Annotated in this window: 111 protein-coding genes and 1 pseudogene (1 of these 112 running past the window's edge); 56 read left to right on the plus strand and 56 right to left on the minus strand. The window is 55.8% G+C overall.

Annotated elements, in window-relative coordinates; genetic code table 11:
- The first annotated feature begins 650 nt into the window (after window positions 1–650).
- Entirely contained in the window at window positions 651–1046 is a 396-nt protein-coding gene (locus tag OUO13_RS05795) for a hypothetical protein (RefSeq protein ID WP_283172913.1), read from the plus strand.
- Window positions 1047–1048: 2 nt separating this feature from the next.
- On the plus strand, window positions 1049–1438 hold the full coding sequence (locus tag OUO13_RS05800; protein ID WP_283172914.1) for a hypothetical protein: 390 nt from the start codon (window positions 1049–1051) through the stop codon (window positions 1436–1438).
- A gap of 175 nt (window positions 1439–1613) precedes the next feature.
- Here the strand turns inward: OUO13_RS05800 and OUO13_RS05805 are convergent, their stop codons facing one another.
- Window positions 1614–3488: a sigma-54-dependent Fis family transcriptional regulator gene (locus tag OUO13_RS05805; protein WP_283172915.1), complete on the minus strand. Its 1875-nt coding sequence runs from the start codon at window positions 3486–3488 to the stop codon at window positions 1614–1616.
- 217 nt (window positions 3489–3705) lie between these two features.
- Here OUO13_RS05805 and OUO13_RS05810 point away from each other — a divergent pair, with 217 nt between their 5' ends.
- Both OUO13_RS05810 and OUO13_RS05815 read left to right on the plus strand, forming a co-directional pair.
- Complete coding sequence (locus tag OUO13_RS05810; protein WP_283172916.1) at window positions 3706–4707, plus strand: PDR/VanB family oxidoreductase; 1002 nt, start codon at window positions 3706–3708, stop codon at window positions 4705–4707.
- Window positions 4708–4785: 78 nt separating this feature from the next.
- On the plus strand, window positions 4786–5898 hold the full coding sequence (locus OUO13_RS05815; RefSeq protein ID WP_283172917.1) for an aromatic ring-hydroxylating oxygenase subunit alpha: 1113 nt from the start codon (window positions 4786–4788) through the stop codon (window positions 5896–5898).
- A 91-nt stretch (window positions 5899–5989) separates the two neighbouring features.
- On the opposite strand, the gene OUO13_RS05820 is transcribed toward OUO13_RS05815, so the two are convergent.
- From OUO13_RS05820 to OUO13_RS05835, 4 genes are all read right to left on the minus strand, one after another.
- A complete protein-coding gene (locus OUO13_RS05820) occupies window positions 5990–6304 on the minus strand; it encodes a 2Fe-2S iron-sulfur cluster-binding protein (RefSeq protein WP_283172918.1) in 315 nt (104 codons plus the stop codon).
- A gap of 170 nt (window positions 6305–6474) precedes the next feature.
- Window positions 6475–6891 carry a tautomerase family protein gene (locus tag OUO13_RS05825; RefSeq protein WP_283172919.1) on the minus strand — a complete coding sequence of 139 codons (417 nt, stop codon included), beginning with the start codon at window positions 6889–6891 and terminating at the stop codon, window positions 6475–6477.
- A 41-nt stretch (window positions 6892–6932) separates the two neighbouring features.
- On the minus strand, window positions 6933–7688 hold the full coding sequence (locus OUO13_RS05830) for an SDR family NAD(P)-dependent oxidoreductase (protein ID WP_283172920.1): 756 nt from the start codon (window positions 7686–7688) through the stop codon (window positions 6933–6935).
- 178 nt (window positions 7689–7866) lie between these two features.
- Window positions 7867–8331, minus strand: coding sequence for an EVE domain-containing protein (locus tag OUO13_RS05835; protein WP_283172921.1), 465 nt, complete (start codon window positions 8329–8331; stop codon window positions 7867–7869).
- A gap of 205 nt (window positions 8332–8536) precedes the next feature.
- Between OUO13_RS05835 and OUO13_RS05840 the strand changes: the two genes are divergently transcribed.
- Together OUO13_RS05840 and OUO13_RS05845 are read left to right on the plus strand one after the other, a co-directional pair.
- Window positions 8537–9484 carry an alpha/beta hydrolase gene (locus tag OUO13_RS05840; protein ID WP_283172922.1) on the plus strand — a complete coding sequence of 316 codons (948 nt, stop codon included), beginning with the start codon at window positions 8537–8539 and terminating at the stop codon, window positions 9482–9484.
- Between the two features lie 106 nt (window positions 9485–9590).
- A complete protein-coding gene (locus tag OUO13_RS05845; protein ID WP_283172923.1) occupies window positions 9591–10109 on the plus strand; it encodes a TrmH family RNA methyltransferase in 519 nt (172 codons plus the stop codon).
- Window positions 10110–10369: 260 nt separating this feature from the next.
- Here OUO13_RS05845 and OUO13_RS05850 read toward each other — a convergent pair whose 3' ends face one another.
- Complete coding sequence (locus OUO13_RS05850; protein WP_283172924.1) at window positions 10370–11074, minus strand: class I SAM-dependent methyltransferase; 705 nt, start codon at window positions 11072–11074, stop codon at window positions 10370–10372.
- A gap of 253 nt (window positions 11075–11327) precedes the next feature.
- Between OUO13_RS05850 and OUO13_RS05855 the strand changes: the two genes are divergently transcribed.
- The 4 genes from OUO13_RS05855 to OUO13_RS05870 all read left to right on the plus strand — a co-directional run bounded on the left by OUO13_RS05855 (window position 11328) and on the right by OUO13_RS05870 (window position 15590).
- A complete protein-coding gene (locus tag OUO13_RS05855; RefSeq protein ID WP_283172925.1) occupies window positions 11328–12350 on the plus strand; it encodes a DUF5655 domain-containing protein in 1023 nt (340 codons plus the stop codon).
- A gap of 133 nt (window positions 12351–12483) precedes the next feature.
- Window positions 12484–12903, plus strand: a complete 420-nt coding sequence (locus OUO13_RS05860; RefSeq protein WP_283172926.1) for a hypothetical protein — start codon at window positions 12484–12486, stop codon at window positions 12901–12903.
- Complete coding sequence (locus OUO13_RS05865) at window positions 12900–14186, plus strand: MinD/ParA family ATP-binding protein (RefSeq protein WP_283172927.1); 1287 nt, start codon at window positions 12900–12902, stop codon at window positions 14184–14186. Before OUO13_RS05860 ends, OUO13_RS05865 begins: the two co-directional genes overlap by 4 nt.
- Window positions 14187–15590, plus strand: a complete 1404-nt coding sequence (locus OUO13_RS05870; RefSeq protein WP_283172928.1) for a hypothetical protein — start codon at window positions 14187–14189, stop codon at window positions 15588–15590.
- A 113-nt stretch (window positions 15591–15703) separates the two neighbouring features.
- On the opposite strand, the gene OUO13_RS05875 is transcribed toward OUO13_RS05870, so the two are convergent.
- Window positions 15704–16252, minus strand: a complete 549-nt coding sequence (locus OUO13_RS05875; RefSeq protein WP_283172929.1) for a YbhB/YbcL family Raf kinase inhibitor-like protein — start codon at window positions 16250–16252, stop codon at window positions 15704–15706.
- A 94-nt stretch (window positions 16253–16346) separates the two neighbouring features.
- Window positions 16347–17153 (minus strand): helix-turn-helix transcriptional regulator, encoded by an 807-nt coding sequence (locus OUO13_RS05880; RefSeq protein WP_283172930.1) that lies wholly within the window; start codon window positions 17151–17153, stop codon window positions 16347–16349.
- A 414-nt stretch (window positions 17154–17567) separates the two neighbouring features.
- Between OUO13_RS05880 and OUO13_RS05885 the strand changes: the two genes are divergently transcribed.
- Together OUO13_RS05885 and OUO13_RS05890 are read left to right on the plus strand one after the other, a co-directional pair.
- Complete coding sequence (locus OUO13_RS05885) at window positions 17568–17981, plus strand: helix-turn-helix domain-containing protein (RefSeq protein ID WP_283172931.1); 414 nt, start codon at window positions 17568–17570, stop codon at window positions 17979–17981.
- Window positions 17978–19222 (plus strand): type II toxin-antitoxin system HipA family toxin, encoded by a 1245-nt coding sequence (locus OUO13_RS05890; RefSeq protein ID WP_283172932.1) that lies wholly within the window; start codon window positions 17978–17980, stop codon window positions 19220–19222. The genes OUO13_RS05885 and OUO13_RS05890 overlap by 4 nt, the downstream gene beginning before the upstream one ends.
- 104 nt (window positions 19223–19326) lie before the next feature.
- On the opposite strand, the gene dmpG is transcribed toward OUO13_RS05890, so the two are convergent.
- Genes dmpG through OUO13_RS05920 form a run of 6 tightly spaced genes read right to left on the minus strand, consistent with a single transcriptional unit; the run spans window position 19327 to window position 24748 of the window.
- Entirely contained in the window at window positions 19327–20385 is a 1059-nt protein-coding gene (gene dmpG, locus OUO13_RS05895) for a 4-hydroxy-2-oxovalerate aldolase (protein WP_283172933.1), read from the minus strand.
- 2 nt (window positions 20386–20387) lie between these two features.
- The gene (locus OUO13_RS05900; protein WP_428982321.1) at window positions 20388–21311 is read right to left on the minus strand and encodes an acetaldehyde dehydrogenase (acetylating); all 924 of its coding nucleotides are present in this window, start codon (window positions 21309–21311) and stop codon (window positions 20388–20390) included.
- Between the two features lie 28 nt (window positions 21312–21339).
- Complete coding sequence (locus tag OUO13_RS05905; RefSeq protein WP_283172934.1) at window positions 21340–21597, minus strand: tautomerase family protein; 258 nt, start codon at window positions 21595–21597, stop codon at window positions 21340–21342.
- A gap of 56 nt (window positions 21598–21653) precedes the next feature.
- A complete protein-coding gene (gene dmpH / locus OUO13_RS05910; RefSeq protein ID WP_283172935.1) occupies window positions 21654–22457 on the minus strand; it encodes a 2-oxo-3-hexenedioate decarboxylase in 804 nt (267 codons plus the stop codon).
- Window positions 22454–23278, minus strand: coding sequence for a 2-oxopent-4-enoate hydratase (gene dmpE / locus OUO13_RS05915; protein ID WP_283172936.1), 825 nt, complete (start codon window positions 23276–23278; stop codon window positions 22454–22456). The genes dmpH and dmpE overlap by 4 nt, the downstream gene beginning before the upstream one ends.
- Window positions 23279–23287: 9 nt before the next feature.
- Window positions 23288–24748: a 2-hydroxymuconic semialdehyde dehydrogenase gene (locus tag OUO13_RS05920; protein ID WP_283172937.1), complete on the minus strand. Its 1461-nt coding sequence runs from the start codon at window positions 24746–24748 to the stop codon at window positions 23288–23290.
- Between the two features lie 307 nt (window positions 24749–25055).
- On the opposite strand from OUO13_RS05920, the gene OUO13_RS05925 reads away from it, so the two are divergent.
- Window positions 25056–25457: a GlcG/HbpS family heme-binding protein gene (locus OUO13_RS05925; protein WP_283172938.1), complete on the plus strand. Its 402-nt coding sequence runs from the start codon at window positions 25056–25058 to the stop codon at window positions 25455–25457.
- A gap of 1105 nt (window positions 25458–26562) precedes the next feature.
- Here OUO13_RS05925 and OUO13_RS05930 read toward each other — a convergent pair.
- On the minus strand, window positions 26563–27462 hold the full coding sequence (locus OUO13_RS05930) for a LysR family transcriptional regulator (RefSeq protein ID WP_283172939.1): 900 nt from the start codon (window positions 27460–27462) through the stop codon (window positions 26563–26565).
- A gap of 156 nt (window positions 27463–27618) precedes the next feature.
- On the opposite strand from OUO13_RS05930, the gene OUO13_RS05935 reads away from it, so the two are divergent.
- From OUO13_RS05935 to OUO13_RS05950, 4 genes are all read left to right on the plus strand, one after another.
- Window positions 27619–28719: an NADH:flavin oxidoreductase/NADH oxidase gene (locus OUO13_RS05935; RefSeq protein WP_283172940.1), complete on the plus strand. Its 1101-nt coding sequence runs from the start codon at window positions 27619–27621 to the stop codon at window positions 28717–28719.
- Window positions 28720–29120: 401 nt separating this feature from the next.
- Entirely contained in the window at window positions 29121–29978 is an 858-nt protein-coding gene (gene yghU / locus OUO13_RS05940) for a glutathione-dependent disulfide-bond oxidoreductase (RefSeq protein WP_283172941.1), read from the plus strand.
- Between the two features lie 231 nt (window positions 29979–30209).
- Complete coding sequence (locus tag OUO13_RS05945) at window positions 30210–30722, plus strand: SRPBCC family protein (RefSeq protein ID WP_283172942.1); 513 nt, start codon at window positions 30210–30212, stop codon at window positions 30720–30722.
- An 18-nt stretch (window positions 30723–30740) separates the two neighbouring features.
- The gene (locus OUO13_RS05950) at window positions 30741–31421 is read left to right on the plus strand and encodes a type 1 glutamine amidotransferase domain-containing protein (RefSeq protein WP_283172943.1); all 681 of its coding nucleotides are present in this window, start codon (window positions 30741–30743) and stop codon (window positions 31419–31421) included.
- 513 nt (window positions 31422–31934) lie between these two features.
- On the opposite strand, the gene OUO13_RS05955 is transcribed toward OUO13_RS05950, so the two are convergent.
- On the minus strand, window positions 31935–32849 hold the full coding sequence (locus tag OUO13_RS05955; protein WP_283172944.1) for a LysR family transcriptional regulator: 915 nt from the start codon (window positions 32847–32849) through the stop codon (window positions 31935–31937).
- Window positions 32850–33028: 179 nt separating this feature from the next.
- On the opposite strand from OUO13_RS05955, the gene OUO13_RS05960 reads away from it, so the two are divergent.
- Window positions 33029–33277 carry a hypothetical protein gene (locus OUO13_RS05960; RefSeq protein WP_283172945.1) on the plus strand — a complete coding sequence of 83 codons (249 nt, stop codon included), beginning with the start codon at window positions 33029–33031 and terminating at the stop codon, window positions 33275–33277.
- 63 nt (window positions 33278–33340) lie between these two features.
- On the opposite strand, the gene OUO13_RS05965 is transcribed toward OUO13_RS05960, so the two are convergent.
- A complete protein-coding gene (locus tag OUO13_RS05965; protein ID WP_283172946.1) occupies window positions 33341–33853 on the minus strand; it encodes a hypothetical protein in 513 nt (170 codons plus the stop codon).
- Between the two features lie 202 nt (window positions 33854–34055).
- Here OUO13_RS05965 and OUO13_RS05970 point away from each other — a divergent pair, with 202 nt between their 5' ends.
- The gene (locus tag OUO13_RS05970; protein ID WP_283172947.1) at window positions 34056–34349 is read left to right on the plus strand and encodes a type II toxin-antitoxin system RelE/ParE family toxin; all 294 of its coding nucleotides are present in this window, start codon (window positions 34056–34058) and stop codon (window positions 34347–34349) included.
- 14 nt (window positions 34350–34363) lie between these two features.
- Window positions 34364–34693, plus strand: a complete 330-nt coding sequence (locus OUO13_RS05975; RefSeq protein ID WP_283172948.1) for a HigA family addiction module antitoxin — start codon at window positions 34364–34366, stop codon at window positions 34691–34693.
- 147 nt (window positions 34694–34840) lie between these two features.
- On the opposite strand, the gene OUO13_RS05980 is transcribed toward OUO13_RS05975, so the two are convergent.
- From OUO13_RS05980 to OUO13_RS06000, 5 genes are all read right to left on the minus strand, one after another.
- Complete coding sequence (locus OUO13_RS05980) at window positions 34841–35404, minus strand: PIN domain-containing protein (protein ID WP_283172949.1); 564 nt, start codon at window positions 35402–35404, stop codon at window positions 34841–34843.
- On the minus strand, window positions 35404–35865 hold the full coding sequence (locus OUO13_RS05985; protein ID WP_283172950.1) for a helix-turn-helix domain-containing protein: 462 nt from the start codon (window positions 35863–35865) through the stop codon (window positions 35404–35406). Before OUO13_RS05985 ends, OUO13_RS05980 begins: the two co-directional genes overlap by 1 nt.
- A 162-nt stretch (window positions 35866–36027) precedes the next feature.
- Window positions 36028–36246 carry a hypothetical protein gene (locus OUO13_RS05990; protein ID WP_283172951.1) on the minus strand — a complete coding sequence of 73 codons (219 nt, stop codon included), beginning with the start codon at window positions 36244–36246 and terminating at the stop codon, window positions 36028–36030.
- An 861-nt stretch (window positions 36247–37107) separates the two neighbouring features.
- Window positions 37108–37413 (minus strand): hypothetical protein, encoded by a 306-nt coding sequence (locus tag OUO13_RS05995; RefSeq protein WP_283172952.1) that lies wholly within the window; start codon window positions 37411–37413, stop codon window positions 37108–37110.
- A 277-nt stretch (window positions 37414–37690) separates the two neighbouring features.
- Complete coding sequence (locus OUO13_RS06000) at window positions 37691–38617, minus strand: AEC family transporter (RefSeq protein WP_283172953.1); 927 nt, start codon at window positions 38615–38617, stop codon at window positions 37691–37693.
- Window positions 38618–38723: 106 nt separating this feature from the next.
- Here OUO13_RS06000 and OUO13_RS06005 point away from each other — a divergent pair, with 106 nt between their 5' ends.
- From OUO13_RS06005 to OUO13_RS06020, 4 genes are all read left to right on the plus strand, one after another.
- Window positions 38724–39617: a LysR family transcriptional regulator gene (locus tag OUO13_RS06005; protein WP_283172954.1), complete on the plus strand. Its 894-nt coding sequence runs from the start codon at window positions 38724–38726 to the stop codon at window positions 39615–39617.
- A 172-nt stretch (window positions 39618–39789) separates the two neighbouring features.
- Entirely contained in the window at window positions 39790–40713 is a 924-nt protein-coding gene (locus tag OUO13_RS06010) for a DMT family transporter (RefSeq protein ID WP_283172955.1), read from the plus strand.
- 398 nt (window positions 40714–41111) lie between these two features.
- Window positions 41112–41582 (plus strand): hypothetical protein, encoded by a 471-nt coding sequence (locus tag OUO13_RS06015; protein ID WP_283172956.1) that lies wholly within the window; start codon window positions 41112–41114, stop codon window positions 41580–41582.
- A 474-nt stretch (window positions 41583–42056) separates the two neighbouring features.
- Window positions 42057–43028 (plus strand): hypothetical protein, encoded by a 972-nt coding sequence (locus OUO13_RS06020; RefSeq protein ID WP_283172957.1) that lies wholly within the window; start codon window positions 42057–42059, stop codon window positions 43026–43028.
- A gap of 94 nt (window positions 43029–43122) precedes the next feature.
- Here OUO13_RS06020 and OUO13_RS06025 read toward each other — a convergent pair whose 3' ends face one another.
- The 6 genes from OUO13_RS06025 to OUO13_RS06050 all read right to left on the minus strand — a co-directional run bounded on the left by OUO13_RS06025 (window position 43123) and on the right by OUO13_RS06050 (window position 51969).
- Window positions 43123–43872: an amino acid ABC transporter ATP-binding protein gene (locus tag OUO13_RS06025; protein ID WP_283172958.1), complete on the minus strand. Its 750-nt coding sequence runs from the start codon at window positions 43870–43872 to the stop codon at window positions 43123–43125.
- 18 nt (window positions 43873–43890) lie between these two features.
- Window positions 43891–45012: an amino acid ABC transporter permease gene (locus OUO13_RS06030; protein ID WP_283172959.1), complete on the minus strand. Its 1122-nt coding sequence runs from the start codon at window positions 45010–45012 to the stop codon at window positions 43891–43893.
- Between the two features lie 9 nt (window positions 45013–45021).
- Window positions 45022–46194, minus strand: a complete 1173-nt coding sequence (locus OUO13_RS06035) for an amino acid ABC transporter permease (protein WP_283172960.1) — start codon at window positions 46192–46194, stop codon at window positions 45022–45024.
- A 70-nt stretch (window positions 46195–46264) separates the two neighbouring features.
- Window positions 46265–47278 (minus strand): amino acid ABC transporter substrate-binding protein, encoded by a 1014-nt coding sequence (locus OUO13_RS06040; protein ID WP_283172961.1) that lies wholly within the window; start codon window positions 47276–47278, stop codon window positions 46265–46267.
- Window positions 47279–49425: 2147 nt separating this feature from the next.
- The gene (locus OUO13_RS06045; protein ID WP_283172962.1) at window positions 49426–50889 is read right to left on the minus strand and encodes a 2-hydroxymuconic semialdehyde dehydrogenase; all 1464 of its coding nucleotides are present in this window, start codon (window positions 50887–50889) and stop codon (window positions 49426–49428) included.
- Window positions 50890–51039: 150 nt separating this feature from the next.
- Window positions 51040–51969 carry a LysR family transcriptional regulator gene (locus tag OUO13_RS06050; RefSeq protein ID WP_283172963.1) on the minus strand — a complete coding sequence of 310 codons (930 nt, stop codon included), beginning with the start codon at window positions 51967–51969 and terminating at the stop codon, window positions 51040–51042.
- A gap of 114 nt (window positions 51970–52083) precedes the next feature.
- Between OUO13_RS06050 and OUO13_RS06055 the strand changes: the two genes are divergently transcribed.
- The gene (locus tag OUO13_RS06055; RefSeq protein WP_283172964.1) at window positions 52084–52653 is read left to right on the plus strand and encodes an antibiotic biosynthesis monooxygenase; all 570 of its coding nucleotides are present in this window, start codon (window positions 52084–52086) and stop codon (window positions 52651–52653) included.
- A 97-nt stretch (window positions 52654–52750) separates the two neighbouring features.
- Here the strand turns inward: OUO13_RS06055 and OUO13_RS06060 are convergent, their stop codons facing one another.
- Window positions 52751–53680, minus strand: coding sequence for a catechol 2,3-dioxygenase (locus tag OUO13_RS06060; RefSeq protein ID WP_283172965.1), 930 nt, complete (start codon window positions 53678–53680; stop codon window positions 52751–52753).
- Between the two features lie 52 nt (window positions 53681–53732).
- Window positions 53733–54056 (minus strand): 2Fe-2S iron-sulfur cluster-binding protein, encoded by a 324-nt coding sequence (locus OUO13_RS06065; protein WP_283172966.1) that lies wholly within the window; start codon window positions 54054–54056, stop codon window positions 53733–53735.
- 311 nt (window positions 54057–54367) lie between these two features.
- On the opposite strand from OUO13_RS06065, the gene OUO13_RS06070 reads away from it, so the two are divergent.
- On the plus strand, window positions 54368–56092 hold the full coding sequence (locus tag OUO13_RS06070; protein ID WP_283172967.1) for a sigma-54-dependent Fis family transcriptional regulator: 1725 nt from the start codon (window positions 54368–54370) through the stop codon (window positions 56090–56092).
- A gap of 63 nt (window positions 56093–56155) precedes the next feature.
- On the opposite strand, the gene uvrA is transcribed toward OUO13_RS06070, so the two are convergent.
- Together uvrA and OUO13_RS06080 are read right to left on the minus strand one after the other, a co-directional pair.
- Window positions 56156–58993, minus strand: coding sequence for an excinuclease ABC subunit UvrA (uvrA, locus tag OUO13_RS06075; RefSeq protein ID WP_283172968.1), 2838 nt, complete (start codon window positions 58991–58993; stop codon window positions 56156–56158).
- 101 nt (window positions 58994–59094) lie between these two features.
- Window positions 59095–59871, minus strand: coding sequence for a helix-turn-helix transcriptional regulator (locus tag OUO13_RS06080; protein ID WP_283172969.1), 777 nt, complete (start codon window positions 59869–59871; stop codon window positions 59095–59097).
- A gap of 259 nt (window positions 59872–60130) precedes the next feature.
- Between OUO13_RS06080 and OUO13_RS06085 the strand changes: the two genes are divergently transcribed.
- The 4 genes from OUO13_RS06085 (at window position 60131) to OUO13_RS06100 (ending at window position 64164) form a co-directional block, all read left to right on the plus strand.
- The gene (locus tag OUO13_RS06085; RefSeq protein ID WP_283172970.1) at window positions 60131–61504 is read left to right on the plus strand and encodes an MFS transporter; all 1374 of its coding nucleotides are present in this window, start codon (window positions 60131–60133) and stop codon (window positions 61502–61504) included.
- Window positions 61488–62261, plus strand: a complete 774-nt coding sequence (ssb, locus tag OUO13_RS06090) for a single-stranded DNA-binding protein (RefSeq protein ID WP_283172971.1) — start codon at window positions 61488–61490, stop codon at window positions 62259–62261. Before OUO13_RS06085 ends, ssb begins: the two co-directional genes overlap by 17 nt.
- 209 nt (window positions 62262–62470) lie before the next feature.
- Window positions 62471–63259 carry a DUF2071 domain-containing protein gene (locus OUO13_RS06095; protein ID WP_283172972.1) on the plus strand — a complete coding sequence of 263 codons (789 nt, stop codon included), beginning with the start codon at window positions 62471–62473 and terminating at the stop codon, window positions 63257–63259.
- A 125-nt stretch (window positions 63260–63384) separates the two neighbouring features.
- A complete protein-coding gene (locus OUO13_RS06100; RefSeq protein ID WP_346429338.1) occupies window positions 63385–64164 on the plus strand; it encodes an alpha/beta fold hydrolase in 780 nt (259 codons plus the stop codon).
- A gap of 120 nt (window positions 64165–64284) precedes the next feature.
- On the opposite strand, the gene moeA is transcribed toward OUO13_RS06100, so the two are convergent.
- The 4 genes from moeA to OUO13_RS06120 form a co-directional block, all read right to left on the minus strand.
- Complete coding sequence (gene moeA, locus OUO13_RS06105) at window positions 64285–65523, minus strand: molybdopterin molybdotransferase MoeA (protein ID WP_283172973.1); 1239 nt, start codon at window positions 65521–65523, stop codon at window positions 64285–64287.
- A gap of 2 nt (window positions 65524–65525) precedes the next feature.
- Complete coding sequence (locus OUO13_RS06110; protein WP_283172974.1) at window positions 65526–66188, minus strand: fumarylacetoacetate hydrolase family protein; 663 nt, start codon at window positions 66186–66188, stop codon at window positions 65526–65528.
- 226 nt (window positions 66189–66414) lie between these two features.
- A complete protein-coding gene (locus OUO13_RS06115) occupies window positions 66415–66777 on the minus strand; it encodes a PilZ domain-containing protein (RefSeq protein WP_283172975.1) in 363 nt (120 codons plus the stop codon).
- A gap of 375 nt (window positions 66778–67152) precedes the next feature.
- Complete coding sequence (locus OUO13_RS06120; RefSeq protein ID WP_283172976.1) at window positions 67153–68646, minus strand: aldehyde dehydrogenase; 1494 nt, start codon at window positions 68644–68646, stop codon at window positions 67153–67155.
- Window positions 68647–69098: 452 nt separating this feature from the next.
- On the opposite strand from OUO13_RS06120, the gene bioB reads away from it, so the two are divergent.
- Window positions 69099–70166, plus strand: a complete 1068-nt coding sequence (gene bioB, locus OUO13_RS06125; RefSeq protein ID WP_283172977.1) for a biotin synthase BioB — start codon at window positions 69099–69101, stop codon at window positions 70164–70166.
- A gap of 615 nt (window positions 70167–70781) precedes the next feature.
- On the plus strand, window positions 70782–71309 hold the full coding sequence (locus OUO13_RS06130; RefSeq protein WP_283172978.1) for a Crp/Fnr family transcriptional regulator: 528 nt from the start codon (window positions 70782–70784) through the stop codon (window positions 71307–71309).
- A gap of 101 nt (window positions 71310–71410) precedes the next feature.
- On the opposite strand, the gene ettA is transcribed toward OUO13_RS06130, so the two are convergent.
- Complete coding sequence (ettA, locus tag OUO13_RS06135) at window positions 71411–73072, minus strand: energy-dependent translational throttle protein EttA (RefSeq protein WP_283172979.1); 1662 nt, start codon at window positions 73070–73072, stop codon at window positions 71411–71413.
- A gap of 94 nt (window positions 73073–73166) precedes the next feature.
- Here ettA and OUO13_RS06140 point away from each other — a divergent pair, with 94 nt between their 5' ends.
- The 13 genes from OUO13_RS06140 to ybaK all read left to right on the plus strand — a co-directional run bounded on the left by OUO13_RS06140 (window position 73167) and on the right by ybaK (window position 86471).
- Window positions 73167–77375 (plus strand): sensor domain-containing protein, encoded by a 4209-nt coding sequence (locus OUO13_RS06140; RefSeq protein ID WP_283172980.1) that lies wholly within the window; start codon window positions 73167–73169, stop codon window positions 77373–77375.
- Between the two features lie 80 nt (window positions 77376–77455).
- The gene (gene glyA, locus OUO13_RS06145; protein WP_283172981.1) at window positions 77456–78718 is read left to right on the plus strand and encodes a serine hydroxymethyltransferase; all 1263 of its coding nucleotides are present in this window, start codon (window positions 77456–77458) and stop codon (window positions 78716–78718) included.
- Between the two features lie 311 nt (window positions 78719–79029).
- A complete protein-coding gene (locus OUO13_RS06150) occupies window positions 79030–79383 on the plus strand; it encodes a hypothetical protein (protein ID WP_283172982.1) in 354 nt (117 codons plus the stop codon).
- Between the two features lie 157 nt (window positions 79384–79540).
- Window positions 79541–80026, plus strand: a complete 486-nt coding sequence (gene nrdR / locus OUO13_RS06155) for a transcriptional regulator NrdR (RefSeq protein ID WP_283172983.1) — start codon at window positions 79541–79543, stop codon at window positions 80024–80026.
- Complete coding sequence (gene ribD, locus OUO13_RS06160) at window positions 80016–81140, plus strand: bifunctional diaminohydroxyphosphoribosylaminopyrimidine deaminase/5-amino-6-(5-phosphoribosylamino)uracil reductase RibD (RefSeq protein ID WP_283172984.1); 1125 nt, start codon at window positions 80016–80018, stop codon at window positions 81138–81140. The genes nrdR and ribD overlap by 11 nt, the downstream gene beginning before the upstream one ends.
- Window positions 81140–81805: a riboflavin synthase gene (locus OUO13_RS06165; RefSeq protein WP_283172985.1), complete on the plus strand. Its 666-nt coding sequence runs from the start codon at window positions 81140–81142 to the stop codon at window positions 81803–81805. The genes ribD and OUO13_RS06165 overlap by 1 nt, the downstream gene beginning before the upstream one ends.
- A 37-nt stretch (window positions 81806–81842) precedes the next feature.
- The gene (gene ribB / locus OUO13_RS06170; RefSeq protein WP_283172986.1) at window positions 81843–82958 is read left to right on the plus strand and encodes a 3,4-dihydroxy-2-butanone-4-phosphate synthase; all 1116 of its coding nucleotides are present in this window, start codon (window positions 81843–81845) and stop codon (window positions 82956–82958) included.
- 28 nt (window positions 82959–82986) lie between these two features.
- On the plus strand, window positions 82987–83463 hold the full coding sequence (ribH, locus tag OUO13_RS06175) for a 6,7-dimethyl-8-ribityllumazine synthase (RefSeq protein ID WP_283172987.1): 477 nt from the start codon (window positions 82987–82989) through the stop codon (window positions 83461–83463).
- A 5-nt stretch (window positions 83464–83468) separates the two neighbouring features.
- Window positions 83469–83966, plus strand: a complete 498-nt coding sequence (nusB, locus tag OUO13_RS06180) for a transcription antitermination factor NusB (RefSeq protein WP_283172988.1) — start codon at window positions 83469–83471, stop codon at window positions 83964–83966.
- On the plus strand, window positions 83963–84958 hold the full coding sequence (gene thiL / locus OUO13_RS06185; protein WP_283172989.1) for a thiamine-phosphate kinase: 996 nt from the start codon (window positions 83963–83965) through the stop codon (window positions 84956–84958). Before nusB ends, thiL begins: the two co-directional genes overlap by 4 nt.
- Before the next feature lie 73 nt (window positions 84959–85031).
- A complete protein-coding gene (locus OUO13_RS06190; RefSeq protein WP_283172990.1) occupies window positions 85032–85742 on the plus strand; it encodes an SIMPL domain-containing protein in 711 nt (236 codons plus the stop codon).
- A complete protein-coding gene (locus OUO13_RS06195) occupies window positions 85729–85995 on the plus strand; it encodes a DUF1653 domain-containing protein (RefSeq protein ID WP_283172991.1) in 267 nt (88 codons plus the stop codon). Before OUO13_RS06190 ends, OUO13_RS06195 begins: the two co-directional genes overlap by 14 nt.
- A 2-nt stretch (window positions 85996–85997) precedes the next feature.
- Window positions 85998–86471 (plus strand): Cys-tRNA(Pro) deacylase, encoded by a 474-nt coding sequence (ybaK, locus tag OUO13_RS06200; protein WP_283172992.1) that lies wholly within the window; start codon window positions 85998–86000, stop codon window positions 86469–86471.
- Between the two features lie 73 nt (window positions 86472–86544).
- Here the strand turns inward: ybaK and OUO13_RS06205 are convergent, their stop codons facing one another.
- From OUO13_RS06205 to pilV, 5 genes are all read right to left on the minus strand, one after another.
- Window positions 86545–87105, minus strand: coding sequence for a BLUF domain-containing protein (locus tag OUO13_RS06205; RefSeq protein WP_283172993.1), 561 nt, complete (start codon window positions 87103–87105; stop codon window positions 86545–86547).
- A 442-nt stretch (window positions 87106–87547) separates the two neighbouring features.
- The gene (locus OUO13_RS06210) at window positions 87548–90259 is read right to left on the minus strand and encodes a pilus assembly protein (protein ID WP_283172994.1); all 2712 of its coding nucleotides are present in this window, start codon (window positions 90257–90259) and stop codon (window positions 87548–87550) included.
- A 24-nt stretch (window positions 90260–90283) separates the two neighbouring features.
- On the minus strand, window positions 90284–90883 hold the full coding sequence (locus tag OUO13_RS06215) for a pilus assembly PilX family protein (protein ID WP_283172995.1): 600 nt from the start codon (window positions 90881–90883) through the stop codon (window positions 90284–90286).
- A 13-nt stretch (window positions 90884–90896) separates the two neighbouring features.
- Window positions 90897–91892 (minus strand): PilW family protein, encoded by a 996-nt coding sequence (locus OUO13_RS06220; protein ID WP_283172996.1) that lies wholly within the window; start codon window positions 91890–91892, stop codon window positions 90897–90899.
- Window positions 91892–92350, minus strand: coding sequence for a type IV pilus modification protein PilV (gene pilV, locus OUO13_RS06225; protein WP_283172997.1), 459 nt, complete (start codon window positions 92348–92350; stop codon window positions 91892–91894). The genes OUO13_RS06220 and pilV overlap by 1 nt, the downstream gene beginning before the upstream one ends.
- 348 nt (window positions 92351–92698) lie before the next feature.
- Between pilV and OUO13_RS06230 the strand changes: the two genes are divergently transcribed.
- The gene (locus tag OUO13_RS06230) at window positions 92699–93997 is read left to right on the plus strand and encodes an NAD(P)/FAD-dependent oxidoreductase (RefSeq protein ID WP_283172998.1); all 1299 of its coding nucleotides are present in this window, start codon (window positions 92699–92701) and stop codon (window positions 93995–93997) included.
- On the opposite strand, the gene OUO13_RS06235 is transcribed toward OUO13_RS06230, so the two are convergent.
- Window positions 93992–94684: a DUF1826 domain-containing protein gene (locus OUO13_RS06235; RefSeq protein ID WP_283172999.1), complete on the minus strand. Its 693-nt coding sequence runs from the start codon at window positions 94682–94684 to the stop codon at window positions 93992–93994. The genes OUO13_RS06230 and OUO13_RS06235 overlap by 6 nt on opposite strands.
- Before the next feature lie 178 nt (window positions 94685–94862).
- Between OUO13_RS06235 and OUO13_RS06240 the strand changes: the two genes are divergently transcribed.
- On the plus strand, window positions 94863–95351 hold the full coding sequence (locus OUO13_RS06240) for a CreA family protein (protein WP_283173000.1): 489 nt from the start codon (window positions 94863–94865) through the stop codon (window positions 95349–95351).
- Window positions 95352–95396: 45 nt separating this feature from the next.
- Here the strand turns inward: OUO13_RS06240 and OUO13_RS06245 are convergent, their stop codons facing one another.
- Window positions 95397–95579, minus strand: coding sequence for a hypothetical protein (locus OUO13_RS06245; RefSeq protein ID WP_283173001.1), 183 nt, complete (start codon window positions 95577–95579; stop codon window positions 95397–95399).
- A gap of 144 nt (window positions 95580–95723) precedes the next feature.
- On the minus strand, window positions 95724–96605 hold the full coding sequence (locus tag OUO13_RS06250) for a LysR family transcriptional regulator (RefSeq protein ID WP_283173002.1): 882 nt from the start codon (window positions 96603–96605) through the stop codon (window positions 95724–95726).
- Window positions 96606–96775: 170 nt separating this feature from the next.
- On the opposite strand from OUO13_RS06250, the gene OUO13_RS06255 reads away from it, so the two are divergent.
- A complete protein-coding gene (locus tag OUO13_RS06255; RefSeq protein ID WP_283173003.1) occupies window positions 96776–97936 on the plus strand; it encodes a VOC family protein in 1161 nt (386 codons plus the stop codon).
- A 53-nt stretch (window positions 97937–97989) separates the two neighbouring features.
- Here OUO13_RS06255 and OUO13_RS06260 read toward each other — a convergent pair whose 3' ends face one another.
- The 6 genes from OUO13_RS06260 to ffh form a co-directional block, all read right to left on the minus strand.
- Window positions 97990–98907 carry a bestrophin family protein gene (locus tag OUO13_RS06260; RefSeq protein ID WP_283173004.1) on the minus strand — a complete coding sequence of 306 codons (918 nt, stop codon included), beginning with the start codon at window positions 98905–98907 and terminating at the stop codon, window positions 97990–97992.
- Window positions 98904–99332 carry a secondary thiamine-phosphate synthase enzyme YjbQ gene (locus tag OUO13_RS06265; RefSeq protein ID WP_283173005.1) on the minus strand — a complete coding sequence of 143 codons (429 nt, stop codon included), beginning with the start codon at window positions 99330–99332 and terminating at the stop codon, window positions 98904–98906. The genes OUO13_RS06260 and OUO13_RS06265 overlap by 4 nt, the downstream gene beginning before the upstream one ends.
- A gap of 139 nt (window positions 99333–99471) precedes the next feature.
- Window positions 99472–99819 (minus strand): hypothetical protein, encoded by a 348-nt coding sequence (locus OUO13_RS06270; protein WP_283173006.1) that lies wholly within the window; start codon window positions 99817–99819, stop codon window positions 99472–99474.
- A 29-nt stretch (window positions 99820–99848) separates the two neighbouring features.
- Window positions 99849–100169 carry a rhodanese-like domain-containing protein gene (locus OUO13_RS06275; RefSeq protein WP_283173007.1) on the minus strand — a complete coding sequence of 107 codons (321 nt, stop codon included), beginning with the start codon at window positions 100167–100169 and terminating at the stop codon, window positions 99849–99851.
- Window positions 100166–100348, minus strand: a complete 183-nt coding sequence (locus OUO13_RS06280) for a hypothetical protein (protein ID WP_283173008.1) — start codon at window positions 100346–100348, stop codon at window positions 100166–100168. The genes OUO13_RS06275 and OUO13_RS06280 overlap by 4 nt, the downstream gene beginning before the upstream one ends.
- 99 nt (window positions 100349–100447) lie before the next feature.
- Complete coding sequence (gene ffh / locus OUO13_RS06285) at window positions 100448–101845, minus strand: signal recognition particle protein (RefSeq protein WP_283173009.1); 1398 nt, start codon at window positions 101843–101845, stop codon at window positions 100448–100450.
- A 189-nt stretch (window positions 101846–102034) separates the two neighbouring features.
- Between ffh and OUO13_RS06290 the strand changes: the two genes are divergently transcribed.
- The 3 genes from OUO13_RS06290 (at window position 102035) to OUO13_RS06300 (ending at window position 105008) form a co-directional block, all read left to right on the plus strand.
- The gene (locus tag OUO13_RS06290) at window positions 102035–102718 is read left to right on the plus strand and encodes a DUF2461 domain-containing protein (protein ID WP_283173010.1); all 684 of its coding nucleotides are present in this window, start codon (window positions 102035–102037) and stop codon (window positions 102716–102718) included.
- Window positions 102719–102784: 66 nt separating this feature from the next.
- Complete coding sequence (locus OUO13_RS06295) at window positions 102785–103600, plus strand: cytochrome C assembly family protein (RefSeq protein WP_283173011.1); 816 nt, start codon at window positions 102785–102787, stop codon at window positions 103598–103600.
- Between the two features lie 115 nt (window positions 103601–103715).
- Complete coding sequence (locus OUO13_RS06300) at window positions 103716–105008, plus strand: HlyC/CorC family transporter (protein ID WP_283173012.1); 1293 nt, start codon at window positions 103716–103718, stop codon at window positions 105006–105008.
- Between the two features lie 36 nt (window positions 105009–105044).
- Here OUO13_RS06300 and OUO13_RS06305 read toward each other — a convergent pair whose 3' ends face one another.
- Window positions 105045–106793 (minus strand): right-handed parallel beta-helix repeat-containing protein, encoded by a 1749-nt coding sequence (locus OUO13_RS06305; RefSeq protein WP_283173013.1) that lies wholly within the window; start codon window positions 106791–106793, stop codon window positions 105045–105047.
- 453 nt (window positions 106794–107246) lie between these two features.
- On the opposite strand from OUO13_RS06305, the gene OUO13_RS06310 reads away from it, so the two are divergent.
- The 3 genes from OUO13_RS06310 (at window position 107247) to metG (OUO13_RS06320) (ending at window position 111255) form a co-directional block, all read left to right on the plus strand.
- Window positions 107247–108392, plus strand: coding sequence for an RNA ligase RtcB family protein (locus OUO13_RS06310; RefSeq protein WP_283173014.1), 1146 nt, complete (start codon window positions 107247–107249; stop codon window positions 108390–108392).
- Complete coding sequence (prfH, locus tag OUO13_RS06315) at window positions 108392–109021, plus strand: peptide chain release factor H (protein ID WP_283173015.1); 630 nt, start codon at window positions 108392–108394, stop codon at window positions 109019–109021. The genes OUO13_RS06310 and prfH overlap by 1 nt, the downstream gene beginning before the upstream one ends.
- Before the next feature lie 110 nt (window positions 109022–109131).
- Window positions 109132–111255 carry a methionine--tRNA ligase gene (gene metG / locus OUO13_RS06320; RefSeq protein WP_283173016.1) on the plus strand — a complete coding sequence of 708 codons (2124 nt, stop codon included), beginning with the start codon at window positions 109132–109134 and terminating at the stop codon, window positions 111253–111255.
- A gap of 45 nt (window positions 111256–111300) precedes the next feature.
- On the opposite strand, the gene OUO13_RS06325 is transcribed toward metG (OUO13_RS06320), so the two are convergent.
- Complete coding sequence (locus OUO13_RS06325; RefSeq protein WP_283173017.1) at window positions 111301–112641, minus strand: Fic family protein; 1341 nt, start codon at window positions 112639–112641, stop codon at window positions 111301–111303.
- A gap of 52 nt (window positions 112642–112693) precedes the next feature.
- Window positions 112694–113008 (minus strand): REP-associated tyrosine transposase, encoded by a 315-nt coding sequence (locus tag OUO13_RS06330; protein ID WP_283173018.1) that lies wholly within the window; start codon window positions 113006–113008, stop codon window positions 112694–112696.
- A gap of 135 nt (window positions 113009–113143) precedes the next feature.
- Here OUO13_RS06330 and metG (OUO13_RS06335) point away from each other — a divergent pair.
- Window positions 113144–113506 (plus strand): annotated as a pseudogene (gene metG / locus OUO13_RS06335) (methionine--tRNA ligase subunit beta); the annotation flags it as partial.
- 332 nt (window positions 113507–113838) lie between these two features.
- Here the strand turns inward: metG (OUO13_RS06335) and OUO13_RS06340 are convergent.
- Both OUO13_RS06340 and OUO13_RS20040 read right to left on the minus strand, forming a co-directional pair.
- Window positions 113839–114369 carry a hypothetical protein gene (locus OUO13_RS06340; RefSeq protein ID WP_283173019.1) on the minus strand — a complete coding sequence of 177 codons (531 nt, stop codon included), beginning with the start codon at window positions 114367–114369 and terminating at the stop codon, window positions 113839–113841.
- A gap of 113 nt (window positions 114370–114482) precedes the next feature.
- Window positions 114483–114755, minus strand: coding sequence for an REP-associated tyrosine transposase (locus OUO13_RS20040; protein ID WP_428982322.1), 273 nt, complete (start codon window positions 114753–114755; stop codon window positions 114483–114485).
- A gap of 148 nt (window positions 114756–114903) precedes the next feature.
- Here OUO13_RS20040 and OUO13_RS06350 point away from each other — a divergent pair, with 148 nt between their 5' ends.
- On the plus strand, window positions 114904–114986 hold the 5' portion of the coding sequence (locus OUO13_RS06350; RefSeq protein ID WP_283173021.1) for a VF530 family protein. It continues 691 nt past the right edge of the window; 83 of the gene's 774 nt are visible here — the first part of the coding sequence; the start codon lies at window positions 114904–114906; the stop codon falls past the right edge of the window.

Consider the following 114986-nt stretch of genomic DNA (forward strand, 5'->3'; position numbering starts at 1 on the left):
GAATCCGTAATCTGAGCTGGCAGGAAACGGTGACGCTGAATCCGGTGAGGAAGGAAGAAATACAAGCCGCGACGATGGCGGCCTGATTAATGGTTTATCGGACAACTATGTTGAAAAATACCGGGCTGGAGATAATGAGTTTAGATTTTTTGATACCCAATATTCAAACCAATTAATAAAATACAAGAAAATCACCCCCAATAAAAGAATTTCAGGAATTTAATTAATCCATATTAAAAATAAAACCCAACCAACAATTTATTACACTAACAGGCTCTGCTACGGATTTTGCTTCTCTGGCAAGGGCAATCAAAAAATCCAGAGCTGGAAACGTTAAAGAATTCGAAGTGCAAGATGGTTTGATAAAGTTGATCTGTAACAATAACAGCACCGAGGTTAATTATTCGGATGGGGTTATGCTTCTGGTTTACTCCGAATCGACTAAAAACCGGCTGCATAGTTTAATTTCCATGCCTGCAGATACACCCTGCGGTTCTGCCTTCACTATCAGCTTTGAAAATCAGGCCAATATCTTTATGACTCTGGAGCTAATCGTCGAGTAATATCGAAATTAACAGAAACCAATTGAGTGCATCAACCTCCGTTGCTACGTGGTTCCGGCTATTTAATTTTACTCGACTGTTGAATTTATGGTAACAATTGAAGAAATCTGCACACGATGGTGTGGAGCCGTTGAGAGCAAAAAACTGATGGCATTGCTTCCGTTACTGGAGCACGGATACCCTGCAGCATTGGAGCAATCAAAAGACACACCATTAGAGCAGGTTAACTTTAGCGCACTCATTGAATATGCCCTTGGCTGGCCCACTGGGGGCGGCTGGTCATTACGAGCCGTTGAATGGCTGGAATGTGGATTCCCCATGACCCCGGCAATCTCTGAACTGCTTATTTCAAACAGCAGGAACAGCAAAAAATGCTCCCAAAATGAAAGGCACCGGTCCCAACGACTGGTGTCAGAATTTATTAAATCCAGACAGCGTGAGACTTCAGGTATCACTGATGGAACCATATACCAAAAGGATTAAAAATGTACGAAGCCTTGATCATATTCGAGCAGGAAACAAATCCGTCAATCGACATTTACGCTCAAAAAATCGTCAGCTTTTATGAAGCCTCAGCAGGTCCCAAACCCGAAGTAACTGCCGCAGGTGAACGCCTGACCGTAGAATTCGACGACATAACTTTCAACATAAATAAAAACTGCAGTGCGTACGTTATCAAGGAGTCTGAAGGACTTGCCAAAAAGGCAAAACCGGAAGAGCAGGCGGCGCTATCAAAATCAGAATGTCGGTTTGAACTGAAGAGCCCCCCCGATGCAGACATGCTTTATTTTAACGACTATTTATTCCTGATTGAGACAGCTGGAAAGTTGGGCAAGGTATGGGCATTTGATCCATTTACCATGGAATTTTTATAAGCGTATAGATCAATCGCTATAGCAAAAACCTCATTACTTCAATGAAGCGCTCCAACGTTTCAAAACTCTTGGGGCATTGGCAGGGGGCAACCTGGCTCCCTGCCCATGCAGTCAGTTTTGTTGGGTGAATCAGCTCATACCAGACGCCTGAGACACATCCCCCCATCCATTCTGCTCACCTGCCCTGATGCTTTTTGAGCCGGTATTCAAATTGCGAGCGGCCCATTTGTAACAGGCGTGCGGCGGCGGAGATATTGCCGTCGGCTTGTGCCAGTGCGTGATCCAGCGCCAGCCCTTCCATCTGTTCCAATGAGCCAACACTGGCCAGCAGACCTTGCATCAGGGTGCGCGGTGACAGGGTGTGAGGATCGGTGTTGGTGGCGGCTGTTGTGTGTGGCTCGGAAGCGGCTGGAGACGAGTCAGCTGCGGTTGCCTTTGCGGTTCCCGACGCGGCGGCTGGCCAGCGGTTGCTGGCAGTGTTGGCAGGTACTTGTGCCAGTTCTCCACCCGGTGCCGGGTGAAACAGTTTGCCGCGGATTTCCTCGCCACCACTGAACAGGTGTTGGACGTCGAGGCTGGCGCCGTCGTCGACCAGAATCACGGCGCGTTCCACCAGATTCTCCAGCTCACGCACGTTGCCGGGCCAGTGATAGGCCCACAGGGCTTCGGATGCGCGGCGGGTGATGCCCCGCACCTGTTTGCCAAAACGCAGGCTGAAGCGTTTTACAAACACACTCACCATCAGCGGAATGTCTTCCCGGCGTTCGCGCAGGGGCGGTATTTCAATCGGGAAAACGTTGAGGCGGAAAAACAGGTCTTCGCGGAAACGCCCGGCCCGAACTTCCTCGCGCAGATCACAATTGGCGGCGGCGACTATCCGCACGTCTACCGGACGTACTTTGACATCCCCGACCCGCTCGACTTCACCTTCCTGCAGCACCCGCAGCAATTTGCCCTGGGCGTGTAATGGCAGGCTGCTGATTTCATCCAGAAACAGGGTGCCACCATTGGCGCGTTCAAAACGCCCCGGGCGGGCGGCGGTGGCACCGGTAAACGCACCACGCTCAACCCCAAACAGTTCAGCTTCCACCAGCTCGGCGGGAATAGCAGCGCAGTTCACCGAGATCATGGGTTTTCCGGCACGCGGGCCGATGGCATGCAAGGTTTTCGAGAATCGCTCTTTGCCAACACCACTTTCGCCTTTTAGCAGCACGGTGGCATCGGTGGGCGCGACCCGCTTTAACAAATGCACAGCGGCGTTAAAACTGGCGGATGCACCAACCATATCGGGCAGATCATGGCTGGCCAGCGCTTCTGCACCGCTGGCGGTTCTCTTCCCGGCATCAGGAGCGGCATCAGGAGCGCCATCAGGAACGGCAGTCGGAGACCGACGGCGGGCGCCCGGTGCTGCCACAAAGTCTTCAATCTGCAGGAAGTGCAGATGTTCACTGGCGTCGTCACACTCTTCCAGCGGCTGGCCAATCACCCGGCAACGGGCGTGGCCCATGGCCACACACTCGACCTCTCGCCACAGAATCGGCCGCCCCATCACCGCGGTGGTGGCACCACAGGCGTAACCCGTCATCATCCAGCAAGCCGGGCTGCCACTGATGCCGAACTGCTTGAGGTGGATATCGGCCTCCCACGACGACTGCCAGTAATAGTCGCCCCAGAACTCGCCGGTATCCGGGTTCACTTGCATCAGGTCGACCGCCTGATTGCGCACAAAGCCTTCCATTTCGCGCAGCCGTGGCAGCAGCGCCAGGTTGCGATGCACATCGTGGCCTTCACAGCTGCCAATGCTGCGGGCGTCTTCCATTCCTTGCTGATAACCGATGCGGGTGAACATCTCGCGGGTTTTATCCATGCCCAGCCGCTCGATCAGTTCGCGCCGCAGTGCCGCCATCGAAAAGCCATGCATCATCAGCATGCGGTGATCGAACAGCTGTACGAGACCGCTGTCGGGTGCAAACAGGAATTTTTCGGACAACACACGATCGTCAATCGCGTCGTAGATACGGTGCAGTGATGCACTGTTTGCCTGAGTCATAACAAACCACGCCTCCGGGAGTTTTTATTATTTGGAGAAATTTCGTGATTTCGCGAACCGCGATTTCCGCTGTTCACAAAAGCCTTCAACTTACATGCGTTAGTCAAAAATCATATTTTCATAATAGTTTCATGCACTTAGCGAAAATCCAGCAGTTGGCACAGGCGCTGCAAGTACCCGGTACGTCGAACAAGAATAACAATACCGAGGTGATCTCATGCCCAGCTCCGCCCTGATCCAGGTGCAGGTTCAGCACAAAACCCGTCTGGCCGACGATATTGTTGGCCTGCAACTCCAGGCAACCGATGGCAGTGCCCTACCAGCATTCAGCGCCGGTGCCCATATCGATCTGCACTTGCCCAACGGCCAGATTCGCCAGTATTCGCTGGCGAACGATCCGCAGGTCAGCGCGTTCTACGAGCTGGGCATTCTGCTCGACCCGACTTCGCGCGGCGGCTCCTGTTGTGTGCATCAGGACATCCAGGCCGGTGATCAACTGCACATCAGTCAGCCGCGTAATCTGTTTGCGCTGGTGCCAGCACCACGCTACCGATTGTTTGCCGGTGGTATCGGGATTACTCCGATTCTGTCCATGGCCCATCAGCTGTATGCACAGGGTGCCGAGTTTGAACTCCATTACTGCGCCCGTTCGCGTTCGCGTGCGGCTTATGTCGAGCGGCTGCAGGCAGCGGCTTTTGCCGAGCGGGTACATCTGTATTTCGATGACGAGCCAGCCTCTGCCCGAATGGATGCCGCCGCCTTGCTGGCCACCCCGGATCAGAGCCATGTGTATATCTGTGGCCCAAGCGGCTTTATCCGCCATTTGACGTCAACGGCGGCGCAACAAGGCTGGTCATCAGAGCAGGTTCATTACGAGCAGTTTGCCGCGCCCACACGGTCTTCTGACAACAGCGCTTCTGACAACAGTGCTTCTGATAACAGCAGCAGCGACCGTGCGTTTGAAATCCAGCTGGTCAGCAGCGGTCAGGTGATCAGCGTTGCCGCTAACGAAAGTGCTGCCGATGCCCTGACCCGCGCCGGTGTAGCGGTTGCCTTGTCGTGCGAACAGGGCATTTGTGGTTCCTGCCTGCTGCCGATTGTGGATGGCGAGCCGGATCACCGCGATTACTTCCAGACCCAGACAGAACGGGCTGCCAACTCGCACTTCACCCCTTGTTGCTCACGGGCCAAAAGCCGCCGTCTGGTGATCAATCGCTAACTAGGCGGCTGATGCCTGGCATCGGCGGCCACAACCGGCTGGCTAACAGCCACTTCACGACCCATGAGAGATATAAAAATGACAACAACTCAGCCTGCTTCAAACCTCAACTCATCAAACCTCGACTCACCGTACCTGTATAACTGCTGGTACGTGGCGGCCCTCGCCACCGAGGTGGATAACGAAGCCCTGTTCAGCCGCACCCTGCTGGAAACCTCGGTGCTGATCTATCGCCGTGCCGATGGCACCCCAGTGGCGATGCAGGACCGCTGCCCGCACCGCTTTGTGCCGCTGTCGATGGGCAAACGCGACGGTGACGATGTGGTGTGCCCTTACCACGGCCTGAAATTCGATTGTTCCGGCAAATGTAATCACAACCCGCATGGCAACCAGCTGATTCCCAAAGCAGCGCAGGTGCGTTCATTCCCACTGGTCGAGCGTTACGGTTTTCTGTGGATCTGGCTCGGTGATCGTGAGCAGGCCAACCCTGATCTGATCCCGAATTACGGCCCGCTGGTAGACGGCCACCCCAACGCTGTGGGTTACACCTATATGCCCCGCGACTGCCATTACGAGGTGATCATCGATAACGTGATGGACCTCAGCCACGTTGACCATCTGCACGGTGAAATCATCAGCACCCGTGGGCAGCTGACCCCGAAACCGCCGGTTGTAGAAGAAGACGCCAGTTCCGTCACCGCGCACTGGCGCTGGGAACAGACCCCGGCCATGCTGATTTTTAACCAGTTCCTGCCGGCACCGCAGGACAGCGCCCGTCACTTTATCGACATCACCTGGCGCGCTCCGGCCAGTGTGCAGTTAAGTGTTGGTGCCACCCAGAACCCGGAATACACCGACCTCAACCTGCGTAATTGCACCGGCCAGTACGACCTCCACACCTGTACACCGGAAAATCAGAACCGTACTCACTACTTCTTTGCGACCCGTCGTAATCACCTGGAAGACGATGCGGAGTTCAACGCCATGAAGATCAAGGCCATGCACGATGCCTTTGTGGATGAAGACGGCCCGATCATGGACGCAGCCCACCGCGAAATGGGCACCAGCGATCTGTTCAGCCTGAACCCGGTGTTGCTGCCAAGTGATGTGGCACCGGTAAAAGTGCGTCGCAAGCTGGCGGAAATGCGCCGTAACGAACAGCCGTCCGGTTCTGCTGTGAATAATCGCTAAGACAAAAACCTGCGGGCGCTCAGCGCCCGCAGACCTCTTAATCCATCAGGGCCGTTCAAGCCGCAGACCAGCACCCAGCACCCAAGAACCGTCACGCCACGCGATTGAACTTGCGCGCCAGTTTGCCCAGCACTTCGATACGAATATCACTGCGCGGATACACCCGACAGGCCAGCACAATATCGTTGGCACGATCCTGTTCGTTGCAATGGGAGGCCGACATCAGCCCGGCGTGGTATTCGCCTTCGTGGATACGGATCTTGCAGACACCACAACCGCCGCCACGGCAGCCACAGGGAACGCCACGGGCATTGGATTTGAGCATGCCCGACAGAATGGAATCGGTTTCGGAACAGCTGAAGACTTCATCACAGCCTTCAATATGGATGAGATGTTTAGGATTCATGGCAGACCTGTTTTCTTGTTGTTATGACAGATGGATAACTGACATGGGCACATGCCTGGCAAGACAAGGCGAGGCCCTTTATCAGCAGAGTAACCAGCGTCGAAAACAGGCTCTAATACTATCGGGAAGGCGGGCTGATACCTTTGCGGTATCAGCCCGAAACAGCGGAATCAGTTCTGGCCAGCGCGCGCGGCCTGTTCCGATTTGCGGGCAATATCGGCAGTCACACCGGCAATCCCCCAGTCGGCAGGATTGATACGGGAGCAGACACCACGAATGCTGCCCGGGGCATAACCCAGCACATCCACCAGCAGATCGGTGAAACCACGGTGCAGGGCCTGTACATGGGAAGCCGGGCGATCCCCCAGCACAAAGAACTGGTAGAACGGGCCATCGGGGCCACCATCGGCCATCCACACACCACCTGCGGCAGCGTCTTCAAGATCGTAACGGCGCACATAGGCGCGAATACGTTCGACCGGTGCTTCCAGCACCTCGGCAAACAGGACACAAGCACGGGTGGTCAACTCACGACGGCCAGCACGCACGGCTTCGGTATCGGGTAATTCAAACATCACTACGGGCATGACAACTCTCCTGTAAATCCACAATACGGGCGGGTCGAGAATCAGGGCAAACCGCGACGACGACCGCTGTCGAGCATCAGGGTTGAACCGGTCATGGCATCGGCTTCTTCATCCAGCAACGAGGCAATGGCCCATGCCACCTGTTCCGGTGTGGTGAAGGCATTAATCGACGAATCGGCTTTCATTTCGTCCATCACCTCAGCCAGCGAAATTCCCCGCAGCTGGGCGCGGGCTTGTGCCACCTTGTGCAAACGCTCGGTATCGGCTGGCCCCGGTGCAACGCTGTGCGCCGTAATGCCACGCGGCCCCAATGCCAGGCTGATCTGCCGAACCACGTTAAACAGCGCGGCGTTGGCAACACCGGCCGAAGCGGCGTAAGCCGTGGGCTCCAGACCGTAATGACCACCAATGGCCACCAGCCGGGAATGCGGTTCGAGGAAGTCATCTACCGCCCGGCACAGGCGCATAAAACCACCGACCTTGATGTTCACCGCATCAACCATGGTGGCCGTGGGTGCTTCGAGAATGCCACCGGCAACCCCAACTCCCGGACCATGAACAACCATCTGTACCGGCCCACTGACGGCATTGTGGATAGCCTCAATGGAAGAGTCATCGGAAATATCGGCAATACAGACCCCGATTCCGGGATATTGATTTTCCAGTGCTGCAAGTGAGCTGGCGGTACGCGCAACCGCGACCACATGCAGCCCACGACTGATGAGTTTTTTGATGATGGCCTGGCCAAACGCACCGGTGGCGCCCACCACCACGGCGGTTTTTTTATTGTTGTTCATAGCTGCTCCTCAAATACCGGGCCGTCAGACACAACCCTGCTGCGAGCAGCTTACGAACAAGGGATAGATACCTTCCAATACCATTTGGAAGGTTATGCCATACGGAAAAGGTAAGTCTCATATCAGTAAGCGAAAATGACTCACCGAAAATCACCCAGCCAAAATCAACCGGCGCGTATCAGCGCCGCGCCCGCGCCACCAGCCGCTCATATTCTTCGGCAAGCACCGGCATGATCGACAGACGATGGCCTTTTTTCACTAACGCCAGTTCGGTGATTTCCGGCATGGCCTTGATCGACGCCAGCGACAACACCCGGCTGAATTTCTCCACCAGTTTGACATCCACCATCACCCAGCGCGGGTTATCCGGGCTGGCCTTCGGGTCAAAATACTTCGATTCGGGGTCAAACTGGGTGTGATCCGGGTAAGCCTCACGCACCACTTCGGCGATACCGGCAATGCCAACATCCTTGCAGCTGGAATGGTAAAACAGCACCAGATCCCCCACCTTTACCTCATCACGCAGGAAGTTACGGGCCTGATAATTCCGCACCCCTTCCCAGAACGCCGTTTGTTGCGGACGAACCGCCAGATGCTGGATACCAAACACATCCGGTTCCGATTTGAAGAGCCAATAGTTCATGGGCCAACCTTGATTCAGACAATATGGCCGGGTTTTAACACAGCACCGCCAGCGGGGCCACCGTCGGGCCAATGGCTTCTTGCTGTGTTATGCAGCGGCACTCGTGCGAACTGGAACAGTCTGATCGTACGATTTTCCTGAGCGCTGTTTCAGGCTAAGTTACCCCATACTCTGAATACGCCCGCGAGCATCAACGGACCCAACCATGAAACGAATTCTGACCAGCCTGCTGGTAGCAGGCCTTGGCCTGACCGCCCACAGCCAGTTGATGGCAGCCGCTCCCACCACTGCCGACCTGCCACCCATGGTCAGCCTGGCCAGTGCTGGCCTGACCCCGAAATTTGCCGATCAGGTCTATGGCGAAAAATCCGCGGCCCAGCGTTTTGATGTGTATTTGCCAAGCACAGGTGACAACCCGTATCCGATGGTGATGTTTATCCACGGCGGCGGTTTCCGGATGGGCGACAAAACCATGGTATCGCCCGCCATCGTCAAAGGCCTGCTGGATGCCGGTTATGCGGTGATCAGCACCAACTATCGCCTGTCCACAGAAGCCACCTTCCCGGCGGCTCCGCAAGACATCGGCCTCGCGATTGAATTCCTGCGCAACAACGCCGACCAGTACGACGTAAACCCCGACCAGCTGATTGTCATGGGTGAGTCGGCCGGTGCGAACCTCGCGGCCCTATCCGGCACCGCAGCCGCCAACGGCGTATTACGCGGCGCACTGCTGGATCGTGATGCCGACATCCGCCCACAAGGCATTATTGCCCTCTATCCACCGGTGGATTTCCAGCAGCTCGACAGCCTGATGCAGGAACAGGGGTGTGAAAACCCTAACCACAACGCCGCCGACAGTTTTGAATCCCTGTATCTGGGGGGTGCGATTACCAGCAAAACCGCCGAAGCCGAAGCCGCCAACCCGGTATCCCATATCGACTCCCGTACCCCACCCTTTATGATCCAGAACGGCAACAAGGACTGCCAGATCGGCAACGCCCAGGCGTCTTTGCTGGTGAATGCCCTCAAGGGCCGACTGGTCCCGGTGAGTTATACCCAGCTCGACGGTGCAGGCCACGGCGGCCCGGAATTTGAAACCAGCGCCAATATCGAGGCCATCACCGAATGGATGCGTAAAACGCTGGGGAATTGAGGGGGCTTACCCTCGGCAGCAATGCCGTTGCAACGGATTCACCGACCCACAGGGCAGGCATAGCCGTTATAATGCCCGCCCCTGTGAACAACCCGGAGACAGCGTTGTGAAGCCGTCCGGTTCTGCCGTTATTGCCCTCTGTAACCCCAAAAGCCCCACCAACGTCGGCGCAGTACTGCGGGCCTGCGCCTGTTTTGGCCACGATCAGCTGGTCTACACCGGCACCCGCTTTGAACTGGCCGACTACTACCAGACCGCCACCCGCAACGCCGGAGACAAGGTCAACCGTCGTCGCGTTAATAACATCGCAGCGATCAAGGAACCCCACCAGCAATTGGTCGCAGTGGAGTTTGCTGTGGGAGCAACCGCACTGCCGGAGTTCGAACACCCCGAACACGCCATTTATGTATTCGGCCCAGAAGACGGCTCGGTGGATCAGGCAACCCTCGATGCCTGTGACCACGTGGTGTTTATCCCCACCCTCACCAGCCTCAACCTCGGCGCCACCGTGAACGTGGTGTTGTACGACCGCATCGCCAAACAACCACCGATGGATAAAGACGATACGGATCAGCTCATCAAAACCAGCCGTGATGTGAATAATCGCCTGAAGGTCAGAAACTGACTATCAGCCAGCACGCGAAGGTAATTAGCAGGAGATAGCGGAAAATAGAGGGAAATAGAGGGAAATAACGGCAATGGCAGGCAACAGAAGCTGAGCTGGACCGAAGCGAACGTTGCGCTGGTGGATAACCAGCCAACGTTCGACAGATGCGGGCCTGCAGAAAGGTTCGGGCAGGAATCAGGTTGGACTGCGGCGGATTCAGCGCCTGACTGAGTATTGGCGGCGATGGACAAGCCACCAACACTATCCCATTGCCCCCATCAGGCTTTTGGCATGAGCTCATAAAACTTGGTATCCGTCACCAGCACCGGCTGCGGATAAGGCCGCGTCGTTTTCTGACGATCTGAATCCATCACCCGGATCTCAAAATAGCGGCTATACAGCTCAGCCAGCTCGGCATCAATCGTTCCTTGTGTATCACGCTCCTGCAGATCTTCTACCGTCAGCACATACATAGGGCACTGACCATCCGGCAGAATGCGACGCATATGACGCACGTACAGCGGACGAATCGACACTCCCAGCGCGGTCAGTGAAGCACAGTCATACACCAGATCCACACGACCCAGCAGGGCTGATGTCATTTCGAAAAAATCGCCCCGGAACAGGGTAAAACCGCCCCCTTGCCAGCAATCAAAACCGGCCATTATCTGGCGCTGATACGGAATGCTGTTGTCCTCAAAGAAGGCCTTGATCGCCACCTCACTCAGCTCAATCCCCACCACCTCAAAACCTTGCGCCCGCAACCACAGCATATCGACACTTTTGCCACACAAGGGCACCAATACCCGCTGCACCGGCTCAGCCACCGGCGGCCAATGCTTGCGTAAAAATTCATTGGTCGAGGTTTTGTGAAAAGCGATCTGATCACGACGCCACATCGACAACCAGGCCTGGTTATCGGCATCCGTACGGGTGGGAGGAGCCTGCAAACGATTTTGTTTGTTTCTGACTTTTTTACTCATGGTATCGATCTACCCCGGTGAACACAGGCAAATCAAAACCGATGCGGAATGTAGCGGCCAGGCGTGTGATGGGCCCACCTTAACAGGTTTACGGAGACAACATCCGCTTGAATAACAAATAAACAGCAATGACATCAACCACACGCCCCCAACCGAGCTGAAGATCAGAAACATCCGGCAGGCACAACCCTTGATCCACGGCTCCGCAAACGTCATCCTTGCCAGCCAGTCAGCATCGGAATCAAGGGAAGCGATGAGCGATATCAAACTGTTCGCGCTCGATCAGGGCAACGCCAGCGAATTATCCGGCCACAGCGCCAGCCTCGAAAAACACCTGCAACAGGATATCGAGCGCAACATGCTCACCCTGCTGGGCGTGAATTTTCTGGCCAGCGAATACAGCACTGGCAAAACTCATCGCGGTCGCATTGATTCGCTGGGGCTTGATGAAAACAACTGCCCGGTCATCATCGAATACAAACGCCACAGTAATGAAAACGTGATCAATCAGGGTCTGTTTTACCTCGACTGGTTGCTCGACCATCAGGCCGAATTCCGCTGGCTGGTAATGGAAACACTCGGCAAGGAAACCGCCGATGCCATTGAATGGAACGGCACCCGCCTGATCTGCATCGCTGCTGACTTCAACCGCTACGACGAACACGCTGTCCAGCAGATCAACCGCAATATCGAACTGATGCGCTACCGCTACTTCGGCGCAAACCTGCTGTTGCTGGAACTGGTCAACGCCCAGACCGCCCAGCTCAGCCAAACCAGCAAAGTAGTCGCCGCTGCCAGCTCCACTCTTTCCAGCCCGGCACTGACCAGCACCACCGTCGAAACCATCAGCACTTCCAGCGACACCAGCCCACAGGACACAACCGTCGCCGATGCCAAACCCGCCACGCGCGGTGACAAAAGCCAGCAGGAACGTCTGGCCGAAGCATCACCGCAGTTGCTGGAGTTCTACACCAGCCTCTGTGACTACATCGAATCCCTGGGTGACGAAGTCCAGCGCAAGGAGCTAAAGCTCTACACCGCCTTCAAACGCATCCGGAATTTTGCCTGCGTATTGGTGGTTAATGGCCGCGATCCACGATTACAGCTGTATCTGAACCTGCCGGGCTCGGAGGCAAACGGCAAGGATGAAAAGTGGATGCGGGATGTCAGTGAAATCGGCCGTTGGGGCACTGGCGATCTGGAGGTCAACGTCCGCACGGCCGAAGAGCTGGAAGAAGCCAGGTTGTTGATAGAAAAGGCTTACCGGGAGAGCTGATAGTTAATCGACTGTGGCTACATTCGATGCTGGTTTTTATTACCTGATCACCAGTCTCCGATTGTTTTATCGTGAGCGTCAAAGCCTTCTTTTGTATCATCATTCACTTATCTGAAATCTGAATGGACGGGTTATGCAAAACAAGAAAACGGATTTTCTCAACGCTCACCAACGCCACTGGCGGGACGCAGAACTATTATTCCAGCAACAACGCTGGGCCAACGCTGATCATCTGTATGGTTTTTCGGCAGAGTGCGGGCTTAAAGCTTTGATGATCGAGTTTGGAATGCCTCATACCGATAGTTATCCTGAACGAGAAAAAGATAGAAAGCATATTGATAAGGTTTGGTGTCGTTATAGCACGTATCAAGAAGGGCATGACAAAGGACCTGGTTTTGCTCTGCCTGCGACCGAACCATTCAGTAATTGGAACGCATCAGACCGCTATGCCCACGATAACCAGTTCAGCGAGCTCGATACAACGAATCATCGAATAGCTGCGGATTTGATCTGGCAACTGATCAAGAAAGCCCAACGAGATGGATTATTATGACCACCTTTGACCAGATCACTGGCATTGTCTCCGAGGTATTTACCCAACATCAGCCAGTATTGGCAGAGTTGGGGACGGTACTGGTCAACCGGGATCTCAACGGCCGGGTGCGCCTGATTCTGTCGGAAACCATTGAAAACAACCCTGATCAGCTTGAGCGCCTGCAACCTTTGCTGGAAACGCTAAGTGAGCAACTGGCTCCGCACGCCTGGCCCGCCAATCGGCTGGTGTTGTTTGAAGACAATCTGGATGCTATCAAACAAGGTGCTCCGTGGTTCGCTCTTGAGGGGTTCGATAACGTATTCATTGTTGACCGCCTCGCAACAGAAACCGACTGGCAAACCATCGAAGCGGAGTCCGCCACACCTCGCGTTGTGTTCTTCTCCATCAAAGGTGGCGTTGGTCGTTCTTCCGCGTTGGCTGCCTCCGCCTGGTCACTGGCGCAGGCCGGTAAAAAGGTGCTGGTGCTCGACCTTGATCTGGAATCCCCAGGCCTCTCTACTGCCATTCTGCCTGACTACAAACAGCCTGCTTACGGTATTACGGACTGGCTGGTCGAGGATCTGGTAGATAATGGCGACAGTATTCTGCAATACATGGTTGCCAGCAGCGACCTGTCTCGTGATGGCGAGATTCTGGTTGTCCCGGCACATGGCGCCGATCCCGGTGAATATATTTCCAAACTGGGTCGGGTCTGGATGCCCAAGGTGCAGGCCGATGGCAGCCGGGAACGCTGGTCGCAACGCCTGCAACGACTGGTCAATCAACTGGAAGACAAATATCAGCCCGATATTGTCCTGATCGACTCACGTGCCGGTATCGACGAGGTCGCTTCAAGCTGTATTACCGATCTGGGCGCAACGCTGATTCTGTTATTTGCAATTGATGGCAGCCAGACCTGGAGCGGCTACAAAATCCTGTTTGAGCACTGGCAACGCAGCCATGCCATTATTGATATCAGGGAACGCCTGCAAATTGTCTCCGGATTAACCCCGGACACAGAGACCATCAGCTACCTCGAACGACTGCGGGCTAACGCCTGGAATCTGTTTGCCGACACCCAATACGATGAGATTAAACCCGGTGAATTAATGGCTGACGGCTGGAACTTTGAGGAATCCGATGACACGGCACCGCATTCGCCCTGGGCCATACAATGGAACCGCAGCTTTACCGGGTTACAATCCTTGTACGGGCGCCTGGCCAAAATCGACTCCAATCAGGTTGCCATGATATTTGGACCACTGATCGAGGGTATCAGCGCTGTTCTGGAGAAAGACTGAATGACCGAAGCCCAACACCTGCGGCACGCCATACTCTCGGCTGCGTTGGAAACCAGTAATCATGGTGAAACACCGACGACAGGCACCCTGTATATTCCGCTGTCTCATCTGAAAGCCTTGCGGCTGGATGCCAGCGTCGTGGTGGGTGGTCGCGGCGTCGGCAAATCCTTCTGGACAGCAGCCCTGCGTGCCCCTGAGCTACGCGCCACCATTGGTGCGGCTTTGCCAGAGCTGGATATCGAGCTGTTTACCGGCCATTCCGAAAAGCAGGATGACCCCGCCTACCCCACTGAAGATGAATTTGCTCAACTGCTGGCTCGCGGTTATCAGACCCTGGATATCTGGAAGGCCGTGATCCATCGCTGGATTGCTGCCAAAAACCAGACCACAGTGCCCACCCAAAGCTGGCCTGAAACGCTGGAATGGCAGAAAAACAGCCCCCATGAATCCGCAGCACTGATGCGGCAGCCACGTAGCTGGAAAGGTCTGATTCTGTTTGATGCACTGGATCGCACCAGCCGTGACTGGCAACAAATGGACGAAATTGTCCGTGGTCTGTTGCAAGCCATTTTGTGGCTGAAATCCTTTAACGGATTATATGGCAAGGTATTCCTGCGTGAGGATCAGGCAGAACGCACGGTATTCAACTTCCCGGATGCATCCAAACTCAAGGCATCCCGAGCAGATCTGAACTGGGCACGCCACGATTTACACGGACTGTTATGGCAACGCCTGATTAATGCTCCGCAGCAACACGGCGAGTTATTACGTGAGCAGTTGCCAGCATCGCTGTATTCGCAACGTAACGGAATCTATCTGCTAAACGACGAAATGAAACGGGAAACCGAACAGCAGCGAGAAGCCTTTGCAAAGCTTGCAGGCCCATGGATGGGTAAGGATAAGAGAAGAGGCGTCCCCTACACCTGGTCGGTTAGCCATCTGGCCGATGGTCGAGGACAGGCGTCTCCACGTTCATTTTTGGCGGCAATCAAAGAAGCAACTGAAGAAACCTGCGATCGTTATCCCGACCACCCTCAAGCTTTACATTACGAAAGCATCAAACGCGGTATTCAAAAAGCATCGGGTATTCGAGTATCCGAGTTGGAGGAGGATTACCCATGGATTTCAACCGTAATGGAGCCATTGTGCGGATTGACTCTGCCTTGTGAATTCGACGTATTTGAAACTCATTGGCAAACTAGTTTTCCCAATGGGCCATCATCTATTCAATCTCATCGACTACCAGCCCAGCATTCTGAAAAAGGCTGGCAAGGCATCGTGGAAGACCTGAAACGTCTGGGTATCATGGAAACCAAGAAAGACGGTCGACTCGATATGCCCGACCTGTATCGGGTGGGATTCGGGCTTGGCCGTCGCGGCGGGGTGAAGCCTCAAAACAAATAGGCTTATGTTTAACATTCAAGCCTAGCCTCAAAACAAAACCCCGTTGCCTGGCTCCGGGGTTTTGTTTTTACAACAGGATGACGCTACCGGAAAAAACCAAACCAGACAGAGTCCTAACGCTGGTACAGCGCTTCAATGGTTGAAGACGCCAACGCTGAGCCGTTGACCATATAACCGGTCAAAGCCGCTGATGCATCTTTGGGCAAATCGAGAGGAGCCGGTAACGCATAAAGGGTAAAACGGTAATGGTGAACACCGTGTCCCGGTGGCGGGCAAGCGCCGCCAAAGCCATAAACGCCGTAATCGTTACGCATGGACTGGCTGCCTTTCGGCAGTTCTGCGCCTCCTGCTCCTGCTCCGGCGCTCAGGCTCGTTACCTCTGCCGGGATATTGATCAATTGCCAGTGCCACCAGCCGCTGCCGGTCGGGGCGTCAGCATCGTGTACCAGCAAGGCATAGGCTTTGGTGCCTTCAGGTGCGCCGCTCCAGCTCAACGCCGGTGAACGGTTGTCACCAGTACAGCCAAATCCCTGAAACTCCTGGGCTTTTGGCATCATCTGGCCCTGCTGGATGTCACTGCTTTGCAGTACCAGTTCGGCGCTGGCCTGAGGAGCGATTGCGCAGCTGGCCAGCAAGGCCAAACTCCATACGGACTTATTCATAATGACCTCTCGTTGTAATCCGTTGCGATAACAGGAGGTCAGCTTAATCAGGCCGCGGCCACGCCATTAGTACCAGCGCTGCCAACTTTTCGCCTTATCCGGTCATTCGGGTTTTACGTAACTCCGATGGCGTCAGACCAAAGGTCTGCCGGAAGCGGTCAGTAAAACGCGAGTGTGATTGATAACCGCAACGTTCAGCGACCATCGCCACCGGCAGCTCAGTGGTCTGCAGCAGTGTCAGGGCGACGCCCAGTCGGGCCTGATCGCGCAGCGTGGTCAGGCTGGTGTTTTCCTGGCGCAGCCTGCGTCGCAGGGTCGATTCACTCATGGCCAATGCCGCTGCCAGCTCGGCACTGCCAGGATCACTGGCTGGATTGGCCGCCAGGCGGTTGTAGATCTGGTGCGACAGCCCCGGTGGTTCGATCATCTGGCCGATCTGGTGAAAGCCCTCATGCCAGAGTGCATGCAGAATTTCCTGACGGCGCAATGGCCACAGGTGTTGTGGAGCCCAGGTCGCCCACTCCACAAACTGGGTAAGAGTTCGGCCCAGCAAAGGGCTCAGTTCGCCACGCAGGTATTTGTCACGACTGCGGCCCTTGCCAATAAAGGGCAGGAAATCTTCGTATTCAAATTCGATCAGCAAGGCCCGATAACCGTTGCCAGACGGCACGTTGCGCATTTCCAGCGCCGCATGATTGGAGAGCAGAAGAAAATCGCCCGCCTGGCCGGTGACTTCAGTTTCACCAAGCAGCTGTTTGCAGCCATCCAGCACACACACCAGCAACGGCCGTGAAATCGGTACGTTGGCGATACGTTGTTCGTATACCGACGAAAAGCAGGCAAACGGCAGTGCCTTGCCAGACCCGACAGCAAGTTCGACGGCAGTTTTGAGGTTTTCCACTGGCAGGCTCCGTTGGCAGCGACGAGGCAATATACATCAGCCATAGCAGCCTCAAAAAACAAAACCCCGGAGCGCAAGCAACGGGGTTTTGTTTTTTAACTGTGATCCGATTGGCTCAGGATTACCGAGAGCCAAGGGAGGGTTTCTTGCTCAGTCTTCGCAGCTAACAGCAGCTCCTGCATCAACAGCGACGGCTACGCAGATTGCACAGCCCGCGCAGCCAACGGCTGCCTCTGCTGGTAGATAACACCCGGGCCAGAGTCCTATCGCTCCTCCCACTCCTGAAAACCACACCAATCAGGCACGGCACTCGTCCACCTGACCGCTATTGCCACCTCACAAAATGAAACTATAATTTCATTAATTAACACTTAGTGAAATTATAGTTTCATGAGAAAAGCCAGACAATCCACCATGTTCCCAGAGGAACAGAACATTCTGCGACAGCTGGGTGAGAATATCCGGCTTGCCATGAAGCGTCGCAAGCTGACCCAGACGATGCTGGCGGAACGTACCGGTTTCTCCAAACCGACGTTGCGCAATATCGAGCGTGGCGAATCCACGGTATCGATCGGACACTATTTGCGGGTGTTGTCGGTTCTGGGGCTGGCGGCCGATATGGCAGCGGTTGGTTCAGACGATGTCCTCGGACAAAAACTGCAAGATATTGAGTTGCTCAAGTCTTCCGCTTCCGGCAGCGCTAACCGCGACAAAGCCACTCAGCCCCCTTCTCCTGATGCAAACTCTTCTGCCTCCGGTCGTATTCAAGCCTTGCTGGAGAAAGCCAGACAGACTGCACCTGTCAGCGATCAGGAAAAGCCTTCATGAGCCGTCAAATTGAAGTGTATGGAGACTGGCTGGGGGAAAAGCCGCTTTTGATCGGGACTCTGATGGCAAATCAGGCCCGAGGCAAAGAGCATTTCAGTTTTGCTTATGCCAGGGATTGGCTGGCTCGCGAAGATGCCCTGTATCTGCGCATTGATCCGGAGTTGTTGTTATTTCAAGGGGCGCAACACTCGCAGGATGACCGTAACTTCAGAACCTTTCTGGACTCCTGTCCGGATCGCTGGGGCCGGTTATTAATGCAACGTCGCGAGGCCGTTTTGGCTCGCCAGCAGAATCGAAAAGCCAGAACCCTGCTCGACAGTGATTATCTGCTGGGTGTTTACGATGAATGCCGCATGGGGGCCATGCGTTATAAAACCGAACCTGATGGGGCATTTCTCAATAACGATCACCGGCTTGCCGCTCCTCCCATGACCTCACTGCGAGAGCTTGAGCAGGCCGCCCGCAATATTGAAATGCATAACGATCCGGATGATCCGGAGTACATCAAGTGGTTGTTTATGCTGATTTCTCCGGGGTCATCTTTGGGAGGAGCACGCCCGAAGGCGTCAGTAACCGATGAACAAGGCGATCTATGGATTGCCAAATTTCCCAGTCGCTACGACGACCACGACGTGGGAGCCTGGGAGTATCTGACATATCAATTGGCCATTCAGGCGGGTATCGATATGGCCGAGTGCCGAATTGAGCGATACCACTCGGATCACCACACGTTTCTGGCCAAACGCTTTGATCGTATGGAAAAGCGACGCCTGCATTTTTCTTCCGCCATGACCCAGTTGGGTTACTACGATGGTGACACTGGCGCGAGTTATCTGGAGTTGGCTGAGTTTCTGGTTCACCACGGCAGCAATACCCGAGCCGATCTTGAACAGCTATGGCGGCGAATTGTGTTCAACATTGCGGTATCCAACAGTGACGATCATCTGCGCAATCACGGATTTCTGTTTCAGAACAGAGGTTGGCGCTTGTCACCGGCCTATGACATTAACCCGGTCCCTGCTGCTCAGGGCCTGCATCTCAATATCGACGATAAAGACAACAGCCTGAGTTACGAACTCGCTTTCGAAGTCATTCCGTTCTTCCAATTGGAAGAGGACAAGGCAGAACAGATATTTGTCGAAGTGATTCAGGCGGTATCGCAATGGCAGCAGGTGGCGACCCGGATTGGAATCAGCCGAGCCGAACAGGAACAGATGCGTTCTGCATTTAATACTGGATAAAACAAAACCCCGTTGCTTGCGCTCCGGGGTTTTATGTTTCGAACGCCTGATCAGTTCGCTGACTGACGTTGCTTCCACACAGGAGCGGGAGCAACGAAGGGCTTTTACAGCTCTTCCAGGGTCTTTTCTTTCAGCAGACCGCGTTCTTTGGCCATGGTCATGGCGGTGTCGATGATCATGTCTTCCTGACCACCAATCATCTTCTTGCGGCCGAGTTCCACCAGTACGTCACGGGCCGGTACGCCGAAGCGTTCGGCGGCGCGTTTGGCGTGCAGCAGGAAGGTGGAGTACACACCGGCGTAGCCGAGGGTCAGGGAGTCGCGGTCGATACGTACCGGTTTTTCCATTACCGGTACGATCACGTCTTCGGCGAGGTCCATGAGTTTGAACAGGTCGGTGCCGGTGTTGGCGCCCATACGTTCAACCACGGCGACGAACACTTCCAGCGGGGTGTTGCCTGCGCCTGCGCCCATACCGGCGACGGAGGCGTCGATGCGGGAGGCACCGGCTTCAACGGCGGCGATGGAGTTGGCGATGCCCATGCCCATGTTGTGGTGGCCGTGGAAACCGATTTCGGTTTTCGGGTCGAGGGCGTCACGCAGGGCTTCGATGCGTTCGGTCACGTCTTCCGGCAGCATAAAGCCGGCGGAGTCGGTCACGTACACCGTCTGGGCGCCGTAGGATTCCATCAGTTTGGCCTGTTTAACCAGACCTTTGGCGTCGTTGAGGTGCGCCATCATCAGGAAGCCGGTGGTGTCCATGCCGAGTTCACGGGCACAGGCAATGTGCTGTGGTGAGGTGTCAGCTTCGGTGCAGTGAGTCGCCACGTGCACGGAACGGGCGCCTTCTTTATAGGCACTTTTCAGTTCGCGCATGGTGCCGAGGCCTGGCAGCAGCAGTACCGATACCTTGGCGTTCTTCACCGCCGAGGCCACGGCGCTGATGTATTCCTCGTTGGAGGCCAGGGCAAAACCGTGTTGCAGGGAGTTGCCGCCCAGACCGGCACCGTGGGTGCATTGCAGGTACGGGATACCGGCATCGTCCAGACCTTTGGCGATACGGACCATCTCGGCAACACTGATCTGTTCACGCTTGGCGTGCATGCCATCACGCAGACACATGTCGTGCAGGGTGATGTTTCGACCTTTCAAACGCTTGGCCATGATCAAGCCTCCTGTGCTTTGAGGTTGTATTCGCCCGCCAGCATTTTCTCGGCGAACATTTCAGCGGTACGAGTACCGGCGGCGGTCATGATGTCGAGGTTACCGGCGTAGGTCGGCAGGTAATCCCCCAGGCCAGCCACTTCCATAAACACCGCAACACGATGGCCTTGCGGCACTTCGTCGAACACCGGGCCGTTAACCAGACGGTAGCCAGGTACGTACTTCTGGACTTCCTTGATCATCTTCAGCACTGAACGGGTGATAGCCTCTTCATCTGGCTTATCAGCGGTCAGGCAATAGATGGTGTTACGCATGATCATCGGCGGTTCGGCCGGGTTGATGATGCACAGCGCCTTGCCCTTTTTGGCGCCGCCGACTTTTTCGATGGCGTTGGAGGTGGTGTAGGTGAACTCGTCGAGGTTGGCGCGAGTACCCGGGCCTACGGATTTGGACGACAGCGAGGCAATGATCTCGGCGTATTCAACGGTCTGGATCTGCGATACCGCGTTCACAATCGGGATAGTGGCCTGACCGGCGCAGCTGATCATGTTGACGTTCTTTTCGGCGCGTTCGGCGTGTTCTTTCAGGTTCACCGGTGGCACACACAGCGGGCCAATCGCTGCCGGGGTCAGGTCGATCATCAGCACGCCCAGCTCGTTGAGCTTGCGCGAGTTTTCGGCGTGCACGTAGGCAGAAGTAGCGTCGAATGCGATCTGGATTTCATCCGCCAGCACGTGTGGCAGCAGGCCATCCACACCCAGGTGGGTGGTTTTCAGGCCCATGGCGGCGGCGCGTTTCAGGCCTTCGGATTCCGGGTCGATCCCCACCATCCATACAGGTTCCAGCACCGGGCTGCGTTTGATCTTGTAGATCAGGTCGGTGCCGATGTTGCCGGAACCGATCAGGGCACATTTGATTTTGGCCATGATGTTCTCCTTGAAGGGGTTGATGGGCTCAGTCGGCCTTATTGGCAGAAGCAGCAGAATCGGCGGCTTGTGCAGCAGCTGCCTGTGCGGCGGCGGCCTGATCAGAAGCACGACCGGCCTTGCCGCCGACAAAAAACTCGCCGTTCTTGTGTTCGGTAATCAGGATACGAACGGTCATCGGGCTGCAATCCAGCGCTTCAACGCAGGCAGCGGTGACCTTCTCGGCCAGACGCGCTTTCTCTTCGAGAGAACGCCCTTCCAGCATGTGCATTTCGATAATAGGCATGAGTACGCCCTCGTTTTTATTGTGTGGCCGGGCCTGCCAAGCAGGCCGGGCTTGGGTTATTCAGTGAACGAAACCGATACGGTGCCGAGTTCCTGGAAGCGGGCGCTGACAAAATCACCCGGCTGCACGGCAACCGCAGCGGTAATGCCACCACTCATCACGAAGCTGCCCTTCGGCAAGTATTCACCCATGCCGTGCAGGATATTCACCAGCATGGCGACTGCTTCTGCCGGGTTGTTCATCACAGCGGCTCCAGCGCCCATTTCGACGATTTCGCCGTTCTTTTCCATCACCACGCCGAGGGTGCGCAGGTCCAGCTCACTGGCGTAACGCGGACGACCGCCACCCACAAAACGGGCCGACGAGCCGTTATCGGCAATCACGCTTTGCAGGTCGAAGCTGAACTTCTGGAAACGCGAGTCGATGATTTCGATAGCAGGCAGCACGTAATCGGTAGCAGCTAACACCTGTTCGGCAGTGCAGCGTGGGCCTTCGAGGTCCTGGCTGGTGACAAAGGCGATTTCACACTCAACGCGCGGATGCACCAGCGCACCAACGGAAATCTTGCCGCCTTCCGGCACCGCCATACGGTCGGTGAGGAAACCAATCGACGGCACTTCGACGCCCATCTGTTTCATCTTGGCCTTGGAAGTCAGGCCGGCTTTCCAGCCCACCAGCTTGTGGCCCTTTTCGATAAAACGTTTGCGCAGTTCGGTCTGGATGGCGTAACCGTCATCCATGGTCATCGACGGGTATTCGTCGGTGAGCTTCGGAATCGCCACCGCCCGCATCTGTGCGCCTTCAACGCGCTCACACAGACGCACGATGTCTTCACGGCTCAGAGTAATGTTCTTGCTCATGCCTGCTGCTCCTGTGTTTTACGCTGCACGGCGGTGCGGCCCTTGAAGCTGACGCTGCAGCTACCCAGCCCACCCACGGTGCAGGTGAGGGTGTCGCCATCGGCGATGTCCACCAGCTGGGATTGCGAGCCCGACAGAATCACTTCACCGGCCTTGAACGGAATACCGAGCGCGCCAAGGGTGTTGGCCAGCCAGGCCACGGCGTTGGCCGGGCTGCCTTGTACGGCGGCACCGGCAGAAGTGCTCAGCAACTCGCCGTTTTTCTCCAGCACCATACCGGCCAGGGTCAGGTCGAGTTTTTTCGGATCACCACGGGTTTCCCCCAGCACGTACACACCACAGGAGGCGTTGTCGGCCACGGTGTCCTGAATGCGGATCTTCCAGTTGTCGATACGGGAATCGACGATCTCGAAGCAGGGCACCACGTAGTCGGTGGCGCGAATCACGTCCATGGCAGTAATGCCGGGGCCGACCAGATCTTCCTTGAGGATAAACGCCAGCTCGGCTTCCGCTTTCGGCTGGATCAGCTCATCCAGATTCATCACGTCGCCTTCGGCGTAAATCATGTTGGAGGTCAGCTGACCAAAGTCCGGCTGATACACGCCCAGAAACTGCTGTACCGGCTTGCTGGTCACACCGATCTTTTTGCCCACCACCACTTCACCGGCTTGCAGGCGGCGTTCAATAAAACGCTCCTGAATCTGGTAGGCGTCTTCGAGGGTGATCTCCGGGTACTGCTCGGTGAACGGCACCAGGGTTTTCTGTTCCACAAAGGCTTCGTACAAGCGGTCGCCGAGGCGAGTAATCAGGTTGTTATCCATGATGCCCCCTTACAGCTTCACGCAGACGTTGCGTAATTCGGTGTAGAACTCCAGCGAGTGCACACCACCCTCACGACCAATACCGGACTGTTTGGTGCCACCAAAAGCGGTGCGCAGGTCGCGCAGGAACCAGGAGTTGATCCAGGTGATCCCCACGTCGATACGACCGGCCATGCGGTGGGCACGGGTCAGGTTGGTGGTCCAGATGGTGGTAGAAAGGCCGTATTCGGTATCGTTGGCCTTGGCCACCACTTCGTCTTCGCTGTCGAACGGGCTGATGTGGCAGCACGGCCCGAAGATTTCTTCACGCACCACCGCTGCGGTTTCTGGCAGGCCGGTCCAGATGGTAGGTTGCACCCAGTTACCTTCGGCCAGTTCGCCCTGCATCTCTGGCACACCACCACCGGTCACCACGGTGGCACCTTCTTCAACGGCTTTTTGGTAGTAGCTCAGCACCTTGGTCTGGTGTTCACGGCTGATCAGCGGGCCATAGTTGGAACCGTGATCACTCGGGCGACCAAACTTCACACCTTCGGCCTTGGCCTTCAGCGCTGTTACGAACTTGTCGAAAATCGGACGCTCGACGTACACCCGTTCGGTACCCAGACACACTTGCCCGGTGTTCAGGAAAGCCGAGCGGAAGATGCCGTTAACGGCTTCGTCGAAGTCGGCATCCGCAAATACGATACCGGCGTTTTTGCCGCCCATTTCGAACGACACATCACGGGTGCCGGTGGCAGCCGCTTTCATGATGGCGGTGCCGGTGCGGGTTTCGCCGGTGAAGGTGATGGCATCCACACCCGGATGGGAGGTAATAAATTCACCGGCGGAGTCCGGGCCAAAACCGTTCACCACGTTGTACACACCGGCCGGAATACCGACCTTGTTCATCACCTCACCCAGCAGGGCGGCGGTGAACGGAGTTTCTTCAGACGGCTTCACCAGCACGGTGTTACCACAGGCCAGCGCCGGGCCGACTTTCCAGGTCATCAGCAGGAAAGGCGCGTTCCATGGGGAAATCACGCCGATGACACCTTTCGGTTTGCGAATGGCGTAGTTGAGCGCACCACGGCCGTCCGGGGTGTCGGTCATAAAGGATTCGGTCGGAACGTTTTTGATAACGTCAGCGAAAATCTTGAAGTTGGCAGCACCGCGCGGAATAAACACATGCTTCATCACGTGTTCCGGCTGGCCGGTGTCTTCCATTTCGGCATCCACAAAATCGTCGAAACGGCGGGTGATTTCATCGGCCACGGCATACAGCAGATCAACACGCTGATCCTGAGTCAGGCGACCCCACTCGCCATTCAGTGCAGCACGCGCCGCTTTCACCGCCATATCCACATCGGCATGGCTGGCTTCGGCGATCGAGGCAATCACGCGGTTATCAACGGGGGAGCGTTTTTCAAAGCGGCGGCTGTGGCTCGCTGGCAGGAAAACACCATTAATGAAGTTATCGATCTGGCGCATATCTGGAACCTCGACCTGTTTTTGTATTGATTGCTGGTCGCCGGGAAGCAGCGGATTCAGAGGTCAGGTTAGAGAAAGCGTCACATACCATCTAATACTATTTAATTGCCTGCTCGATACCCTCAGGGTATCAAAACCACCATTATCGGGATTACAAAGGCCGATGATTCCAGCAGCGGGTTGCTCTGCTCCTCAGCGCGACGGCAGACGTGCACAAAAGGGGGGTCAATATCCCGTTTTTGTTACTGTTGAGGACCGGCCACGCTGGTTACCATGGCGCTTCCTAACACGGCTAAAGGAGCCCGCCATGACCCGTTTGACCGACCTGCAAATCCGCCAGATGCTCAGCAAGGCAGTAGAAAAAGCCGAGGAAATTGGCGTTCAGATCTGTGTTGCCGTGGTAGACGACGGTGCCAACCTGCAAGGATTCCTGCGTATGGACAAAGCCCGCCTGGGCCCGGTAGACGTCAGCCAACGCAAAGCCAAAACCGCGCTGTATTTCCATGCCGACACCGGCGATTTCGGCAAGGTCATGCGCGAAGCACACCTCACCGGTATTGAACTGATCGGCGGCGGCCTCACCGGATTCGCCGGCGGCCTGCCGATTCGCATGGACGGAGAAGTGATTGGGGGCATCGGCGTATCCGGCGCCACCGCCGAACAGGATAAAGAAGTCGCGGAATACGCCCTGCAGGTACTGCTGCAGTAAAGATTCTGGTCGGGCGTCGGGCGTCGGGCGCGATTTTTTGTGGGCATAAATGCCCACTCTACAAACGAGCATCTATTTACACCGATTTAACCCAGCTCCGCTGGCTGCCCAATGCCCATCTGGGCGAGCCGGGATTCACCGCAACGGCCGACCCAGCCGGGGCATGGATGCCCCGCAAGGCCCGTTGGTACAGGGATGTACCATCGGGCCGGGGTCGATCAGCCGTTGTCGGTGAATACCGGAAAAACGAGCCCAGCAGGGCAAAAGCAGGGGGAGGCCCGCCCGGCCGGGGGACAAGGTCCCCCAAGAGGGCAAGCGGACTGGCAAATTAACAAGCCGAGTAGCCGCCAGAAGTCGGGCGTCGGGCATCGGGCGCGATTTTTTGTGGGCATAAATGCCCACTCTACAAACGAGCATCTATTTACACCGATTTAACCCAGCTCCGCTGGCTGCCCAATGCCCATCTGGGCGAGCCGGGATTCACCGCAACGGCCGACCCAGCCGGGGCATGGATGCCCCGCAAGGCCCGTTGGTACAGGGATGTACCATCGGGCCGGGGTCGATCAGCCGTTGTCGGTGAATACCGGAAAAACGAGCCCAGCAGGGCAAAAGCAGGGGGAGGCCCGCCCGGCCGGGGGACAAGGTCCCCCAAGAGGGCAAGCGGACTGGCAAATTAACAAGCCGAGTAGCCGCCAGAAGTCGGGCGTCGGGCATCGGGCGCGATTTTTTGTGGGCATAAATGCCCACTCTACAAACGAGCATCTATTTACACCGATTTAACCCAGCTCCGCTGGCTGCCCAATGCCCATCTGGGCGAGCCGGGATTCACCGCAACGGCCGACCCAGCCGGGGCATGGATGCCCCGCAAGGCCCGTTGGCACAGGGATGTGCCATCGGGCCGGGGGCGAAACGCCGTTGTCGGTGAAAACCGGAGACACGAGCCCAGCCGGGCAAAAGCAGGGGGAGGCCCGCCCGGCCGGGGGACAAGGTCCCCCAAGAGGGCAAACAGCCTGGCCAATTAACAAGCCGAGTAGCCGCGAAGCGTCTGACGTCTGACGTCTGACGTCTGACAAAGCAAAAACCGCTGCTTGGCAACAAAACAACCTCAACCCACCGGCTTCAGATACCCATCCACCATACAAGATCGACTATTCAACCGCTCCACCACATACCGGGCGCGGCTGGTTAACGGCCAGTCCTGACGGAAAATCAGCCACAGGGTATCCCACACCTGCGGGCCGAGATCCAGCACCTGAATACGCTCCTGATGCGGATACGCCAGCCGCGCATAACGAGGTAACACAGTAAAACCCAACCCGCGCGCCACCGGTTCCGGTATCAGCGCCACCTGATTGATAAAGCCTTTACAGGGCAAGGTTTCGACTCCGGGATTGCCCGGAAACCAGCGTGCAAACAGGCGCGTGGCGATCGCCTTGCCATCCGGATGACCCACAAACCCCAACCGTTGCAGATCGGACCAGTCATTCACGGTTTCACCGGCTGGCACCACCAGCTCCAGCGGTTCGCGACAGAACTGGCTGGAAAACAGTCGCTCGGAATCCGGCCGGAACGGCAACACCCCGAGGTCCCAGATGCCCGACAATACGCCCTCTTCCACCTCGGCATCCGGCGCGAAACGGTGCTGCACAATCAGCCCCGGTTTTTCCACCTGCAGGTCGAGCAGGAACGGGTACAACAACATGCCAACACTGCCCGGTGTAATCAGCCGCACATGGCCATCCATCGACGTCTGTTCCGCCAGCCGTTGCTGCAAACACTCGTGGGCTTCACGCATGTCCTGCCAGTAGGCCAGCACTGCCTTACCCGCCGGAGTCACTTCAATCCGGCGCGGATGACGCAACACCAGCGTGCCGTGTTCGTCCTCCAGATGCCGCACATGCTGGCTCACCGCCGCCTGAGTCAGCCCCAGCACATCGGCCGCACGGGTAAAGCTGCCGTGTTCGTTCAGAGCAGCGAAGGATCGTAACCACTGGGGATTAAGCATAATGAACTCTTATAAATCGGATAAGTCATCACAGGTTCAACTTATAGCAAACAGCCGATAGCCTATAAAGCACTCTCTGAGTCCTCTGCCGCACGCCAGACCAACGGTCGACACGGCAGGGATTTCCCCCTGATCGAGCCATCCAAGGAGCCTTGTATGTCTGCACTGTTTTCCGAATATTCCCTCAAGGATGTCACCCTGCGTAACCGCATCGCGGTGCCACCGATGTGCCAATACACCGCCACCGACGGTTACACCAACGACTGGCATCAGGTGCACTATGCCGCCCTCGCCCGCGGTGGTGCCGGTCTGGTAATTGTGGAAGCCACCGGGGTATCCGCCGACGGCCGCATCACCCCCGGATGTCTGGGCCTGTGGGAAGATGGCCAGATCGAAGGTCATCGCCAGATCGTACAGTCCATCAAGGCCGCCGGTGCCGTTCCGGGTATCCAGATTGGCCATGCCGGTCGCAAAGCCAGCGCCAACCTGCCGTGGCAAGGTGACGACCATATCGCCGCCGATGATCCACGTGGTTGGGCCACGATTTCTCCGTCGGCCATTGCCTTCAGTAATCACCTGCCGAAAGTGCCACGGGAAATGACCCTGGCCGATATCCAGCGCGTACGCGACGACTTTGTCAGCGCGGCGATTCGTGCCCGCGACGCCGGTTACCAGTGGCTGGAATTACACTTTGCCCACGGTTATCTGGCCCAGAGCTTCTTCTCGGTACACGCCAACCAACGCACCGACCAATACGGCGGCAGCGCGGACAATCGTGGCCGCTTCCTGCTGGAAACCATGCGTGCTGTGCGTGAAGTCTGGCCGGAAAACCTGCCGTTTACCGCCCGTTTCGGGGTACTGGAGTTTGACGGCCGCGACGAGGAAACCCTGCTCGAATCCATCGAGCTGACCCGCAAGTTCAAGGCTATTGGTCTGGATATGCTCAGTGTCAGCATGGGCTTCAGCACCCCCAACGCCAATATTCCATGGGGCCCGGCATTCCTGGGCGACATCGCCCAGCGCGTGCGTAACGAAGCAGGTATTCCGGTCGCATCGGCCTGGGGCTTCGATTTGCCCGCCAATGCCGAACGTATGATCGCCGAGCAAAAACTCGACGTGGTGATGATTGGCAAGGCGCATCTGGCCAACCCGAACTGGCCGTATTTCGCCGCCACCGAACTGGGTATTAACAAGCCTTCGTGGGTGCTGCCACCGTCATACGCCCACTGGCTGGAACGTTACACACTGGCGCGTTGATCCGCGGATACATTCGCGGACAGTTAAGGACCCTCTGAATAACTCGGTGCCCGCTCTGGCTTATCGGGATGGCGATGAATCACGAAGCCGGTTTGATGGCATAGCGGGCTACGTCAAAAACCGGCGACACCGAGTCATCGCCATCCCGAAAGCCCCGAAGGGCGCGGGCTGCAGCGCATTTGAGCGGTGTTGACGAACTTGAAAAGGACTTGTCATTTCGCTGCGTTCGTCGCCTTGCTCACACGCGCTGCAGCGCTCGCGCAGAGCTGTGCAGAGTTATTCAGAGTGTCCTTAATCCCGCTTTTTACGGCCAATGGCACACAACAGCGTGCCATTAGCCGTACTGTTTCCGCCCCAACACACCGTTACACTGGGAAAAACTCATCACACGAGGTTTGAACATGACCAGTCACTACACGCCGCCCAAAGTCTGGAAGTGGGATGCCGACAATGGCGGCAAGTTTGCCAGCATCAACCGCCCCATCGCCGGAGCCACCCACCAACGCGAACTGCCGGTCGGAGCACAACCGCTGCAGCTGTATTCCATGGCAACCCCGAATGGCGTCAAGGTAACGATTCTGCTGGAAGAACTGCTGGCTGCAGGTATCAGCGCAGCCGAATACGATGCCTGGATGATCGAGATATTATCCGGCGACCAGTTTGGCTCCGGGTTTGTAGAAGTTAACCCCAACTCCAAGATTCCAGCCCTGATGGACCACTCCGTTAACCCACCACAACGGGTGTTCGAATCCGGCGCCATCCTGCTGTATCTGGCCGACAAGTTTGAAGCCTTTATTCCAAAAGACTCCGCCGGACGCACCGAATGCCTGAGCTGGTTGTTCTGGCAGATGGGCAGCGCACCGATACTCGGCGGCGGTTTCGGGCACTTTTACGCCTACGCCCCGGAAAAATACGAATACCCGATCAACCGCTACACCATGGAAATCAAACGCCAGCTCGACGTACTGGATCGCCAGCTGGCCAACCATGAATTTGTCGCTGGCGCCGAATACAGCATCGCCGACATGGCCATCTGGCCATGGTATGGCGGCATCGTTCTCGGACGCCTGTACGACGCCGCCGAGTTTATCGACGCAAGCAGCTACCAGAACGTTCTGCGCTGGGCCAATACCATCGACGCCCGCCCGGCAGTGCAACGCGGCCGTATCGTCAACAAAACCTGGGGCGAAACCCTCGAACAACTGCGCGAACGCCATACCGCTGCCGATATCGACGCCGTCATCCAGCAGCGCAACTGACCAACCCCGCCCCACTTGATTACCTCGTTCCCACGGCATCGCCAGCGTGGGAACGCTGCGTGATGTGCATAACTGCCCGCCATCCACTGCGATCAAAAACCGGCCATAAACCCAGATATAAAGCCATGCGATAACAGAAATAAAATTTCAGGATTGGCCTTATATCCGCCACATCCGCATCATCACCAGTGTCCGGACAACATCTTTCACTGATTCCAACGCAGGTTCCTCATGACTCATATCGTATGGCCCACGGAATACCTTCCGGGCAACACCGACAACTACGTCTCCAACGAAATCATCATCGCCGACCTCAGCGCCGCTGACATCTGGGCACAACTGATCAACACCGAAGCCTGGCCGGTGATGTACAGCAACGCCTCTGAAATCCGTTTTCACGATAACAGCGGCCCGCTGCTAAACGCCGGAGCCCGCTTCCGCTTCACCACGTTCGGCTTTGCCGTTGAAGGCAAGGTGGTGGAATTTGTCGCCCCCGCGAATGGCGAAGCCGCCCGTATCGCCTGGCACGGCTGGGTCGAAGGTAACGCCGACGAACGCCTCGACGTTCACCACGCCTGGTTGTTTGAAGACCTTCCGGGCAACCGCGTACGGGTACTGACCCAGGAAACCCAGAACGGCAAACCAGCCGTCGCCCTGCGTAACAGCCTGCCTAACCCGATGTTAAACGCCCACCAGGAATGGATCGAAGGCCTCGTACGCGTCGCCATCGCCGCCCGCCGCTGATACAACCGGAGCCAACGCATGATGCGAATTCTGATGATTCTGACTTCCCAGGCCACCATGGGGGATACCAGCACCCCGACCGGTGTCTGGTTTGAAGAACTGACCACACCCTACTACCGCTTTGTTGATGCCGGTGCGACGGTGGAACTGGCTTCGGTCAAAGGCGGTGCGGTGCCACTCGATCCCCACTCCACCAGCGAACAGGCCCGCCCGGCCAGTGTCAGCCGCTTTATGGCCGACACCCACGCCATGCAGCAGCTGCAACAATCGCTGAGCATCCAGAGTCTGGATATCAGCGGCTACGACGCGATCTTCCTGCCTGGCGGCCACGGAACCATGTGGGACCTGCCCGCCAGCCGCGAACTGACCGAGCTGCTGAATCAGGCCTGGGCCAACCAGAAAATCCTCGCCGCGGTATGCCACGGCCCGGCCGGACTGGTTAACCTGCAAGACACCACCGGCCAGCCACTGGTCAGCGGCCGCAAAGTCGCCGGATTCAGCAATAGCGAAGAAGCCGCCGCCGGACTCACCAGCGTTATGCCCTTCCTGCTCGAAACCCGCCTGCGCGAACTGGGAGCCCACTATGAAAGCGGCCCCGACTTCCAACCGTTCGCCGTGCGCGACGGCCGCCTGATCACCGGCCAAAACCCGGCCTCGTCAGAACCGGTCGCCGATCTGGTACTGCAAGCACTGCGGTAAGTGTTTGCAACGCTGGAAATCAAAAGCCCGCCAAATGGCGGGCTTTTGATTCGTTAGCACTCTGCATGGATGCAATTGCAGCTTGTTAATTGGCACCACCGCATACCCTCTTGGGGGACCTTGTCCCCCGGCCCGGTAGACCCCTCTCTCTGCAATGGCCTGATCATCGATTGCTGAATTTGCCCAGCGCAGCTGGCTGCCGTTAATTGCCCATCTGGGCGAGCCGGAATTCATCGCAACGGCCGACCCGGCCGGGGCATGGATGCCCCGCAAGGCCCGTTGGCACATGGATGTGCCATCGGGCCGGGGTCGAAACGCCGTTGTCGGGGAATTTCGGATAAACGAGCCCAGTCGGGCAAAAGCAGGGGGAGGCCCGCCCGGCCGGGGGACAAGGTCCCCCAAGAGGGCAAACAGCCTGGCCAATTAACAAGCCGTGCAGATCACGCAGCAAGAATGCCATTGGTTGCTTAACTGATCGGCATTACGCCAAATGGCGGGCTTTTTTTGATCCGCTCAAAGCGGTATTTCACAACTCCCAAACAGCTGCTCCCTTAACCAGCGTTGTGCCGGATCGCGGTGTACGCGTTCATGCCAGGCGGCGGTTTTGGTAAAGCCCGGTATCGCGACCGGCGGTGGCAGTGTGATTAACCCCGGCCAACCACTCACCAGCCGTGACGGCACAACGGCGACCAGATCGCTGTCGAGTAGCAGTTCCGGCACGATCAGGAAGCTGCGCACCGATACCATGACCCGCCGTTGCAGTCCTTGTTGGGCCAGCACTTCATCGGTAATACCGGTGAAGCTGCCGCCGCTGTACGACACCAGCACATGTTCCAGTGCGCAGAATCGTTCGAGGCTCAGGCCGCTGCTCGCAGCTTCGATGGCGGCCGGATGATGCTCACGCATGGCGACGACGTAGGTTTCATCAAACAGACGACGGGCGTGCAGGTCGGCGGGGGTGATGTCCGGGGTTAACAGGGCGAGGTCGATGTCGCCACGTTCCATCCGCTCATGCAGCTCCTTGTCCTGCACCGGTAACAGCGCCACCTGAATGCCGGGTGCTGTCTGGCGCAGCTGGCGTAAAAACGGGCGGCCGACCGCGCGCAGGGCGTAGTCGGTAGCGGCTATGCTGAAGGTCATACGGGCGGTGGCTGGATCAAAGGCTGGCGGTTGCAGCAGCCCTTCGATGTCTTGCAGCAGGTTCTTGAGTGGCACTACCAGTTCTAACGCCCGTGCGGTTGGCACGATGCCACGCTGGGTGCGGGTAAACAGCGGATCACCAAAACTCTCACGCAGGCGCGCCAGCATGCCACTCAGTGCCGGTTGGGTAACGCCCAGGCGCTGGGCGGCGCGGGTGACGTTACGTTCGTCCAACAGGGCATCGAGGGCTTTCAGCAAGTTGAAATCGAGCGAGCGGATATCGCGCATGGTGATCACCGAACCATAAAAGTATCAGTAATCAGAATATCCGGTTTTTGCATTCAGGGCAGGAGGCCAAAATAATCTGCCAGAATGGTTTGCGCTACGGTCGCCATTGACGGGCACCATTGACTGACAATGCCCAACTGCTTATACAACCCTCTTTACCTCAGTACACAGGATTCAGCATGCACGCCGATCACGCCGATCACGCCGATCACGCCGATCACGACGATGACTACGACCCCGAACATGACCGGTTTCTGGACAGCGGTGATGATCTCGACGAGATGTTCTCGGATGAGCTGGAAGAGGACGGTGAGGGTGATGGCGAGCCGGCAGACGAATCCTCGTTCCGCGCTACACCAGCCCCATATGAAGATGATGAAGACGACGACGATGACGAGTTCCACTCGGGGCTTGATGACGACTTCTGACCCTACTCTATAACCGGCCCTGTCGGGTTCATGCGGCCGGGCCGCTTTCCGAAACCGTTGAGGTTATTGGCACAGGCTGGTGCCGGTGGCATTACGGCTGCAGCGGGTGTCCTTCTTATCGGTGTTCCTGTCAGTGTTTTTGTCGGTGGATTTATCCGGACTGCTTTTGTAACGGGTCGTCCCGTAGGAATCGGTTTTTGCTTTTACCGCCGGTGCATCGTTGCTGCGATAGGTGGTATTGCCGTGGGAATCGGTTTTGGCACGGGTGACACTGCCATCGTTACTGCGATAGGTGGTATTGCCATAGGAATCGGTTTTGGCGCGGGTGGTGCTGCCGTCGCTGTTGCGAAAGGTGGTGGTGCCATAGGCATCGGTTTTGGCACGCGTGGTCGAACCGTCACTGTTACGAAAGGTGGTGGTGCCATAGGAATCGGTTTTGGCGCGCGTCACCGTGCCATCGCTATGACGGCAAGTGGTGGTTCCATAGGAGTCGGTTTTGCAGGTGCTATCGGCCCACAGGGATGCTGGTGTGATGGCCAGACAGAGCAGCAGAAGAACGGTTTTGTGGTGGTGCATACAGGTTCACCTGCGACGGGGCTGGATGAGTCAGGATAGCGTTAGCGTGCGCGAATGTTGCGACGGAGGGTGTCGGCGGAATGGCTCTGGTCGTGCTGCGCTTATCAGACAGGCCTGCGATTGACTGGCCCCCTGCTCCAAACAAGCCATTTGACGCACAACCACATTGTGCATACCATTAATTGAAAAGGCATTTTACGACATGGCTGTCGAATTCAGAGACTCGTGGCTGGAAACGTTTTACGAGAATGATCAAAGCCACAGAAAAATCCCCAGCACCATTGAAGGGGCATTGTTCCGGAAACTGGAAATCCTTGATGCAGCGACCCAGGAGTCAGATTTACGAATTCCTCCCGGTAACCGCTTCGAACACCTTGAGGGAAACATGGACGGTTGGTGTTCCATCCGGGTAAACAAGCAATATCGGCTGATATTCCAATGGATAGATGGCGTTGCAGTGAATACCTATCTGGACCCTCATGATTACAAAGGCTAGTGGAGAATAAGGTGATGAGAACGACAAAACGTCGCCCAGTAACGGTCGGTCAAATGCTGGTAACCGAGTTTCTGGAGCCGATGAGCATTGAGATCAACGAACTGGCAGACGCCATGGGAGTACACCGAAACACCCTGAGCCGTATCGTTCATGACAAGGGGATATTGACCGCCCCGATGGCAATCAAACTGGCGGCAGCGTTGGGTAATACCCCCGAATTCTGGCTCAATATTCAGCACGCGGTAGAGTTGTGGGACGTTCGCCATAAAGCCTTTGAACGGGAAGCCATGAACGTCAGGCGGATCATGCCAAAACCGGAACATCAAGAAGTCGCGGTTCAATAAAGCAGGCTCATTCTGTTCATCCATCACGGCAGTCAGAGGCCTGCGATCGCCCGGTTACGGCAACCAGCAAGAAGCATATTCAGTCTTCCCCGGATAACGCCTTCAGCTTTTGCGGGCGACGGCTCAATGAGTGTTTTCCAGAACTCTTCAGATCAGGCTTTCGTACTCAGCCAGCAATGCAGCCGTTGTGGGTAAGCGTGGTTTGATCGCCGCCAGATATTCCGCTGCGCTGTAGGTTGGATTCTTCCAGCGCTGACGCATCTTCTTGATGGCTGAACAGGAGGCCGCAGGGGCCATATCAATCTGATACGCAACAAAATCATCCGGGTGAAGCACTTCGATGCCAAAGGTCGCCAGGTATTCCTCCGGGAAGTCCTTGAGATTCAAGGTCACGATGGCATTGGCTCCACACTTGATGGCTGCGGCCAGCACATGACGATCATCCGGGTCAGGCAGGTTCAAACCGGCTATCAGCGGTTCATAACCGCTAACCAGTGCATCGTCCGTATGCCTGTCCATCATCTGGCGTATCTGTTGAAGCTTTTCCAATGCAAAACCGCTATTCGCATGCAGATTACGAATCCACTCATCATGAATATCGTTAGTCCAATGCGCTTTGAAAACACGCTCCGCTGCCAGACTCATTAGCAGATCACGTAATCCCTGTGGATATAACACGCAGGCATCCAGCACCACACGATATTGGCTCATCAGAACTCCATCCCGATTCCTTGAGACAGCTCTGCAAGATCGTCCAGAGCCTGGCTTCGAGCGGCATCCACTTGTTTGCGATAGCTCATGACGTCCACCAGCCGAACACGGCGATGGCTTCCTACCTTGCGGAATGGAATATCGCCCTGCTCCAGCAATTTAACGAGGTGTGGGCGACTGACACTGAGCAGTTCAGCGGCTTGCTGTGTACTGATTTCCTGATGAATTGGAACAAGGCTGATGGCATTTCCCTGTGATACCTGGGTCAGCACGTTCAGCAACAGGTTCATGATGTCTCCAGGCAAAACCAGTTCATTACTGGTGCCAGAGCTTCCCTGAATCGTCATACGAACCCGGTCGTCGGCGGAATAATCTGCCAAAGCCTGAGCCAGAATCCGGCTGGAGCCCTTGGCTTGTTCGCTATCTTCCGGAGTTGGCAGGAACACTACTTCGGCGCTCATGGCGTTGTCTCCTTGTTTGGCCAACACAAAATGGTGTTATGTAGCCCAAGGATAAACGAAATATTCGAAACAGCAAAAGCTGTGATGTTAACCATACTCACGGCTGCGCTTCAGATAAAAGCAAAACAGCTGGTTTCAGAGTGCCCGTGGCATGGGAACTTCTCATTTCAGCAGTATCGCCAATATCAATACCAGGCCCCCGATAATCCCGGCCAGGCTGATCCCGATCTGAAGCCAGCCAGCCGCCATGAGAAAGACATGACTGGGGTCGGTCCCGGTAACGGCACACCCGACGAAAAAGCCGATAACCGCCAGAGTAATCAGCAACAACAGCAGCCATTCGGGAATGGGCAATTCATCCTTGCCGTGGTTCGGTGCCATGATCCACTCCTTCATTAACCGTATGGCTTTATCAGGATTGAGATTGAATCAATGACCAGCGACAGCGGGCGTCGGGTCAGTTTTGGGCGGCCAAGGCGTCAATTCGAACCCCACCGTGGGTATGACAGTGAGCCGTAGAAATTTTCGGAGTCTACGGAAGACTGGGGAGTAATCCCCAGGCTCGATGATGGGACGTCCGGCCATCCACTGCCATTTTCACTCTGCGACATTTTCTGTCGGCGGCCGCGATTAGCCGCTTAACCGGCGCTTGCGCAGCCCCCATAACCACTCACAGCCCTGACATGTGGTGTTGATCACATTCAGGCACGGACATTGGCAGGGGACGCCCTGTTCCGCCAATGGCGGAATATTGTCTGAAAGTAGCGACGGTGGGGTATGAGGGAGCGGTTTTCACCGACGCACATTCACAGGATAAAAACCGGCTTTTACCTTCGCATCAATATCCGGCTGGTGCTCACCTGACCCGGAGGCGCTGCTGACTGGCGTCAGCTCTAGCTCTGGATCGGTCAGGGAAGCTGGATCGATACCGAGCGAAACCAACTCCTGCCATTCTTCGGGTGTCAATTGCGGGTGACGGGCTGTTCCAGTATTGGGCTCAGGCTTCTGAGACGAATTACTGAGTATTGTTGTCCTCTCTGGCATCGCTTGAAACCTCTCGAAATACCGCCGCGTCGGGCGGTATCCTGCGACATTTTCTGTCGGCTGCCGCGATTAACCGCCTAACCGGCACTTGCGCAGCCCCGTTTCCGCTGGCTATATTTCCACCAGCTGCAGTATGCAAGGTCCTGGCACATTGACCCTCCAGACGCTGCGGTGCCGCAGGAGCCAGCTTGCGGTTTTTTATGCCTGCACAGGCCAGTGATATGCTTCCACACCGCTTCTCTCATCACCGCCTGCTTCATTACCGAATACAGAATCGATATCCGCACGATCCGTTACGTTCAGTTCGCCGCGAAAGCTGGCTGGGTGTTCTGTCATAAACACCCGCGCAGACATCCACGCCAACAGCGTATTTCCCATGGCTCCCCGGTGGGCTAACAAGGCCATGGCGAGCGGCTGTCGGCAATACGGAATATCCGGATCGAGTCGCCCTGATCGTTGTTCACTCCATGCCGATTTATTTTCTGAAACAATCGAAAACCGCATCAATACACGAGCTCAAGGTCATTAAAATCAGCCAACTGAAAAAAATAGTGATGCACCACGAAGTTTTATCCTCAAAGTCTGAAAACAGCAGCGCGATGGCGGCAATCGCATGCAACACAGTCCAGAAGTTGCTCATATTCATATCAGCGCCCCTGCTGGTTAATGTACATCTTCAGCCCAATCCTGCGCGCAAGCTGCGACATTCCGTGTCGAAAGAGAGGTTTTCCCGGATAACGCCTTCGGCTCTTCCGGGCTACAGCTTTTGCGGGTTACGTTTTCAGAAATACAGGTACAGGTAAAACGACAGGGTGAACAGGCTGCCGATGGTGGAGAGCAGGATGGTGCGGGATACCAGTGCGCCTTCGCGGCGGTAGTATTCGGCGAGCATAAACGGGCCAGTGCCGGTTGGCAGGGCGCTGAGGAGTACGGCGGCGTGGCCCCACATGGCGGGCAGCTGGAACACCTTGAAGGCGAGGAACCAGGTCAGTAACGGGTGTACAACCAGTTTGATCAGTACCAGTCCGGTGGTGCCAACGGCGGCACCGGCATGGCGATGGGCGAGAAACGCGCCCAGTGATACCAGTGCACAAGGTGTGGTGGCTTCGCCCAGCAAGGTCAGGAATTTCAGCGCCGGGTCAGGAATCGGTACAGCGGCTACGTTCAGGAATATGCCAATCAGTGGTGAGACCACCAGCGGGTTTTTTAACAAGGCCAGCCCCACCTTACGGGCGGCGGCCAGTGCCGTGCCTTCGGTTTGCAGGCCGGTTTCAATCACGATGATGGCGATCGAAAACAGCACACACACCACAATCAGGGTGGCAATTAACGCCGGTTGCAGGCCCGCCTCCCCCAGCACAAACAGGCACAGCGGAATACCAACATAGCCGGTATTGGCATACCCGGCGCCGAGGGCATCCAGCCCGGAATCAGCCAACGAGCGGCCGCTGCGACGTTTCCAGATCAGGGTGGCGGCGAACACCAGCAAGGTCGACAGGCTGTACACCAGAATAAACTGCGGATGCCAGATCTGTTCGATGCTGGCCAGCGCGGTGGCCTTGATCAGCAGCGCAGGCAGGCTCAGCCACACCACAAAGCGGTTGAGTTCCGATGCCGCGGTTTCCCCCAGGCGGCCAGTACGCCGACAAATAAAGCCGGTGAGAATCAGGCCAAAAATCGGCAACAAGGTGCTGAGCACATACGACATCGTGAGACACTCGCCACTGAATCAGAATGGCGACAGCTTATGGCTGGCAATCAATACCGTCTAATGTTATTTAAAAGACCTATCAATGCAAAAGTAGCATTAATCAATGAATATTCGTCACTTGCGGCATTTTGTGGTGCTGGCCGAAACCCTGCACTTTGGCCAGGCCGCCAAACGCCTGCATATGAGCCAGCCGCCGTTGAGCCGCCAGATTGTGGCGTTGGAAGAATACCTGGGGTTTGAGCTGTTCCAGCGTCATTCCCGCGCGGTCTCCCTGACCCCGGCCGGGGCCGGTTTTTACCAGCAAACCAAACGCATTCTGGATGAACTCGATTTTGCCGTGCGTTCGGCGCAGGCCATGGCACGCGGTGAACGGGGTGAGCTGCGGGTCGGTTTTACCATGTGTGCGGCCTGGAGCATTCTGCCGGAACTGCTGGCGGTGTTTGGGGAAGACTTCCCGGATGTGGCCGTGACTTTGCACGAAACCCTGCCGCGTGATTTGCAGGGAGCACTGCTCAGTGGTGATGTGGATGTTGGTATCAGTTTCCCGGTGGATGTCGGCAACAGCCTGATGTATCAGCCGCTGTTCTGCGAGCCGTTATGTGCGGTGTTGCCAGCCGGTCATACGCTGGAAGCCAGCGAGTCGATTCGTGCCGAAGCGCTGGCTAACGATAGCTTCATTACCTTTCCGGCCAGCACCGCACCAGAGTTACACGATGCCGTGATGTCCTGCTGCCAGCGCGCCGGTTTTACCCCCAATATTCATCTGCAAACCCAATTGCAGCAGACCATTGTGAATCTGGTCGCCCGTGGTCTGGGGGTCTCGCTGGTGCCCGACTCCATGCGCCGGATGCAGCTGCAGGGCGCGGTGTTCAAAAGCCTTGAGTGGTCGCCGCTGGTGGAGCAAGGGCTGTTCTGGAGCGCCAACAACCACAACCCCTGTCTGGCGCCGTTCCTGCAAACCGCGCTCAAGCGTTATCCACAAACGGCCAGCGCCTGATAAAAACCCGGCTGCAAACAGGTATTCCGTCTGAAAACGGCAAAGCCCACGGTGACTTTGCCTGTTTTCGACAGCGCCCGCGCAGAACAATCTGTTGTGGCTGTTGAGGCCGACCGTCCACTGTTAACCTCGCCCTCTCCCTTTTCTTTCACCTGCTCACAAGGAGTTACAGGTGCATAACGAACGTCGCGCTCTGATCATGGCGTTGCTGGCGGTGCTGTGCTGGTCGACCGTAGCCACGGCTTTCAAACTGGCGCTGGAAGTATTAACCCCCAGCTGGTTACTGGCTTTTGCGGTCTGTACCTCATGGCTGTTTCTCAGCGGTCTGTTGTTGTGGAAACAGCAATGGTCGAACGCGGTGCGCGATTTTCGCCAGCACTGGAGAGCCTATTTGCGCCAGGCTCTGATCAATCCGGTCTGTTATTACCTGATTCTGTTTGAAGCCTACGATCTGTTACCGGCGCAACAGGCGCAGGCCATCAACTATACCTGGGCGATTACCATGAGCCTGCTGGCGGTGCCGTTATTGGGGCAACGCCTGTTCCCGCGAGACCTGCTGGCACTGCTGCTGGCCTATCTCGGGGTGCTGGTGATTGCCACCAAAGGCAACTTGCTGGGTCTGGAGTTTGATTCGGTCAGCGGTGTGGCGCTGGCGCTGTTCAGTACCCTGTTGTGGGCGCTGTACTGGATTCTGAACACCCGCGCCGCCCGTCAGGGGGAACAGAGTGATGCCACCACCAGCCTGTGGGGCAGTTTTATGCTGGCAGTACCGATGCTGCTGGTGATTGCGCTGTTGCGGGATGGAGTACCAACCCTTGGCTGGCAAGCCGTTGGCACCGGCCTGTACGTGGGCCTGTTTGAAATGGGCATCACCTTTGTGATGTGGCAAACCGCCATGAACCTGACCCGCCGCACGGCGGCCATCAGTTCGCTGATTTTCCTGAGCCCGTTTCTGTCGCTGATTTTTATCAGCCAGATTCTGGGTGAAGCCGTACACAGCGCCACTCTGATTGGTCTGTTGCTGATTATGGCGGGGCTGGCAGTACAGAAACTGGGTGGCAAGGCAGAAGCGACGACCGCAGGACGCTCTGAATAACTCGACACAGCTCTGCGCTAGGGACCCTCTGAATAACTCGGTGCCCGCTCTGGCTTATCGGGATGGCGATGAATCACGAAGCCGGTTTGATGGCCCTCTTGCATAACTCCAGGGGGGCTACGTCAAAAACCGGCGACACCGAGTCATCGCCATCCCGAAAGCCCCGAAGGGCGCGGGCTGCAGCGCATTTGAGCGGTGTTGACGAACTTGAAAAGGACTTGTCATTTCGCTGCGTTCGTCGCCTTGCTCACACGCGCTGCAGCGCTCGCGCAGAGCTGTGCAGAGTTATTCAGAGTGTCCCTAGCCCTGCCCGCTGGAGCAAAAAGTTTGTTACCCTGCCCAACGTCCCGATTTCCCATCATCCCGAACCGGATTACAAAACTGAAGGAGCCATCACCATGGAACAGGAACAGATTCGCCAGCAACTGACCAAAGCCTTTGGTCTCGCCCCCATGACAGTCGCCGTGCTGATTGGCATTGAAGAAGACGGCCTGCACCCACGCCTCGGCGAGGTATTTGTGGAAGTTCTGCAGAACGACCGTTACCAAGCGCATTTCACCCAGGGCTTCGAGATGGCCGGAATCGACAACAACGACATGATGGGGCTGATGGAAGGTGGGATCGAAGCTGTCACTGCCAGTCTCGACATCGCCGCCCAGGCGATTCGTCAGCTGACCAACAATCCAGAGCAGTCGCTGTATATCAAGATGCGTCTGTTCGAGTTTGGGGAAGACATGGCGTTACAACTCGACAATCGTCAGCCCGGTGAAGGTGAGCAGCTGAGTGAGCTGTATCAGGCCAAACTGCACTACCTGAGTGTGCGTCTGAATATGCAGGAAGATATGCAACTGCTGGGCCCCTCTGAATAACCCCCAACGTCCCGGCAATGCGGACCACCGGCAGCGGCAGGTGGTCTGCCCTTCCCGAAAGCGCTTATCCCCTCCACTGCCGCCGCCCAATGCCAGCTCCGCTCTATCCCATTAGCCAGCGCAGGTACGGGATTATTCTGAAGGTCCGCAGATAAAATCTGCGATTTTTTCTCATCGACTCAATACCCGCCAGCCGCGATCACCACCACATATATGAAAGATATTCGATATATCTTGAGACAACTGAGACAACCCACCAGCAGTCAATATTACAAACCTTTTGTCAGACAATAAAAAGACATATAAAAAATTACATCTCATACACCACATTTATTTCATTTCATATAACCATGAAGTTATTATGCGCAAAAAAATAGACTGGCAAGATGAAGTCCCAATAATAAAAACGTCCGACCCCGCTTGCTCCCTAATCCGTCGTACTGGTGCAACCGCCAGTTGATCAAGGAGTACCCCGTGATTTCCACCCGAGTTTCCCGGCGTAAACGTAATAATCTTCAGGCCATATCACGCCTGATTCAGCTGTCAGTGGCCAGCACCAAACCACTGTGGATTCCCTACGGCGACAATCAGGGTTTGCTGATTGATGGCCGTAATGGCACGTTTCACGAAATTGGTCAGGTGATCGACGAGCTGTGTCAGCAAGGTGCCAGTCTGGCCAGCCTGGCATGGCTCGAAGGCGAGATACCTGCCAGCACCCGTCATCTGGCACGGTCATTAAATGAACTGCAATGGGCTGCGGCGTTTTATGAATACGACGGTGAATTGCCGGAATATTTGCGCCGCGACGATATTATTGGCCTCAAGGATTGGACCACATTTGTGCCATCACCTTGTCCGCCCGAATTTGAAAAAGTGGTTACGCTGTTTCGCAAACGAGCCACATCACCGGCGTTTGCGGCGCGTTTGCTGAAACTGGATGAAGATATCCTGCACCATTTTTATTTCGCCGCCTGGCATGCCAATCAGACGATTCACGTCAACCGTCAGGCTCATCACCAGCAGGTTCGTGACGAATTTGAAAATCCGCAGCGCAGTTTCCGCAAGGCCTTGCTGGGAATGCTGACCACCGATGTCAGAGATCTGGTGGGGGTACGGGCATTGGTGCGTATTCACCAGAACGTGCGTAACGTGCTGACCATGGATGTTATGGATTTTATGCGTACTGACGTGATGGTGATTTTAAAAGCGGATCTGTTATCACCGTTCAAACAGGCGGCAGCCGAAAAACCGGCGATGCCATTAAAAACCCAGCACATCGCGGATCATGCGCTGCTGAATAACCCGTTCTGGAACCAGTTTGACCCCAACCGGGTTCAAGCTGCCGCCCCGATATCCGTCAGCGCAGCCAATACACTGGCAGCCAACGACCGGGATAACCGCACCAGCAATGTGATCAGCCTGCGTCGCGGCCAGATCAGTCGCTGATCAGAACCGTCGCAGAGAGCAACCGCGCGCACATAAAAAAGCCTGATCCGGCGGGAGTTCCGGATCAGGCCTGGGGAGATCAGACAAAGATAAATCAGTGTTCCAGAACCTGGCTCAGGAACAGCTGCAAACGGTCGGTCTGTGGATTACCAAAGAACTCATCCGGCGTGTTTTCTTCCACGATTTCGCCCGCATCCATAAAGATCACCCGATCAGCGACCTTTTTGGCGAAGCCCATTTCGTGGGTAACACAGAGCATGGTCATACCCTCTTCGGCCAGCTCCACCATCACATCCAGCACTTCTTTTACCATCTCCGGGTCGAGGGCTGAGGTTGGCTCGTCGAACAGCATGATTTGTGGTGCCATGCAGAGTGAACGGGCAATCGCCACCCGCTGCTGCTGGCCACCGGACAGCTGTCCTGGATACTTGTTGGCCTGGTTGGCGATTTTCACCCGCTCCAGATATTTCATCGCCAGCGCTTCCGCTTCCGCTTTTGGCTTCTTCTGAACCCAGACCTGGCCCAGCGTCAGGTTTTCCAGAATGGTCAGATGCGGGAACAGGTTAAAGTGCTGGAACACCATCCCCACGTCTTTCCGAATGGCTTCGATGTTCTTGATGTCATCAATCATCTCGATGCCGTTTACCTGCAGCGCACCTTGCTGGAATTCTTCCAGGCGGTTGATGCAGCGGATCATGGTGGATTTACCGGAGCCGGATGGCCCGCAAATCACGATCTTTTCGCCTTTGCGAACGTTCAGGTTGATGTCTTTCAGTACGTGAAACTGGCCGTACCACTTGTTCATGTTGCTGATGCGGATCACCGCGTCGCTCGAATTGCTCATGACTGTTTCCCGTATAAATCAGCGTCGTGTGGTATCCAGTTTGCGTTCGATGTGGTTGCTGACCATCGACATACCGAAGCAGCAGCACCAGAACACAAAACCGACAAACAGATAGGCCTCGGAGGCGTAGCCACCCAGCCAGGCGGAGTTATTCAGTGCACTCTGGGCGGTGTTCAACACCTCTGGTACACCAATAATCAGCAGGAAGGTGGTGTTCTTGAACAGCATTACCGCAGTCGCCAGGATGTTCGGCATCGACACCTTGATCACTTGCGGCAGGATCACCAGCAGAGTGGTCTGCCAGTAGCTCAGGCCCAGAGAATCAGCGGCTTCGTATTGGCCTTTCGGGATGGCCTGAAAGCCACCGCGATACACTTCAGCCATATAACCGGCCATAAACAGCACCAGCACAATCCATACCCGCAGCAGCTTGTCGACCGTTGTCCCTTCCGGGAAAAACAGCGGCAGCATCACCGAGCCCATAAAGAACAGGGCCAGAATTGGTACACCACGGAAGAACTCGATCAGCACCACACAGATACTGCGAATCATCGGCATACTGGTGGAACGACGACCGAGTGCCCACAGGAAACCCAGTGGCATCCCCAGAATCATACTGACCGCCGCCAGCATCACGTTGAAGGTAAAACCACCCCAGTGATCGGTGCTGACGTACTGAAGACCCAGCAGACGACCATCCATAATCACCACGGCGACCAGCGGGAACAGCAGCAACAGAGCGATATCCACCCGGTTACGCAGGTGATGCGGCAACCACACAGGGGCCGACAGCACACCGGCCATCAGCACCACACAGATGTTGATCCGCCAGATTTCTTCAGCCGGATAGGTGCCGTAAAACAGCTGTTGTGACCAGGCATTGATGAAGACCCAGCAGGCCCCGGTGCCGGTGCAGTCGGCCTGGGCAGCGCCACTGAACGACGCCGACAGGAATACCCAGTCCAACATCGCCGGTAATACCGAACCCACCCCCACCACAATGGCCAGCGTCAGTATGGTGTTGAACCAGCCGTTAAACAGGTTCTGGCGCATCCAGGCCACCGCTCCGGTGGTTTTCACCGGAGCCGGACGGGCTGCTTTGGGAGTAAAAATCTTCGAAGGAACAGAATTGGCTGTCATCACCGTCTCCTACTTGCGTTCGACCAGCGCAACCTTGCGGTTGAGCAGGTTCATGCCCAGCGATATCAGCATGTTGACGGTGAAATAAACCGTCAGCGTCATGGCGACAATTTCAATCGCCTGGCCGGTCTGGTTGAGGCTGGTGCCCACAAACACGGTAAACAGGTCGGGATAACCAATCGCGGTCGCCAGCGTCGAGTTTTTCACCAGACTCTGATATTCGCTGTTCAGCAGTGGCACGATCACCCGCATGGCTTGTGGCACCACAATCAGCTTCATGATCTGGCCATCACGCAGGCCCAGGCTGCGCGCAGCTTCGGTCTGACCATGCGGAACCGCCTGCACACCGGCACGCACCGCTTCAGCAATAAACGCACCGGTATAGATACTGAGGGCCACCGACAGCGCCATCAGCTCAGGAATCACCGTGATACCACCCTGGAAGTTGAAACCACGCAGGGTTGGGAAATCGAGGGTAAAGGGCGCACCGGCAACCATAAATGCCAGCAGCGGCAGACCAACCAGCATACCCAGACTCATCCACAGCACCGGTAATTGGCTGCCGTCCCGATCCTGTTTGCGCTTGGCCCAGACTTTCAGCACCACAATACCCACCAGCGCCACCACAATAGCGCCGTAAACCAGACCAGCACCGGGTTCAGCCACCGGTTTTGGCAGGTACAAACCACGAATATTCAGGAAGATGGCTTCGCCCAGACTGATACTGTTACGGGCGTTAGGCAGGGCCGCCAGTACCGCGAAGTACCAGAAGAAAATCTGCAGCAGTACCGGAATGTTGCGGAACACTTCCACATACAGCACTGACAACTTGCGAATCAGCCAGTTACTGGAAAAGTTGGCAACCCCCATCACAAACCCCAGCAGGGTTGAAAACACAATGCCGATCACACTCACCAGCACGGTATTCAGGAGGCCAACAATAAAGGTATCAAAGTAGGTTTTACTGGCGTCGTACGGCACCAGCGACATCAGGATATCAAAGCCGGCAACGTTACCGAGGAAGTCAAAACCGGTACGGATACCGCGTGCTTCCATGTTGGCAAGTGTGTTGCTGACAATGCTGAACATAAACCAGCCCAGGCCAGCCAGCAGCAGGGTCTGATAGACCAGCGCGCGCACATGGGGGTTGTTATAAAAGGCGGGTGACTTGCCATTACTCATGGGGTTTTCCTGTCCAGACCGGGGGAGGTTGGGAGGTGTTGGGGCTGCCGTGCGCAGCCCCGATTCGGGATTAACGGATTGGCCAGGAGTACAGGATGCCGCCCTGGTTCCACTGAGCGTTCAGACCACGAGCGATCTTCAGAGGAGAACCCTGACCGACGTTACGCTCGAAGCTTTCGCCGTAGTTACCAACTTTCAGAGTGATGTTTTTGGCCCAGTCGTTACTGATGCCCATGTTTTTGCCGAAGTCACCTTCCACGCCGAGGAAGCGCTTCTGGTCCGGAGTACCGGAGGCCACCAGATCGGCAGCGTTTTTACTGGTAATACCGAGGCTTTCGGCTTCGATCATGGCCGCCAGCGACCACTTGGCGATGTTGAACCAGACGTCGTCACCCTGACGAACCGCAGGGCCCAGAGGTTCCTTGGAGATCACTTCCGGCAGCACGATGGCTTCGTCCGGCTTCTGCAGACCAATACGCAGGGCGTACAGCTGCGACTGGTCAGAGGTCAGCACGTCACAACGGCCAGACTCAAACGCCGCACGGGTTTGGTCGGAGGTATCAAAGGTGATGGCGGTGTATTTCAGGCCATTGGCGCGGAAATAGTCAGCCAGGTTCAGTTCAGTGGTCGTACCGGCCTGGATACAGACGGTAGCACCATCCAGTTCCAGAGCGCTTTTCACGCCGAGCTTTTTGGACACCATAAAGCCCTGACCGTCGTAGTAGTTCACACCCACGAAGTTCAGACCCAGAGACGTATCACGGCTTTGAGTCCAGGTGGTGTTACGCGACAGGATGTCCACTTCGCCGGATTGCAGAGCGGTAAAACGCTCCTTGGCAGTCAGAGGCTTGTACTGGACTTTGGTGTCATCACCAAACACGGCGGCCGCTACCGCACGACATACGTCTACGTCCATGCCACTCCATTGGCCTTTCTCGTCCTTCTGTGAAAAACCGGCCAGACCGGTACTCACACCGCACGAAACCACGCCGCGTTTCTGAACATCTTCGAGAGTGCCAGCCTGGGCTGACAGGGAAACGCCGGCGGTCAGGCCAATAGCCAACATGGCAGTTTTCTTCAACATTCTGGATTGCTCCTTGTGGTGGTATGTTCCAAAAACTAGCACAGAGCCGCCGAAAAAAAGCAGTACAGATGTCGTGATTGGGGGCGAATTTGGGCAACTAGGCACGAATGACCTAACAGAGTGCGCAAAAAAGTTGGTTTTTCGAACAGTCGTATGACAATCCGCTCATCGAAAATCAATTCCTGCAGTCGATATACCTATTAAAACAACAGGATAAAAACGACACAGAAGGGCATATAAGTGGCGGTCAATGTGTCGCAAATGGATAAAAGGTATCAACTGTTCATTTAACGAACAAAAAATCGACAAGTTCAATCAATACTGAAGATATTAATTACAATTATGTCATTACCATTCCAGAGTCTGTGCCGGTACATGTGGAAAAATTCCCACTGACATCCGATACAGATGGATTTTTTCGTCGGGCGTCGGGCGTCGGGCGTCGGGCGTCGGGCGTCGGGCGTCGGGCGTCGGGCGTCGGGCGTCGGGCGTCGGGCGTCGGGCGTCGGGCGTCGGGCAAGCAGCATCCACCAACACACCGATCTCGCCCAGCGCAGCTGGCTACCCAATGCCCATCTGGGCGAGCCGGGATTCACCGCAACGGCCGACCCGGCCGGGGCATGGATGCCCCGCCAGGCCCGTTGGCACAGGGATGTGCCATCGGGCCGGGGTCGAAAAGCCGTTGTCGGTGAAAACCGGGAAAACGAGCCCAGCCGGGCAAAAGCAGGGGGAGGCCCGCCCGGCCGGGGGACAAGGTCCCCCAGGAGGGCAAACGGCATTACCAATTAACAAACCGAGTAGCCGCCAGCAGCCGCAAGCAGCCAGCAGACGTCGGACGCACAGTATCCATCCACACCGGCTTTGCCCACCGACGGTGGCTACCAAATGCCCATCTGGGCGAGCCGGGATTCACCGCAACGGCCGACCCAGCCGGGGCATGGATGCCCCGCAAGGCCCGTTGGTACAGGGATGTACCATCGGGCCGGGGTCGAAACGCCGTTGTCGGGGGAATACCGGGTAAACGAGCCCAGTCGGGCAAAAGCAGGGGGAGGCCCGCCCGGCCGGGGGACAAGGTCCCCCAAGAGGGCAAGCAGCCTCGCCAATTAACAAGCTGAGTTGCCGCCAGAAGTCGGACGTCGGACGTCGGACGCACAGTATCCATCCACACCAGCTTTGCCCACCGACGGTGGCTACAAAATGCCCATCTGGGCGAGCCGGGATTCACCGCAACGGCCGACCCGGCCGGGGCATGGATGCCCCGCCAGCTCAGTTGGCACAGGGATGTGCCATCTGAGCGGGGTCGCACAGCCGTTGTCGGTGAAAACCGGGTAAACGAGCCCAGTCGGGCAAAAGCAGGGGGAGGCCCGCCCGGCCGGGGGACAAGGTCCCCCAAGAGGGCAAGCAGCCTCGCCAATTAACAAGCTGAGTTGCCGCCAGAAGTCGGACGTCGGACGTCGGACGCACAGTATCCATCCACACCAGCTTTGCCCACCGACGGTGGCTACAAAATGCCCATCTGGGCGAGCCGGGATTCACCGCAACGGCCGACCCGGCCGGGGCATGGATGCCCCGCCAGCTCAGTTGGCACAGGGATGTGCCATCTGAGCGGGGTCGCACAGCCGTTGTCGGTGAAAACCGGGTAAACGAGCCCAGTCGGGCAAAAGCAGGGGGAGGCCCGCCCGGCCGGGGGACAAGGTCCCCCAAGAGGGCAAGCAGCCTCGCCAATTAACAAGCTGAGTTGCCGCCAGAAGTCGGACGTCGGACGTCGGACGCACAGTATCCATCCACACCAGCTTTGCCCACCGACGGTGGCTACAAAATGCCCATCTGGGCGAGCCGGGATTCACCGCAACGGCCGACCCGGCCGGGGCATGGATGCCCCGCCAGCTCAGTTGGCACAGGGATGTGCCATCTGAGCGGGGTCGCACAGCCGTTGTCGGTGAAAACCGGGTAAACGAGCCCAGTCGGGCAAAAGCAGGGGGAGGCCCGCCCGGCCGGGGGACAAGGTCCCCCAAGAGGGCAAGCAGCCTCGCCAATTAACAAGCCGAGTAGCCGTCGGACGTCGGACGTCGGACGTCGGACGTCGGACGCCAGACGCCAGACGCCAGACGCCAGACGCCAGACGCCAGACGCCAGACGCTCGACGCTCAGAGCTTGATGCAGATGTTCTTCAGTTCGGTGTAGAACTCCAGACCATGTACCCCACCCTCACGACCGATGCCGGATTGTTTGGCACCACCAAAGGCCGTGCGCAGGTCGCGCAGGAACCAGGAGTTAACCCAGACGATACCGGCTTCGATCTGCTCAGCAACCCGTACCGCGCGGGAGGTGTTTTCGGTCCAGATGGCGGCGGCCAGTCCATAGTTGGTGTTGTTGGCCAGGGCGATGACTTCGTCTTCGGAGTCAAACGGACGGATATGGCAGCAAGGTCCGAAGATTTCTTCGTTAACCACACGTGCGGTGTCTGGCAGACCGGTCCAGATGGTTGGTTCGATCCAGGCGCCCTGATTCAGCTGGGCGTCGCCCATATCCGGAATGCCACCGCCAATTTCCACGGTCGCGCCCTCTTCACGCGCAAGGTTGTAGTAATAAGCCACTTTTTCGCGGTGTTCGAGGCTCACCAACGGGCCGAAGTTGGCGGCGGCATCTTCCGGACGTCCCAGTTTCAGTTTTGCCACTTCTTCTTTCATACGCGCCAGAAAGCGGTCGTACACCGGGCGCTCGACGTACACCCGTTCGGTACCCAGACACACCTGACCACAGTTGGCGAAGGCGGAACGCATGGTGCCTTCCACCGCTTTTTCGAGATCGGCATCCGCGAACACAATGCCCGGGTTTTTACCGCCACACTCCAGTGATACGTTGCGCAGGCCACAGGCGGCCGCTTTCATGATGATTTCACCCGTGCGGGTTTCACCGGTGAAGGTGATGGCGTCCACCAGCGGGTGAGTCGTCAGGAATTCACCGGCAGAGTCAGGGCCAAATCCGTGTACCACGTTAAACACACCGGCCGGTACACCACATTCGTTCATCACTTCACCCAGCAGGGTTGTGGTTGCCGGGGTTTCTTCCGATGGCTTTACCACCACAGTGTTACCACAGGCCAGCGCCGGGCCGACTTTCCAGGTCATCAGCAACAGCGGCAGGTTCCATGGCGAGATCACCGCAATGACGCCTTTTGGCGTGCGATGGCCTACGTTCATGGCCCCTTTGCCGTCGGGTGTATCCAGACGGAAGCTTTCAGTCGGGTGGTTGGCCAGGGTTTCCGAGAACGCCTTGAAGTTGGCAGCACCACGCGGGATATCGATGTGACTGGCAAGACTGCGTGGTTTGCCGGTATCACGGCATTCGGCGGCGAGGAACTCGTCAAAACGTTCGTTAATACGATCCGCCACCTTGTTCAGCAGAGCGATACGCTGAGCCTGGGTGTATTTGCCCCACGGGCCACGCAGGGCACGTTTGGCCGACCTCACCGCAGCGTCCACTTCCTCACGACCGGCCTCGTGAACCAGACCAATCAGGCTGTTATCCACCGGGCTGCGATTTTCAAAGGTTTTGCCGTTCAGGGACGCGACATATTCACCATTAATAAAGTGTCGGAATTCGTTCATATGGTTTCCTTTTCTTATAAGAGGCAGAAGAGTACACCGACGTGCATATCACATCGTTATATCTGCAACGGATTTTCAACTCAGTATATCCCCCGCCATGGGGGATAAAACCGGTAAAAACGGGAGCTGGCCTTCCCGTTTTCAGGATGTTTAAACGGTGTTTTCAGTAACGCGAGAACGCACTTCCGGAGTCGCCTGCGGGCTGCGCATCGCAGCGGCCTTGGCCACCACAAAATCAATAAAGGCCCGGGTTTTCACCGGCAGGCTTTCGCGGTGTGGATAAATCACGTTGACCTGGCGTTCGTCCATTTGCCAGTCCGGTAACAGCTCGACCAATTCACCGTTTTCCAGAGCGTCATTCACCACATATCGTGGCAAACAGGCGATCCCCAGACCTTCACGGGCAGCGTCCATGGCGAACTGGATTTCGTCGGTGCGCAGGTAGGGTTTGGGCACCAGAATCTCGGTATCGCCATCCTTGTGAAAGCGCCACACAGGGGTACGTTTGAGGGCAATCAGCGGCGCCCGATGCAGGTCTGACGGATGCTCAGGCTGGCCAGTCCGCTGTACCAGTGACGCCGAAGCACAGAGCACCAGCGCCGAACGGAACAGCGGTCTGGATACCCAGTCATTAAGAGTCACATTACCTAACCGGAAGGCAATATCGATGCTGTTTTTCACCAGATCGACGTTTTCGTTAGAGAGAAACGTCTCCACGGTAATACGTGGATTAGCCTGCATAAACTCAAAAACCCACTGTTTGACGTAGTGATGACCAAGGCTCACCGGGGCGGTGATCTTGATGTCTCCCGACAGCGATGACAGCTCGCTGTTCACGTCTTCAATACGGGTTTCAAGGTCTTGTACGGTATGCGCAACGCTGCCATACAAACGCTGGCCGGATTCCGTCAGACCAAACTTTTTGGCACTGCGATGGATCAGTTTGTAACCCAGATCATCTTCAAACGCCTGGATACGGCGACTCAGGGTTGAGGTCGGGACATTCAGATAACGGGAGGCGGCAACAATACTGCCTTTTTCCACGACCTTGATAAAAAAATACAAATCCTGGTAATTCATCTTCCCCCCGTTTACGGGATACAGAGATCCCGTCTTTATTATTAAATATTTCTGGTGCCCGGCGCCGGATATTTGCACTATATCGGAAATATCCGTTTATAGCAGCGCACTCTTATGAACAGCCTGTCCAGCAATTCCGAACAAGCCGTTACGGTTGTTATTTCACGGCGTGTAAAACCCGGCCACGAAGCGGAGTTCGAGGACCTCTGTACACGCCTGACCCAGGCCGCCAGTCAATTCGACGGTTATCAGGGCAGCAACTTATTCCGGCCAGCAACTGTTGAAGACCCTGAATATCGCATCATATTCCGATTCGCCAATGAGCAGCAGCTCAAGATATGGAACGACTCCCCCGAGCGATCCACATTGGTTGGACGAATCGAGACACTTCTCAGCTCACCGACGCAACGGGACATCAGTTACGGCATTGCTGGCTGGTTCGAATTGCCTGTCCGCACGGTCAGTATCGCGCCACCACCCCGTTACAAGATGACCCTGGTCAGCTGGATGGCCTTATATCCGATTGTCACCTTGGTCTTTCTGATCTTTGGCCCCTGGTTACAACAGGTGCCATTACTGCTGCGTACGTTGCTGGTCACCGCTCTGGTGATGGTGCTGATGTCGTACGTCGCCATGCCGCGCATGACCCGCTGGTTCCGCCCCTGGTTGTTTAACGGCCGCTGATGGCAATCGCCTTTTCTGACATCACCCCCGAACACACCAACCGACACACCAACACCACCGACTTCAGGTCGGCGGTGTTGTTTTCGTCAGGTAAGACTCAACTCAGCACGGTCAGGAAGCGTTCATTCAGGACACGGTCGTGATAGAAAATCGCCTTGCCGAGCTGATCCGCGGTCCAGGTCACCGGTTCATGGTCCGGGTAGTGATAGTTGCCGTTGGCAAACACTTCACTGCGGTTGCCGGATGGGTCGAAGAAATAAATGGTGCGGCCGTTGGTGAGGCCATGACGGGTTGGGCCGATATCAATAGGGGTGTCGGTCATGGAGATCAGGTCAGCGGCGCGTAACACGTCTTCCCAGGTTTCGAGGAAAAACGAGGCGTGGTGGAATTTGCCCGGCTCGGCATGTTCGATAAACGCCACGTCGTGGGCTTTCATACCAACGGTCAGGAAGGAGCCAATCAGGGTCTGGCTGTCATCCGGAGTGATCACCCGCTCACCCAGATCAAAACCCAGCACTTCCTGGAACAGACGGGTGGTGCCCGGAACATCTGGCCCGTACAGCAGGCAGTGGTCAAAACGGGTAACCGCCATCCCTTGCAGACCACGTGGCCAGGCTTCCGGATTAACCTTGTTGATGCCCCACTTGCCGGTTTGCAACTTGCTGGCGAACAGCTCGAACTGGTGTCCGGTTGGTGCGGTAAAACGCACACGGCGACCACAGTCTTTTAACTCATCGGCAGGCAGGTCGGTGACCGCTACACCATAGTCCACCAGCTTGTGGCGCAGGGTATCCAGCACGTCTTCGGACACAACCTTGAAGGCCATAAAGTCCATACCGGCTTCATCCGACTCTTTCAGCACCACCGAGTATTTATCCACCTCGGTCCAGGCTTTCAGGTAAACCCGCCCCTGGTCGTCACGGTCCATCTCGATCATGCCCATCAGGTCACAGTAGTGGCGTACCGCTTCATCCAGATCCAGTACACGAATCTGGACATGGCCGGGACGCATAACTCCGTATTTCATAGGAACTTCCTTTGGTGTTTTTATTGTTGGCGAAAGCAGGCAAACAGAACGTTCAGTGTTCGGCTGCCAGAGGTTGAATCGTGAGATCACTGCGCGCGAAGATCCGGCACGCCAGAACGATGCCCTGTTCAGGCTCGCCGGGGTGGATATGAGCGCGACTCATTTTTTTGGATTGGTAATCGCCTTCCAGCACCTGGATGCGGCATTTGCCACAGCCGCCGCCGCGACAACCGACCAGCACGTGGGACTGATTGGCGCGTTCCATACTGACCAGCAGATTGGTGTCCTCGCGGGACACAAACCCTTTGCTGGCATTGACCACCCGGATCTGATGAGCACGGGCGGCCTGATCACATTCTTTATTGTTATTGATCATGCCGGGGGATCTCTTGTGTTGGTTGAAGCATCCGATCATCTCGAGCTTCAGTACTCATCACTTGAGCAATGCCTGTGCCAGTGCACCATTTCTGCAATCGTGGATTCTAGTGAAAAAACATAACCATTTGAAAAATAAGATATTTAAAGAATCTTCATGAGACGACTCGATACGAGTTCCGCCCATATTCAGGATTTCAAATTCCCGCTGACTATTTACCAAAAGAACAATCGCTCTCGGTGATTAACGATATGATAAATTTCTACAACAGGGTAAAGCCCTGGCGACTCAGCCAATAAAGATAAAAAACGATGAGTGTAACGACCCCGATTCCCGTACCAAGCGCGGACGACCTCCGCCACGAAATCCAGTTTGACCCGGATACCGGCCACATCTGGCTGAACGAAGCCCGTATGGTGCTGATTCACGCCCAGGTATTGGGGCAACTGCGTAATGAACTGATCCGTCTGCTGGGCATGGAACGCGCCAAGGGTGTGCTGATGCGATTCGGTTACAACGCCGGTCGCCTCGATGCCGAGCTGGCACGGCGGGTGCGCCCGGACCTGTCATCACGGGATTCCTTCTGTGTTGGCCCGCAGCTGCACAAGCTGGAAGGTCTGGTGAAATGCACACCGGTCGATCTGCGTTTTGATATGGCCAGCGGCGACTACTACGGCGAGTTTCACTGGCACCATTCATGGGAAGCCGAACACCACATTCACAGTCATGGCATTAGCCATGACGCGGTGTGCTGGACCTTGCTGGGATATGCCAGCGGTTACACCAGCTTTTATATGGGGCGGCCAATCCTGTTCAAGGAAACGGCCTGCTGTGGCTGTGGCGACCAGCTCTGTATCAACATCGGCAAACCCGCCCACGAATGGCCGGACCGCGCCGAACTGGAACGGTATCTGGCGCCAGATGAGCATCTGGATGAACTGGAGCTGTTGCGCAGCCAGTTCGACCAGTTAAAAACCAGCCTCGACCGCCGTTCCCACGATGAATTATTGCCCTTCTCCACCGTTGGCCGTTCACGGGCTTTCAAGGATGCCTGCAACATGGTCAACCGTGCCGCCAGCAGCAAGGTGACCATTCTGTTATTGGGCGAAACCGGTGTTGGCAAGGAAGTGCAGGCGCGCAATATTCATCGCGCCAGCGACCGCGCCAATGCGCCCTTTGTGGCGGTGAACTGCGCCTGTATTCCGTCCGATCTGATTGAAGCTGAACTGTTTGGCGTCGAAAAAGGCGCTTACACCGGTGCTCATGCCGCTCGTGAAGGCAAGTTTGAACGCGCCAACGGTGGCACCATTTTTCTCGATGAAGTGATCGAACTGACCACGCGCGCGCAGGCGACCCTGTTGCGGGTATTGCAGGAAGGTGAACTGGAACGGGTTGGCGACAGCATGACCCGCAAGGTGGATGTCCGGGTGGTGGCCGCCACCAACGAAGATCTTGAACAGGCAGTGCGGGACGGCCGCTTCCGCGCGGATCTGTTTTTCCGCCTCAACGTATTCCCGGTGCGGATTCCGCCACTGCGCGAACGCACTGAAGACATTCCGTTGCTGGTGGAGCACTTCCTCGACAAGTATCAGCGCGAGTACCGCAAACACACCCAGGGTGTCACCGACCGTGCCATGAGTATGCTGCTGAACTACAGCTGGCCGGGCAATGTGCGTGAGCTGGAAAACATGATCGAACGCGGCGTGATCCTGACCGACCACAATCGCGCCATCGAAATTGAACACTTCTTCCCGTCGTTAACCGAACCGAGTCATCCACTGAATGTGTTGAGCCGGGATGGCCGCATCGAAACCGCGCAGGCTGGCGAGCACAGCCCACTCACCGGCCGCGAGCAACTGGCCGATGCCATTCTCGATGCCGGAATAAGTCTGGATGATCTGGAGGAGTTGTTGATCAGCAAGGCGTTGCAGCGCAACAAACAGGTGGTCAGCAGTGCCGCCCGCCAGCTGGGATTAACCCGGCCAGCATTGGCGTACCGAATGAAAAAGCGCGATCCGGGTTTGCTGGACGACTGAGTCGTCCAGCAAACATGGCTCACAAAACGCGCCGGTATAAAACGGCGGTTATAGAGCCGACGCTTATCCGGCCTGACGCTCTAACAGGGGTTTCAGGAACTTGCCGGTATGCGAGTGCTCACAATTGGCGATTTGCTCCGGTGTGCCTTCGGCGATGATATAACCACCTTTGGAACCACCTTCAGGGCCCATATCCACAATCCAGTCAGCGGTCTTGATCACATCCAGGTTGTGCTCAATCACCACCAGGGTGTTGCCGTGGTCACGCAGTCGGTGCAACACCGCCAGCAGCTGTTCGATGTCCTGAAAGTGCAAACCAGTGGTTGGCTCATCCAGAATGTACAGGGTCTGGCCGGTATCCCGCTTCGACAGTTCGCGCGCCAGTTTCACCCGCTGCGCCTCACCACCGGAGAGTGTGGTCGCCGCCTGTCCCAGTCTGACGTAACTCAGGCCCACATCCATCAGAGTCTGTAACTTGCGCGCCAGCGCCGGAATGGCATCGAAGAATTCACGGGCGTCTTCGATGGTCATCTCCAGCACTTCGTGGATATTTTTGCCCTTGTAACGGATGTCCAGCGTTTCGCGGTTGTAACGTTTGCCATGGCAAACATCACACGGCACGTAGATATCTGCCAGGAAGTGCATTTCCACCTTGATCACACCGTCGCCCTGACAAGCCTCACAACGGCCACCACGGACGTTAAACGAGAAGCGGCCCGGCGTATAACCACGGGAGCGCGATTCCTGGGTACCGGCAAACAGCTCACGAATTGGCGTAAAAATACCGGTGTAGGTCGCCGGGTTGGAACGTGGTGTACGACCAATCGGGCTCTGGTCGATATCCACAACCTTGTCGAGCAACTTCAGGCCTTCAATGCCGTCATGTTCGGCAGCTTTCAGCGTGGTCGCGCCGTTCAGCGCGGTCGATGCCAACGGGAACAGGGTGCGGTTAATCAGAGTCGATTTGCCGGAACCGGATACCCCGGTCACACAGGTCATCAAACCCAGAGGCAGTTTGACGGTGACGTTGTTGAGGTTGTTTCCGCGTGCGCCACTGAGGATCAGCTCTTTTTTTGGATCGTACGGGGTACGTTTTTTCGGTACCTCGATGGCACGCTGACCGGACAGATACTGGCCGGTGACGGAATCCGGATTGGCGGTGACTTCGGCCGGAGTGCCCTTGGCCACCACCTGGCCACCATGAACACCGGCACCGGGGCCAATGTCGATCAGATAGTCGGCGCTGCGAATGGCGTCTTCATCGTGCTCCACCACCAATACGGTGTTACCGAGGTCACGCAGGTGGAACAGGGTCTTGAGCAGACGGTCGTTATCACGCTGGTGCAAACCGATCGACGGCTCGTCGAGGATGTACATCACCCCGACCAGACCAGCACCAATCTGCGAGGCCAGACGAATACGCTGGGCTTCACCACCGGAAAGTGTGTCGGAGCTGCGGTTCAGGGTCAGGTATTCCAGACCCACGTTCACCAGAAAACTCAGACGCTCACGGATTTCCTTGAGAATCTTCTCGGCGATTTCGCCCTTGTGACCGGCCAGCTTGAGGCCGGTGAAATACTGGTGTGCGTCTTCCACCGCCAGAGCGGTACAGGCGTGAATGGTCTTGTCGCCAATAAAAACGTGGCGAGCTTCCTGACGCAGGCGTGAGCCTTCACAGGCCGGGCACGGCTGCACACTCAGGTATTTGGCCAGTTCTTCACGCACCGCCGCCGAATCGGTTTCGTGGTAACGACGGTCGAGGTTGGTCAGCACACCTTCAAACGGGTGTGACTTGATGATCTGGTCTCCACGGGAATTCACATAAACGAAGTTGATTTCGTCGTCACCACTGCCGCGCAGGATACGTTCGCGGTTCGCCGCCGACAGCGAGGCAAACGGCGCGCTGATATCAAAGCCGTAATGGTCAGCGACCGCACAAATCATCTGGAAGTAATAAACACTGCGACGATCCCAGCCACGAATGGCACCTTCACTGATCGACAGGCTGCTATCAACGACCACCAGCTCCGGGTCGAAGTACTGTTTGACGCCCAGACCATCACAGCTCGGGCAAGCACCGGCCGGGTTGTTGAACGAAAACAGGCGCGGCTCCAGCTCGGACAGGCTGTAACCACAGTGCGGGCAAGAGAACTGCGAGGAAAACAGCAACGGCTCGGCCTTGTCGTCATCCATCGACTGCACCAGCACCAGACCACCACTCAGCTCCAGACAGGTTTCAATGGACTCGGCCAGACGCTGCTGAATACCGTCTTTCACCTTGAAACGGTCCACCACCACTTCGATGCTGTGTTTGCGGCGCTTGTCGAGTTCCGGGGTATCGTCGAGATCACATACCAGACCATCCACCCGCACCCGCACAAAGCCTTGGGCACGCAGGCTTTCGAACACATGCAGGTGTTCGCCCTTACGGTCACGCACCACCGGCGCGAGGATCATCTGTTTGCTGTCTTCTGCCAGCGCCATGATGCCATCGACCATCTGGCTGACGGTCTGGGCCTCCAGCGCCACACCATGATCCGGGCAACGCGGTGTGCCAACCCGGGCAAACAGCAGACGCAGGTAGTCATAGATTTCGGTAACGGTGCCGACGGTGGAACGCGGGTTATGCGAGGTGGACTTCTGTTCGATGGAAATGGCCGGTGACAGACCTTCAATCAGGTCGACATCGGGCTTTTCCATCACCGACAGGAACTGGCGCGCGTAGGTCGACAGCGACTCCACATAACGGCGCTGGCCTTCCGCATAAAGAGTATCGAAGGCCAGGGATGATTTGCCGGAACCACTGAGGCCGGTAATCACCACCAGCTTGTCGCGGGGAATGTCGAGGTCAACGTTTTTCAGGTTGTGGGTCCGGGCACCCCTGACCAGAATCTTGTCCATGCTGCGCTTCACCGTGGCAAAAGGACCATTGTAAAGGATGCCGTCAGGAGTTACAGCGGCGACAGCCCGGTGGCAATGTCCAGAATCTGGAACTCTGCGACTCAGGCTTCCGAGCTGTGTGATTCCGTTTCGACTTCTGGTTCGAGCGGATTCAGCGGTGCGGTGACCAGCAGCCGCAACATGCCCGGATCACAGTCATCAAAACGATGCTCACGAGCCCAGTTCACCAGCTGCACGCGATTACTCACCCCGACCTTGCGGAACAGGTTATACACGTGAGTTTTGATGGTGTGACAGCTCAGTTCGAGGCGGTCGGCGATGTCCTGATTGGAATAACCGCCCGACAGCTGCACCAGAATTTCCGCCTCGCGTGGTGTCAGGCCAATATCCAGTGCCTGCCGACGATCAGGTTTGATGCGGGTTTGCTCAAGATGACGAATCACCAGCAAGCGCGGAATCCAGTACTCACCGGCACAGATAGCATCAAGACCACGTAGCATGTCAGCGGCCAGCACGGTGTCATGAAAGAAGCCTCGTACTCCAGGCCAGCTGATCAGATTTTCCGACCCCGTGCCAATGCCACACTGATACAACACCAGTAGCGGCTGACAGGCGTTAGCAAACGCCAGTTCCATCAAGGGTACCAGCTGCGACGAGCGTTCACCGGTGCAATCAAACAGCACCATCAGGCCGCCATGAGAGGTTTCCAGCTGATCGGATAACAGGTAACGACGGAAGTCATCGTCGTCGAGAATAAAACACTCGGTTCCATCCATGTGCATACGCAAGGTTTCGAGCAGAACGCGGTTGTCGAGGTTACGTCGTCCAACCATTACCAACTGTTGAATGCGGAACAGAACAGGATCTGAAGTGGCCATATATCCTCCTTGATAGCCTTTGCCAGCCCTTAGGGCACGCTTCCTGGTCAGAGCACAGTCTAACGGAATTGCCCCACCACCACAGCCTGACCTTCAGGCCAGTTGTCAGGTTATCCCGGAGAACAATGTCCATGCTTCCGGGGTTTAACTCATCATCCGCGCAGATTACTGATAAACTACCGCGCTTTTTCGTGGCGAGGCCTTTTAGCGTCGGCCGTGCCTGTTCACCGTACATGCCATTGTTACCCGGTAATAGTTCATGATTCCGAATACTTCACCCGTTAACCAGCGCGCCATCGGCTCACTGGCTGCCCTTTACGCTCTGCGCATGTTGGGGCTGTTTATGGTTCTGCCCGTGATGATGATCGACGGCCTGAAACTGACCGATGCCACACCGGCCCTGCTGGGTCTGGCCATGGGGGTTTACGGACTGACCCAGTCACTGCTGCAGATTCCGGCGGGAGCCCTGTCTGACCGCATTGGCCGTAAACCGGTGATTGTGGTGGGATTGCTTATTTTCGCTGCTGGCAGCCTGCTGGCCGCTTCTGCCGATAACGTCTATCAACTGATCGCCGGTCGCGCCCTGCAAGGTGGCGGTGCCATTGCCAGTGCCATCATGGCGCTGGTAACCGACCTCACCGACGAAACCAACCGCATGAAAGCCATGGCCTTTATTGGTGCCAGCATCGGTTTGTCGTTTTCGGTCGCCCTGGTACTCGGCCCGTGGTTATCGGGCCTCGGAGGCCTCAGCCTGATTTTCAGCATGACTGGTGCATTGGCCATTGGTGGTGTACTGGTCACCTTGCTGGTGATTCCCAATCCGCCCAGAACCCGACATCGGGATGCCACGGCGGTCTGGAGTGAAGTTGCCAAACAGCTCACTAATTTGCGCATGTGGCCATTAAACGCTGGCGTGTTTTTACTGCATGCTCTGATGGTCGCTATTTTTGTTGCCATTCCACTGCAACTGACTCAGCTCGGTCTGGAAAAAAGCAATCACAGCCATCTGTATCTGCCGGTGCTGTTGCTGGCCTTTGTGCTGATGGTGCCGCTGATCATCATTGCGGAAAAACGTCGCCAAATGAAAAAGGTGGTACTGATCGCCGCAATGCTGATCATCATCGCCCTGGTGCTGATGACCCAGGCCCATGCCGTGTGGCACTGGGGTGCCCTGCTGCTGGTGTATTTCCTCGGTTTTAACCTGATGGAAGCCAGCCTGCCATCGTGGCTGAGCAAAATTGCCCCAGCCGGTTCCAAAGGCAGCGCCATGGGTATCTATTCATCCATGCAGTTCCTCGGTGCCTTCTGCGGCGGCGCCATTGGCGGCAGTCTGATGAGTCACTATGGTTATCAGGTGCTGTTTGCGCTGTTCGCCGCCCTGGTGGTGGTGTGGGCACTGGTGCTGATGGCTACTCCTGCGCCACATCATCTCAACAGTGTGCGTTTGACCATTCAGGCGCCGTTAAACCAGATACAATATCGAGCATTAACCGCCCTTAAAGGGGTCTCCGAGCTGATTGAATTGCCGGAGGAAGGTGCGGTTTATCTGAAAGTGAATGCCAGTGAATTCGACCAGCAACTAGCACTGGCCATTATTGAGTCAACAGGAGAAACACATGGGTCGCAGCGTTAACAAGGTTACTCTGATCGGTACTCTGGGCCGGGACCCGGAAGTTCGCTACATGCCGAACGGCAATGCCGTTGCCAACGTCAACCTGGCTACCGATGAAAGTTACATGGACAAACAGACTGGCCAGAAGGTTGAACAAACCGAATGGCACCGTCTGGTGGTGTACGGAAAACTGGCCGAAATCTGCCAGCAGTTCCTGAAAAAAGGCTCACGTGCCTACTTTGAAGGTCGCCTGAAAACCCGCGAATGGGAAAAAGACGGCATCAAACGTTACACCACTGAAATCGTTGCCAACGACATGATGATGCTCGACCGCGCCAACGACGGCATGGGTATGGGCGGCGGCATGTCCGGTGGTATGGGCGGTGGCATGGGTGGCGGTTACCAGCAGCCAAGTGCAGCGGCCATGATGAACCCGGCACCAGCACCTCAGCAGCCAGCGTACGGCCAGGCTCCGGCACCACAACAACCGTCTTACCAGGCACCGGCTCCACAACAGCCAGCCTACGGTCAGGCTCCGGCTCAGGGTTACAACCCGGCGCCACAACAAGCACCGCAGCAGGTGCCACAACAAGCACCACAACAGGCACCGCAGCAGCCAGCCTACAACCAGGCTCCTGCTCAGGGCGGTTACAACCAAGGTTACCAGCAAGCGCCACAGCGTCCGGCTGCACCTGCTCCTTCTTACCAGCAGGCACCACAACCGGCGCAACAGCCAAGCAACAACTTCGACGATTTCGACGACGACATCCCGTTCTGATCGACGTCCCGAGCTCGAAGCAAGACCCGAAAAAGCGGCTGATTCCAGCCGCTTTTTTTATGCCCGGTATTGGCTGTTCTGTATTGTATGGCCGGATATTTGGTAGAGATTATCCAGGCCAGACATTGGTCAACGGATCACACTTGTTGGCAGCCATTCACCGTATGCTGATTGAGTATGCTGAACGATGTCCGCCGTAAGGAGCCCCCATGCAGGAACCCCGTGAGTTTGCCGATTATCTGTTGCCGCGCCCAACCCCATCCGGGATTGATATCGACTGTGGTCTGCAGCACTTTGCGATTATTACCTGGGCTGTTCCGGCGCACCGTTTTGATGGCCTGATGCCAGAACGTTTCCAGCTCGATACGGTTATGGTGAACGGAGTTGAATGCGGGCTGATTTCTGCTGTGCCCTTTGTGGATGTGGATTTCACTTCGGCGGTATTCCCGTTCCCGCGTTTTACCATGGGGCAGACCAACTACCGGATTTACATCATCGACCGCCAGAGCGGCGAACGGGCGGTGTGGTTTCTCGGCACCACCCTGGATTCCTGGACGTTACTGGTGCCACGTTTCCTGTGGCAGCTGCCCTGGCATCCGGGCACGATCCGTTTCGATTGCCAGCAAGACCCGGCCAGCGGTCGTTACCAGCGCTATTACATGCGCACCGACTCAGAATGGGCCAGCGCCGAGGTTGAGCTGTTCCAGACAGGGTCTGAACACTTCAACTTCCCCGGTTTCCCCGATACCAGCACTGCGCTGCTGTACCTGACGCACCCGCTGGCCGGATTTTATTACCGCCGCGATGGCCAACCGGGTACTTATCGGGTCTGGCACGACCGTCTGCAAGTGCAACCGGCCCAACTGCGCAGTGCCCGTTTTGACTTGCTCGACCGCCTCGGGCTGGTTTCCATTAGCGAACAGCAAACGCCTTACAGCGTACTGATCGAACCGCTGAATCACTTCACGATTTATCTGCCGCCGCAGCGTCTGGACTGACGCCCACCCTGTTCCTGATCGGCCAGTCTTGCGATACTGCGCGCCGGCGGCGAATGACGCCCCGCCGCATGTATCACACTCTGCCGGATCAGCATCGGGCAGATTAGCCTCTGACAGGAGCCTGTATGTCCGCACTGAAACTCAACTACCAAGTCCAGGGTGAAGGCCAACCCTTGCTGATTCTGCACGGCCTGTTTGGCATGTTGCAGAACTGGGGAGCCCAGACCAAGGCACTGGCAGACCAGTTTCAGGTGATTACCGTTGATATGCGTAACCACGGCCGCTCCCCACACAGCGCCGAGATCAGTTATCCACTGATGGCCGCCGACCTGCGACTGCTGATTAACGATCTGGGTTATGACAAGGTCGACCTGCTTGGTCATTCGATGGGTGGCAAGGCCGCCATGCAACTGGCCTGTGAAGCCAACAGCCCGATTGCTCGCCTGATCGTTGCCGACATTGCCCCCGTGAGTTATCCAAACCACCACAGCGGCGTGTTTGCTGGTCTGAAATCGGTGGATACCCAGACGCTGAAGTCGCGTCAGGAAGCCGACCGGATTCTGGCCGAACACATCCCCGAGGCATCGGTGCGAGCATTTCTGCTCACCAACCTGTTCCGCGATGGTGAGCATTTTGGCTGGCGTATGAATCTGGCCGCACTCGACCAGCAATACACGGAAATCAGCCGCGCCCCACAACTGCAACAGCCGTTCGAAGGCCCGACCCTGTTTATCAAGGGCGGCAACAGTGACTACATTGTGGCGGACTATCAGCAGGAAATTCTGCGTTGGTTCCCGAAGGCCACCTACAAGATCATCGCTGAAACCGGCCACTGGCCACATGCCGAAAAAGCCGAGCTGTTCACCAGTGTGGTTCGGCGGTTTCTGAGCGATAAGACGGAATAACCCTCGCTCGAACCATAACCCTCGCTCGAAGCATCACCCTCGTTCGAGTCTCGGGCTCAAAAACACCAACGCCCGCAAAAGCGGGCGTTGGTGTTTTTATTTCGGATCAAGTCAGCCGTATCAGGTCAGCAGGCCATCAAACAGCACCACCTTCACGTATTCACCGGCATCCACACCCGGACTGTCAGCCGCCAACACAATATAGGCATCGGACTGGCTCATGGTGGTGAGCAGCGATGAGCCCTGACGTGGCAAGGCGCGGGCACGGAACACACCCTCGTCGTCTTTCCAGACGATGGCACGCTGGAAGTCCATACGCCCCGGACGCTTGCGGATTTTTTCATCCACCATAGCATCCAGTTTCAGCAATGGTTTGACTTCCTCACCGGCCAGACGACGCAGCATTGGCACCACCAGCTGGTGGAAGGTCACCATGGCTGATACCGGGTTACCCGGCAAACCGGCGTAGAAGCTGGTCGGCAGGCGGCCAAACGCAAACGGTTTGCCAGGCTTGATGGCCAGTTTCCAGAGTTCAACTGAACCCAGCTCCGCCAGAATCTGGCGACTGAGATCTGCTTCGCCCACCGATACACCACCAGAGCTGATCACCAGATCGGCCTGAGTGTCGGCGTTCAGGAAAGCCTGACGGAGGGCATCGATATCATCATTGATGATGCCGAAGTCGATCACTTCACAGCCCATGCGGCGCAGCAAGGACGCCAGCACAAAGCTGTTGGATTCATAAATCTGGCCAGGCTGCAGCGGCACACCCGGACGCACCAGTTCGTTACCGGTCGCCATCAGCGCCACCCGGATACGGCGCACAACGTTAACACTGCCAACACCGATACTGGCCAACAGGCCAAGGTCAGCAGCACGCAGACGACGTCCGGCCTGCAACACCTGTTGGCCAGGCTCAATTTCTTCACCGGCCTTGCGAATGTTGGAACCCGGCTTGATCGCTGCCCGCACCCGGATGGTGCCATCGTTACTGACTTCGGCATCTTCCTGCATGATGACGGTATCCGCGCCCGGCGGAATCATGGCTCCCGTCATGATTCGGGCACAGGTGCCCGGCTCCAGCGGTTGCCCCATCGGGTCACCGGCCATCACACGCTGTGTTACCTCAAGACGGTCATATTCCGTCAGGTCCTCGATGCGCACTGCATAACCATCCATGGCCGAGTTGTCGGCCGGTGGCACCGACATGGTACTGAGAACATCGGCCGACAACACACGGCCATCCGCCGCGGCAATGTCGAGCAGTTCGGATTCGGTTAATGGCAGGATTTGGCCGATGATGGTCTGTAACGCATCATCAAGCGTACGCATACCAGGCGTGGTATCACAGCTGGCCATGGTCAGGCTCCTTGAACGGTCGCTGGGATCACCAGCCAGTCAGCCAAACGCGCTTCCAGGCGATCACCTGGCAGCAGCGGACCAACTCCGGCTGGAGTTCCGGTAAGAATGACATCCCCTGGTTGCAGGGCGAAGGTCTGGCTGATTTCGGCAATCAGAGCCAGGATCGGGAACAGCATTACCGAGCTGTTACCCTGTTGTTGTATGGCCCCGTTACGCACCAGGCTGAGATCGAGGTCTTGCCAGTTGCTAACGCGGGCAGCATCCACAAACGTCGACAACGGCGCAGCACCATCAAAGGCCTTGGCACGTTCCCACGGCTGGCCCTTGGCCTTGAGTTTGTCCTGCACATCCCGCAAGGTCAGGTCGATACCCAGACCAACACCAGCGATGGCTTCCGCCGCCTGTTGCTGATCAGCACGGCTCAGCGGCTGGCCAATCAGAATGGCGATTTCCAGCTCGTGATGTACGGAGCCCTGATCAGTCGGAATGCTGAACGCAGGCGACATCGGCACGGCAGCAGAGGCTGGTTTGATGAAGAGAATGGCCTGATCCGGGATAGGATTGTTCAATTCCAGAGCATGCGCGGCGTAGTTACGACCAACACAAACAATCTTGCCAACGGCATGGGCAAATGGCTGCCCGTTCAGCTGTGGAATAAACATGGCGGAACTCCGACAAAGGGTTAAGGATGCTACTATAACAGCCCTTTTGGGCATTAGAGCACACTGCAGCATAACAAACCGTTACACAAGCTCTGCCATTAAAGCGACTCGAATATTCTCTCTGGCACCACTTCTGGTCGGTCCGCCCCAGCTGCCGCCATGCCAGTCAGGGCATTATGCCCCACTGACAGAAACGCAGCCCGACGGATAAGAATAGCGTCAGGATTCAGTACTTGTCCGAACGAATCAGTTCAGCCAACTCCCGATGGATAGACACTGAATCCGGCAGATTCAGCTCAAGAACCCGTCGCAAGACGGTAAGGCTCTCCAGATCCATGGAGTCACAGGCACAGCCGACAACATCGTCATCAATATGTGCCACCGAGCAGTCCATCAGGATGGACTCACGCTCGGTAATGACAATTGTGATGCGGATATGCTGCTCAAGCGCCCAGTCAACTTCGGGAGGGCGCACCAGCAGAACACCACGTGCGCTGATATCCAGACACTGGGCGTCCATCTGATAGCCACGGGTTTCGATCCGCGCCCGGCGCAAGAAGGGTACTCGGGTAAACCGGCGTTGATTCATGTTGTATTCCTGTACTGTTATTACAGGTTTAGCTGATTCGCCGGGATTCGCAAATCCAGGCTGTGCTCCCTGTTCATCTAGGGACCCTCTGAATAACTCGGTGCCCGCTCTGGCTTATCGGGATGGTGATGAATCACGAAGCCGGTTTGATGGCATAGCGGGCTACGTCAAAAACCGGCGACACAGAGTCATCACCATCCCGAAAGCCCCGAAGGGCGCGGGCTGCAGCGCATTTTAGCGGTGTTGACGAACTAGAAAAGGACCCGGCCAGGTTGGTTCGTCATTTCGCTGCGTTCGTCGCCTTGCTCACACACGCTGCAGCACTCGCGCAGAGCTGTGCAGAGTTATTCAGAGTGTCCCTAGCTCCTGTAAGGCTCAGTATTCTATCCAGGTGGTTTTTAACTCACTGTAGTCGTTCATGGCATGCATCGACTTGTCTCGACCATTACCGGACTGGCGGAAGCCGCCAAATGGCACGGTAATATCGCCGCCGAAGTAGTTGTTAACTCCCATGGTGCCGGTGCGCACTCCTCCGGCAACCCGCAAAGCAGTATTGATGTCACGACTCCACACCGCTCCGGCCAGTCCATAACTGGAATCATTGGCAATCCGTACGGCTTCTTCAGCAGTGGCAAACGGGATCGCTACCATCACCGGCCCGAAGATTTCCTCACGGGCGATGCTCATCTGATTGTGAACATCCCGTACCAACGTAGGTGGGTAAAAATGGCCAGCCATCGCCGCTGGCTGAATTGGCTCACCACCACACAGCACCTTGCCACCTTCAGAACGACCGGTTTCGACCCAGGCGTGAATGCGCTGTTGCTGCGCCGCATCAATTACCGCGCCCATCCGGGTGGCAGGGTTAAGCGGATCACCCGGTTGCCAGTCAGAAGCCTTGCGTACCACGGCCTCGACAAATTCATCGTAAATGGATTCCTGTACCAATAAGCGCGAACCAGCCGTACAGGTCTGGCCACTGTTGTACCAGCCAGCAATCGCGGCCCAGGTAATGGCCTGCTCGCGATCGGCATCCGCAAACACTATATTGGCGCTTTTGCCACCGAGTTCTAGGAAGGTGCGCTTGAGGTTACTTTGACCAGCGTATTGCATCAGCAACTTGCCAACTGCGGTGGAGCCGGTGAAGGTCTGGCCACTGATGCCCGGATGCAGGCACAGATGTTTCCCCAGAGTCGGGCCGTCGCCCGGCACCACGTTGAGCACACCATCCGGCAAACCGGCTTCGGTGGCCAGTTCGGCGATCCGTAGCGCGGTTAACGGGGTTTTTGGATCGGGTTTCAGCACCACCGAATTTCCCATCGCCAATGAAGGGGCCAGCTTCCAGGCCGTGGTTGAGAGCGGAAAATTCCACGGCACAATCGCCAGCACCACGCCCAGTGGCAACCGCTGGATCAGTGCCAGGGTGCCTGGCGCGGTCGGGGCGATTTCGCCATAAACCTTGTCGATGGCCTCGGCCGTCCAGCGAATGGTGTTAATAGCCGATGGCACATCAATATCGACACAATCACTGATCGGCTTGCCAACATCGAGACTTTCGAGCAAGGCCAGTTCGTGGTGATGCTGTTCGATCAGCTCGGCCCAGCGCACCAGAATCCGTTTGCGGTCACGTGGTGCCATATTGGCCCAGGTGCCACGCTCGAATACCTCATGGGCATTGGCGACCGCCACATCACCGTCTTCGGCCTGACATTCTGCTATGTCAGCCAACACCGCGCCGGTCGCCGGATTGATACAGGGCCGGGTTGTTCCGGACAGCGCACTCACCGGGCGGCCGTTAATCCAGGCCTGGGTCGGCACAGCCAGCTCACGGGCACGAGCGCCCCAATCCTGATGCGTTATAACAGACATGGCTTACTCCTCGCGGCCAGCAATAGCCGAATAATCCTTGCACAAGAACGTCCCGCCAGCGGCAATACGGACAGGCCAACCAATGCCGTTGGCAACCGGGATCGACAGGAAAACGCCTGCCCGGTGGAGAGTGGACCATCGCACCATCGAAGCGGCACGTTACGGTCAATAAGGGTGTAAACCGGAGTGGTCATATCCGCCTCCTGTTTCCCTGAATCGCAGCTCAGGGCCAGTTGCTCCGATGGCGAACCAATCGGGATATGCCTCTGTTATAGCAGGATGTTTTGGCATTTGACCACCGCCGCCCGCCAACCAGCCACTTTGCGATGTTGTTATCAATGTTCACTTTTGCTGCTTTTTTGAACATCTGTCAAAGCCGTGAGCCCGCCTGCATTGAGTGGCAGCGGCACAGTCGGGATGATGGCTTTTTTATCCTGCTTGCGGAGACACGCATGACCATCGCCCAACCAGCCATCGCTGCCCACACTGACGCCAACCTGCGCCACGACTGGACGCTGGACGAAGTTCAGGCGCTGTTCAGCAAGCCGTTCAACGATCTGCTGTTCCAGGCCCAGACCCTGCACCGCCAGTACTTTGATCCAAACGCCGTGCAAGTCAGCACCCTGCTGTCGATCAAGACCGGTGCCTGCCCGGAAGACTGCAAATACTGCCCACAAAGTGCGCGTTACGACACCGGCCTCGAAAAAGAGCGCCTTATGGAAGTCGAAGCCGTACTAGAAAAAGCCAAGGCCGCCAAAGCCGCTGGCTCCGACCGTTTCTGTATGGGGGCCGCCTGGCGTTCACCGCACGAACGCGACATGCCATACGTACTGGCCATGGTCAAAGGCGTAAAAGAACTCGGTCTGGAAACCTGTATGACCCTGGGGATGCTGGATGAAGGTAAAGCCCAGCGTCTGGCCGAAGCCGGTCTGGACTACTACAACCACAACCTCGATACCTCACCAGAGTTCTACGGTGAGATCATCAGCACCCGTACTTACGAAGACCGTCTGGGTACCCTCGACAACGTCCGTAAAGCCGGTATGAAGGTGTGCTCCGGTGGTATTCTGGGCATGGGCGAAAGCAAGCGTGACCGCGCCGGTCTGCTGCGTCAGCTCGCCAACCTGCCACAACATCCGGATTCCGTGCCAATCAACCAGCTGGTGAAAGTGGCGGGTACTCCGCTGGAAAACGCCGAAGAAGTGGACCCGCTCGACTTCATCCGCACCATCGCAGTGGCCCGTATCCTGATGCCAAAATCCCACGTGCGTCTGAGTGCCGGTCGTGAACAGATGACCGAAGAAATGCAGGCCATGTGTTTCTTTGCCGGTGCCAACTCGATTTTCTACGGCGAATGCCTGCTGACCACCCCAAACCCGGCGGCCAACAAGGACCAGGCGCTGTTCCGCAAACTGGGCATCAACTCCGAACACAAGGTGACCCAGGCGCCAGCCGAGCTGGAAGCCATTCTGGCCAGCCGTCCGGACGAGTCCGCACAATACTCTCGTGTTGGCGTATAACCGGCCAGCTCCGGACCGATAGCAACCAACAGAAAATCGCCCTTCCCGGCCGATGCCGATCAGGCGGCACTCTTCGACATCGGATGGCTGCACGATCCACACGGCTTGTTAATTGGCACAACCGTATGCCCTCTTGGGGGACCTTGTCCCCCGGCCGGGCGGGTCGGCCGTTGCGGTGAATCCCGGCTCGCCCAGATGGGCATGGTGCAGCCAGCTGCGCTGGGCAACGTCGGTAATCCATAACGCGGCTATCGCTGAGAGAATGAATCAAACGCGTAGTTTTATGTCCGGCATATTCATGGGTATAAACACAGGACCAGCCCTGATGCGGATCGGTGTTGGGAGTCCTTGGCTGATATGGCGGCTTTTCTGTTTGTATAATCAGCCGCAGGACGTGCTGCTACCAATCTGCCAGGAATGACTCTCCTGCCTCAGAAGATCACCACGCAACCACTCTGTGCTAGTCTGAAATAACGGGGCTGATATTGATCAGCGTCGGGAACTGCGAGGCTGGACGTCATAACGGCAGCCAATCGGGACGGTAATTATTTTGGACTTTCAGGCCGGATTGCTCCGCAGTAGCATGAATTACGGAAGACTGACCAGGAAACTGCCATGTTTCGACAATCTGGCGTTCAAAGTACGGTGCCATCAACGCCGGGCCTGACCCCCCAACGTCTCGCCCTGCTGCAATCGATGCCGATCTTTGGCGCATTAAACGCTACCAGCATTGCTTTTATCGAAAGCCATTGTCGCTGTCTTGAGCTGGAAGCCGGACAAGTGATCTTCTACGAAGGCGACCCCGCCAGCTCCCTGTTTGTACTGGAACAAGGCACTGCCGAAGTCATGAAACAGTGTGGCCCCGACCTGCGCCGTTTGCGCTGGTTACACGATGGTGACTGTTTTGGTGAAATGGCGATTGTGGATATGAACCCACGCGGAGCCACCGTGCGTACCACCACCCCTTGCAAGGCGCTGGAAATTCCGACCGAGGCGCTGTACGGCCTCTACGAACTGGATCTTGAACAGTTCACCCTGATCCAGATGAACATGCTGCGCGAAGTCAGCCGTCGTTTGCGCTACCTGATCGAAAAACTTGCTGACAGCCAGCCGGAAATGCTGGAGAAAGCCACCAAGGTCTGACGTCGACTCCCTCCCCTAACGCCCAAAAGCAAACGACCCGGACAGAGCCGGGCCGTTGGCAAGTCGGGGTATTCAGATGCCCCCTGTTTTTACATCGGCCATTACGCCAGACGCTTGTACTTCACACGTTTCGGAGCCGCATCGTTGCCGAGGCGTTTCTTGCGGTCTTCTTCGTATTCGGTGTAGTTACCTTCGAAGAAGGTCACTTTCGAATCACCTTCGTACGCCATGATGTGAGTAGCAATACGGTCGAGGAACCAGCGGTCGTGCGATACCACCATCACAGTGCCCGGGAACGCATCAATCGCTTCTTCCAGTGCACGCAGGGTTTCCACGTCGAGGTCGTTTGACGGTTCGTCGAGGAGCAGTACGTTCGCGCCCTGCTTCAGGGTATAAGCCAGCTGCAGACGGCCACGTTCACCACCGGACAGCTCGCCCACACGTTTCTGCTGGTCGCCGCCCTTGAAGTTGAAACGGCCAATGTAGGAACGGCTCTGGTAGTCCTTGCCGTTGATGTTGATCACATCCATACCATCAGAGATGGCTTCCCACACGGTCTTCTTGTCGTCCAGCTCATCACGCAGCTGTTCAACGAAGGCCAGTTTCACGGTTTCGCCCAGTACGACTTCACCGGAATCCGGTTTTTCCTGACCCGCAATCATACGGAACAGGGTGGACTTACCAGCACCGTTACCACCGATGATACCGACGATGGCACCTGGCGGTACGGTGAAGCTGAGGTCATCGATCAGCACGCGGTCACCGAAGGTTTTGGTAACGTTATGGAATTCGATCACCTTGTCGCCCAGACGTGGACCTGGCGGAATGTAGATCTCGTTGGTCTCGTTACGAGCCTGGAATTCGCGGGAGTTCATTTCCTCGAAGCGAGCCAGACGGGCCTTGGACTTGGCCTGACGACCCTTGGCACCCTTACGAACCCATTCGAGTTCGTGTTTGATGGCCTTGGCGTGAGCCTCTTCCTGCTTCTTCTCCTGCTCCAGACGGGCTTCCTTGGTTTCCAGCCAGGTGGTGTAGTTACCCTGGTAAGGAATACCGTGACCACGGTCCAGTTCCAGAATCCACTCGGCGCAGTTGTCGAGGAAGTAACGATCGTGGGTAATGGCCACCACGGTGCCTGGGTATTCTTCCAGGAATTTCTCCAGCCAGCCTACGGATTCGGCATCCAGGTGGTTGGTCGGTTCGTCGAGCAGCAGCATGTCCGGCTTGGACATCAGCAGACGGCAGAGCGCCACACGACGGCGCTCACCACCGGACAGTTTGGTAACGTCGGCGTCCCATGGCGGCAGACGCAGGGCATCAGCAGCCACTTCCATATGACGGTCCATATCGTGACCACCGGCGGCTTCGATGAAGGATTCCAGCTGGCCCTGTTTTTTGGCCAGCGCATCAAAGTCAGCGTCCGGTTCAGCGTAGGCAGCATAAACAGCATCCAGTGCTGCCTTGGCATCCATCAATTCACGCAGACCATCTTCTACGTTACCCTTTACGTCCTTATTTGGATCCAGTTCAGGTTCCTGCGGCAGGTATCCGATTTTCAGATCCGGCTGAGGACGGGCTTCACCGATAATGTCGGTATCAATACCTGCCATGATCTTCAGCAGGGTGGACTTGCCGGAGCCGTTAAGACCGAGAACGCCAATCTTGGCGCCCGGGAAAAAGGACAAGGAAATGTCCCGCAGGATCTGACGTTTGGGCGGAACAATTTTGCCCAAACGGTTCATCGTAAAAACATACTGTGCCATGGTGGAACCCCTAACTTACAATGGTCGGCCAAACTACTGAAAACCGCGCAGGAAGGCAATCTGCTGACGCCCGGCAGATACATGGACACCAATAATGACAGAGCATTCAGTGTCATCCAGCAATACAGATCACGAACAGTATCGACAACGACCGGACCGCCAGGGCCGCTACTGGTTCTTGCCCGGCGTTCTGACCTTGCTGGCCATTATTCTTCTGAACCTGTATCTGCATATCGCCAGCGATCGTCAGCAACTTCAGGAACATGCCCAGCAACTGATCGACCGCACCGCCAGCCAGACCACAGCATACTCTTCCTCCCTCATATCCACGCATTGCCTGATTTGCAGCCACTTTGAACCAGGCCTGCGTGGACTTGCCAACGGCACACCAATGGGAGCAGAACAGGAACAGAACCTGCGTACATTTATGCCAGCCAATACAGGAATGGCAGTGATAGGTAACGAAGGTCAACTGCTCGGCAAACAAAGCCTGAGCGGCCCCGACAGCGATCTTCTCCAGATATGGCAACGCTGGCGCAGTCATCAGCAACAACCCGGCATCTGGGCCAGTCAGGACGGTATTTACCTGTATGCCAGCTGCCCGTTGCTCGGCAGCAGCGAACAACCACAGCTGCTGATCAGCCGGCTGAATATCCATGCAATGGATAGTGTTCTGGAAAATTCTCATCGCGAAGACGTGGTGATTGACATATTTGAGCGAGAATCTGGCCAACAACGACTGGAACCGGATGAAATCCTCAACATGGATGGACTGCGCCTGCTGGCTAGCCAGTCGATTCAGGAAACCCCGTGGGAAGTTCGTGCTTTCCTCATCAAGTCCTTTATGAATGGCCTGTTGCTGGAGCGTATGCTGGGACCTATGTCTCTGTTGCTGGTACTGCTGGCACTTGCCTGGATGTTATGGCGCCACCTGCAGCACCTGGATGCCAAAAACCTGGCTGTTGAAATCCAGCGCCTGCAAATTGAGGACCGCGCCAATCTGGTATTACACGCAATTGATGATGCCCTGATTTCCACCGATGCCAACGGGGTGATTGATTACGTCAACCCCAAGGCCAGTCGGCTACTGGCAGAAAACGCCGTCCGTCATTATCAGGGCAACACCCTTGCCGATATCTGGCCCAATGACCATGCCCTCTGGACGTATGGACTCGACGCCCGGGAGCTTGAATCGCTACATCACCATGGCCGTACCCTGCGGGTTCGTATCGATGGTCAGGAACGTATCCTCGAACAGAACTACCATCCGCTGTATCGTCAGGAACAGCTATCCGGGATTGTCTGGTTACTACGCGACATCACCACTCAGGTACAGGCCCGGCTGGAGCTGGACCAGGAACGCAAACGTTACATGGAGCTGTTCGAGGAAGCCGGTGTTGCCCACTGGGTGTTGGATATATCCAACTTCCGCAGCACCCTGGCCAGTCTGATGCTGATTAACGCCAACCAGGCCGCCGTCAGCCTGGCAGGTGCTCTCAGCCGCCCACAGTTGCAACTGCAGTTCCGAGATATGTTTACCGATGATGGCCAGACACTGACCACCGTTATTCGTCGCATGAGGGTCGAAAAACAGCGTTTTGCCGAGATGGAAATGGATCTGCGCAGCTTTGATGGCAACACGCGTTCAGTATCGGCCCATCTGAGTACTGGCTTTGAAGACCAGCTGCTGGTGACCCTGATTGATATAACCGAGAAAAAACGCGTCACCGAACGAACCCGCGAGCAGGAGGCATTCTGGGCTGCCGTGATGGCCGCCATGCCGGATACGGTGTTTGTAGCCAACATTGACAAGCTGAATCAACCCGAACTGATTTATCGCAATCGCAGCGGCGCCGAAACCCTGGGGTACCCCATTGGTCAAAAAGATCATCGTCAGGACTGGTTGCTTTATGGTGAGGATGATGTGGTCGATGAATGCACTCACATCATGAATGACATTCGCCACCTGCCGCCAGGCAAAACCCTGCGCCACAGCGGTCGCTTCCGTCATCGCGACGGCAGCCTGCGGGTCATCAGTTTTGAATACACGCCGTTCCAGCGCACCACTGATGGAGAGGTGAACTGTTACATCGGTACTGCTCGTGATATTACCGAGGAGATCGAAAAACAGACCAAGGTGGTCGAGAGCGAAACCCGCTACCGTCTGCTGGCCGAAAACATGACCGACATCGTCTGGGCCACCGATAACAAATTGCGTTTCAACTTCGTCAGTTCGTCGGTGGAGCGCCTGTTGGGCTACCAGCCAGAAGAATTGCTGCGCTCTGGTGTCAGCACCATGTTTGGCCGCCGAGACATTCGGCGGCTGTATCGGGAGCTGCAACAACAGATGAAGCAAGCACTACTGGAAGGTATTGATCCCAACACCCACAAGGTACTGGTACAACGCGACATCATGGCCACCGGTAAAAACGGCGAACAATTCCTGCTGGAATTGCAAGCAAGTCTGTTGTGGAACGATGACGGCCAACTGCAAGGCTTGCTGGGTGTTTGTCGAAACGTCACCGAAGCACGCCAGATCGAACAGGAACTGGTGCTGGCCGCCGACGTGTTTGAAAACTCCAACGAAGCCATTCTGGTTACCGACCAGCAATTCAAGGTGGTTAGGGTCAACCGCGCCTTCTGCGACATCACCGGTTATGAAAGCAAGGATATTATTGGCCGCACTCCGGACATGCTGCTGGCGGCCGAAGAACTGGGGGATGGGTTCCTGACCGATATTGCCGAAACCCTGGTACTCGACAACTACTGGCAAGGTGAGCTGAGTTTCCGTTGTATCGGCGGCGACGTACGCACCGGCTGGACCGGCGTCAGCATCATTCGCGACAAGCACCACAATATCCAGAGCCTGACGATCATCATGTCCGATGTCACCGAACGCAAGGTGATTGAAGAACGAATCCACCGCCTCGCCTACTACGACCCGCTGACCGGACTCGCCAACCGCAGCCAGATGCACGAACGCCTGGCCACCACCATCATGCGAGCCCAGAAAGAAAGCGGCCAGATGGCACTGCTGTTTATCGACCTTGACCGCTTCAAGCCGATCAATGACTCCATGGGTCACCCGGCCGGAGACCAGGTACTGAAACAGGTCGCGGAACGTCTGCGCAACTGTGTCAAGGCAGGGGATCTGGTCAGCCGTATGGGTGGTGACGAGTTTACGGTGATCATGTATTTCAATCAGGGTACCACTGGTATTGCCGAAACCGCGCAGCGGGTAGCTGAACGCATTCTGAAAGAACTCAATCAGCCGTATTACCTGGGTAAAAACCAGGCATTCCTGAGTGCCAGTATCGGTATTGCCCTCTACCCGACCGACGGCCAGACAGTAATCGAACTGCTGAAAAACGCCGATATGGCCATGTACCACGCCAAAAACGCTGGCCGAAACAATCTGCAGTTCTTTAATGAACAGATGAACCGCAAAGCCGTGGAGCTAATGGAGTTGGAAAACGACCTGCATCAGGTGTTGCAGCGTCAGGAACTGCACCTGCTCTACCAGCCACTGTACGATGCCCGCAGCCTGTGCCCGGTCGGGGTTGAAACCCTGTTGCGCTGGCACCATCCACAACGCGGAGATATTCCACCGCAAGTGTTTGTGCCAATCCTCGAAGATACCGGCCTGATTGTGCCGGTCGGGCGCTGGGTGCTCGAACAGGCTTGTCTGCAAATGGCAAAATGGCTGGCCTCCGGCTTACCAATTGAAGTGACAGCGGTTAACGTATCGGCACGTCAGTTCAAGACACCCGGGTTCATTGATGAGGTCAAAAATGCCATAACCCGGGCAGGGATTGCCGCTCACCATCTGGAACTGGAACTGACCGAAACCATCCTGATCGATGATATTGACTACACTCTGCAGGTCCTGCACGAGCTGCGTTCGTTGGGCGTGCTGATTGCTATTGATGACTTCGGAACGGGTTATTCATCGCTGAACTATCTGAAGCAGTTCCCGGTCGACATGCTCAAAATTGACCGCTCGTTCATCCAGAACCTGCCAATCAATCCGGAAGACGTGCAGATTACCCGCACCATCATTGCCATGGCCCACAACCTTGGCCTTGGAGTCATTGCCGAAGGTGTCGAGAACGGCGAGCAGTTGCAGTTCCTGGTACACGCTGGTTGTGAAAAGCTGCAAGGCTTCCTGCTGTCGCGTCCGGCAACTCCGGAAGAGCTGGAGCGGCAGTCAACACTCAGCCATGTTTGCTGTCTCCCCAGCGTGAAGGTCGTTCAGGCTTGTGGTGAACAAGTCTCAAGTGCCAGAACGCTGCATTTGGGGTAGAATATTTGCCCCTTTAATTTCCGATTACCTGGTTCGCCACTGCGGCAGCCAGGAATTGCTATCCAACTGAGGACGCCCTGATGTTTAGCCGCGACATGAACATTGCCGACTTCGACCCGGTACTCTGGTCCGCCATGAAGGCGGAAGATCAGCGTCAGGAACACCACATCGAACTGATCGCTTCCGAAAACTACACCAGCCCACGCGTCATGGAAGCACAGGGCTCCCAGCTGACCAACAAGTACGCGGAAGGCTATCCAGGCAAGCGTTACTACGGTGGTTGTGAACACGTTGACGTGATTGAACAACTGGCTATCGACCGCGCCAAGCAACTGTTTGGTGCCGGTTACGCCAACGTTCAGCCGCACTCCGGTTCACAGGCGAACGCCGCTGTTTACTTCGCCCTGTGCAAACCAGGCGACACCGTACTGGGTATGAGCCTGGCACACGGTGGTCACCTGACTCACGGTGCTTCTGTTTCTTTCTCTGGCCGCGTTTACAACGCTGTTCAGTACGGTCTGAACCCTGAGACTGGCGAAATCGACTACGCCGAAGTAGAACGTCTGGCTCTGGAACACAAGCCAAAGATGATCGTTGCCGGTTTCTCTGCTTATTCTCGCGTGGTTGACTGGGCTCGTTTCCGTCAGATCGCCGACATGGTTGGTGCTTACCTGTTCGTTGACATGGCCCACGTTGCCGGTCTGATCGCTGCAGGCGTATACCCAAGCCCAATGCCTTACGCTGACGTGGTCACTACCACTACTCACAAGACCCTGCGTGGTCCACGTGGTGGTCTGATCCTGGCCAAGGAAGACGAAGAGCTGAACAAGAAGCTGAACTTCGCTGTATTCCCTGAATCCCAGGGCGGCCCACTGATGCACGTGATTGCTGCCAAAGCCGTGTGCTTCAAGGAAGCCATGTCTGAAGAATACAAGGCATACCAGGCTCAGGTCGTGAAAAACGCCCAGGCCATGGCAGCCAAGTTCATGGAGCGTGGTATCAAGATCGTTTCTGGCGGTACTGACGACCACCTGTTCCTGGTTGATCTGATCGGCAAGGAATACTCCGGTAAAGACGCTGACGCCGCTCTGGGTCGCGCTCACATCACTGTGAACAAGAACTCCGTACCAAACGACCCACGTTCTCCGTTCGTGACTTCCGGTATCCGTATCGGTAGCCCAGCGGTCACCAGCCGTGGCTTCAAGGAAGAGCAATGCTCTGCCCTGGCTGGCTGGATCTGTGACGTGTTCGAAGGTCTGGAAAACGGCACCTCCGAACAGGTTGAAGCCGAAGTTCGCGCCAAAGTGGTTGCCCTGTGCACTGAATTCCCGGTTTACCGTTAATCGGAATCCTGGTTTTCAAACCACAAAAAAGCCAGTCGTATGACTGGCTTTTTTGTGCCTGCTTGCTGGCAAAACCACCTGCCCCCCCCCCGCCAAAGGCTCATCCGCCGTCCCTTTCTCCGACCATCAATCAGAATTGTCATATCAACGGCACATCATTAACTGACAATTTTCTGATCATCAGGCCTAACCGTCATACGTTTGTAACAAATATGTAACATTATATGCCAGATCAGTGTCATCGGATGCTCACCACTGTGCTGCGTCCCTCGACACAGCCCCCCGGTTTTGTAGTTCACAAGGACACCAACATGCATAACCTTGATGCCATGAACCCTCCACGCTGGACGCCTATCTCGGAAAACCGCCTCTACGAATTGCTGGATGAAAGCTGCCAGCTCATGACCGATGAACTGCGCCACCTTTGGCAGCTGATTCACCTCCGCCACGCGGAAATCTGGCAACAGCGCCCGTGGGCCGATGAAGGCTGTGGATTCTGGGTCGTCGCAACCTTCAGCCGCTCCTGTATTTACTTCAACGATCTCAGCCAGAGTTTTGCGCTCAGCCAATTCGACCGCTGGGGCAATATCATGGAATTCGATCCGACCAGTCGCAGCCTCACTGAGTTGCTGACAAGCCTGCTCGCAGAGCCACAAACAGCCTGATTTACCGGCGGCAAAGGCCGCGGATTCATTGCCAGAAAAAGCCTCCGGCGCTAGAATTCCGCCCTTTGCCGTCCACTGTCCCTGTCCGCTTCTGACAGCCCCGACAGCACCACGGCCCAATCTGCTCTTTACCCAGGCTGAACAGAAGCAAAAACCTATGCACTGTCCGTTTTGCTCTCATCCGGAAACCCGGGTTGTTGATTCCCGCCTGGTCGCTGATGGCGCCCAGACCCGCCGCCGCCGTGAATGCATGGGCTGTAACGAGCGTTTCACCACTTTCGAAACCGCTGAACTGAGTTATCCTCCCGTCATCAAACAAAATGGTCAGCGTGAACCGTTCAATATGGGCAAGCTGCGTTCGGGCCTCGAACGTTCGCTGGAAAAACGCCCGGTCAGTCTCGACGCCTTTGACGCCGCCCTGTCGCGCATCCTGCACCGTATTCGTAACCGCTCCGCCCGTGAAATCCACACCCGTGTGATTGGTGACTATGTGATGGCTGAATTACGTCAGCTCGACGAAGTGGCCTACGTACGCTTTGCTTCGGTATACCGCAGCTTCCAGGACATCGACGAATTCCGCGCTGAACTGGATCGCCTGAGCCAGCCCTCTGCCTGCGAAGGAGACTCCAATCGTGAATCATGAAGTCTATATGGCCCGAGCCCTGCAACTGGCCGCCCGGGGAATTTACAGCACCAGCCCGAATCCACGGGTGGGTTGTGTGATTGTGAATAACGGCGAAATCGTCGGCGAAGGCTGGCATCAGAAAGCCGGAGAACCACACGCCGAAGTGCACGCCCTGCGCATGGCCGGTGAACGCGCCCGAGGGGCCACCGCCTACGTCACCCTCGAACCCTGCAGCCACTATGGCCGCACACCACCCTGTGCGCTGGGCCTCATCAACGCCGGCGTGGCACGGGTAGTTGGAGCCTGTTCCGACCCCAACCCACAAGTGGCTGGGAAAGGCTTTGCCATGCTGCGCGACGCCGGTATCGAGGTCATCGAATCCTGCATGAGCGCCCAGGCCGAAACGATCAACAGCGGTTTTATGAAACGTATGCGCACCGGCTTGCCGCTGGTGCGTATCAAACTGGCCCAGAGCCTGGACGGCCGTACCGCCATGGCCAGTGGTGAAAGCCAGTGGATTACCGGCGCCGCGGCCCGCAGCGATGTCCAGCGCCTGCGAGCCCGCAGTTGCGCCATTATCACCGGTGCCGACTCGGTATTACTGGATAATCCGTCCATGACCGTGCGCCCGGCCGAAACCGGCGTCGAGCTGGAGGCCCGCCTGTGGCGTCAGCCATTACGGGTCATCGTTGATGGTCAGTTGCGGGTTGGCAACAACGCCCGCCTGTTGCAGGCCGAAGGCGATATCCTGATTGCCAGTACCCGTCAGCCTGGCGCGCCGTTACTGCGCCCGGCCAATAGCGGAGCCCTGAACTACTGGTTAAGCCCGGAAGTGGAACAGGTGCCCCATGTCGACCTGACAGCTCTGTTGCGTCACCTCGGGAGTATCGGTATCAATGAAGTACTGGTGGAATCCGGTGCCCGTCTGGCCGGTGCCTTTATTGAACAGGGCCTGATTGATGAACTGGTGGTGTACACCGCCCCGACCATGCTCGGTTCTGACGCCCGTCCACTGGTACAACTGCCCCTGACGCGTATGGCAGAACAGCTGCGCTGGCGCTGGCAGGATGTACGAATGGTGGGGGATGACCTGCGTCTGACCCTGGTGCCTTCTTGCGGAGATAAACACTGATGTTTACCGGCATTATTGAAGCCGTTGGCCGCGTGGCCCGAATTGAAAACCGTCAGGGCGACCTGCGCCTGCTGATCGAAACCGGCGAGCTGGATCTCGGCGATGTACGTCTGGGCGACAGTATTGCCACCAACGGCGTGTGCCTGACCGTGGTAGAGCTGCCCGGTAACGGCTTTGTCGCCGATGTCTCGCGTGAGTCACTGGCCCACACCCGTATTGGTGAATGGAAAAGTGGCAGTGCGGTTAACCTCGAAAAAGCCCTGCAGCCAACCAGCCGTCTGGGTGGCCATCTGGTCAGCGGCCATGTCGATGGTGTGGGTGTTATTCGCTCCCGTGAAGCCGATGCCCGCTCGATTCGTCTGACCGTGGAAGCACCGGCCGAACTGCGCCGTTACATCGCCGCCAAGGGCTCCATTACCGTTGATGGTGTCAGCCTCACCGCCAATGCCCTCACCAGTAATGGCTTTACCCTGAATCTGGTGCCTCACACGGCGGCCAGAACAACGCTGATTTCTGCCGCCGCAGGTCAGCAGGTTCATCTGGAAGTTGATATGATTGCACGGTATCTGGAGCAGCTGCTCAAAGGCACCAGCCCGGCTACTGCCGAACCGCAGTCACGCCTGACGGAAGGTTTTCTGGCCCAGCACGGGTTCTGGAAACCGTAAGAACGGAACATTGAGCCACCCTCAAGAAGAGATCGATATGGCCCTGAACAGCATTGCAGAAATCATTGCCGACATTCGTGAAGGCAAGATGGTCATCCTGATGGACGACGAAGACCGCGAAAACGAAGGCGACATCATCATTGCCGCTGAGAAGGTCACTCCCGCCATGATCAACTTCATGGCCACCGAAGCGCGTGGTCTGATCTGTCTGACCCTGACCGGCGAGCGTTGTGATTACCTCGGTCTGCCAGCCATGGTGACCGGCAACGGTGCCAAGTTCTCGACGCCGTTCACCGTGTCGATTGAAGCTGCCGAAGGTGTGACCACCGGTATTTCCGCTGCCGACCGTGCTCGCACCATTCTGGCCGCCGTCAACCCGATGGGCAAACCGCACGACATCGTTCAGCCGGGCCACATCTTCCCGCTGCGCGCACGTCCGGGCGGTGTTCTGAGCCGTGCCGGCCACACTGAAGCCGGTTGTGATCTGGCCCGTCTGGCCGGTCTGATTCCGGCGGCTGCCATTGTTGAAGTGATGAACCCGGACGGCACCATGGCGCGTCGCCCGGAACTGGAAATATTCGCGGCCAAACACGGCATCAAGATCGGCACCATCGCCGACCTGATTCACTACCGTATGGCCAACGAAAAAACCATCGAGCTGCTGGGCACCGATCAGGTCAATACCTGTTTTGGCGAATTCACCCTGCACTCGTTCCGTGACACCATCAACTTTGAAACCCACCTGGCGCTGACCATGGGTGAGATCCAGCCGGATGATCCATGCCTGGTACGGGTGCAGACCAACAACCTGCTGCGCGATGTACTGGGTATGCACCCGCAAAGCGGTGGCAGCTGGTCATCAGCCGCCGCCCTGCAGCGTATTGCCGAAGAAGGCAAAGGTGCACTGGTACTGCTGTCTGCCGGTCAGGCGGAAGAAGTTGAACTGAGCCTGAATGACTTTTTCGGCCGTGCCCGTCCGGTACGTAGCCCGAACAAGGACAGCTCCGGAGCCTTCCTGACCATTGGTACCGGCTCCCAGATACTGCGAGACCTCGGCATCAAGAAAATGCGCTTGCTGAGCTCCGAAATGAAATACAGCGGCATTTCCGGCTTTGACCTGGAAATTGTCGAATACCTGCCGTACGGCGTATGAACTGAACCTGTTGCTTACTGGAAACATTATGAAAAACATCGAAGTGATTGAAGGAAAACTGACCCCTAACGACGGTCGTTACGCCATTGTGGTTGGCCGCTGGAACGCCTTTGTGGTGGAAAGCCTGCTGGAAGGTGCTGTCGACAGCCTGAAACGTCACGGCGTGGAAGAAGGCAATATCACCATCATCCGTGCTCCTGGCGCGTTTGAAATTCCACTGGTTGTGAAAAAAGTCGCGGCTCTGGGCCAGTTCGACGCCATCATCGCGCTGGGTGCGGTGATTCGTGGTGGCACTCCACACTTTGAATACGTAGCCGGTGAATGCACCAAAGGCTTGTCTTCTGTATCTCTGGAATTCGGAATTCCGGTTTCTTTCGGTGTGCTGACCGTGGACAGCATTGAACAGGCGATTGAACGCGCCGGTACCAAGGCAGGTAACAAGGGTGAGGAAGCAGCAATGTCTGCTTTTGAAATGGTATCCCTGCTGTCTGCCCTGGAGGCCTGATTCGCATGTCCCGTGTATCCGGAAACAACCGTCCTAGCGCCGCTTCCCGTCGCAAAGCCCGTCACTTCGCTGTACAGGCTCTGTACCAGTGGCATATGGCAGGTGCCAACCTGACCCAGATCGAAGCCGAATTTCGTGCCGACAACGATATGAGCCAGGTTGACGTGGAATACTTCCACGACATCCTGCACGGTGTGCCGAAAATCGTGGAACAGCTGGATGCCAAAATTGCTCCTCTGCTGGACCGCCGTGTTGACGAAATCACCCCGGTTGAACTGGCCATTCTGCACCTCGGCACCTACGAGATGCTGCACCGTATCGACGTACCGTACAAAGTCGTGATCAACGAATCCGTTGAACTGGCCAAGGTATTCGGTGCCACCGACGGTCACAAGTTCATCAACGGCGTACTCGACAAGCTGGCCCAGCGTGAACGTGCGGTCGAAATCCGTGGCGCGCGTAGCAAGGCTCAGCAGTCTGGCAACGGAGATGCGGGCGCATGAGCCCTGCGGGTAACCCCGGTGAGGGCGAATTCGGCCTGATCCGTCGCCACTTCGCCAGCGGTTACCCACGTTCGCGTGATACCTGGCTCGGTATCGGAGACGATGCAGCGGTGATTATTCCCCCCGCTGGTATGACTCTGGTGCAGAGCCTGGATACCCAGGTGGCCGATGTTCACTTTCCAGCCTCGGCTCCGGCCTGGCTGATCGCCCAACGCGCCCTGCGTTGTGCCGCCAGTGATCTCGCCGCCATGGGGGCTTCTCCCCAGGGCTTTTATCTCGGCCTTACCCTGCCCCACAACCAGCCTGAATGGATGTCCGGTTTTGCCTCCGGCTTGCGTGCCGCTGCCCACGAATGTGGCCTGGCCTTACTCGGTGGCGACACCACTCGCGGCCCGGTCTGTGTGATCAGTGTGATGGTGCAAGGCTGGTTGCCACTCGACAGCAGCACCAATGAACCTGGCGTTCAGGGGCTGTTCCGCCATACTGCCAACGCCAGTGATGATATCTGGGTCAGCGGTTGTATCGGCATGGGCGCATTGGCTTTGCCAATCGTGCTGAACGACCCGGCCTGTAGTGAAGGGCTGGCGGGTCACTATTATTTCCCGCAGCCACGGCTGGCGCTTGGGGTTGGCCTGCGGGGTATTGCCAGCGCAGCCATGGATATTTCCGACGGTCTGTTGCAGGACGCTGGCCATATCGCCCGTGCGTCCGCACTGGATCTGACCATTCATACCGAACAGGTACCAACCGCATCGACTGACCTTGGCAGTTCTGCCTGGCAAACCTGTCTGACCGGTGGTGACGACTACGAACTGCTGTTCTGCGCGCCCGATTCGCAGCGCGAGGCCATTGCCGCCATCGCCCGTGATTGTATGGTTACCTGCACCCGCATTGGCGTCTGCAGCAAGCCCGCCGCCGCCGAACCACGGGTTCTGGCACAACTGAACGGTCAGCCGCTGGATCTGTCTAAACAAGGCTATCAACACTTCTGACCCGTGATCACAGTGCCGGAAACAGGATGCAAACCCGGTCAGAATACCTTCGTCAGGATTACCAAGGAGCCGCATGATGCGCCCGACACTACTCGCCAGTCTGTTATTACCCGCCTTGCTGGTTATCAACCAACCTGCCAGCGCTGAATCCCAACCCCGTTACGTGCAGGTCAGTGGCAATGCCGAAGTCAAAGCCAAAGCCGATTATCTGCGCCTGTACCTGACGATCACCGCCACTCGCAAAACCCAGCAGGACAGCCGTGGCGTTGTCGACACCGCGGTGAATCGTTTGCTGGCCGTCTGTGACGATCTTGGTATCGACCGCAAGGACATTGATGCAAGCCAGATTCGTAATTACCCGCAATACGAATGGACCGACAAGGGCCGCCGTTATCTGGGTGAGCGCATTGATCGCCCACTGGTCATCACCCTGCGTAATACCGAGCGCCATACCGATCTGGTGCAGGAAGTTCTGCACATCGAAGAGGCATCTCTCGACAATACCGAATCCGGTTTTGATGACCCGTCTGCTCTGCGTGATCAGGCCCTGGAACAGGCCCTGGTCGCCGCACGCGACAAGGCCAGCCTGATGGCACGCACGCTGGATGCCCGTCTTGGCAAGGTCGTATTTATCAACGAATCCGGCAGCGCTATGCCAAGTCCGGTATATGAAATGCGCGCGATGGCCGCGCCAATGGCCAAAATGGATGCCGCACCAGCGCCCATGCTGGTTCCAGAGCAAGCCATCAGTGCCAGTGTGGAGGTACGTTTTGAGCTTGAATAATCCACCGGCAGAGTTGCTGCCGGGTCGTTATCGTCATTACAAAGGGCCTGAATACGAGGTATTCGGGCTGGTTCGTCACAGCGAAACCGAAGAGTGGCTGGTGCATTACCGCACGCTTTACGGTGATTTCAGTCATTGGGTGCGACCACTGACCATGTTTGTTGAAACCGTCGAGCTGAACGGTGTGACCACGCCTCGTTTTGCCCGAATTGGTGATATGGACAGCCAGACAGATACCCCGGCAGGAGCATAAGCATGACCCCGGCGATTAATCTCTGCAAAAAAGCGGGCATTGTGTTTGAGGTCAAGGAATACCACCACGACCCAGCCAGCGAATCCTACGGCGAAGAAGCCGCCCAGGCACTGGGACTGGATACCAATCAGGTGTTCAAAACCTTGCTGGTGGAACTGACCGGCCATAAAAGCAATCTGGCGGTTGCGGTGTTGCCGGTAAGCCATATGCTCAGCCTGAAAGCCATTGCCAAGGCACTGGGAGCCAAAAAAGCCGATATGGCCGATCCCAAACTGGCAGAACGCACTACGGGTTATATCGTGGGTGGGATTTCGCCACTGGGCCAGAAAAAGGCTCTGCCAACCGTCATCGACAGCAGTGCCGAAACACTCGAACGTATGCATGTCAGTGGAGGACGCCGTGGACTGGAAATTGCCTTGCCACCAGCAGAACTTGCACGTCTGACCCGGGGTCATTTCGCAGACATCAAGGCCTGAAACCGGGCCCTGAAAACAGAAACGGGGTCAGCAAGTGACCCCGTCATCAGTACAAACACCAAAGCGCCGGACATCAGGCGCTTTTACGTAATCCCAGGGCATCAGCAATACGATCCCAGAGGCCGGCTTTTTTGGCATCCATCGCGGCTGCTGCGAGGTCAGCCTTGAATGAACGGTTGGCCGGATTGCCCACAGCATCAGCCGAAATCGGCAACTGAAAGTGCTGAAAGTACAACACCAGCTCATCGATCAGGGGTTCGGCAAAATCGTAAGGTCGAAACTCTTCGATACCTTTTAATTCCAGAAACGAGCGAACATCGTTATCCGATGGTATGTACTTCATGGACCAGTCGCCAAACAGGCGACGATTAACCGTCTGCAAGCGCAGGATACGCGGCTCACGGTGACGCACGTCACTGCGAATACGCTCATAGGCCTGCTCGACCTTGCTGCGATCTCCTTCCAGACACTGGAAGAAAAAGCCGTTGCCGTAGTACAGAATACCGCCAATACTATCGCGATCGTTGTTGCGACGGGACTGGGCCAAAATGTTGCCAACAACCGGGTCTATGCTACCTGCGCGAGCAGGGCTGTTGGACTGGCTGGCATACACGAGACGAATCAATTGGCTCATAAAAATCCTCCCTAACAGTTCCCTAATCACGTACCGACTACGTGCAAACTGACGCTATAACCTTAAACCAGATGCATCCATTCAGGACAATCAATCTGTTCTATCACGGATAATAGACAGATCCAATCGGTCTCCGTTCATAGCTGCAATAGGGTTGCTTGCCCACGGCACAATCATCTATCAAGGTTATTATGCACCCAGCTACCAATAGTGGCACGGCACTGTCTCCCACCGAAAAATCATACTGGTACACAGGATGACTCAGAAAAACGGTAAATTGTCATAATTCCGACGAAAAGCTCGAAATCATAGATAGACACCAAGCTAACCAGCAACCACTCATTCAGCGTGGTCGCCATTGGCGTGTCGGCTCGCCCAAAAGCACACAGCCGGACAGAGGAAGCCACTGTCCGGCTGTGGTCAGAACAAAGCTGAACGCCGATTATTCATTGCGCAGCTCGCGCCAGCCAGAACGGCCGCCCGGACCGGAAGTAAAGGTAAAAGGATCATCCAGTCCCTGGGTTGAGGTTGTACCCGAGCTGTTCTGTTCACTGTTACCTTCCAGCACCACACTGCCATTCAGTACCGTAATGGATGGTGTGTAGGCCGATCCGGTGCCAATCAGCACGTTATCCGTCGCCGACTCGGTGAAATACAGGGTGTTATCCGGGAAATACCCATCCGCCAGCTGATAGAGGTAATACCAGGCTTCACAACTGTCATCGGTTTCCACCTTCACCGGCAGGAACACCACACCGGCTGCAATACTGACCTTGTCGGTAATGGTGGCACCGGACGACGGCAGCTTTTGCACATGTTCGGTGTTCGGGGTGAATACCGTTTCGGCGGTGTAGGTCTTGCCGGTCTCATTCCAATAACCGGAACCACCGGTATAACTGGTCCAGTTCTGGAACCAGGCGGCATCGTCTTCCGGGTAACGGAACGTCTTCAGACGGCTGCTGCTCTGGGCAGTGACATAACCCACACCGTTGCGCGTGGCGTGTTCGAGGAACAACACCTCGTCGGTAACCCCGGTCGACGTGCCGATATTCCCCAGCGCCGTCAGTTTGAAGCTGCTCACCATACTGTTACTGCTGACCAGTGAACCGTAGTAGATATCACCGGCGCTATCCCCCACAAACAGGGTCAGATCCAGCTGACTGGAACTGCCACTGACGCTGTATTCACCCAGCCCCATCGGAGTAGCGGTCAGGCGGGCATCGGTATCCAGATATTTGCTGACGTCAAAACGTTTCTCGGTATAACTGCTGTCCAGCGTTCGGGCCACCACCTCATCGGAAGCCCCGACATACACCGCCCAGTTTTTAGTGCCTGCGGAGAACACCAGTGGTTTGTGCGGGTTGCTGCCTGCCGTTTCATCCAACCACAACTGATCAACCAGATTACCGTCCTCATCTACTTGCAAGGCGTAATGCAGCGCCCCGCCGTTGGCAGAGCCAACGATATAGCCCTCTGTGCTGGTGTCGTCAGCAGTCAGAATAGCGATCTGCCCTTCCATTGGGTGAGTTGTGTAGAAACTGGAGTAGTTCTGCAAACCGGCAACCAGCGGCCGCGGCATATACCCCCAACGCAGGGCGCCACTTTCAGCATCCACGGCATAGAGGAAACCGTCGTCGGTCTGGAACAGTACAATATCGCCCATGATCACCGGACGACTGGTGTACGGACGCCCTATCAGGCCATCCGGATCGCGATACCCCAGATAGGCTTCGCTGTTGTAGGCAGGGTCCAGGGTATATGCCTTGATAGTGGCAACACTCAAAGCACTTCCCGATGCCAGCGAAAAAGCCGAATCATCCAGTGCGCTGAACAGCAACAGGTTGCCACTGCTGTCGGTTGACCAGAGTTTGGCCGTGCGATCTGCAACCGTCATTTCATCATCGGCATCCCAGCTCGCCATGGACGACGTAGTGCCATCTGACTGGTAAGCAAACGCTTTCAGATGGCCACTGATATAGGAATAACTGCCATCGGATTGTTCGTAATAGTCGGTCTGATACGGGATATACACCAGATCACCAGTCGACGCAGATGAAGGCGTTGCCGAGGCGGCCAGACTGTACTCGCCTTCCTGGTAACTGCTGGTGCTGGAATACAGGCTGGCAAACGCGCCAGTATCCTTGTAGATAAAATAGGCCGGTTCGTTATAAACACTGACGTTTTCGGCGACCGCTTCACCAATAAAGGTACTGCCGGAGTTGGTGTTAAAAATCAGATCGCCATCAGCCACATAAATACTGGCCGCTACCTGAATAGAACCCTGGGAATAGGGCAACTTCAGATCATTTTTGTAGACCCAGATTTGTAGACGCTCCGGGTACTCACTATCAGCACTGGTAATGGTGCTGCCGCAATTCTGGATGTTGATACAGCTGCTGTTGCCATTCTGAAAGGTAGTTTCCGGTGAGTTGTACAGATACAACTTGACCGTGCCGCTACCATCACCAAGGGCATTACCACTGCTGTCGGTGGTATTCACCTTGATATAAAACGTGCCGGAACTGATCAGCTGGGTAATGTAATAAGTGCCCGGTTCCAGAATAAGGGTAGAGCTGTTTTTCAGCGTGATGCTGTTAATCCGGTATGGCGAGCCACTGGAGGAATACTTGAAGTAGAGCGGGTAGTTGCTGACTTCCGACGTGATTTCATCAAACTGATTGGCGCTGGCGTTGTTAAACAGCACATACGGCTGAGTGGTACTGTTAATCGATGGCAGGGTGATACCAGCACTGCCGCTATAGCAGTTACTGCTGTTGCCGTTCTTGCACCAGCTGGTACCGCTTGGCTGGTACGCGGTTGTACCAATCTTGATATAAGCCGAGTTCTGAATGGTCACATCCACCGAACTGGTCGACGCCAGAAACGTTGGCAAACTCAGGGTATCCACCCCTTCACCACTGGTGGTAACGCCACAGTCACTTTTCGAGGCATGAACATAGGTGCTGGAGTTAATCGAACTGCTGCCACTGATGGTCATCTTGCAGTAGTCGGCACTGGAGCTGCCAAGGTCGATTTCACCACCACTGAAGGTCGCAAACACCCCAGGAGTCAACGAGGAACCACACCCTGCGGCTACCAGCCCGGCCAGAGTCAGCCACAACAGAACAACCCAACCCGACGAACGAGTTTTCATAATCATCTCCTTGTGTTGCCACACTCAGTTGAGGATGGTCCAGGTCTCCTGCAACCGCACCCGGGTATTGGGCTGGCTGCCGTAACCCACGGCGGTAATGGTGAAACGGATGGTCTGAACACTGTCATTGCTATTACCGACGCTGTCGGAATAACCATCAGCACTGGTAGCGGAATAACAGGCACTATCGGGATCGGTTTCGGTATCCAGACCGATCATGTAACGCGGGTTGGCTTCAGCCTCGAAGTCGCCGAACAGATTGACACTGCTGATATCCACTTCCAGCGAGTCGGAACTGTCCCAACTGGCCGTGCCCTCCGACCACATGGAAACACTGGTACAGTCGGAACCACTGGCTGACAGAGAACGATAAAGGCCGGTTTCGGAACCAAACACACTGGCATACTGGCCAGCGTCCACCAACTCGGAAATGTGTTCCTCTGCCTGGTGAATCGCATATTGAGCCGCCTGAAACGCCCGGCTACGGTCTTGCACGTTACTGGCCATACGGGTTTCCAGCGTGCTGTTACGCAAACTGTTGGTACCCAGCATGGCCAGAATCAGCATCAGAATGAGGGCAAATACCATCGCCATGCCCCGCTGGCGGTTATTACCTGTAAGCATTGTCACCGCCCTGTTATTCCGTCTGGCCACGAATGGTTACCACAAACGACACCGGCCGCCGCAAATACCCATCCGAGCGGGTTTGTTCGATATCGTTAAACTCGTAGGTCTGGTCATCATCCAGTACGTTGTCTTCCAGTGACCGCAACAGCAGGTTAAAACGCACGCTCACCACGTTGTCCCAGTCGGAAACCTCTGACGCCGAGTAGTAGCCATCAGCACCACTGACACCATTGGTGTTTTCACCAAACTCCAGTTGCATATCCTCAACCCCTTCGGCAATCAGGGTTTCCTCCGCGGTACCGGAATCATTTACCCGGCGAAAAAGCGACGGCTCGCCATCATCGGACGTACCGATATAAAACGTCGCACTGTGAACCTTGATCACCTGCGAACCAGCCACGTATTTATGGCCAAAACTCTTGGAGCTGTTGCCAGGTGTTCCACTACCGGTATTGTGAACAATATTGCCGTTGGCATCGGTATAGTTGGTTACCTGAAAGATTGCCGCACTATTACAATCCGTCAGCAATACAATATCGTCGGTAGTAATCGGGGCTGGGTCCATTACGGTGGTTTTTAATACCGCACTGGTATCCGGCATTTCTGATTCAAGTGACACCTCTGAACCATAGGTGCCATTAACCACCAGCACGTCGGTTCCACTGACAACGTCGTCAGCGATGCTGTCGGGATAACCGGTACTGCTGTCATAACCCTGAATCACATTGTCAAAATTGAAATCGACATCACTGCTGTCGTTGAGGGTGCTGACGATGTTGGTAACGTTATCCAGGCAACCAAACCCGGCTTCCCGCACCTCGACTGCCAGCGTGTAATTGATCAGACGCGCATCTTCCTGCACCCGCGCCATGGCATCATCCAGTCGCCAGCTACGCTTGCTGCCCTGCAACATCTGCACAAGCCCCCCCACCACAATCACCCCGAGCAACATGGTGATCATCAGTTCAACCAGCGAAAAGCCTTTGATATAACAACGTTTTCTCATCAAAGCGCACTCACCAGACGGATACTGGTTTGCTGGTCGTCTTCATCCACCGCGCCATCGCTGTTGGTATCGTCTTCGATTGATGGGTCAGTCCAGTACACGCTGACCGTACACATACCGGCACTGGTGCAGGTAACTGAACCATCACCACCCGGCAACTGGGACGCGAGCAGGTTCAGCCACTGACGCAGATCCACCTGCGCCATACTGGTATTGCTGGCGGAAGGAATACTGCCGCCCTCTGCATGTTCATAACTGCCGGCCAGCGCTGCATTGGAGTTGGCCAGCAAACGTTCGAACATATCGTTGGCCATCATGTCGGCGCAGGAGCGCAACCAGGCCTGGTGGTTATCTTGCAAGGAGCCCGCCTGCAAACGAATGGTCGCCAATATCGATACCGATACAATGACCACCGTCACCATGATTTCAACCAGACCAATACCCGACTGCCGCTTCATATCCTGTTTCCTCTGCTATGCAAAACCATTTTCGCCAGCAAGCAGACTCTATAAAGAGATACAGTTACGGATTTACCCTACTTTGCCAATAACCATACAAACTGCAGACATACTGACACTGCATTAATATCAGCGCGGCTGATATGTCAGTACGGATTTTCAGTTATTGACACTTCGATATAGGAAGACGCCGGATTCATACTCGCGCGGCCGTTTCATGACACAGCGCAAATAGCGTTGCAGGAGAGCGGACAGACTGGTCCAAACGGATCAGGTGACAGAAAAGACTGGAGAGACCGGGTCATAATCCGCTAAGGTAAAGATATGTTCACAGCGTGAGAAGCAAGTATGCCCAACCGCTCAGACAGTCACATCAGCCATCCGCGCTCATGGTACGCAGCCTCGGCTCACGGCCATCATCCCCGTTCCATTCTTGAAGAATCCGTCGAAACCGACGTTTGTGTTATTGGTGCCGGTTACACCGGGTTGTCCTCGGCTTTGCATCTGGCCGAACGGGGCTTCCGGGTTGTAGTGCTGGAAGCCAGCCGCATCGGCTTCGGGGCATCTGGCCGCAACGGCGGCCAGATCGTCCATAGTTTCAGCCGCGATATGGACTTTATTGAACAGCATTATGGTCCGCTGAAAGCCCGCGCCATGGGCGGTATGGCCTTTGAAGGTGGGAAAATCATCCGCCGCATCATCAGCCAGTACGCCATCGACTGCGATCTCGCTGATGGCGGTATTTTTGCCGCCTGCAACGGCCGTCAGATGCATGAACTGGAAGAAAAACAGGCTCTATGGGAACGTTACGGCCACCAGCAGTTGCAACTGCTCGACCATAAGGAAGTCACCCAGTACATTGGCAGCAATCGTTATAACGGCGCCCTGCTGGATCACACTGGTGGCCACATTCACCCGTTAAATCTGGCACTCGGTGAAGCCGCCGCCATCGAAAAACTCGGTGGTGTTATTTACGAAGGCTCAGCCGTTACCCGCATCGACGATGGCTCTCCGGTTACCGTGCATACCGCCAAAGGCCAGGTCAAAGCCCGCTTTGTGGTGGTAGCCGGTAATGCTTATCTGACCGGATTGCTGCCGGAACAACAGCAGAAAAGCATGCCCTGTGGCACCCAGATTATTACCACTGAACCACTGTCCGAAGAGGTTCAGAAACGCCTGTTGCCCCACAATCATTGCGTGGAAGACTGCAATTACCTGCTCGACTATTACCGCCTGACCTCCGATGGCCGTTTGTTATATGGTGGTGGCGTGAACTACGGTGCCCGCGAGCCGGAAGAAATTGAAAAACTGATCCGCCCGAAAATGCTCACTACCTTTCCATGGCTGGCCAACGTGCGGATTGATTACAGCTGGACCGGCAACTTCCTCCTGACCCTGATGCGTTTGCCGCAGTTTGGCCGGGTCGGCTCCCATATCTATTACGCCCAGGGCTACAGCGGCCATGGTGTCACCAGCAGCCATCTGGCCGGTAACCTGATCGCCGATGCGGTACAGGGCCATGCCGAACGTTTTGATGTGATGGCCACCCTGCCCCAGCATCCATTCCCGGGCGGCCGCCTGTTGCGAGTTCCCTACACCGCGATGGCGGCGGTCTGGTACGACATGCGCGACCGTCTGGGTTTATAACTTCGCAAAGTCGATCGACAGAAACAGGCGCGGTTCACCGGCAACCGCCGGTGAACGATGCACCAGTGCCGCGCCCTGATTACCGATCCAGCCCTCGCCTTTTAACAGTGCCAAATCACCGCGGTTCATCCGCTGAATAGCGTTTGCATCACGGCAAGGCTCCTGGGCGGATGCACCAAGGGCTTCACGCTCGACTGCATATTCTGGCAGCCATTCTGTTGCGGGCCCCAACAGGGTGGAGACCAGCCGGACCGGAACATGGTCGACATGAAAACGTGGACACATGGCCGTACGCAGCGACTGCAGGCGTAATGCCATCGCTTCCGGTTCAAATAATCCGGCAAACAGCTCAACGCTGGTCAGCAAATACTCCTGCAAACTGCTGCGTCCAGGCAGCTCCGCTGGCCAGCTGCTTTCCAGCAAGGACGGCAGGGTTGCCAGCAGCTCTTCTGGCGGCAACATCATCCCTAGACGAAACCCCGGTTGTTGCGTGAGCAGTGCACACAAGCTGTTATGCAACTGCCACAGCTCCTTTCGCCCCAGACATTGCTGCAAGGCGCCACGCCAGATCGCAAGATTCACATCCGGTTCATAAATAGCAACCAGATCCAGAACTTCATCCGAAATACGGGCTTCTGGACATACCGTTGAAGCTGATGCCACTGCAACCGACGACGATAACGCCACGACTCTTCACTCCCACAATCAGGATCGATAACGACCAGGGATTGACCTGGCAATTTTTTGAATTGCCAAATGTTATATTATAACAAATAATAAAAACAACCGTAATATCCGGAAGATGGGGCTTGTTCATGCCCCGGCAGGCCGCTAGGCTCAGCGCTTTAATGGGTGGAGTGCCGTCATGAAATCTGTGTTCAGTTTTGCCAGCGCCTGTCTGCTGGTGTTGTCCGGCAACGCTTGGGCCGAAAAAGTGGGTGAAGTGGATACCGTCTTCAAGCTGCTCGGTGCCAACCACAAAATTGTGATTGAAGCCTTTGATGATCCCAAAGTGGAAGGTGTGTCGTGCCACCTGAGCCGCGCCAAAACCGGTGGCATCAAGGGTTCGCTAGGTCTGGCGGAAGACAGTTCGGATGCCTCGATTGCCTGTCGTCAGGTTGGGCCGATCCGTTTTAAAGAAGCGTTTGACGAAGGTGAGCAGGTATTTAACCAGCGCACCTCGCTACTGTTCAAAACAATGCAGGTGGTGCGTTTTTACGACCGTAAACGCAACACCCTGGTGTATCTGGTGTATTCCGACAAGGTGATCGAAGGATCACCGAAAAACAGCATTTCGACGGTGCCAATCCAGAACTGGCAACCGGCCCCGATACCAGTCATGCCACAGCACTGATAACCGTGTGATAACCAGAAAAATCCGCTTGCTGTGGATTCAGGTTCAACCATGACTACGGGCGTAATCGGCCAGAGTCGACAGCAACTGCGGAGATGCCGGAGGAGCAATCACACAGACCTGATCACCGTAGTAGTTATCACCGTAGTTACAAACGCCGGACGCACACTGACCAACAGTCGGCGCAGATTGGGTAGCTTGTCTGACGAACTGGATAAAAACGTTCATGGCTGTTCTCCTGGGGTATTGAACCGCTATCGCTATCGATAACTGAATAATAATTGCCTGTAGCTATCAGAAGACAATGACGTTTTTCTCTGAAGCCAATAGCTTTAACAAATCAGAATAAAAATCCTGATAACCAAATACTCATTACTGATCTTTTAACAGAGTCCGTAATGCGCCCCCGACCTCATCAAGAAACTGCCGCACCCGCGGCGACAGCAAGCGGTTATGGGGATACACAAACTGCACGGGAATGAGTGCTGACGCATAGTCTTCCAGCACCGGTTGCAACAGACCGCGGGCTAACGCCTCCCGCACCTGATAACCCAACAGACGGGTAAAACCGAGGCCACTGACAGCCCCCTGCAGAACCACGTCGATCTGGTTACTCGACAACACCGGCTGCAACCGCACGCGCGTGTCACCGATTGGCCACTCATGTCCCTGTGGTGCAAACAGCACACCGGGGGCACCCACCAGATCTGCAGGTATCTGCGGAATTCCCACCCGTTGTAACAGCAGCGGGCTGGCACACACCTGCATTCGGGTAAATCCCAGTGGCATGACGATCAGGGAGGAGTCACCCAGATGGCCGATACGCAGCGCCAGATCAAAGCCCTCTTCCAGCAAGTCCACCACCCGGTCCAACAAGGTCAGCTCGGCAACCATGCCCGGATGCTGTTGCAACCATTGATTCAACAAGGGCGCCAGATGCCAGCGCCCGAAGGTAACCGGTGCGGTAATGGCCAGTCGCCCGGCCGGCGACTGACGGCGCGCATCCAGCACAAACTCAGCCTCCTCAACATCGGCCAGAATACGCCGACAACGCAGCAGATATTCCTGGCCATCATCGGTCAGCGCCAGACGGCGAGTCGTACGGTTCAGCAAACGCACCCCCAGATAATTTTCCAGCTCCGCCAGCGTACGTACCACCGACGCCGGTGAGCGCTGCAAGTGTTCTGCCGCGGCCGACAAACTGCCCTGCTCCACAATCGCTACATATGTCGCCATCGCCTTCAGTCTATCCATAAAAATTCCCTTCCGATTACGGCTCTGGTGCTTCTCGACTATTCAATAAAGTGCATAAATGCTGTCAGGTTGACGCCATTTATTGCGACCAGTGAAAAGAGAATACTGATCCTGTTAACGCCGGGGAACTGACCTTAAGGCGCGATTTGAACGCAAATCAGGAGCAGGAAATGGCGAATAACCATGGGGTTTGCCCGGTTGCCATCAGCAGTTGGGAACATGTTGGTATCCGGGTTTCTGATCGCCAGCAGGCACTGGCTTTTTATGCAGCGCTGGGCTTTGCTGAAACCCAGCATTTGCCACGTTTTGAAGCCAATGAAATGCGCGCCGCCAATGGCGTGCGTATCAATCTGATTTTTAACGGTGCCCGTCAGCCGCAGGCAGGTAATCCGTTACTGGATAGTCCGATCAAACTGCCGGGGATTACCCATCCAGCCTTTGTGGTGGATGACCTGTATGCCCTGCGTGCCTGGCTGCAGCAGCGAGGCATTCGAATCACCGAAGATATTCATGCCATTGGTTCAAGGCGGATTGCCCTGTTTATTCGCGATCCGGATGGCAACGTTCTGGAGTTCAATCAGCTGCTGGATACGTCAGCGGCCGCCGCTACTGAACAAACTACTGAACAAACTACTGAACCAACTACTGAACCCACGACTGATCCAACAACTGCACAGATAACAGCTCCGATAACAACATCAATAACAACAAAAGCTATTACGCAGAGGAAAACCACCATGAAACTCTATGACCTCGAACTGTCCGGCAACTGCTACAAGGTACGTCTGTTCGCCGCACTGGCCCAACTGCCGCTGGAATTACAAGCAGTCGATTTTCTGGCCGGTGCCCACAAGCAGGCCCCGGTGATTGATCTGAACCCGTGGGGAGAACTGCCGGTTCTGGTGGATGGTGATGTGGTGTTGCGCGACTCACAGGCCATTCTGGTGTATCTGGCCCGGCAATACGGCGGACATGCCTGGTGGCCGGACGATGCTGCCCGTCAGGGTGAAGTGATGCAGTGGCTGTCGGTGGCGGCCAATGAAATCCAGCACGGCCCCTGCACGGCACGCCTGATCGACAAGTTTGGCTACGACCTCAACAAACCTCGATCACTGGACATTGCTGCGCGAATTCATGGTCTGCTGGAACAGCACCTGAGCCAGCACCCGTGGCTGGCCTGCGGACGTCCAACCATCGCCGACTGCGCGGTGTTCCCGTACGTGGCGCTGGCGCATGAAGGTGGCATCAGCCTGAGTGACTACCCGCATATCCAGGCCTGGTTACAACGGGTAAAAGAACTGCCCGGCTTCAGCCCGATGCCAGGTGTCTGAGGGATAAACAAACGGCTGCCGGATAGCTCCGGCAGCCACCAGCAAAGCGGGTATTACTGCAGAATATGGCCGTCAGGACGCAGTGGCTCTGGCGGTTCATCACCCAGACTTTCAGCGATGGAAATGTCATTCACCCGACAAATAGCGGTCAGCGGCAAATGGTTGGGCTGCAAACCAAAAGGCTCTTCCAGCTCTTGTGCCAACGCTTCCAGACCAAAGAAGGTGTAGGCCACAACCAGACTGAAAATCGGCGTAAACCAGCTCATGGTACCGGCCAGACCAAACGGCAGCAGATAGCAGTAAATGTGCACCGTACGGTGAGTCAGCAGGCTATAGGCAAACGGAATGGGAGCCGACACCAGACGCTCACAGGCCGCCTGCACGTCGGTCAGGCGACTGAAGTGTTCATCCAGCTCACGTACACCAACACTGTCGAGTTCACCGGAACGCAACAACTTTCGCATCAGAAATCCGATCTGGCGCAGACAGTAGTCCGGCACGCTGCGTTGACGACGCATTTCGGCTTCATCAAACCCCGGAACATCCCGCACGGCGGCAATGGCTTCGTCTGGAATTCCCTGTTTACGTAACTGCCCACGCAGGGCATGCGAATGCGCCGACACCCACTGCAACATCAGACGACGGGTTGGATGATCACCCAGCAAAATATAGGACGCGCGCCCGATTGATCGAATATCACAGACCAGCTGACCAAACTGTTTGCGTCCTTCCCACCAGCGGTCGTAACTGGCGTTGTTACGAAAACCGAGGAAGATCGACAGGGCGATACCCAGCAAGGTAAACGGCGCGACCGAATACTTGCTGAAGTCGTAATAATGAAACTGGTGAATGCCTTCCACAATCGCAGAGAACAGGCAGACCGCCAGCATATGCGGGGCAATACGCGGCAGGATCGAACCGCGCCAGGCAAATAACAATCCCAGCGATCCGGGGCGGTCACGAACAATCATGCGAACACCTCCCCTTGCAGGGTCAACACCAGCGTGCGGGCGCCACCATGATCCCGATGTTCGCCCAGATAAATGCCCTGCCAGGTGCCGAGTTTTAATTCGCCGTCACCGACCGGAATCATGACCGAATTCCCCAGCAGGCTGCTTTTGATATGCGCTGGCAAATCGTCGTCGCCTTCCAGTGTATGGCGATACCAGGACTCACCTTCACGCACCGAGCGGTTGAACCAGGATTCGAAATCCTGACGCACAGTCGGGTCAGCATTTTCGTTAATGGTCAGTGATGCCGAGGTGTGCTGGATAAACACCTGCAACAAACCCACCCGCATGTTTGCCAGTTCTGGCAACGCCTGCACCACATCGCGGGTAATCAAGTGAAAACCCCGGGCGCGCGGGGCCAGACGAATTTCTTTTTGCAGCCACATACCAACCGAATCCAAGCACCATCCAATGCACTAAAAAGCACTATAAAAGCCTATTCAAGGCAGGCGCGAGTTTACTCCGGCGTTGTGGCAACACCAGCCCTGCAACCGTAAATCCGTTGTAAAAGCACCAACAGAGTCGTCAGTGCAATATCGGTAATGGCCGGATTTCGCGGAGATCAAAATGTAATGCCAACAAATCCACCAACGCGTCCAGTGTGAGGTTCTCGAAGGCATCATAAACCGGGTTGACCTCGGACGATTCCGGGTACTCCAGATGCACACCGTATTGCCCTGGCCGTTGCGCCAGTGTGAACAGATAAGCGCGCAGCTCACCGTCTACGGTGTCACACAAATACAGGGCGCGGGAGTCTGTGATGATGCGCTCATCCAGCGCCAGCGCATCGCGGTCGAGTTGTTCGGCCAGCAACAACAACAGATGTTTGATGCTCTGATCCTTGTCGAGCGCCCAGATATTAAGCGTCGACAAAACCTGCGTTCCGCCTGCTGCCATGGACGTTACTCCACCGGTTGCGCATTAACCTCAAGCCAGCGGGTATAACCGCCAACCAGATTAAAGACGTTGTCGAAACCAAAACCGGTCAGAAACTCGGTCAGGTGCTCACTGCGATGGCCGCTGTAGCAGTACACCAAAATGGTGCGCTGTTTATCGCCCTTGCGCACCAGACTCTCGACGAGACCATCATGGGCATGCAAGGCACCGTCGAGATGACCGGCCTTGTAGTCTGTGAGGTTACGGCAGTCGAGCAGCATCCAGTCAGCACTGGCTCGCAGGGCTTGAAAATCTTCACAGTTGAGGGATTTGATCACGGCGCTCATACCAGCACCTCGACCAGCCAGGTGCGGCTACGGGAAACCACACGACGCATCATTGGTGTCAGCCACACACACCGCATCACAGGCAACGAGGTTTGTCGCCTTGTCGCCAGAAGAATTGTCGCAAAGGCTACAAAAAAGGGTTGAGCAGAGGGCAGGAACGCCCGGATTCTGAGGGTCATAACAACCTCCGTGTAACAAACAGTGTTGAGTCACGGAGGTTATTGCAAGCAGCAGGCCAGCCGTCAGAGGCCAGCCCGGTTAGCAGCTAATACGGCCGATTAACGCATTGGTGGCAGACCACCGCCACCCAAACCGCCCATCTTGCCACCACTCATGGCGCTCATGGCACGCATCATCTTGCGCATACCGCCCGGAGCCGCCACTTTTTTCATCATTTTCTGCATTTGCTTGTGCTGTTTCAGAACGCGGTTAACGTCCTGAATCTGGGTACCGGAACCCATGGCAATACGCTTTTTGCGGGAGCCATTGATCTTGTCCGGGTCCTGACGCTCCAGCGGGGTCATGGAAAAAATGATGGCTTCCATCTGCTTGAACTGCTTTTCAGCCGCCGCAGTGGCTTTGGTCATATCACCACCGAGGTTGCCCATACCAGGCAGCTTGTCGAGCATGGAGGTCAGGCCGCCCATTTTCTTCATTTGCTGCAGCTGGTCGAGGAAGTCTTCGAGGTCGAAACCTTCACCCTTCTTCAGCTTCTTGGCCAGTTTTTCGGCCTTGGCCTTGTCGATATTACGTTCAGCTTCTTCGATCAGAGTCAGAACGTCACCGAGGTCGAGAATACGGGACGCAACACGGTCCGGGTGGAACGGTTCCAGAGCATCGGTCTTTTCACCCATACCCATGAACTTGATCGGCTTGCCAGTGATATGACGCACAGAAAGCGCCGCACCACCACGGGCGTCACCATCAGCCTTGGTCAGAATCACACCGGTGAGCGGCAGTGCTTCGCTGAAAGCACGCGCAGTATTGGCGGCGTCCTGACCGGTCATGGCGTCAACCACAAACAGGGTTTCAATCGGGTTGATTCCTGCGTGCAGTTCCTTGATCTCGGCCATCATCTCTTCGTCGATGGCCAGACGACCGGCGGTATCCACCAGCAGCACATCGGCGTGCGCTTTTTTGGCAGCATCAATCGCCGCCTTGGCAATGGCCAGCGGTTTCTGGTCCGGACTGGACGGGAAGAACACCGCGCCCACGTCGTTGGCCAGAGTTTCCAGCTGCTTGATCGCCGCAGGACGGTAAACGTCCGCCGACACCACCATTACTTTTTTCTTTTCACGTTCTTGCAGGTACTTGGCCAGCTTGCCCACCGTGGTGGTTTTACCAGCACCCTGCAGACCCGCCATCAGCACAATGGCCGGAGGCTGTTGGGCCAGGTTCAGCTTTTCATTGGCCTCACCCATTACCTTCATCAGTTCTTCGTGAACAATCTTCAGGAAGACCTGACCCGGGTTCAGACTTTTCAGAACCTCGGTGCCAATAGCACGCTCTTTAACCTGATCGGTGAAAGCCTTAACGACCGGCAGCGCCACGTCAGCTTCCAGCAGGGCCATACGCACTTCACGTACAGTGCCCTTGATATTGTCTTCAGTCAGCCTGGCCTGGCCGGTAATACTTTTCAGGGCCTTGCCAAGGCGGTCGGTCAAACTCTCAAACATGACGGAGTCTCTTGTTAACAGGGACACCAGAAACGGCTGGCATCCGGGCAAGCGGAAAAAGGCAGGCAGTATACCAACTAATCAGCAAAGCCGCAGACTAAAGCTGGTGATCAGCGCGCAAATACGAAACACTGACAGTAACGCCGATCAATATTGTCCCTCCCACCTCCTGACATACGGATATTCCAGATGAAGGATCATTTCGAACCTGGGCTGATGACCTTTCTGCGCGAGCTGGCGGCCAATAACCAGCGCGAGTGGTTTGAGGAACATCGGCCCCAATATGAACAACTGCTGCGTGAACCGGCGTTTGCTTTTATCAACGCCATGGCCGACGAGCTGCTGCACCTGTCACCGTTTTATGAAGCCAGCGCCCGCAAGAACGGTGGCTCACTGATGCGAATTAACCGCGATGTGCGATTTGGCCACGACAAACGCCCGTACAAAACCAATGTGGGGATCCAGTTTCGCCATCAGAGTGGTCGGGATGTCCACGCTCCAGGCTTTTATCTGCATATTGAACCCGGCGAGGTGTTTGTCGGTGTTGGTGTATGGCACCCGGCGGCTCCGCAACTGGCACAGATTCGTGATGCCATTGTTGAAAAGCCCGAGGCGTATCAGGCTGCCATCCAGCATCCGGACTTCCTCGCCCATTTCAGTCTGGTCGGCGATTCCCTGATCCGCCCACCGCGGGGTTATGATCCAGCACATCCGCTCATTAATGAGCTGAAACGCAAGGACTTTATCGCCCTCTGCGCCCTCAGCGAGGACGAGTTATGGCAACCGGGGCTGGCCAAACGGGTAGCAGAATACTTCGCTGCCGGCAGCTCGCTGCAAGCCTGGCTGTGTCAGGTACTGGGTTTACGTTACTGATATTTCGACGCTTTCCCCACACCGGGGCTTGTGCGACACTCTGGGCATCAGTCCGGGATTTGGAACATGTCTGATTTATTTGTAGCCCTGCCTGCTGTGGGGCTTTATCTGTTTACTGCATTTCGTCAGTGGCAAACCATCGCCGGGCACCAGCCCGCCAATCGTGGTCTGGTCCTGACCACCACCATGATCGCTGCGCTGTTGCATCTCGGTTATCTGAGCTTTGATGCCATTACTGGCCGCGCCGGTGGCCATGCTATCAACTTCGCCTTCATGGAAGTCGGCTCCCTGATTGGCTGGGTGATCACCCTCTTGCTGCTGTTTTCCAGCTGGAAAAAACCGGTCGAGAACCTGTTTGTGGGGCTATTCCCCATGACCGCCGTGGTGTTGCTGGTGGCCGCCCTGGCCGATCAGCACAACCCGCTCGGCCACCTGAGCTACAGCCTTGCCTGGCACATTCTGTTGTCGATTCTGGCTTACAGCGTGTTTGTGATTGCCGCGGTGCAGTCGATTCTGCTGTTCCTGCAGGACAAACATCTGCGTCAACACAAGACTCACGGTCTGATCCGCGCGCTACCGCCGCTGCAGATTATGGACGCGCTGCTGTTTGAAATGATCTGGCTGGGCATGATCCTGCTGACCCTGGCGTTTGCGGTGGGGTGGCCAGGCGTCGTGAGCCTGAAAGAGCAACACCTGGTACACAAGGTTGTGTTCGCCAGCATCGGCTGGATGGTCTTTGCCATGCTGCTCATCGGTCGCTACCGCTTTGGCTGGCGTGGCGCGGTTGCCAGTCGCTGGACTCTGACCGGTACCTCGTTCCTGATCCTGTCCTACTTCGGCTCAAAATTTGTACTGGAAGTATTGATTGCTCGTGCCAACTGATCGAATGCCGTACAGAAAAAACCTCGCTTTCCGTACGGTATCCATCCAATCGCCAGTTGACAGTCAGCAGTCGCCCCATATGATGGCCAAACCACCATCAACATAGGACACCGTTTTGAACGAGGTTCCCTTAAGTGTGCTATTTGGCATACTCGCGGTACTGCTTCTTTTTTCAGCGTTTTTCTCCAGCTCTGAAACGGGGATGATGTCCCTCAACCGTTACCGGTTGCGTCATCTCGCCAAAAATAATCACAGTGGTGCCAAACGCGCAGTTAGCCTGCTGGAAAAGCCGGACCGGCTGATTGGTACCATTCTGACCGGTAACAACCTGGTTAACTTCGCCGCCGCGGCCCTGGCCACCATCATCAGCCAACGCCTGTGGCCGGATAACCCGGACCTCGCCGTATTCGTCAACACCATCCTGTTTACCCTGATTGTGCTGATCTGTGCCGAACTGACCCCAAAGACTCTGGCCGCCATTGCGCCGGAAGCGGTCGCGTTCCCGGCCTCCCGAATCCTGATCGCTCTACAATGGTTCCTGCACCCATTTGTCTGGTTTGTTAACACGATTGCTAACGGCCTGCTGAAACTGATCCGTATTGATGTCAACCAGACCAACAGCGATCACCTCAGCACCGAAGAATTACGAACCGTGGTGCGTGAAGCCGGCACCATGATTCCAAAGCGTCACCAGCACATGCTGCTGAGCATTCTCGACCTCGAGAAAATGACCGTTAACGACATCATGATTCCACGCGGTGAAGTCATCGGTATCGACCTCGACGACGACATGGCGACCATTGTTGAACAGCTTCGTACCACCCAGCACACCCGTATGCCGGTGTATCGTGGAGATATCAACAACGTGGTGGGTATCCTGCACGCGCGCTCAATTGCCCGTTTTATGACCCAGCCAGAGTTCACCAAAGAAGACATCGAAAAGGTTTCCCGTGAACCCTACTTCATTCCGGAAAGCACACCGCTGCACACCCAGCTGTTTAACTTTCAGAAGAACCAGCGTCGTATTGCCGTAGTGGTGGATGAGTACGGTGATATTCAGGGTATCTGTACCCTCGAAGACATTCTGGAAGAGATTGTGGGTGAGTTCACCACCGACGTGGTGGCCGCCAGCTCACCGGATATCCTCAAGCAGAACGAAGATGTGTTTATCGTTGATGGCACCGCTTATATCCGCGATGTAAACCGTCAGATGAACTGGGACTGGCCAACCGACGGCCCTAAAACCGTCAGTGGCCTGATCGTTGAAATGCTCGAACACATCCCGGAATCACCGGTGTGTTTACGCCTTGGCGGTATCTATCTGGTGGAAATCCTGCAGATCAAGGACAACACCATTCGCGCGATTCGGGTCGAGATCGACAAGAAACGCGCCGCTGAACGCGAATAACCGACAAGGCCCGCCTCAGCGCGGGCCTTGTTGTTTTCAGCCCTCGGAAGCCACCTGCAAACGAATATTGCCTTCGTAATGACCAGCACTGATAGCGGTTTCCACACCATCCACATACATGGTCAGGGACGAACCATCGGATGCCGTTATTTCAGCGCCTTCGGCAATCGTCAGACTGGTCAGCCATGAGGTCTGATCCAGCGTCCAACTACTGGAAGCATCCAGACTCACCGTCACGCCATTACTGTTGGAGGTTTCACCGTATACGTTCACGACCTCACCAATGTAGGCGTAGTCCGCCGCGGTTAACTGGTCTGCAGTGAAACCGGCCACTTCGTACTGGGGTGTAGTGGTTGCCGTGGTAATCGCACCGGTCAACTCGCTGTTTTCCAGATTCACCTGCATGGTCACCGCCAGAGTATTACCGTTGACCAGATCCCCACTGAGCGATGTGTTAGCGATATTGATGGCCGACTCATAGTTACCCGTTACCGTGCCCACCATAGCCACAAAATACGGATCATCGTTGGCCATCAGCTGCACCAGAACACCACTGTCCGACACCACGGTGGCAGAGTCGATATTGATGGTCGGATAACTGCCCTTGGCCTGAATCCCTGTGCCTGCCGAGTGAATCACGCTGCTGTCATTAATGGTCAGAGTGCCGGTAGCGTTGCTGTGCAGCATCACACCAATGCGCCCGGACTGGATATCAGAACTGCCACTGACGGTTGCGGTACTGCTGCTGGTCAGAATCAGGCCGTAATCGGTGATATCAAAATCACATCCCCGAATTACCACATCGGCACCGTTATCAGAGTAGGCACCATATCCGCTTTCACGAGTGGACACATGGGAATTGATACAATACAGCTCGGTGCCATTCACATCATCGGTGGACAATACCCCCCAGGCATCAGAACTGAGATCACTGTTAACGTAATAGGCCGTGGCATTCTGGGTTGCCAGTGTTGAACGCACATTACCGGTAATACCCAGCATCCACGGCACCTCCATCATACCGCTCCCCAATGCCCATACATAATCTTCAGGCAAGGTGCCGTTATAGGTCGTGATAACCGAGTCGGTAACCGTCAGGGTGCTGTTACCAGTTGCAAACGTGGCTGGCCGAATAGAACCGGTATTGGTAATCACCGCACCGGTCATGGCGACATTGGCATAACCGGCGGTCATCACCGCCGCACCGAGACCGGCAAAGTCGTTGGAGCCATTACCATCGAAGGTAATTTCCGGGTTATTGATTTCATAATCAAAGCTGTCGGTACTGTCGGCACTGCTGCCAATCAGAATACCGTTGAAGTTTTCACCCTCTGAACGAATCACCACACTGTCGGCGGCAGAGTCCGAGACATCACCACTGCTGATCGCGGATGGCACTGATTTCGACTCCACATAGGCTCCGTCTTCTACGTACAGGGCAGCCCGATAGTTATAGGTAACGTCCGAGCCGAAAATACTGAAGCTGAGCGGAATGGCTTCTGCCACATGCAGCACAATGTCGCCAGAATAGTTACCGGCGGTGATTCCGGTTTCGACGTTGTTCACAGTCAGAGTCAGGGTATAACCGTCCGGTGCACTCAGCGTGGCATTCTCACCGATGGATAATTTGTCCAGTGTTGTCGTTGTGGATATGACCAACGTATCGTCAGCAGCCACCGTCAGGGATTCAAGTGCCGTTGAATCGCCACTGCCACCACAACCCGACAATATTCCGGTTAATAACAGAGCACACGGGGTGAGTGTTCGAGCAGATATAAAAACCATTTCATTTCCATCCTGTATTTATTATTAGAATCAGATTGCGACGTATCCAGAAACATCGCTGCGGAAAATCTAGGGCTTCACTCGCTATAGCGTCCAATCGCTTGCAATGATCCGACCGATTGTGGACACCAATTCAATCAGACAGGCCAATATCGTCAGAAATTGTATTGGCTGCCGTTCCGGCACCATCACTACACCGTTTATCCGGCTCGGCATATCAGTACTTGTTTTTGAATCAACCCAGGATTAGCCTGCGCGCACTTTTAACCCATCCATTACTGCATAGGAGGTAACACCATGGCGCATTCATACCCAATCACTTCCCTTGCAGGTCTGATCTGACCCTCGCTGCCCGCTCAGCAGGAACCCGTTTCCTGTTATGACTTCGGCCAGTGACGGCCAACCACGACCTGCCCAACGTTATTTTTCTGTTATCTGAACAAGGTTTCGGACATGGGCAATTGCATCCAAATGCTTGCGGATCAGGTATCCCTGATCGCATCCGCCAATACCTGGATCGAAGGATTGGCAACCCAACAACTCATCAAAACCGCTGAACTCAGTGGTATGCAACGCGTCATTGGTATGCCGGATTTACACCCCGGCCGTGGTTATCCGGTGGGCGCGGCGTTTTTCAGTCAGGGCGTTTTGTACCCGGCGCTGGTCGGCTCCGACATTGGTTGTGGAATGGCGCTGTGGCAAACCAGCCTCAAGCACCACAAAACCAGTGTCGACAAACTGGAGCGCAAACTGGGTAACCAGGAACAACCGCTGGAGCAGCACTGGCTGGCGCTGATTCAGCAACGGCAACAGCAACTGGGCTTGCAAGCCACCGCTCACGACCAGTCGCTGGGCACCATTGGTGGCGGCAATCACTTCGCCGAGTTCCAGCAAATCGACCAGCTCTATATTCCGGCGGCTGAGCTGCCGGGGCTGGATCAGCAACGTCTGTTACTGCTGGTGCATTCCGGTTCTCGTGGGCTGGGCCAACAGATTCTGACCAGCCATGTCGAGCAACATAACCATCAGGGATTAACCGACCAACAACCCGCACAGGCGGCTTATCGGCAACAGCATGATCAGGCGCTGCGCTGGGCCGAACTGAACCGCGAGCTGATCGCCCGCCGTTTTCTGGTGGCAATTGGCAGCGAGGGCGAGCCGTTGCTGGATGTGAACCACAATCTGGTCAGTCCGTTTCAGCTGCACGGCCAGACCGGCTGGTTACATCGCAAAGGCGCTACCCCATCGGATCAGGGCCTGGTGGTGATTCCCGGTTCCCGTGGTGATTACAGCTGGCTGGTGCGGCCCATCGCCAACCCGGATCTGCTGTGTTCGCTGGCCCACGGCGCCGGGCGTAAATGGAAACGTGGAGACTGTCGGCAACGCCTGAGTCACAAGTACTCGGTGAACGATCTGCGTTACACCCGCTTTGGCAGTCAGGTGATCTGCGCAGACCGTGAACTCCTGTACGACGAGGCACCGGAAGCCTACAAGCCCGCCAGTGCCATTATGGAAAGCCTGCAACAAGCCGGACTGGTGGAACCACTGGCACGGCTGAAACCGGTACTGACCTACAAAACCCGTGGGGAGTGCTGCTGATGAGCTGGATTCAGTTATCGTCGGGCCGCGGCCCGGCGGAATGTGAACGTGCCGTAGCGCTGGCCTGGCAGCGCCTGCAGCAGGAAGCGGCGGAAGCAGGACTGAGCGTGCATGCGCTGGAAATCATCAAGGGTAAAACCGGTGATTACCAATCGGTACTGGCGGCGTTTACCACCAGCGCCCTGCCCGCGAGTTTTTGCCAACGCTGGCAGGGCTCTCTGCTGTGGGTATGCCCAAGCCCGATCAGACCCGGTCATGCTCGCAAGAACTGGTTTTTCAGTGCCCATCTGTTTGATCCACAAGATGGCCATTTGCCGGAGCTGGCCGTCGTCGATGTGGAGTTCAGCAGCTGCCGCGCCTCAGGTGCCGGTGGCCAGCATGTGAATACCACCAACTCGGCGGTGCGAGCGCGACACCGACCCAGCGGGATCAGTGTCCGGATTGAAACCGAACGCAGCCAGCACGCCAACAAACGACTGGCGCTGCAACTGCTGGCACACAAACTGGCGGAGCAGCAGCAACAACAGAACCAGCAACACCAGCAGCAACGCTGGCAACAACACAACGAACTCGAACGGGGCAACCCGGTACGGGTGTTCGATGGCCCGCGCTTTTTGCCACGTAACTGACTGATTGCCAACCTGTGCTTCATCCGGTCTCGCGCCGGGTGAAGCCCGGCCACTTAGCGGCTACAATAGCGCCCTTTGAATTCGACATTCTCTTCCACCGGTAGCTTTCCATGACAAACAGCCAACGCAAGATCCTGGTCACCAGTGCCCTGCCCTACGCCAACGGCTCGATTCACCTGGGCCACCTGCTGGAGTACATCCAGACCGACATCTGGGTACGCTTCCAGAAATCCCGTGGTCATATGTGCACCTACGTGTGTGCCGACGACGCCCACGGCACTGCGATCATGCTGCGTGCTGAGAAAGAAGGCCGCTCCCCGGAAGCCCAGATTGCGGCGGTAAAAGCCGAGCACGAAGCCGACTTCGCCGGTTTCCAGGTCGGGTTCGACAACTTCCACAGCACCCACTGTGAAGAAAACCGCATCCTCTCCGAAGAGATCTACAAAGCCTGTCGCGACAAGGGCCACATCGCGGTACGCGCCATCAAGCAGCTGTACGATCCGGTGAAAGAACTGTTCCTGGCCGACCGTTACATCAAGGGTGAATGTCCGAAGTGTGGTGCTGGCGACCAGTACGGCGACAACTGTGAAGCCTGTGGCGCCACCTACACCCCGGCCGAACTGAAAAACCCGTACTCCACCATTTCCGGTGCCACCCCGGTGGAAAAAGAGTCCGAGCACTACTTCTTCAAACTGCCGGACTTCCAGCAGTTCCTGCAGGAATGGACCCGCTCCGGCACCCTGCAAAACGAAATCGCCAACAAGCTGGCCGAGTGGCTGGATTCCGGCCTGCAGGAATGGGACATCTCCCGTGACGCGCCATACTTCGGCTTCGAAATTCCGGATGCGCCGAACAAGTATTTCTACGTCTGGCTCGACGCGCCTATCGGCTACATGGCCTCATTCCAGAACCTCTGCGACTCCGAAAAAGGCAAGGCGCTGGGTCTGAACTTCGATGAATACTGGCAGAAAGGCTCCACCACCGAGCTGTACCACTTCATCGGCAAGGACATCGTCAACTTCCACGCCCTGTTCTGGCCATCCATGCTGACCGCCGCCGATTACCGCACCCCGACCGCGGTCAACGCTCACGGTTTTGTCACCGTTAACGGCGCCAAGATGTCGAAGTCTCGTGGCACCTTTATCAAGGCCCGTACCTTCCTGAACCACCTGAACCCAAGCTACCTGCGTTATTACTTCGCCGCCAAGCTGGGTGCCAGTGTTGACGACTTCGACCTCAACCTCGAAGACTTCATACAACGTGTAAACGCCGACCTGGTCAACAAACTGGTGAACATCGCCAGTCGTACCGCCAACTTCGTTGCCAGGGCCGGTGGCCAGCTGAGCACAAGCTGTGTGGAACAGGCCATGGTGCAGCAGTTCATCGACGCCGGTGAGCAGATTGCCGAGTACTACGAAGCCCGTGAATTCAGCAAGGCCATGAAAGAGATCATGGCGCTGGCCGACCGCGCCAACGAATACATCCAGGACAAGGCCCCGTGGGCCATGAACAAGGAAGAAGGCCGTCAGCAGGAAGTCATCGACGTCTGCTCCGTGGCCCTCAACCTGTTCCGTCAGCTGATGACCTACCTGGCACCGGTACTGCCGGAACTGGCAACCAAGACCTGCGAGTTCATGAACCTGCCATCCCTGGCCTGGGATGCCCGTCGTGAAATCCTGCTGGGCCACACCATCAACAAGTTCCAGCCAATGCTGGCACGTGCAGAAATGGACAAGGTCACCGCGATTCTGGAAGAAACCAAAGCTGAACTGGCTGCAGAAAACCCGGCTCCGGAAGCCGCTGCCAGCAAAGCCGCCGCCAAGCCGGAAGAACAGAAGAAGGACAAAAAAGCCGACAAGAACAAGGGGCCCGCCCTGCGAGAAGACGGCAGCGAAGTCATCGCCGACACCATCGAATTCCCGGACTTTGCCAAGGTCGACCTGCGCGTCGCCCGGATCGTCAAAGCCGACCACGTCGAAGGTGCCGAAAAACTGCTGCAACTGACACTGGATATCGGCAACGGCGAAACCCGTAACGTCTTCTCAGGTATCAAGGCCGCCTACAAACCGGAAGACCTCGAAGGCCGACTGACCATCATGGTCGCCAACCTGGCACCCCGTAAGATGAAATTCGGCATGTCCGAAGGCATGGTACTGGCCGCCGGTCCCGGCGGCTCTGAGATCTACCTGCTGGAACCGAACGACGGCGCCCAGCCGGGAATGCGGGTGATGTAAGAATCAAGCTCCAATAAAAGCCACCGAAGAGTGGCTTTTATTGGCTTACACATCAGAAAGTAATTCTTTTAAATTTGGTGGAGCTACAAAAACATCTTGATTTCCGCTTTTATAGCGTTTCAATAATCCAGAACCAGACAAGGCCAGCAAATCCTTACGAGCTGTTTCATATGCAACCCCATGAGAGCTTTTATGTGTTGCGATAAAATACTCTTGACCAGGGTTTTCTAAAGCATTGCGCATCAAAAATATCTGCCTATGGTTGAATTTAGCTTTGAATTCATGACGATCCAACAGCAATAAAGTCTCTTTAATTTGCCTAGACTTGTCCGCCAGATATGAATGCAATGATTGAATTGCCTTAACGACAACATCCAGTTGAAAATCAATAAAATACGTCAGGTCATTATCGCCAACCTCAGAATATAAGTAGGCTTTCATGTATGCCCCTGGTGATTCTTTGAGAATTTTAGATATCGATATATATTCCATCATCCAGTAGTCATTCTTAGCCATGACCCAGTAAAAAAGCGCTCTAGCAGTTCTTCCATTGCCATCGACAAAGGGATGATCATAACCAATCATAAAATGTGCTATTGCTGCCTTTACAATTGGGTGCATATACTCTCCATCCTTATCAACACTATTGATAAAGGAGCAAAGCCTACTCAATCTATCAGGTAACTCCGAAGCTTTTGGAGGGATATGCACAGGCTTTGTGTCATCATTTCTATCAAAAACACAAATATCATCTTCGACTTTTCTGAAAGCTCCCGGGCTATCCCCTTCATCTAAAGTCCCCCTCGTTAGAATTGAATGCAACTCAAATACCATTGATGGCGTAATTTCTTCATTTTTCATTTCGCTAATAAATTTAAGCGCCATATGATTATTTAAAATCATCCTCTCAGATATATCTTTCGGCTCCCGACCAGACCGGATCATCTCTTTTGCTACTCTTCGAGTTGTCGATGCTCCTTCCAATTGACTTGAGTTAATTGCTTCCTCAATGAGTGACCGTATTAAGTATGTTTTTTGTGTTTTCTCATCCTTTACGGTTTTATCCCCTTCTATTGCCCCTGTCGCATTCTCACTAATCCAAACGATCTTCTGCCATAGGGGCTCTGGCACACAATACTGCATAGGCCTGCCATCTTTATCAACAAAAGGTAATTTTTTGAAAATTTTATGACGGGCAATATAAATGCAATACCAGTATTCCTCCACTGTAAAACCTTCTGGAGGTGTCAGATGACGGAGCTTGTCCCAGTGTAAATACCTTCCTTTCCCATCACATGCGCCGATCTGGGATGTAACAATTTTCATCAGCAAGTCTGAATCTGATGCAACACCCGCGAAGGTTGGAGGGGCCAATGGGATCTTCATACATCCTCTCTACTACTTTTTAATTTAATAGTAGCAACAGTAGAACACTTCCCTAAAAACTACAATTTTTAAAACTAGTAGTAGATTTTGATTTTCGATAGTCAGCTTTGGAAAACCGGCTTTTGATCAGCCGCCAGCGCAGCGGGTAATCGCTATCGCCTTGCGGCAGGCTGATCAGGCAATGAAAGTGATCCGGAAGCACCACCCAGCCATGAATTTGAAACGGGTGCTTTAACCGCACGTCACGAACCACTTCACGCAGTTGTTCGATATGCCGAATCAGCAGGTCATTGCCGTGGCGATGATGCAGTACGTGGGTGAAAAACCAGCAACCGCCCGGCTGCAGGATACGATGATAACCAGACACAAGGCTCCTTTCCCAACAGGGTGTATTACGCGTTCCGCCGGGCGGCGTTCAGCTAATACACCCTACCCGGCTCCGGAAGCGGCTGCCAGCAAAGCCGACAAGAACAAGGGCCCCGGCGCGAGCCAACCAGGAAAAGAGTTGCGTGAAGACGGCACTGAAGTGATCGCCGACACCATCGAATTCCCGGACTTTGCCAAGGTCGACCTGCTCGTCGCCCGTATTGTCAAAGCCGACCACGTCGAAGGCGCCGAAAAACTGCTGCAACTGACGCTGGATATCGGCAACGGCGAAACCCGTAACGTCTTCTCTGGCATCAAGGCCGCCTACAAACCGGAAGACCTCGAAGGCCGACTGACCATCATGGTCGCCAACCTGGCACCCCGTAAGATGAAATTCGGTATGTCTGAAGGTATGGTACTGGCCGCCGGTCCTGGTGGCTCCGAGATCTACCTGCTGGAACCGAACGACGGTGCACAACCGGGTATGCGGGTGATGTAAAACGAAAAGGCCCGGTAAAATTACCGGGCCTCAGCTATTCTGGACGAATCTTAAACGCATCCTTTCAATCAGGGCACTTGTCGCCAGACCTCAGCGCCTCAGCGATCAATCTGGCAACTCTTGTGCTACGAACACGCTTTGTATTTCCACCGATGGCCCTGACTGACTTCAATACTTGCTCATCAGTAACAGTCACAGCCTGAACAACCGAGTGACCTTTGGCGTCTTTAACCTCAAGAGGTTCATAGTTTGTAAAAGCAAGAGCGCTCATGCCAGTTCCCCGAACAAATTTTATACAACGTAATGCTATCAAATCAGTCATCGTCTTGCCATCACTCGCCATTAACGGCAACGTTTACATGATCATAGGGATAGTTTGGCCCTCCTTTGCGGAAAATCCCGATCCCGTGCCTTTCAAGATAGTCCACCAGCTCGGCACGTGGTTCCGTGATCCTCACGGATGAGGCACCGAGTCTGACCGCATAATCAGAAGCAATCTGAATAACCAGCAGTGCAAAGATCCCCTCCAGTTCCCGACAGGACTTTTTTCGCTCCAATTTGTCAATTCTGACTATATTCTTGCCTTTAGAGACTCTCCCAACAGCAAGGCCAACCAGCTCTGTTCCCAAATAGGCAGATACATCAAAATTTCTGGGCTGATAATCATTGCTAGACCTTAGAACCGCTTCCCAGTTGATGTCCGATTCCCAAGACTTCACCACCTTCTGAATGCAACCTTTACTGGCAATTTCCAAAACAATCCCAGCATCTCTCAGCCAACCAAATTCTGCACTAGCCAGAACATTCTGATAGCAGCCCCGTCGAATCGTCTGGTAATACTTGTAACGAGCAGAAAGATCCATTCGTAAAAAATACCTTTAAAAACAGTGCTGAACGAAACCCATTTACACCAATGCCAGTTGTCTTGAAGTCATATTATCAGCCTCGAAGAAATATGGTTGTGAGCGCCCTGGAATTACGATGGTGTATTGGAAAACCGGCTTTTAATCAGCCGCCAGCGCAGCGGATAATCGCTATCGCCTTCTGGCAGGCTGATCAGGCAATGAAAGTGATCCGGCAACACTACCCAGCCATGAATTTGAAACGGGTGTTTCCGGCGGACATCACGAACCGCTTCACGCAGTTGCCCGATATGCCGAACCAGCAGGTCATTGCCGTGGCGATGATGCAGTACATGGGTGAAAAACCAGCAGCCTCCAAGCTGTCCATTGCGGTAGTAACCAACCATAGAGTCCTTTCCCTGATCAGCTGATCTGAATGCCGCCGGGCGCGTGCTAGCCGCTGCATCCTGAGCACAATGATTGAGATTACAGCGACGTACGCGCCGCAACTGCGTACACTGTCTGATCTATTAGCAAAAACATGCCAGGCACCTCATGACCGACGTTTCCGATATCAACTACAAGAACAACCCGCTGCACGGGGTTGGCCTCAAGCAGATGCTGGAGGAGCTGGTGAG

The organism is Parathalassolituus penaei, assembly GCF_026626885.1.
Classification (GTDB): domain Bacteria; phylum Pseudomonadota; class Gammaproteobacteria; order Pseudomonadales; family Oceanobacteraceae; genus Oceanobacter; species Oceanobacter penaei.

Bases quoted from the DNA above. Each gene is read 5' to 3' on its own strand.
- OUO13_RS06100 (WP_346429338.1), top strand. From the start codon at position 63,385: ATGTCCGCACTGAAACTCAACTACCAAGTCCAGGGTGAAGGCCAACCC.
- OUO13_RS06165 (WP_283172985.1), top strand. From the start codon at position 81,140: ATGTTTACCGGCATTATTGAAGCCGTTGGCCGCGTGGCCCGAATTGAA.
- OUO13_RS06040 (WP_283172961.1), bottom strand. From the start codon at position 47,278: ATGTTGAAGAAAACTGCCATGTTGGCTATTGGCCTGACCGCCGGCGTT.
- OUO13_RS06055 (WP_283172964.1), top strand. From the start codon at position 52,084: ATGAACAGCCTGTCCAGCAATTCCGAACAAGCCGTTACGGTTGTTATT.
- OUO13_RS05820 (WP_283172918.1), bottom strand. From the start codon at position 6,304: ATGAATCCTAAACATCTCATCCATATTGAAGGCTGTGATGAAGTCTTC.
- OUO13_RS05970 (WP_283172947.1), top strand. From the start codon at position 34,056: ATGGCTGTCGAATTCAGAGACTCGTGGCTGGAAACGTTTTACGAGAAT.
- OUO13_RS05815 (WP_283172917.1), top strand. From the start codon at position 4,786: ATGACAACAACTCAGCCTGCTTCAAACCTCAACTCATCAAACCTCGAC.
- OUO13_RS05860 (WP_283172926.1), top strand. From the start codon at position 12,484: ATGCAAAACAAGAAAACGGATTTTCTCAACGCTCACCAACGCCACTGG.
- dmpG (WP_283172933.1), bottom strand. From the start codon at position 20,385: ATGGCCAAGCGTTTGAAAGGTCGAAACATCACCCTGCACGACATGTGT.
- OUO13_RS05935 (WP_283172940.1), top strand. From the start codon at position 27,619: ATGTCTGCACTGTTTTCCGAATATTCCCTCAAGGATGTCACCCTGCGT.
- OUO13_RS06250 (WP_283173002.1), bottom strand. From the start codon at position 96,605: ATGGATAGACTGAAGGCGATGGCGACATATGTAGCGATTGTGGAGCAG.
- OUO13_RS06280 (WP_283173008.1), bottom strand. From the start codon at position 100,348: ATGACCCTCAGAATCCGGGCGTTCCTGCCCTCTGCTCAACCCTTTTTT.
- OUO13_RS05890 (WP_283172932.1), top strand. From the start codon at position 17,978: ATGAGCCGTCAAATTGAAGTGTATGGAGACTGGCTGGGGGAAAAGCCG.
- dmpH (WP_283172935.1), bottom strand. From the start codon at position 22,457: ATGAGCAAGAACATTACTCTGAGCCGTGAAGACATCGTGCGTCTGTGT.
- OUO13_RS05985 (WP_283172950.1), bottom strand. From the start codon at position 35,865: ATGAGCGCCGAAGTAGTGTTCCTGCCAACTCCGGAAGATAGCGAACAA.
- OUO13_RS05960 (WP_283172945.1), top strand. From the start codon at position 33,029: ATGCACGCCGATCACGCCGATCACGCCGATCACGCCGATCACGACGAT.
- OUO13_RS06080 (WP_283172969.1), bottom strand. From the start codon at position 59,871: ATGGCCACTTCAGATCCTGTTCTGTTCCGCATTCAACAGTTGGTAATG.
- OUO13_RS05850 (WP_283172924.1), bottom strand. From the start codon at position 11,074: ATGAGTAAAAAAGTCAGAAACAAACAAAATCGTTTGCAGGCTCCTCCC.
- OUO13_RS06095 (WP_283172972.1), top strand. From the start codon at position 62,471: ATGCAGGAACCCCGTGAGTTTGCCGATTATCTGTTGCCGCGCCCAACC.
- OUO13_RS05900 (WP_428982321.1), bottom strand. From the start codon at position 21,311: ATGGCCAAAATCAAATGTGCCCTGATCGGTTCCGGCAACATCGGCACC.
- yghU (WP_283172941.1), top strand. From the start codon at position 29,121: ATGACCAGTCACTACACGCCGCCCAAAGTCTGGAAGTGGGATGCCGAC.
- OUO13_RS05855 (WP_283172925.1), top strand. From the start codon at position 11,328: ATGAGCGATATCAAACTGTTCGCGCTCGATCAGGGCAACGCCAGCGAA.
- OUO13_RS06150 (WP_283172982.1), top strand. From the start codon at position 79,030: ATGCATAACCTTGATGCCATGAACCCTCCACGCTGGACGCCTATCTCG.
- OUO13_RS05805 (WP_283172915.1), bottom strand. From the start codon at position 3,488: ATGACTCAGGCAAACAGTGCATCACTGCACCGTATCTACGACGCGATT.
- OUO13_RS05800 (WP_283172914.1), top strand. From the start codon at position 1,049: ATGTACGAAGCCTTGATCATATTCGAGCAGGAAACAAATCCGTCAATC.
- OUO13_RS05905 (WP_283172934.1), bottom strand. From the start codon at position 21,597: ATGCCTATTATCGAAATGCACATGCTGGAAGGGCGTTCTCTCGAAGAG.
- OUO13_RS06310 (WP_283173014.1), top strand. From the start codon at position 107,247: ATGGGCAATTGCATCCAAATGCTTGCGGATCAGGTATCCCTGATCGCA.
- OUO13_RS05920 (WP_283172937.1), bottom strand. From the start codon at position 24,748: ATGCGCCAGATCGATAACTTCATTAATGGTGTTTTCCTGCCAGCGAGC.
- OUO13_RS05930 (WP_283172939.1), bottom strand. From the start codon at position 27,462: ATGCTTAATCCCCAGTGGTTACGATCCTTCGCTGCTCTGAACGAACAC.
- ribB (WP_283172986.1), top strand. From the start codon at position 81,843: ATGGCCCTGAACAGCATTGCAGAAATCATTGCCGACATTCGTGAAGGC.
- OUO13_RS20040 (WP_428982322.1), bottom strand. From the start codon at position 114,755: ATGGTTGGTTACTACCGCAATGGACAGCTTGGAGGCTGCTGGTTTTTC.
- OUO13_RS05925 (WP_283172938.1), top strand. From the start codon at position 25,056: ATGACCCGTTTGACCGACCTGCAAATCCGCCAGATGCTCAGCAAGGCA.
- OUO13_RS05840 (WP_283172922.1), top strand. From the start codon at position 8,537: ATGAAACGAATTCTGACCAGCCTGCTGGTAGCAGGCCTTGGCCTGACC.
- OUO13_RS06085 (WP_283172970.1), top strand. From the start codon at position 60,131: ATGATTCCGAATACTTCACCCGTTAACCAGCGCGCCATCGGCTCACTG.
- OUO13_RS06045 (WP_283172962.1), bottom strand. From the start codon at position 50,889: ATGAACGAATTCCGACACTTTATTAATGGTGAATATGTCGCGTCCCTG.
- OUO13_RS06205 (WP_283172993.1), bottom strand. From the start codon at position 87,105: ATGAGCCAATTGATTCGTCTCGTGTATGCCAGCCAGTCCAACAGCCCT.
- OUO13_RS06215 (WP_283172995.1), bottom strand. From the start codon at position 90,883: ATGCTTACAGGTAATAACCGCCAGCGGGGCATGGCGATGGTATTTGCC.
- OUO13_RS05975 (WP_283172948.1), top strand. From the start codon at position 34,364: ATGAGAACGACAAAACGTCGCCCAGTAACGGTCGGTCAAATGCTGGTA.
- OUO13_RS06210 (WP_283172994.1), bottom strand. From the start codon at position 90,259: ATGAAAACTCGTTCGTCGGGTTGGGTTGTTCTGTTGTGGCTGACTCTG.
- OUO13_RS06035 (WP_283172960.1), bottom strand. From the start codon at position 46,194: ATGAGTAATGGCAAGTCACCCGCCTTTTATAACAACCCCCATGTGCGC.
- moeA (WP_283172973.1), bottom strand. From the start codon at position 65,523: ATGGCCAGCTGTGATACCACGCCTGGTATGCGTACGCTTGATGATGCG.
- OUO13_RS06120 (WP_283172976.1), bottom strand. From the start codon at position 68,646: ATGTCTGTTATAACGCATCAGGATTGGGGCGCTCGTGCCCGTGAGCTG.
- prfH (WP_283173015.1), top strand. From the start codon at position 108,392: ATGAGCTGGATTCAGTTATCGTCGGGCCGCGGCCCGGCGGAATGTGAA.
- glyA (WP_283172981.1), top strand. From the start codon at position 77,456: ATGTTTAGCCGCGACATGAACATTGCCGACTTCGACCCGGTACTCTGG.
- thiL (WP_283172989.1), top strand. From the start codon at position 83,963: ATGAGCCCTGCGGGTAACCCCGGTGAGGGCGAATTCGGCCTGATCCGT.
- OUO13_RS06340 (WP_283173019.1), bottom strand. From the start codon at position 114,369: ATGGATCTTTCTGCTCGTTACAAGTATTACCAGACGATTCGACGGGGC.
- OUO13_RS06190 (WP_283172990.1), top strand. From the start codon at position 85,032: ATGATGCGCCCGACACTACTCGCCAGTCTGTTATTACCCGCCTTGCTG.
- ribH (WP_283172987.1), top strand. From the start codon at position 82,987: ATGAAAAACATCGAAGTGATTGAAGGAAAACTGACCCCTAACGACGGT.
- OUO13_RS05990 (WP_283172951.1), bottom strand. From the start codon at position 36,246: ATGGCACCGAACCACGGCAAGGATGAATTGCCCATTCCCGAATGGCTG.
- metG (WP_283173016.1), top strand. From the start codon at position 109,132: ATGACAAACAGCCAACGCAAGATCCTGGTCACCAGTGCCCTGCCCTAC.
- OUO13_RS06030 (WP_283172959.1), bottom strand. From the start codon at position 45,012: ATGACAGCCAATTCTGTTCCTTCGAAGATTTTTACTCCCAAAGCAGCC.
- OUO13_RS05810 (WP_283172916.1), top strand. From the start codon at position 3,706: ATGCCCAGCTCCGCCCTGATCCAGGTGCAGGTTCAGCACAAAACCCGT.
- OUO13_RS06110 (WP_283172974.1), bottom strand. From the start codon at position 66,188: ATGTTTATTCCACAGCTGAACGGGCAGCCATTTGCCCATGCCGTTGGC.
- ffh (WP_283173009.1), bottom strand. From the start codon at position 101,845: ATGTTTGAGAGTTTGACCGACCGCCTTGGCAAGGCCCTGAAAAGTATT.
- ettA (WP_283172979.1), bottom strand. From the start codon at position 73,072: ATGGCACAGTATGTTTTTACGATGAACCGTTTGGGCAAAATTGTTCCG.
- OUO13_RS06295 (WP_283173011.1), top strand. From the start codon at position 102,785: ATGTCTGATTTATTTGTAGCCCTGCCTGCTGTGGGGCTTTATCTGTTT.
- OUO13_RS06115 (WP_283172975.1), bottom strand. From the start codon at position 66,777: ATGAATCAACGCCGGTTTACCCGAGTACCCTTCTTGCGCCGGGCGCGG.
- OUO13_RS06025 (WP_283172958.1), bottom strand. From the start codon at position 43,872: ATGAGCAATTCGAGCGACGCGGTGATCCGCATCAGCAACATGAACAAG.
- bioB (WP_283172977.1), top strand. From the start codon at position 69,099: ATGACCATCGCCCAACCAGCCATCGCTGCCCACACTGACGCCAACCTG.
- OUO13_RS05955 (WP_283172944.1), bottom strand. From the start codon at position 32,849: ATGCGCGATATCCGCTCGCTCGATTTCAACTTGCTGAAAGCCCTCGAT.
- OUO13_RS06245 (WP_283173001.1), bottom strand. From the start codon at position 95,579: ATGAACGTTTTTATCCAGTTCGTCAGACAAGCTACCCAATCTGCGCCG.
- pilV (WP_283172997.1), bottom strand. From the start codon at position 92,350: ATGAAGCGGCAGTCGGGTATTGGTCTGGTTGAAATCATGGTGACGGTG.
- OUO13_RS06065 (WP_283172966.1), bottom strand. From the start codon at position 54,056: ATGATCAATAACAATAAAGAATGTGATCAGGCCGCCCGTGCTCATCAG.
- OUO13_RS06290 (WP_283173010.1), top strand. From the start codon at position 102,035: ATGAAGGATCATTTCGAACCTGGGCTGATGACCTTTCTGCGCGAGCTG.
- OUO13_RS05870 (WP_283172928.1), top strand. From the start codon at position 14,187: ATGACCGAAGCCCAACACCTGCGGCACGCCATACTCTCGGCTGCGTTG.
- OUO13_RS06000 (WP_283172953.1), bottom strand. From the start codon at position 38,617: ATGTCGTATGTGCTCAGCACCTTGTTGCCGATTTTTGGCCTGATTCTC.
- OUO13_RS06260 (WP_283173004.1), bottom strand. From the start codon at position 98,907: ATGATTGTTCGTGACCGCCCCGGATCGCTGGGATTGTTATTTGCCTGG.
- OUO13_RS05945 (WP_283172942.1), top strand. From the start codon at position 30,210: ATGACTCATATCGTATGGCCCACGGAATACCTTCCGGGCAACACCGAC.
- OUO13_RS06275 (WP_283173007.1), bottom strand. From the start codon at position 100,169: ATGAGCGCCGTGATCAAATCCCTCAACTGTGAAGATTTTCAAGCCCTG.
- OUO13_RS06230 (WP_283172998.1), top strand. From the start codon at position 92,699: ATGCCCAACCGCTCAGACAGTCACATCAGCCATCCGCGCTCATGGTAC.
- nusB (WP_283172988.1), top strand. From the start codon at position 83,469: ATGTCCCGTGTATCCGGAAACAACCGTCCTAGCGCCGCTTCCCGTCGC.
- OUO13_RS06005 (WP_283172954.1), top strand. From the start codon at position 38,724: ATGAATATTCGTCACTTGCGGCATTTTGTGGTGCTGGCCGAAACCCTG.
- OUO13_RS06255 (WP_283173003.1), top strand. From the start codon at position 96,776: ATGGCGAATAACCATGGGGTTTGCCCGGTTGCCATCAGCAGTTGGGAA.
- ybaK (WP_283172992.1), top strand. From the start codon at position 85,998: ATGACCCCGGCGATTAATCTCTGCAAAAAAGCGGGCATTGTGTTTGAG.
- OUO13_RS06220 (WP_283172996.1), bottom strand. From the start codon at position 91,892: ATGAGAAAACGTTGTTATATCAAAGGCTTTTCGCTGGTTGAACTGATG.
- OUO13_RS05830 (WP_283172920.1), bottom strand. From the start codon at position 7,688: ATGAACAACAATAAAAAAACCGCCGTGGTGGTGGGCGCCACCGGTGCG.
- OUO13_RS06130 (WP_283172978.1), top strand. From the start codon at position 70,782: ATGTTTCGACAATCTGGCGTTCAAAGTACGGTGCCATCAACGCCGGGC.
- OUO13_RS05795 (WP_283172913.1), top strand. From the start codon at position 651: ATGGTAACAATTGAAGAAATCTGCACACGATGGTGTGGAGCCGTTGAG.
- dmpE (WP_283172936.1), bottom strand. From the start codon at position 23,278: ATGGATAACAACCTGATTACTCGCCTCGGCGACCGCTTGTACGAAGCC.
- OUO13_RS06325 (WP_283173017.1), bottom strand. From the start codon at position 112,641: ATGAAGATCCCATTGGCCCCTCCAACCTTCGCGGGTGTTGCATCAGAT.
- OUO13_RS06265 (WP_283173005.1), bottom strand. From the start codon at position 99,332: ATGTGGCTGCAAAAAGAAATTCGTCTGGCCCCGCGCGCCCGGGGTTTT.
- OUO13_RS05980 (WP_283172949.1), bottom strand. From the start codon at position 35,404: ATGAGCCAATATCGTGTGGTGCTGGATGCCTGCGTGTTATATCCACAG.
- OUO13_RS05965 (WP_283172946.1), bottom strand. From the start codon at position 33,853: ATGCACCACCACAAAACCGTTCTTCTGCTGCTCTGTCTGGCCATCACA.
- OUO13_RS06060 (WP_283172965.1), bottom strand. From the start codon at position 53,680: ATGAAATACGGAGTTATGCGTCCCGGCCATGTCCAGATTCGTGTACTG.
- OUO13_RS06050 (WP_283172963.1), bottom strand. From the start codon at position 51,969: ATGAATTACCAGGATTTGTATTTTTTTATCAAGGTCGTGGAAAAAGGC.
- OUO13_RS05995 (WP_283172952.1), bottom strand. From the start codon at position 37,413: ATGCGGTTTTCGATTGTTTCAGAAAATAAATCGGCATGGAGTGAACAA.
- uvrA (WP_283172968.1), bottom strand. From the start codon at position 58,993: ATGGACAAGATTCTGGTCAGGGGTGCCCGGACCCACAACCTGAAAAAC.
- OUO13_RS05865 (WP_283172927.1), top strand. From the start codon at position 12,900: ATGACCACCTTTGACCAGATCACTGGCATTGTCTCCGAGGTATTTACC.
- OUO13_RS06305 (WP_283173013.1), bottom strand. From the start codon at position 106,793: ATGGTTTTTATATCTGCTCGAACACTCACCCCGTGTGCTCTGTTATTA.
- OUO13_RS05835 (WP_283172921.1), bottom strand. From the start codon at position 8,331: ATGAACTATTGGCTCTTCAAATCGGAACCGGATGTGTTTGGTATCCAG.
- OUO13_RS06240 (WP_283173000.1), top strand. From the start codon at position 94,863: ATGAAATCTGTGTTCAGTTTTGCCAGCGCCTGTCTGCTGGTGTTGTCC.
- OUO13_RS05825 (WP_283172919.1), bottom strand. From the start codon at position 6,891: ATGCCCGTAGTGATGTTTGAATTACCCGATACCGAAGCCGTGCGTGCT.
- OUO13_RS05950 (WP_283172943.1), top strand. From the start codon at position 30,741: ATGATGCGAATTCTGATGATTCTGACTTCCCAGGCCACCATGGGGGAT.
- OUO13_RS06015 (WP_283172956.1), top strand. From the start codon at position 41,112: ATGGAACAGGAACAGATTCGCCAGCAACTGACCAAAGCCTTTGGTCTC.
- OUO13_RS05875 (WP_283172929.1), bottom strand. From the start codon at position 16,252: ATGAATAAGTCCGTATGGAGTTTGGCCTTGCTGGCCAGCTGCGCAATC.
- OUO13_RS05885 (WP_283172931.1), top strand. From the start codon at position 17,568: ATGTTCCCAGAGGAACAGAACATTCTGCGACAGCTGGGTGAGAATATC.
- ssb (WP_283172971.1), top strand. From the start codon at position 61,488: ATGGGTCGCAGCGTTAACAAGGTTACTCTGATCGGTACTCTGGGCCGG.
- OUO13_RS06070 (WP_283172967.1), top strand. From the start codon at position 54,368: ATGAGTGTAACGACCCCGATTCCCGTACCAAGCGCGGACGACCTCCGC.
- nrdR (WP_283172983.1), top strand. From the start codon at position 79,541: ATGCACTGTCCGTTTTGCTCTCATCCGGAAACCCGGGTTGTTGATTCC.
- OUO13_RS06140 (WP_283172980.1), top strand. From the start codon at position 73,167: ATGACAGAGCATTCAGTGTCATCCAGCAATACAGATCACGAACAGTAT.